This window comes from Clostridioides sp. ZZV15-6388, assembly GCF_020657755.1.
Taxonomy (GTDB): Bacteria; Bacillota; Clostridia; order Peptostreptococcales; family Peptostreptococcaceae; genus Clostridioides.
This window is the reverse complement of record NZ_JAGWCU010000014.1, coordinates 1-90,834: the sequence shown is the minus strand read 5'-3', so window position 1 is coordinate 90,834 and position 90,834 is coordinate 1. Positions and strand designations below refer to the sequence as shown.

Sequence of the window (90,834 nt, the reverse complement as noted above, 5' to 3'; positions counted from 1 at the left end):
AATTTTTTTTTATTTTCATTGAGGTTAATTAAAAAAAGATTTGTTTTCTTACTAAAAAATAAATCGTTATATTAAATATAATAGAAATGTAATAAATTTAGATGGGTAAAGAAGTCATTTTTTGTAAAATAGCGACTTTTCTAGATAGTCTATCTTTATTTTTACTTATAGTTGGTAAAATATGTTATCATTTGTATTTTCTACTGTAATAAAGTGAACTTTAGCAACAAAATGACTGCCAAAAAGGCAGTCATTTTCGACTAATTCTGCGTATACAGTATACTTAGGATTCTTTTTGGCAACTGGCTGACATAGTTCGTATATACAAACCTTAGCCCCTATAGCTTTGCGTCACTAGATTTATCTAGTTTTGCCTATTTAGTTTTAATTTAAGTATACAATAAATAACAATTTTTTTAAATATTTTTTTTATGTATACTTAAATATTTTATTTTAAAAACTTAGTTATTATTAATTATACAGATTATAAATACTATATTCTACAATTTTATAATAAATTGTCTGAAAATATTTTTATTTTAGAAAAATATAAGACAAATCTCATCTTCATTCTATATTTTTCCATATATTTCAATTTTATTTATGTAATCTATCAGTATCTAAAAATATCAATTAACGAATCTTAAATAAACTATACATAAAAAATTTATTTATGGTATTATTACAATTAATTTAATATTCATTTATAATTTTAATTACATAACTAACTTCTTCATCTTTCATGCCGACAAATAAAGGTATACTAACAACTTTATTTGAATAATTTTCAGCTATATTAAAACTACCCTTTTTATATCCCAAATAAGCATATGCTTCAGATAGATGAGGCGGTATAGGATAATGTATTATAGACTCTATACCATTTTTCTTTAAGTATTCCATAAATGTCTCTCGTTTTTCAACTTGTAAAACAAATAAATGCCATACATGTGTACAGTTCTTTTCTATTTTTGGAAGTATAACTTTTGAATTGTTAATTTCATTAAGATATCTATGTACGATTTTTGACTTTTCATTTTCAATTTCATTAATATATTTAAGTTTTACTCTTAACAAACCTGCCTGAATTTCATCCAATCTTGAATTATATCCAACAAATTTATTATGATATCTCTTTTCCGAACCATAATTTCTAAGCACTTTCACTTTATCAGCTATTTCTTTATTACTCGTTACTATAGCACCTGCATCTCCAAATGCACCTAAATTTTTACTTGGATAAAAGCTAAAACATCCTACGTCTCCAAATGTCCCTGTCATTTTTCCATCATATTTAGCTCCATGAGATTGAGCACAATCTTCAATTAAATACAAATTATATTTTTTACATAATTCTTGTATCTCTTTCATTTTACTTGCCTGACCATATAAATGTACTACTAATATAGCTTTTGTCTTACTGTTTATCTTTTTTTCTATCTTAGATGAATCTATATTATAATACTCATTTGGTTCTACAAATACTGGATTTGCTCCATTTATACTAATTCCCATAACACTAGCAATATATGTATTTGATTGCACTATTACTTCATCGCCTTTACCTATCCCTAATGCTCTAAATGCAATTATCAGTGAATCTAAACCACTAGCTAAACCTACACAATATTTGCTACCTACATATCTAGCAAATTCTTCTTCAAAGTACTTTACTTCATTTCCAAGGATATAATATCCACTTTCCATTACATCCATAACCTTTTTTTCATATTCTTCTTTATGGATTTTAAATTGTTCTAATAAATTATTAAACTTAACTAACATAAAGTTACATCCTTACCTATCTATTATCTATGCTAAATTTATTTAATTAAGAAAATATCTGTCTGCATAGTAACTAGATAATATCTATATATTTTAAAAACTCTTCATAATCTCTGATATACTCATCTTCATTATAATGTTCAGAAGCTATTGAAATTAAAACAGTTTTCTCATCAAAATCAAACATTTCACGCCATACCCCAGGTCCTATATACAGTCCCACATCATTTTTGTTTAGAACAATGGTTGTATCTCTAACACCATCATAACATTTTATCTTAACACTTCCATTTAGGCAAACTAACACTTGCTCTAAAGTTTTATGAGCATGAAAACCTCTCTTTACACCATGTGGTACCCCATATATGTAATACACTCTCTTTATATCAAAAGGTATAACCTTATTTGATTCTAATGCAATTAAACTTCCTACGTCCTCACTTCCAATAGATTCAAACTTAATTAAATTGTACTTTTCCATAAATCTCCCTACCCTGTTTATAATAACTTTTTAATAAGATATTACTTCATATTTTAATTTACAATAAATTCTTGTTAATAAAAAAATATACTACATCCAATATTTTTCCTTTGGTTCTTTTAAGTCTATATCCTCACAATTCAGAGTTTCACATAGTTCATAGATTTTACTTGCAAATAATATATCATGTATTGATAAACCTATATTGTAAGATACTATTCTTTCATCATCATTTTCTCTTCCTTGTGATTGTTTACTTAAAACATCATGAAACTCACATGAATACTTGTATTTATCTATATTTTCTAGATGTTTCAAATGATTATAATCATCTAAATATACTTTATCAAATAAATAATCTACATTTCCAAAACCCATAACATGTACAGGTAATAGTAATGCACCTTTTTTAAACCATTCAAATTCTGAAAGATATTCATCTGTATATGTAACAGTTGAAATTACCACATCTGAATCTACAATAAGTTCTTTATGTGTATCACATATATTAAAACTAAACTGGTCATTATCCTTATATTTTTGTACAAACAACTCTGCCTGGTCTTTATATCTAAGCAACTTTATATTTATATTCCTATTTTTAAGGGTATATAAAAGCATATTCATTATAGAAGAAGCAGTTACTCCTAGCCCCATAATAGCAATAGTCTTAAAGTCTTTTTTAGCAAAAGTATCAATCGCTAAAGCAGCCACAGCAGCAGTTCTAAAGGCTGTAATATAATTACCATCTAAAATGGCTTTTAGTTTAGCATTGTTCATATCATATAGAAATATATCTGAATTTAAACTTGGATTTCTTCCTGGCAATCTTGTAACCATTTTTATTCCACCAATCATATGATTATGATTTAAAGATGGCATTACATTGTAAAATACATGCCCTTGTTCTACCATACTTATTTTTGGTGGTAATTGACAATCTTTTTTTGTCAGAAATGATTCTTTTATCCACTCATATCCTTGCCTTTGAGAGATATTTAATGACATAATTTGCTCATGAGTTATTAACTTCATATATACCATGCTCCCTTATTTAAAAATTTTCTATCATATTCTCATTATTCTCATCAAGTATTTCTATCATTTCATGAATATATTTTTTCTTTATATTGGCATCAAATATATTATTTGCTATTCCATAAATCCTTCCACAATCTTGCCTCTCGTCTTCATATAACTCTATTGTATCTCCCTCTTTTACAAGCAACAAAATTTGAGTTACATAATCTAAGTTTTCTATTTTATCTATATTATTTATCTTCTTTATTGTTCCAGGTCTTATGTATATTGGTAATGCGTATACACACTTTGATAAATGCATATTATATTTTTTTATTTCATTAAAATCGATGTCATTATTCACACTAAAATTTGCAAATAGCCTTCCTATATCTAGATCTGTTATATGTGAAATTGCCAAATAATCACATCCTCCAGGTAATCTTGGCATAACTTCAGACACCTTTATTCCATCTGCACCCACTAGCATCTGAACATAAAATGGTCCATTCTTTATATTAAAAGCCTCTGTTATCTTTTGATATATCGACTTTATTTCTTCTTCATACTGAAAACAATACTTTGATGGATATAGTAATCTGTCTGGTTTTCCAGCTCTCCCTACATGTATATTTACAAGCTCTCTATCTCCGATATAAAATACATGTGACTCTCCATTGTAAACCCAAGCTAGTCCTTGTATTTCCTCACTTTCATAAAATTCCTCAATTATTACTTGTCCATTTTGTGAGATTTCCCTAGAATATTCAAATTTTTCTATTAACTCCTCCACATTTGATACAAAATATACACCTCTTGAACCATAACCATCAACAGGTTTTATTACAAGCGGAAAATTTAACCCTTGTATTTTTTCTAAATCTTTTAAACTTTCAAGAATACAATAATCAGTTGTAGGTATTCCATTGTTTTTAAAATATTTTTTCATAACAGCCTTATTAGTTACAGACTCAAGTTGATTGCAAGAAATCACACATGGTAAATTTAATTCATTTGCAATATAAACATATGGTTTCATTAAAGAATCTGTAAATCCAGTCAAAATTCCATCTATCTTTTTATCTATGGCTATATTTTTTATTTTATCAAAATCAAATACATCAACATCTATTGCTTCATCACAAACTTCTTTTGCAGGAGTATCAATTCTATTATCACAAACAATTGTGTATATTCCTTCTTTTTTAGCTGACATAACAATATTCTCAAAATACTTAATTGAGCCTAAAATCATTAATCTTTTCATATACAAACCTTCTTTATAAGTTAATTATTTTTCTGTAAAAGTTAAAATACTATAGATTTACTACAATCAAGAAATTCTATAAAGTATAAGTATTACTTATTTATATTTTTATAATATGTCCTATTGCAAACAGCACTTGAACCAAAACCTTCTTTAAATATAGCCAAACCTTCATCTAAATATTTTCCTCTATTTAGAGTACTAATTCCAAATGAAAAATATTTAAAGTTTCTATCTGAGGCATTTTTAATCAGATTATAGTTTAAAAATATCATTGGATAATATTTATTATATGCTGAATTTGATGCTAAGTATTGAGTATGGTAAACTCTTCCTTGAAAGTTAAATACCATACTACCACAAATCATAATATCACCAATATATACTGCATAAAATTCTACAATGTCTTTTAATCTATTATTTTTAAAGTCCAATAGTTCTTCTATTGAATGTATCAATTTAGCCCCTTTTCTATCTAAACAGTTAGATAATAATTCAAAAAAAGAGATTACATCTTTATCATCATACACTCTCTTAAAAATAAGATTGTTCTTTAAAGAATATTTAAAATCTCTTCTTTTACTATAACTAAAGTTACTTAATATATCTTCTTTATACTTATTTAGTTCTAAAAACATACTTAATTCATCATAAAACATATAACCATTCTTAAATAGAAAATACTCTAACAATGAAGCATCCTCTTTCCAAAATATTCTCGATGCATTTTTTAGAAATACTTTATTAAAATTTTCTTCTTGTAAATATAATTCTACTGTACTTGTAATAGCTTTTACATGCTTTATATCATTGAAATCATGACCTATTAAAATACCACCAAAGGTGCTACCTAAATGAGAAAAAAATATTTTTTCATCATTTTCATAAACTTCACATGCAGGTACAACTGCTATTATCTCTTTACCTTTATATATCATTAGTGAATGGTCAGAAAATTTGTCTTCTTTATGATAATTAATGAAATTTCGAGTTTGAAGGAATGTCCCATTTATAGATTTATTTTCTACAAAATAATCCCAATCCTCCTGAAAAAAATTTTCAAATTGTTTGATACAGATATTGTACATTTTATCACCTATAACTCTTTTTATTTTCTACTATATGACCATATAAGGCTACAAATAATTGATAGTTTTCAATTTCATCATTTTTATGTAAATTATACTTAACCTTATGATAATTAGCTTCATTATATATTTTGTCTATATAACTTTTTATTTCAACACAGTGTTTATCTATAACAAAATGTTTTATTTCTGATTGTTTTTCTTTTAGCTCATTCCTATCAAATTCATTAGTGTTATATCTTTTTATCATATCTATAACCTCTTTGATATTATTATAATCAAACTTATCTATAAAATCCCACATATTTGTAAAAATTGGTGAAACTTCGTTTTTGAATTTAACAGGAATTAAATCATATAAAATTGCATCTAATTTTGAAATATGACTTCCTACCATAAAAGATTCTAGGTATATATCTGAGATTTTATAAAAATCATCTATCTCTTCCATAATTCCAAAGCATAAAACTCTATCATTTGTAACACTATTTAATGTTTTCCAATAGATATTATTTGTATCAACTCCTACAACAATAATAATCGTGTCATCCGTATTTTCGATTATCATTTTAGCAATTTTAAAATAATTAATATCATTTACACTATTATACTTTCTTTCACTAGCAATAGTTAAAATTATTGTTACATCATCATCCAAATCATACTGCTTTCTAATTTCAGATTTTGAAAACAATTCTTTTTCTTTTAGTGGAATTGGTAATATTTCAGACTTCTCTATACCTCTTTTATTCAATGTAACTAATTGACTAACTTCACTAAAATCAATAACAACATCCGCAATACTTGCACCTAGCCAAAAAGCACTATCATAATGGTTAACATATAAAATAGGTATTTTCCCATCAATTCCAAAAGCTAGAACAGGTATTGTGTCCCACATATGAATATATAAAATAACTATATCAGCCCAATCGTAAGCTATTGTTCTTAAAGCTACAGCCCTTTCTAAATAGTCATCTGAAATTGAATCCAAAGATATAATTTCACCACCACTATCATTTACTGATTTTAATAACCAATCTGGCAATGTCTTTGATTGCCATGTAGTTACAATTGAATGAACAGAATCTTTATCACTATTGATCCAATTTTTAACTACTTTTGTATGACCACCTGTTGAGTATACTTCACTTAAAACATGTAATACTCTCTTTCTTTTGAAATCTTTTTTCTTAAATAATTTTATATTATTTACTTTTGGTAAATTATTGGCACATTCTAATAATGCCTTTTCACATTTTTCACAAGAATACAAACCAGTGTGATTAAAAACAGAAAAACGAGCAACTTTAGAAACAATGTCTAAAACAGTTCTATAATTCTTTAGTTTTAATTCTCTCTCAAGTTCATCTTTCATACAATCCACTACATACTTATTACTCTTAAGTATGGTACTTGCTTTATTCTTATCAAATTCATAAAAATTTTCTCTATGTAAATCAAGTTCTATGTACTCTTTTACAAATTTTATCCTATATTCATCATAGCCATTACTTATATTTGCTATTCCAGAATCATGCATACACCAAGGTTTATCTTGCTTTGGTATAATAACTTTATAGTTATTTTGATTGAATTCCATACTTTGTGACAAATCATAAAAATGCCATCCATCAAATTTATCTTCTCGCCATAATATATCATACTGAGTAATCATAATTAATCCATCTATAGCCATGACTGTATCAAAATCTCCTTCAAAGCTATTAAATTCATAAATATCCATTCTACCTGTATGACTATCATATACTTTTCCCACTTTATTATCAGAATCCCACCAAACTCCACTTACAGGTATGTCTTTCACTCCAGCTACACCAATCATTCCTACATCAATATTTTTATTAAATATATCTAAAGTATCATATATAAAGTTTTTATTAATTATAAATGTATCTTGATGTAAATATACCTTATATTTAGCATCTACTTCTCTCATAGCTTTATTATAAGCAGATGAAATTGAATTAGCTCCTCTCAAAGCAATTGTTTCTATACTAAAATCTTTTGGAATATCTAGACTATTTATATATACAAGACATTCCTCATAAAGTCTTTCATCATTTACACAGGTTATAAAACATATCTTTTCATTATTCATATTTCTTTCTTCCTTCAATAAAATAAAGTATATCTTGTATATCACTTTCACTCTGTACTTTCTCACTACTATTCTTAATTAAGTCATAGGCAATTTCAAATTCTTTTAAATCACACAATACAGTAGTTATATTGTATATTGTGTCAATATTATCTCTATCTATATTTAAAGCCATCATAAACATACTTATACTAAAATCACCCAGACCTCTATTAAATGCCTCAGCACCCAATCTATTTAGTATAGTTGTCTTATTTATTGAAAACATATCAACTAAATATTCAATATCATCAATAAAACATTGTTCAGTTATATTATAATTATCAAATATATAACTTAAATTATCATCCACATCTAACTCATTATCAATTCTCATTAAAGCATATTTTAAATTAACCATACTAACGCTAGAATATCTTCTAGTATCTACACAATTAGAAGCTTTTACTATATATTGATAACACTCATATTGTTCTCTCATATTTTCATGGCTTTCTTTACACATTGTATCGATGAATCTATTGTCATCCTCTGAAATCCTCATTCTAGTAGCACAAACACTATCTATTGTGTAATTACTATCATTAAACATTCTTATTATCTCATTTAATGTAAAAAATCTTAAGTGAGTCCTATCCAAAATTCCTGAATCAGTATATGTAAAATTACCTTGTACAATGTTTCTTAAAACGGATACATGCATAATATTTGGTATACTTGATATCAAATAACCATCCTTCTTTAGATATCTCTTTAGGTCATTGACTATCTTCCATGGATTAACTAAATGTTCAAGTACATCTCCCAATATTATATAATCGAAGAAATTTTTATTATAATCTAATTGTACTTTTTCTATATCTGCTATCAGTACCTCTCCAGTATTTTTTGCTAATTTACCTGCTGACTCACTTATTTCTATTCCATATATGGATGAATTTTTATATATATTTTTTATTTCTAAAAGAGTAGCTCCTACACCACAACCTATTTCTAAAACATTAATATTTTTCTCTACATTACAATCTATTTCAGAAATTAAGTCAGTTCGTATCATTCCACTGTATTCTGGATTAAAGCCCCATTTAGTCTCAAATTTTCTTCTATTAATATCCATTATATCTGTGTATTTATTACGATTTTCTTTAAAAGATACACTTCCAAAATGGTGTATAAAAGTATCCTGGCATAATAATAATTTGTATCCTTCTTCTAACATTCTAAAAGATAAATCATCATCTTCAAAATTTCCAGGTGTAAATAGCTCATCTAAAACACCTACATTATCTACTACAGATTTCTTTATTAACATACAAAAACCAACTAATTTAACTCTATATTTCCATGAATTGATGTTAGATTTATTTATTTCTTGAGCAAATATAAACATATCCTCAATTGATTTGTAATCCACATCAATTTGTTGATAATATGAGCATGCATTTGTTATTGGACCCACAGCTCCTATATTATCTTGTGACCATAAAGCTTTGTTCAAATTATAAAGCCAATTAGGAGTAACTATTACATCATTATTTAATAATAATATGTTTTCACCCTTAGCTAACTCAATACCTTGGTTGCACCCTTTTGGAAACCCTAAGTTTTTATTATTATATACAGATTTTATATCCGATTGTTCCTTTAGCCAATCCACTGTTCCATCAGAAGAGTTATTGTCAATTATTATTATTTCATATTTATTCTTTGGGGTAAATTTTCTAATACTTTCAATACATAATTTGGTATATTCTATTTGATTATATGTCAATATTATTATGCTTGTAAATTTTATATCTTCATTTGCACATGTATATTGCCAATCTTTTATTGTATTTTTAGATTTTTCATTAACTGTTATTGGTATGCTCATTCTCTAAGTCTCCTATTTTTAAATTTTTTAGGTATTCTATATTATATATGGTATCTTCATTTTCTACATCTAATGATAACGCCTTTTTTAACATAAAATCAGCTTTCTCAAGTTTATTTTCAAGCATATATAAAATCCCTTTTATATTTAAAATTTTGACATCATCTACAAATGTTTTTGAATAGTCTTCTACCAATAATTTCGCATCATTTATTTTGCCATTTTCAATCATATTTTCTATACTAATAATAAAGCTATCTTTTAATTCTTTAAATTCTTGACTTTCTTTTATATTTTCTTCTAATTCATTTATAAGTATTTTTATTATTTTGTTATAAAAAGGATATTCATTTAGTAATTTACTCATATTATTTATATATTCTAATTTTTCATTAGCATCATTTATTTTATTCTTAGTATCAAGTAGATTCTTAAATTCTATAGTAAATTTATCTAAATCATTACACACAAACTTTATTAATTCAAAATCACTTAGATTACTATATATGTATTTTATGTATTTATAAGAGTACATTATATAAAGATAAAAAATATCCTTATACTTTTCATCACTTAAACTAATATTTTCTAAAACTACTTTCGATATAACTTTATATACTCTTATCTTTTCTATTTCTGATGTGTTTGGACGACTAATTATGTACTTATATAATTCTAAATTAAAACTTCTTTCCAATGCTAAAAGATATTTTAGATATTTCTCTATCCAAACATATTCCATATCATAAAAAATATCTAGTAAATCAATTTCTTCTTCAAAAGCTATTTTTATAATACATGCATAAATTATTTCTTTCTCTTCATTTAGTATTTCTTTGCATGTATCTACAGATACATGTTTATTTGTTCTTATCTGATTTAAAAGTCCATAATTACCTTCAATATCACAAAAGCTTTTATATACAGCCTCTTTTTCATCATCTTTTATATTATTTATAAATTCTTCTATGTTTCTATAAAAACTATTTCTTTCAACTTTAGAATTTGAAATTTCCTTATAATAGTTTTTTATATCTTCAAATCTATTCAATTTATATAAGGACATAAATAAGCTAAAATACACATTCTTCTTTTTTTCTATATCTTCAATATTATTGTATTCTGAAACTAGAGACTCATATTTTTCAAGTTTATAATAGACCTTTATCAGTGTGATAACAGCTTCATCTCTAAGCCCTACAGTATCAGTATCAGAAAATAAACTATTTGCTTGTGTACTTATTTCATAATTATCTAATAAATAAAGATATCTTTTATACGAATCTATACTATTCTCATATTTACCTAAATCCACTTGTGCTTGTGCAATATAATAATATATATCAATATTATTCATGTCTTTTTTAATATACTTTAAACATAATTTTTCACACTTCTTATGTTTTCCTAAATATAAATATGTTTTTACAAGGCTTGTTATCAAGTAACCAGGTGCCGATTCTAGTTTAGAGTATAATTCATAAGACTTCTCAAGATAATCTAAAGCCTCTTGATATTTTCCTAATATAATAAAATTTTTTCCTAATTGATAATTTATATATGGAGAGCTCTCATTCTCTTTTAACTCTTCAAATAATAATTTTTCATTTCTTTTTACTTTGTTTAACCTTATTTCTTCATCTTCAAACAAATATCCATAATGTTCAAAGTCCGCAACATTATTAAATATAGGATTTTTGTACATTGGTTGTTCATGCACTTTACCATGGTATTTAAAATCAACATTTTTAAAAAGTCTCAGTACTGAACAATATCCATATGATTTTTTATCATATGAGTAAAGATTTTTTAATTGTATAGAGGCAGAGTTAAATTTTTTATCAAGTCCATCTTTAAAAAATCTTACAATAGTTGAAGAATCAATTAATATTTCATCTGCATCTAATATAAGTAACCATTCACCCTTGGCATAGGATATTGATATGTTTCTCATACTAGAAAAATCATTATTCCAATTATGAAAATATACATTCTCTGTGTATTTTCTAGATATTTTTATAGTATCATCTGTAGAACCTGTATCAATTATTATAAGTTCACTATCTATAGAATCTCTTAATTTGGTTAATGATTTTAAAGTTTTTTCAAGTATCTTTTCTTCATTTTTGACAATCATAACTATACTAAGTAACATATATATTTTCCTTTCAAAGCTATATTTTCTAAAAAAGAAAAGAGTAAAGCAAAGCCCTACTCTTCTTCTCTATCCAATATACAAAATTATTTTATCCTAATAATTGTAAAACTCCTTGTGGCTGTTGATTAGCTTGAGCAAGCATTGATTGTGATGCTTGAACTAATATATTCATTTTAGATAAGTTAACCATCTCTGAAGCAACATCTGTATCTCTTATTCTTGATTCAGCTGCTGTAACATTTTCTACAGTATTATTTAAGTTATTTTGAGTTGATTCTAGTCTGTTTTGTTGTGCCCCTAATTTTGCTCTTGATGTATTTAGATCTTTAAGAGCTACATCTAAGCTAGATACCATTTGTTTAGCTGCATCTGTTCCAGAAGTTCCATCCACATTCATACTTGCTATTGTAGAACTTGTTATTCCAGCTTTGCTCATTATACTTGCAGTATTTACTAATGCAACTTTTATTTCATTGTTGTTATTAGTTGTACCTGAAACGTTTGTTCCATAATTAGCTCCAACTTGTAATCTTATCTCTGTTGAACTTCCATCAAGTAACTTCTTACCATTAAACTCTATTGCACTTGATATTCTTTCAACTTCGTCTTTTAATTGTGATAACTCATCTGCTATCTTTTGTCTTTCTTCAACAGTATTAGTTTCATTTGAAGATTGTAATGATAAAGTTCTCATTCTTTGTAATATGTTTCCAGTTTCTTCTAATGCACCCTCTGCTGTTTGTACAACAGATATACCATCTTGAACGTTTCTTCCTGCTTGGTCTAGACCTTTTATTTGAGCTCTCATTTTCTCAGATATTGCAAGTCCTGCAGCATCATCAGCAGCTCTCTTTATTCTAACTCCAGAAGATAACTTCTCCATAGATTTACTTTGTGCACTTACGTTTCTTCCCATTTGATTGTTTGCTATTAAAGCACTTACATTTGTATTAACTCTCATTATTTTACCCTCCTTAGTATAGTTGACATCCTTGTCATTTCTACTTTTAACTTTTTATATTAATTCTTCATTTATATAATCGGACAAGTTAACCTATAACTTTATACTTTTTTATTAAAAATATTTACTTTTTCTCTATTTAAGCTATAATACATTGTGTTTACTTGCTTAGTAAGCTTGTACTCATGTAACTCTTTTTTTACTTCTGACAATTGTTCTTGTAAAGAGTTTCTTATTCTATCATCAATTGCAATTAATTCCATATCATTATAAAGTTGTATGAAATCATTTTTATCCACTTCACTTATACTGTTTATAATATTGTGTCTCTCATTTAATCTATTACTTATATTTTTATACTCCTCTTTTTCAATCAATTTTATAATCTGTAAAGATATATCTTTATATAAATTTATTTTTTCTTCTAATTTATCCATAACTAATTACCTTGTGCTTGTGAGAAATAGTTCATTTGAGAATTATATTGATTTAATAAAGACTCCAAAGCTGAATATTTAGCATAAAGTCTTTTCTCTTTATCATTCATTTTGTCAACTAGTCTATTTATATTTCTTTCCTGTTCTGCAATTTGTTTTGAATATACATTTTCACTAGCAGAAGCAGTTTTCTCTATACCTGCTTTTTTAGTCAATTTAGAAACTGAACTTCCAGTATAATCATATACAATATCTTTCAGCTTTTCAAACATTCCTTTATCATCATAATTTGAAGAATAACCCGCTAGTGTCTTGTATACTTTATCACTATCATCTATAAGAGCCTTTGAAAAAGCATCTGCATCAAATGATATTTGACCTTTTTTGTTGTAATTTTCACTTTCATTGATTCCTAGTTTTCTTAAAGTAGTAATATTTTTTCCATCTCCAAAAAATGCAGACCTAATATCTTCAACAAAAGCTCTTAACTCATCATCATTTCTAAGTATACCTTCTTTAGCTTTCTTTTCCCATTTTTCTATTTCTTCAGTTGTCATATCTTCTTTTTGGTCATCTGTAAGAGGCGGATAATCTTTTGGTTTTTTGGTAGTAACTAAACTATAGACCTTGTCCATCAATTTATTATAATCATCCACAAATGCCTTCATATTTTTAGTGGCTTCTTCAGTATCAGTAACAGAAGTCAGCTTTGCAGTTCCTTTTGAATTTACATTATAGTCAATATTATCTATATTAAATGAATTCTGTTCTTTACTTATATGTGTTACTCTTCCATGTTCATCAGTTACATCAGCTTCTAGATTTTTTCCATATACACTTGCCACTTTATTCCCACCAGCATCAGTTGCAAATGTGATACCATTATCATTAGCTATTTGCTGAGCTAAATTGTCATTTCCATTTACTTTTAAATCAATGTTTGATGACGAACCAGTCTGTTTTCTTGAAATAATCAGTTCACCTGTCATCTCACTATAAGAAGCCTTTATATCATTATCTGCACAAAGTGAGTTTATCTTACTTACAATAGTACTTGTAGTATCTTGTTCAGATATTGGTATATTTACGTCTCCTATAGTTAAAGAACTAGCTCCATTAGCATTTGGTGGAAACTGTTGAACAAGAGGAGTACTTGCGTTTAATTTAATAGTCACTTTTGCTGGTTCAGCCATTTGAGAAACTGCAAATTGGTAATTTATTTTATTTGCACCAGCTGAGCCTTTTGCTACTATAATACTTTCATCAGAACTATTTATTCTTGTAGCAGAATATGAGTTTTTATTTATTATACTGTTAGGAGAATCTATATTTAGATACTTAGCATAAAGATCTCTTGATTCTTGTATAACATTTCTATATATTTCTTGTTTCCATTTAACGATTTGTTGAGCCTGTTTTGCTTTATCAACTTTTTCCTTATCTCTAATCATACTAGCTTCTATTATACCTTCCATATCAAAATTTCCTGAAAGGCCTGTAACTCTTATAGGACTTATACTTGACATATATTTATCCCCCCATCCATAATTATACTTCTAATTTACTATAAACTTCATGCCATGTATCTCTAATCTGTTCTACTATTGGCAATATGTCATCAATTATTTTAATATCTTTATTTACATCAGCTCTTATTAATTCAGCTTTTATAAATTCATAAACCTTATACATATCCTTTGCCCATTGTCCTACATTTTGGTCTAATGTAGTCATTAATTCTGTAAATATATTTTGAACTCTCACAAGTTCACTATGTGCTTTCAAATAATCCTTATTTAAAAGTGCTACTCTTGATATATTAGTATATTCTACTGTAGCATCTACAAGCATTAATAGTAGTTCTTCTTTTGATAACTCATTTAGTTTATCTAAATTTAAATCCATTATTTATACCTACTTCTTTCTTCTTTACTTTTTTTATCAGCTTCATGCCATGTATCTTTAATTTGCTCTATTACAGGTAACACATTATCTATTATCTGAATGTCTTTTCTAATATTGGCTCTTGAAAGTTCATATCTTACAAAATCATAAACTTTGTACATATCTTTTGCCCATTGTCCTGCATTTTGGTCCAATGTAACCATTAATTCTGTAAATATATCCTGTACTCTTATAAGCTCTCTATGTGCTCTTTGTGTATTTTTATCTACAATAGCTCTTCTGGCTATTTTTGTATATTTTACTGCCCCATCAACAAGCATAAGCAACAATTGTTCTTTTGATGCCATAAAAACAGCATTTTGCTTATAAGAACTATAAGGGTTTTCTCCATACATATATTACTTCCTCCAAGAATTTTATTTTAATGATTTTAAAATTTTTATATTTTTATTTGTAGCCTTTATATTTTCACTCTTTACTTTCTCATATATTTCTTTTCTTAGTATATTTATATTGTTAGGAGCTGATATGGCTAGTTTGACATTATTTCCATCTACTCCTACAACTTTGACTTCTATGTTCTCTCCTATAAGTACTGCTTCATCTTTTTTCCTTGAAATGACTAGCATCCACCATCACCTCTCAGTAATGGATGCCTTATTGAATATTTCTCATCCTGTAAAATTATTTGCATTCCAAAATTATTTCTTACATTTATTACTATAGGAGCTTTCATGTTCACAGTTGATTCTTCAAGCGTCTGTCCAAGAGTGATTATGTTCAATAACATAATATCATTTGGAGATTTCACTTCTAGTTTTTCAATTGTATCTTGATTTAAGACTATCTCATATTCTTTAATAATTTCAAATGGTGATACAACAATAAATCCTATACAATCTTCCTCAGTAGAATTAAACTCTTTTAAAATATCATTATTTTCTATATCTAAAAGTTCATATTCTCTTAGATTTTCAAATCCTAGTATACCTTTTTTCAATGTAACTTTCATCATATATGCGTTATTTTACTATATGTAATCTAATATAGATACATTAAATAACTTTCCTCCTGTTTGTAGAGAAGCTTGATAAGTTAATTCTGCTGCCTTTAATTGAACAAGCTTTTCTCCATAATCTATCTCTTCATTTTGCGATAAAATATCCTTCAATTGTATCAAACTATCATCATTTTTTTCCTTCATAGCCTCTACTGTATTTGCTTTTGTACCATATATAGACCTAACATTTACTGTATTTTCTATTAGTTGTTCCATGTCACCTAAACAAGTTGTTGTCAGCTCTTTTATAGCATCAGCATCTGGATTTGCTAATTTTTTTGATATATTATTTAACTCTTTAAAGGGGTCAGCCTGTGTTGGGTCAAATCCAAGACTACTCAATTTAACATTATAATCTACACTTATTCCTTGAGCTATATCCATACTCAAAGAGTCATTTAATTTATTAAGATTTAGACTAGAATTAAACTTTAAACTCACTGAACCATCAGCATTATCTATACATTCAACAGGAGGTACACCTGTATTTGAACCTGAAAATATGTATTTTCCTTCATGTGTTGCATTTAAAGCATTTGCAATTTCTTTCATTTTTTCATTAGTTGAGTTGCTAAGAGTCTTTAGTTCATCCTCTGAATATGCACCATCACCACTTGCTACTAAATTTTTCTTTATATCTGACAACAACTTTCCAAGCTGATCTAATGAAGTATCAGTAGTCTCTAACCAACTTGCTGTATCTTTACAATTCTCAACATAAGTCTCCATAGTTTTTATTTCACTTTTTGAGTTCAATATTTTTATTGCTTTATATGGATTATCGGATAGTTTGTTTATTTCTTTTGTTGTATTAACTTGTCTATTAACCTTATCTAATCTTTGTAGATTATCTTGTAGCGAGTTTAGATAACTGCTAGACATCATACCTGTACTAACTCTCATTATAAATTCCCCCTTCTATTAAATTATTCCATTTATTACAACATCCAACAGTTGCACAGCTGTTGACATAACTTTTGCACTAGCTTGATAGGAACGTTGTACTTTTATAAGCTCTGTCATTTCTTCATCCAAAGATACACCAGAAACACTCATTCGTGAGCTATCAATATTATTTATAATTTTACGTTGATTCACTTCATCTTGATTCACCTTTTTAGAATCTAAACCTACTACTTCTGCAAAAGCTTTATAGTGGTCACTTATTGTACTTACTTTTCCACCAACTGCCCCAATATCTATTTTTTCATCTTTTAGCTTAGCAATCTTTGAAGCCTCATCAGCAGTAAGCTTTAATTCATTTGGGTTACTCTTTATAGCTGGATTTACCTTTATGATATCTTCACCAGCTACATTTGACGTTATAAAAAAATCTGTTACTGTTATTCCAGCAGATGTATTATAAACATCATTTATTTGTTTAGCTAATCCATCAGATACGTCTTTTAAATCGCTTTTATATGTATCAATCTTACCATGCATCTCAAACAAGCCTTGTAAGGTTCCTGATACACCTGTTTTCCAAGTTCCATCTGCATTTTTTAATTCATTAAGTTCTAATTTACCATCTGCAAGCATACTTTTAACATCACCATTTTCAAGGTCTAATTTAAAACTTAAGTCATCTAATATTCTATCTCTTTCATCAAGCAAATCATTTGGAGTAGAGCCAGAACCAGATATAACATCAATAGATTTATTCAAATCTTCAAGACTTTTTAACATGTCATTTATCTGTTTTATCTCAGAGTCTATATTATCATCTATATCTCCTTTTAACTTATCAAGTTTCTTATAACTCTCACTTATTAAAGTTGCTAGATTTGATGCATTTTCTACCACTAGACTTTTTTTACTATCACTATTGATATCTTTTGCTAATGATTCCCATCCTTTAAAAAAGTCGTCTATACCTGCAGATATACCATAATCTGATGGTTCATTTATTATAGTTTCTATAGTATTATAATAGTCATACTTTGAAACTGTATTACCATATTTATGAGCTTCTGCTCTAAATTGATAATCATAAAAACTATTTCTAGCCCTTGTTACATTTGTTACATGTACACCTGTACCTAATTGACCTCTTCCAATTGCATTGTTCAAACTAGGCATATACATCGGACTATTTGTGGCAAATTCTGTCCTTTGCCTAGAATAACCTTCTGTATCTAGATTACTTATATTATGAGAAATTGTCTGTATTGATTTTTGATGCGCATTCATTCCTGAATTAGCTGTATTTAAAATGGAAAATAATCCTGCCATATTTCTCCTCCCAATATTTATTTTCTAATATTTCCATAAGAATTATAAGTTGTAATTTGTTTATCAGCTGGTTTTATAAAATTAATCATTTTTTTCATAAAAATAAGTTCTTTCTTTATTAGAGAATCATTTGATTCTTGTTGATTTTTAGCTAAAGCAATAATGTGCTTTAAGTCTGTATATATTTCTTTTAAATATTCATCATTACTATTTTCAACAACTTCACTCATTGAAATATCATCACTAAAAAGTTGTCTTCTCTTTATCTCTATAGATGCAAGTTCTCTACTAATATCTTCTAGCTTAGGATTTAACCTATTTAAATTTTCTATATCTTTTACAACTATATAATCAAATTGTTCTTTTAATAATTCCATCATATTACTAAGTATCTTTTTTTCTTCATATATTATAACTTTTAAGTCTGCAATCATGACTTTATCCTCGCATATCCTCTATCATTTTTTTCGCAATTTCTTCTGGTTTTATTTTGTAAGTTCCATTTTCCAATGCATTTTTTATTTCATCGATTTTTTTATTTCTAATAGTCTCATCACTCATATTTGATACACTTGCCATTTCCTTTGCAAATTTAGATAGCTCTATCTTGTCTGTTTTACTAGTTTTTTGAACCTCTTCCACTTTTTTTACACCTGATGTATTCTTTAAATAATTATTCACTACAATATTTGAACTTACATTTTTAATATCCATAGTTTCACCTCCAAAATTACATACTTATAATTTAGTTATCGCTCAGAAAACAAAAACATTTATATGATTCAAGCATATTTTAAATTTTTTATAAAAATATCCCCTTAGCTAAACTCATACAGAATAGCCTAAAGGGATACTATTTAAAATGCTAATTTATATCTGAATCTTCTATTTTAGATAATCTTACAGATAATTTCTCATTTGTAATAATGCTTTCTCCATAAGCAAACAATCTATCATTTGCATATATATCTAATTTTTCATCCACATTCTTATTTAGTTTTATTATAGAGCCTTCTTTTAAATCTAATATTTTTTTTATTGTTTCTGTTGTGTTTCCTATAGAAACAGCTACGTTTACTTTTGCATTAAAAACATTTTGATTTTCTTCTATAACACCAGTCTTTTCTTCTATTAGTTGCCCAAAATTCAATTCATATATATCCTCTTTTTTGCTATTCATAAAACTTTTCTCCTTGTATAACCTTATCTATACATATCTATCAACAAGCCTTGTATCATATCAACAGTAGAAACAATATCTATGTTTTCTTTTTCTTCACTAAGTAACTTACTAGTCATATCCTCAAGTTTATTGTCAACAATCTTTACATTCTTATAATACTGATGCTCCCAAAAGCTACTATTTTTATCAAGTGAATACATGTTATCTACAACAGATTTTAGGTATTCTTTTACTGCATTTTTATATATACTAATATCGCTATAGTTTTGAGTAAGTACAAGCCTTTCCCCTGCCTTTTTTACACTTTCCAGATTTCGTTTTATATCTTCTATTGAAGAAGATTGTTTTACAGAGTTTAAATTATCAGAAAATTTATTATTTTCTTTCAGTTTCTTAACCTCTATATTTCTACTTGGACTTATGTTTAGTTTATCTATATTTATACCCATAATAAAGCCTACCCTCTATAATATTTCATAACCTTAGGAATATAATTTTGTGTTTCTTTTGGCATTTTATACAAGTCAGAAATTGATTCTACCCCTCTACTTTTCATCCTTCCAGGACCACCATTATATGCCATTAATCCCATTTCTATGCTCCCTCCAAACATATCAATGTATTCCTTAATGTGTCTAGTTCCAGCATCTATATTTTGCTCTATATTAAAAGGGTCTGTAACACCCAAATCTCTGCAATTTTCTGGCATAAGTTGCATAAGACCCTTCGCACCAGCAGAAGATACAGTATTTGGATTAAAATCCGATTCAACTTTAATTATTGCTTTTATAAGATTCGCATCCACATTATATTTATTTGATGCTTGCTCTACAGCATTTTCAATTCTTGACTTTACATTTTTATCTTTTGTATCAACATCTATAAACCTACTAGCTGTATTATTTACTACATTATCAAGCTCGTTAAATAAATTTTCAGAATTAGACAATAAATTATATCCATTAGAAGTCTGTTGATTATTTTGTGACAATCCTTTTAACAATGTCATCATAATCATATCAAATCCAGATGAATTATTATATGTACAGTTACACTGATTTGTAGTGTTGCTACCAGATAATTGAGTCAATGCCAATATATTAATTAATGAACTTATCTCATTCAATATAAAACTCCCCTTTCTAAATTTTATAAACATCCAATCTAAACTGATAGAACAGATTTCCACCAATATTCATGCTCTATATACCATTTAACTGTTTCTTTTATACCTGAATCAAAATCATATTTTGCCTTCCAACCTAACTCATTCTCTATTTTAGATGGATCAATAGCATATCTTAAATCATGACCAGGTCTATCATTTACATAGGATATTAAATCCTCAGATTTACCTAAAAGATTTAATATAGTTTTTACTACTTCTATATTACTTCTTTCATTATGACCACCTATATTATAAACCTCACCTATATTACCTTTATGTATTATTAAGTCTATAGCAGTACAATGGTCGTATACATATAACCAATCTCTTACATTTTCTCCATTACCATACACTGGCAAATCTTTATCTTCTAAGGCATTTAAAATCATAATAGGTATTAATTTTTCAGGGAAATGATATGGTCCATAATTATTTGAACATCTAGATATAGTTGTTGGCAAGCCATATGTTCTATAGTAAGAGTTCACCAATAAATCTGCTGATGCTTTAGAGGCTGAATAAGGAGAACTTGGATTGATAGTAGATTGTTCTGTAAAAAATAAATCCTTTCTATCAATTGGTAAATCACCATAGACTTCATCTGTAGAAATCTGATGATACCTTTTTACTCCATATTTCATAGATGCATCTAGAAGCACTTGAGTTCCTATAATATTTGTTTGGATAAATAATTGTGGATTTTCAACTGACCGATCCACATGAGATTCAGCAGCAAAGTTAACAACCATATCAAATTTTTCTTCTTCAAATAAATTATATACCTGTTCTCTATCTGAAATATCTCCCTTAACAAATTTATAATTGGGCTTGTCTTGTATTTCTCTTAATGTTTCCAAGTTACCAGCATAAGTCAACAAGTCTAGATTAACAATAAAATAATCTACATACTTATTAAGCATATAATGTACAAAATTACTTCCAATAAATCCTGCTCCTCCAGTTATTAGTATTTTTTTCATATTTTTCTCCTAAATGTTAATTCTAATAAATTTTATTAACGTTCTATACAAATATCTTTAAAACTTTTTTGTTTTTTGTCCTTTGCTGATAGGAATAGTTCTTCAATTCCTTGTAAAGGCCACTCAATCGATATTTGCTTATCATTCCATATAAAACCACTCTCAAATTCTGGATAATAATAATTTGTACACTTATAACTAAATACTGCTTTTTCTGATAAAACTAAAAATCCATGTGCAAATCCTTCTGGAATATAAAATTGCTTTTTATTTTTATCAGACAGTATTATTCCTTCCCACGCTCCAAATGTTTGTGAATCTTTTCTTAGGTCAACTGCAACATCGAAAACTTCTCCCTCTGTAACTCTGACTAATTTTCCTTGAGGATATTTAGTTTGAAAATGCATTCCTCTTAAAACACCTTTTCTCGAGCTAGACTCATTATCTTGAATAAAACACATATCAAGACCCTGCTCTATAAAATCCTTCTTATTGTAACTTTCCATAAAATATCCTCTTTCATCACAAAACGCATTTGGTTCGACTATATATAATCCGTCTATTTTTGTCTTTATAAAATTAAATTTTCCCATTATAACAAACTCCCTTAATAAAATTTATAATAAATTTTATTTACCATAATTACATATCTTCACTAGCCAAATTTAATAGATATTGACCATACTCAGTTTTTATCAGTGGTTTGGCTAATTTCATTAATTGTTCTCTACTTATGTATCCTTTTGTATATGCAATCTCTTCTAAACATGCTATGTACAATCCTTGTCTTGTTTGAACCACTTCGACATAGTTAGAAGCATCTAATAGACCTTTATGTGTACCAGTATCAAGCCAAGCCATACCTCTTCCTAGAAGTTCTACCTTTAATTTTCCTCTTCTTAAATATTCATTATTTATCGAAGTTATTTCTAATTCACCTCTATCTGATGGTTCAACAAGCTTTGCTATTTCTACAACATCATTGTCATAAAAGTATAACCCTGGTATAGCATAATTAGATTTAGGTATTTTAGGTTTTTCTTCTATTGATAAAACATTAAAATCTTTATCAAATTCTACAACACCAAACGCATTTGGATTACTAACATGATATCCAAATATAGTTGCTCCAGTTCTTTTAACTGCATTCTCTAATCTTTCACTAAATCCATACCCATAAAATATATTATCACCTAATACAAGAGATACACTATCATTTCCTATAAATTCTTCTCCTATTATAAATGCTTCTGCAATCCCATTTGGTTTCTCCTGAGTTGCATATGTTATTTTAAGTCCTAATGAACTTCCATCTCCAAATAATTCCTCAAATGCTGTTATATCTCTTGGTGTGGATATTATTAGTATATCTTGTATCCCTGCCAACATAAGAACTGACATAGGATAATATATCATTGGTTTATCATATATTGGAAGTGTTTGTTTTGATATACATTTTGTTATAGGATATAGTCTTGTTCCAGACCCTCCTGCTAAAATAATTCCCTTCATATTTATTCCATCCTTAAAATTGTTTTTGTCATATTATGATTATCGGATAAATAAAAGAAATATTTATATTTTATGTAATATCTTATTTTATTTTCTACAATCAGTATATTTATTTCCTATCTATGTCATATACTTTTAGATACTCTTCAATAGACTCTTCCCATACTCTAAACGAATTTAATCCTATTAATTTTAACATAAAATTATCTAGTACAGAGTATTGTGGCCTTTGAACCTTACTTTTAAAATCACTACTTTTAATTGGATTTACTTTTATATCTATATTTTTTAATTCAAATATCTTTTTAGCAAAATCATACCAACTGCATTGCCCTTCACATGTGGCATGATAAACTCCATAATTCTCTGTCTCCATGATTCTTATTATAACCTTTGCTAAGTCTACTGTACTTGTTGGACTTCCAAACTGGTCATTAACCACATTAACTTCTTTGTTTTCTAAAGAAAGTTTTATCATAGTCTTTACAAAATTATTCCCATCACCATATAGCCATGCTGTTCTCAATATAAAGTACTTATGTGAGAATTGTTCCACAAATTTTTCTCCCATAAGTTTACTTTTTCCATACACAGAATTAGGTTCAGTTTTATTATCTTCTCTATATGGATATTTAGAAAAACCATTGAATACATAGTCAGTTGATATATGAACAAGTTTAGCATTAACTCTTTCTGATGCGATTGCTAGACTTCTTGCTCCTAATGCGTTTATTTTATATGCAATTTCTATATTATCTTCACATACATCAACCTTCGTGTATGCTGCACAGTTTATAACTACATCAGGTTTGTTATATAAAATAAAATCATCTACATTAATTTGATTAGATATATCCAAATCATCTCTTGTTGTAGCTAATATAGTATATTTTGGTTGATTCATACTTTGATTGATTGATTTTAATTGGTTGACCAATTCTTTTCCTAATTGGCCATTAGACCCTGTTATTAATATTTTCATTAATTATTTTCATCCTCCAGTAAATATTCAATTCCTCTTAATAATTAATTATAACATAGCTTATATTTTGACTTGCGTAGAATATATTTTTATGTAAGTAAAAAAGAGATGTAATATCAAATGATTATCATCATATTATTACATCTCTCTAAGTCTAAATATTTAAAATATATGTTTTAATTACCAATTAATTATCAGAATCCTATCTAAAATACTTAACTCCAGATTCAAATATCTTTTGGTCTTTTTCACCTATGATATTCTTAAATACTTCCCCACCAATTCTCTCAGAATGTCCCATTTTACCAAACACTCTACCATCAGCACTAGTTATACCTTCAACAGCATAGAATGAACCATTTGGATTAAACTCAATATCATAAGTAGCTTCATTATTAAAATCAACATACTGAGTTGCTACTTGTCCATTAGCAATTAATTCTCTCATAACATCTTCACTAGCAACAAATTTACCTTCTCCATGAGAAATTGCTATATTGTGAATATCTCCAACATTAGTTTGAGCTAACCAAGGAGATTTATTAGATGAAATTCTAGTTCTAGCAATCTTAGCTTGATGACGGCCAATATTATTGTAAGTAAGTGTTGGTGCACTTTCACTTGGAACTCTTATTTCTCCATATGGAACTAAACCTAACTTAATTAACACTTGGAATCCATTACAGATACCTAACATTAGACCATCTTTTTGAGTTAAAAACTCATTTATAGCTTCTTGAACTCTAGGGTTTCTAAATACAGTAGCTATAAATTTACCAGAACCATCTGGCTCATCACCAGCACTAAATCCTCCTGGTAACATTATTATTTGAGAAGATTTTATTTCATTCACTATTGTATCTATAGAATCTTCTATGTCTTTATAAGTTAAATTCTTAAATACTCTTATATTTGCATTAGCCCCTGCTCTTTCAAATGCTCTTGCAGAATCGTATTCACAGTTTGTTCCAGGGAATGCTGGTATAAATACTCTTGGAGTAGCTATACTTAATGATGATTTTTTAGCCTCTCCTTGTGATATATAGCTTATAGTCTCTATTTTTGATTTTACTTCTTCTGTTTTAGTTGGGAATATAGGCTCTAAAGTACTACAATGCGCTTTATATAATTCATCTAATAAAAGTTCTTCGCCTTTAATGAATATACTAGCATCTTTAACTGTACTTCCAAGCACTATGTAATTATATTCATCTAACATGCTCAAATCATCATTTGCTAATTCAAGTACTATATTTCCATAACTAGCTTCAAATAATTTATCATCTGTACATACTTTTTCAGCTTCTTCACTAAACTTAAATCCTATTTTGTTACCAAAAGCCATTTTACTTATTGCTTCTCCCACACCTGCAAATCCTAATGCATATGTTGATAAAACTTTATTTCCATGTATAAGTTCTCTTACTTTATCTAAGTTTTTCTTTAATTCTTCAAAGTCTATAACATCATTTTCTGATTTATTTACACATAACATTACTACTTTTGAATCTGCTTTTTTAAATTCTGGAGATACTACTTTCTTAGCGTCTACTGTATCAACAGCAAATGAAACTAATGTTGGTGGAACTTCAATGTCCTTAAATGTACCAGACATACTGTCTTTCCCACCTATAGCAGGTATCTCAAACTTACTTTGTGCATAAAATGCTCCTAAAAGTGCTGAGAATGGTTTCCCCCATTTTTCTGGATTGTTACCAAGTTTTTCAAAGTATTCTTGGAATGTAAGTCTTGTTGTGCTGTAATTTCCTCCAATAGCAACTAATTTACATACAGATTCTACTACTGCATATAAAGCTCCATGGAATGGACTCCATTTTCCTACTTTTGGATTATATCCATAAGTCATTATTGTAGAAGTATTAGTCTCTCCACCAAGAACTGGTATCTTAGCAACCATACCTTGAGTTGGAGTAGCTTGGTACTTTCCACCAAATGGCATAAGTACTGTATTACCACCAATTGTATTATCAAACATCTCTACTAATCCTTTTTGAGAACAAACGTTAAGGTCTGATAATACTTTTGTAAATTTATCTTTCATACTTGCAGATTTAACATCTTTTACTATTTCATTAGAAGCAAAGAATGTATTTTCTTCATCTACTTTAGCAACATGAACATCAGTAGTTTGTTTTACTCCATTTGTATCCAAAAACTCTCTATTTATATCAACAATTGCCTTTCCATTCCAGAACATTCTTAAATATCCTGTGTCAGTTACTGTAGCTACATGTGTAGCTTCTAAGTTTTCTTCTACAGCTAATTGTATAAATTTATCTTTATTTTCTTTTTTTATAGCTACTGCCATACGCTCTTGTGATTCTGATATTGAAAGTTCTGTTCCATCAAGTCCATCGTATTTTTTAGGAACTAAGTCTAAATTTATATCTAAACTATCAGCAATCTCACCTATAGCAACACAAACTCCTCCTGCTCCAAAGTCATTACATCTTTTTATCATTTGAGCAACTTCTTTATTTCTAAAGAATCTTTGTATTTTTCTTTCGTTAGGAGCATCACCTTTTTGAACTTCCGCACTACAAGTTAATATTGACTCTTCACTATGTTCTTTAGATGAACCAGTTGCACCTCCACAGCCATCTCTTCCTGTTTTTCCTCCAAGAAGAACTATTACATCTCCTGCTTCAGGTCTTTCTCTTACTACATTTTCTTTTGGTGCTGCTGCTATAACCGCACCTATTTCCATTCTCTTTGCAACAAAGTTTTCGTCATATACTTCTGCAACTTGTCCAGTTGTAAGACCTATTTGGTTACCATATGAGCTATATCCATGAGCTGCTTCTGTAGTTATTTTTCTTTGCATAAGCTTTCCAGGTAAAGTGTCCTCTAAAGTTGTTCTTGGGTCAGCACTTCCTGTAACACGCATTGCTTGATAAACATAGCTTCTTCCTGATAATGGGTCTCTTATAGCTCCACCTAAACAAGTAGCTGCTCCACCAAATGGCTCTATTTCAGTTGGATGGTTATGAGTTTCATTTTTAAACATTACTAAATATTTTTCCATCTTTCCATCAACTTCAACATCTACATTTATACTACATGCATTTATTTCTTCACTTTCGTCTAAATCATTTAACTTACCATTTTTCTTTAATTCTTTTACTGCAACTGTAGCTATATCCATTAAGCATATATCTTTGTGTCTGTTTACATATACATTGTCTCTTGAGTTAAGATACATTTGATACGCTTCTTTTACTATATCATTAAACTTACCATCTTCTATTTTTACATTTTCTATTTCAGTCATAAAAGTAGTATGTCTACAATGATCAGACCAATAAGTATCTAAAACTTTTATTTCTGTTATAGTTGGGTTTCTCTTTTCTGCATCTTTAAAGTATTTTTGAACATGTTGTAAGTCTCCTAAAGTCATTGCTAACCCTTTGTCACTTACAAATGATTTTAATCCATCTTCATTTAAATCTATAAATCCATCTAATATTTCAACTGATGTTGGTATCTCAGTTTCCATTTTTAATGTTTCTGGTTTTTCTAAAGATGCTTCTCTACTATCCACTGGATTTATGCAGTAATCTTTTATTTTGCTAAATTCTTCATCAGTTATTTTACCTGATAATATATAAACCTTTGCTGTATTGATAGCAGGTCTTATACCTTGATTTACTATTTGGACACATTGAGCTGCCCAGTCACCCCTTTGGTCATATTGACCAGGTAGGAATTCTATTGCAAATACTCTTTCTCCATTTAATTCTGGTATTTCCTCATAGTATACTACATCTAGATTTGGCTCAGAAAAGATTGTCTTTGCTGCATTTTCGTAAACATCTTCTGATATTCCTTCTACATCATATCTATTTAATATTCTTAAATCTTCTATACTACTTATGTGTAAACTTTCCACTAAATCCTTTTTTAAAGCTTTAGCCTCAAGGTCAAAACCTTCTCTTTTTTCAACTAGTACTCTTCTAACCATTGAGTCTTTATTTTCAGTATTCAACATACCTTATCCTCCATTTTAGAAAAATTATCTTCCTATGTCTGTTCTATAGTGCATCCCTTCAAAGTTTACTTTCTTTATATTTTCATAAACTTTTTCTGCTGCATCCTTAACTGTAGTTGATTTTGCAGTTATACCAATTACTCTTCCTCCATTAGTAACTAAATTACCATCAAGCATCTTAGTACCACTGTGGAATACTACTATATCATCATCCAAATTTTCAAGACCAGTTATAACTTTTCCTTTTTCATAACTGTCTGGATACCCTCCTGATGTAAGCATAACACATACAGCTTCATCATCACTATAATTTATTTCTATGTCTTTTAACTTGTTGTCAAGTATAGCTTCCATTATTTCATGTAAATCTGTTTCTAATCTAAATAAAACAGATTGTGTTTCAGGGTCTCCAAATCTTACATTATATTCAAGTACTTTCTCTCCATCATCAGTTATCATAAGACCAACAAATAAAATACCTTTAAAGTTAAGTCCATCTTTTTTGAATCCTTCTAATGTTTTTTCTAGTACTGTTTCTTTTACTTTATTTGCTAATTCTTCTGTATAGATTTCACTAGGTGAAAAAGTTCCCATTCCACCTGTGTTCGGTCCTTGTTCATAATTGTTTACCTTTTTATGGTCTTTTGCACTTGCCATAGGAACTATTGTATCATTGTCTACAAATGCCAAGATGGAAGTTTCTATACCTTTTAAAAATTCTTCAATTACTATTTTATCTCCAGCAGTTCCAAATTTCTTATCTGACATCATTTCTTTTAAAGTTGCTATAGCATCTTCTCTATTTTCAGGTATTACAACACCTTTTCCAGCAGCTAATCCGTCCGCTTTTATTACTACTGGATACCCAAAGCTATCTATTTCTGATATAGCTTCTTCTAAGTTTGTATATTCTTTATATTTTGCAGTAGGTATGTTATGCTTTATCATAAAATCTTTTGAAAAAGCTTTACTTCCTTCAAGTTGAGCACATTTTTTATTAGGTCCAAATACTCTTAAACCTTCTTTTTCAAATTCATCTACTATTCCCATAACTAGTGGTACTTCTGGACCTACTATTGTTAGACCTATGTTGTTATCCTTGGCAAACTTTAAAAGTCCTTCTACATCAGTATCACCTATATTTACACATTCTGCTACATTTGCGATTCCTGCATTACCTGGCGCACAATAAACTTTTTCTACATTTTTTTCATTGCTTAATTTCCAGCATATAGCATGTTCTCTTCCGCCACCGCCTACAACCAATATCTTCATAATATCCTCCTTAGTGTTTGAAGTGTCTTATTCCTGTAAATACCATAACCATATCATACTTATCACAAGCTTCTATTGAATCTTTATCTTTTATAGAGCCACCTGGCTGAACTACTGCTGATATTCCATATTCATGAGCTAATGTTACACAATCATCAAATGGGAAAAATGCATCTGATGCTAAAACAGCTCCTGTAAAATCTTTATCTTTATTGTTTTCAAGAGCATTTTTTAATGCCCAAATTCTTGATGTTTGTCCACAACCTAAAGCTAGAGTTTGACCATTTTTTACTATTGCAATTGCATTTGATTTCATGTTTTTTACTACTCTCATACCAAATTCCATATCTTTAAGTTGTTCATCTGTTGGTTTTGCTTTTGTTACATTTTCGCTTTTTTCTGCTAATATATTATTTCTATCTTGTATCAATAATTTTCCATCTAAGTATTTCATTTCATATGGTTGTAAACTATTTTCTATCTTAGCTAATTTTAAGATTCTTAGATTTTTCTTTTGTTTAAGTATCTCTAATGCTTCTGGTTCAAAATCGTATGCTACTACTATTTCTAAGAATATTTCATTTAATTTCTCTGCTGTAGCTTTGTCTATAGTAGAAGTTATTCCTACTATTCCACCAAAGATTGATACTTTATCTGCTTCATAACATTTTGTATATGCTTCAAAAGCATCTTTTCCTAATCCTACACCACATGAATTAGCATGTTTTATAGCTACTGAAACTACGTCTTCACTATCTTTAAATTCTCTCATAACTTCTAAGCAACCATGTAAATCATTTAAGTTGTTGAAAGAAAGTTCTTTACCACCTAGTTGTTCATAATTTAAGATTGGATTTTTTGCATTTGATTGTGAATATAAGAAACCATTTTGATGTGGATTTTCTCCATATCTTAAAGTTTGTTCTTTTTGGAAAGTTAAATTTAATATGTCAGGATATGTATCTCCTACTTCTCCAGCAAAATAGCTAGATATTAAAGCATCATATCTTCCTGTAGTTGAGAAAGCTTTATATGATAATTTTTTTCTATCTTCTAATGTCATTGTGTCTGTTTTTAATTTTTCTATTATAGAATCATAATCTTTTATATCTACTACTACTATTACATCTTTATAGTTTTTAGCAGCAGAACGTATCATAGATGGTCCACCGATATCTATATTTTCTATCATTTCATCGTGGCTTTTTCCAGCTTTTAAAGTTCCTTCAAAATCGTATAGATTTACAGCTACTAAATCTATTGAATGTATTTTATGTTCATTTACAGTTTCTACATGAGATTCTTTGTCTCTTTTGTAAAGTATTCCACCATGTATATATGGATTTAATGTTTTTACTCTTCCATCCAATATTTCTGGGAAGTTTGTAACATCTTCAACTTGCATTACATTAACTCCATTTTCTTTTAATGTCTTAAAAGTATTTCCTGTAGATATAATTTCATAGTCTAGCTTATTTAATTCTTTAGCAAATTCAACTACACCTGTTTTGTCAGTTACACTTATTAAAGCTCTCTTACTCATTTATAAACACTCTCCTACCTTGAAGTTTTAATTTATTTTCACAAAAAAGACTTAAACTCTCTTCCAAAATCCTATGTTCAACTTCTAACACTCTTTTTGCAAGTGTTTTTGCATCATCATCTTGATTTACCTTAACTACATCTTGCATTATTATTGGTCCAGTGTCAGCACCTTCATCCACAAAATGAACTGTAGCACCAGTTACTTTAGCCCCATAATCTATTACTCCCTGATGGACTCTTTCTCCATAGAATCCAGCTCCGCAAAATGAAGGAATTAATGATGGATGTATGTTTATCATTTTGTTTCTAAACTCATTAACCAGCTTTGGGCTGATTATTTTTAAATAACCAGCCAAAACTACTAAATCTATTTTATTTTCTTTAAGAATTTCTATTATCTTGTCTTCATTAGTTTCACAAATTGCCTTTATGTTATGATTTTTAGCTCTCTCTAAACCATAAGCATCTTGCTTACTTGAGATAACTACTTTAACCTGACCTTTTATCTTTCCAGACTCAGTACCATCTATAACTGCTTGTAAATTTGTTCCTCCACCAGATATTAAAACTCCTATATTTAGCATAATTCTACACCTTCATGACTATCTACTACTTCACCAATTATATATGCTTTATCTTCTAATAATTCACTATACTTTTTATCTACATAAGAAGCATTGTCATTTTCTCTATTATTTATAAAGTTTACAACATCGTTGGCATTTTCTTTATCTACTATTAAAACTAGTCCAATACCCATGTTAAAACTCTTATGAAGTTCTCTCTCATCTACAGCATTAAAACCTTCTATCATTTTGAATATAGGAGGTTTCTCCCAAGATTTTTTATTTATATCTAATCCTAATCCTTTAGGTATAACTCTTGTTATATTTTCTATAAGCCCTCCACCAGTTATGTGAGCTATAGCTTTTATATCATGTTTAGCTAATACATCTAAAGCTAACTTAACATATATTTTAGTTGGTGTTAAAAGTGCTTCCCCAACGGTCATTCCTAGTTCTTCTACATATTGTTCCATCTTATAATCATAAGTTTCTAAGAATATCTTTCTTATGAAAGAAAATCCATTACTGTGTACTCCACTTGAAGATATACCAACTAATACATCTCCTGATTTAACATCATTTCCAGAAACAATCTTTTCTTTGTCTGCTATACCTACAGAGAATCCTGCTAAATCATAATCATCATCTCCATACATTCCAGGCATTTCAGCAGTTTCTCCACCAATTAGTGCACAACCAGACATCTTACAACCATCTGCTATTCCGCCAACTACTTTTTCTATATGCTCAGGAACTAATTTTCCAAGAGCTATATAATCAAGGAAAAATAATGGCTTAGCACCTTGACATATTAAATCATTTACACACATTGCAACTAAATCTATTCCAACAGTATCATGCTTGTCCATCATTTGAGCTATTTTTAACTTAGTCCCAACACCATCTGTAGATGCAAGCAAAACTGGTTCTTTCATTCCTACAAAATCTTTTAAACTGTATAATCCACTAAAGTTTCCTAAATCTCCAACTACATTTCCATCATAAGTTCCTTTAATTTTCCCTTTTATAAGGTCTACTGCTCTATTTCCTTCATCTATATCTACACCTGATTCTTTATATGTTAACATGAAAGTAGTTCCTCCTTATCAATTTTTTTAACTGGGTATTCTCCATCAAAACAAGCTTTACAGAAAGTAGACTTATGTTCTGCTGCATCTAACATTCCTTCTATATCTAGGAATTTTAAACTATCACATCCAATATATTCTCTCATTTCTTCTACGTTGTTACTTGATGCAATTAACTTAGAGCGATTTGGAGTATCTATTCCATAATAACAAGAGTAAGCGACTGGAGGAGATGTTATTCTAAGATGAATTTCTTTTGCTCCTGCTTCTCTTAAAGATTTTACTAACTGTTTAGATGTAGTTCCTCTTACTATTGAATCATCTACTAAAATTATAGATTTTCCTTTTATTACTGTTGAAAGAGGATTTAGTTTTATTTTTACAGCTATTTCTCTTTCCTCTTGTGTAGGTTTTATAAATGTTCTTCCTACATATCTATTTTTAACTAGACCTTCACTTATTTTTAATCCACTAGCATTTGCATAACCAATAGCCCCTGGCCAACCTGAATCAGGAACTGGAACTACTACATCTGCTTTTACATTTTCATCTTGAGCTAATCTTTCCCCACATTTAATTCTGAATTCATATGCATTTACATTATCTATAGTTGCATCATTTCTTGCAAAGTATATGTGTTCAAATATACAACTTTTCTTAACTGGTTTATAATTTTCTGAGTAAAAATATGATTTTAATTCGCCATCTTTAACTACTATTATTTCTCCTGGCTCTACATCTCTTACAACTTCTCCGCCAAGTATGTCTATTGCACAATTTTCTGATGCAAATATATATTCATCACCCTTTTTACCAAGTACAAGAGGTCTAAATCCATGTGGGTCTCTAACTGCAACCAATTCATCTTGACTCATTATTACAAGAGCATATGCACCTTTGATATAGTCCATTGTTACTTTTAAACTTTCTACTATATCACCTTTGTAATATCTTGCAAGTATATATAAAATTACTTCTGTATCTGAATTAGTTTGGAACATATATCCATCTTCTTCTAGCATATCTTTTAAATAATTTGCATTTACTAGATTTCCATTATGAGCTATAGCTAATTGTCTTTTTCTGCAACTTCCAACTAAAGGCTGACAGTTAGAAACATGACTTCCTCCAGCTGTTGAATATCTAACATGTCCAATACCTATATTTCCTTTTAACTTAGATAATTCACTTTCCTTAAAAACATCTCCAACTAATCCCATATCTTTTTTGTACTTAATTTCTCCATCATCTAAAAGAGCTAAACCACAGCTTTCCTGCCCTCTGTGTTGCATAGAATATAAAGAATAATATAGTTCTTTAGTTACATCTTTATTAGAGTAAATCCCTAAAACTCCACACATACATTTGCCTCCTATTTATTATTCATTCTCGAAAGTACTTCCGTATAACCTTCTACAAGGTCTCCAAGGTCTCTTCTAAATCTGTCTTTGTCTAATTTTTCATTTGTGTTTACATCCCAAAGTCTACAAGTGTCTGGTGATACTTCATCTGCCAATATTATGTTTCCTTCTGAATCTTTACCAAATTCTATTTTAAAGTCAACTAACTTTAGGTTTAATTTTAAGAAGAATGCTTTTAGCAATTCATTTATTTTTAGAGTTTCTTCTCTTAAGAATTTTAATTCTTCTCTAGTTGCTAATTTCATTGCCACTGCATAATCGTCATTTAGCATTGGGTCACCATAATCATCATTTTTATAGCTTATTTCAAAGATTGGCTCATCGAAAACTACACCTTCTTCAAGACCAACTCTTTTGCAAATAGAACCAGCAGCAATATTTCTTACTATCACTTCTAATGGTAAAATTTCTACTTTCTTAACTAACATTTCTCTATCTGATAAACTTTTTATAAAGTGTGTATTTATATTATTTTCTTTTAACATTTCAAAGATTATTGTTGATATCTTATTATTTAGTATACCTTTTGAAGATATTTCTGCTTTTTTTTCTCCATTAAATGCTGTTGCATCATCTTTATAATAAACAACATATTCATTTTCATTATCTGTAGAATATACTTGTTTTGCTTTTCCTTCATATAATAACATTTCTGTTACCCCCTTAAATTCTTGTCGTCTTCTAGCACCTTTTGTGCCATTTCTTCTCTATATGATTTCAAATCTTCTTTTAATTTTGGGTATTTTAGAGTCATTATTTGTAATGCCAATAAAGCTGCATTTAAACCTAAATCTATTGTAACTGTTGCAACTGGTATTCCTTTTGGCATTTGAACTATTGATAAAAGTGAGTCTAATCCATCCATAGTTGATGATTTAATAGGCAATCCTATTACTGGAATTAGAGTTTGTGAAGCTATTACACCTGGTAGATGTGCTGCTTTTCCTGCTGCTGCTATTATTACATCTGTATCATCTTCTATTTCTTTTAGGAATATTGAAAGTTGTTCTGGTGTTCTATGAGCAGATAATGCTCTTGCTACAACTTCTATTCCATATTTTTCAAGCAGTTTTATCCCTTCTTCTAATTTTGGATAATCTGATTTTGAACCCATAACTACTGCTACTTTCATTAGACTTCCCCTCTCCGTTTATAAGTTATTTTAAATTTTAAATCATTCGCATTATTATACGAATTATACACCTTAAATTTTATATTAATATACATATATTATCAACTCTTTTTTGAAATTTTTTAAAAAAAATATTCCTTGTATTTTTTTCATTCGCCCCCTTGCGAACTTTATTTACTTTTTTTGATACCTAACAAAATTACTTTTCATTTATTTATTATTTTTTGATAAATAAATATATTTTATATAATTTAGAGTAAACTTACATAATATTTTTTAAATTATAATATTCATAATTCAGTAAGATACTCACTTCTATAAGATATTTACATCAAAATCTATACTAAAAAAGGAAGTTGATTATCATAAATCATCCTCCTTATTCATAGATATACAATTTTATAGTTGTTGACTTACAAAATATCTAGTTTTTAATTTTATTTTACCAATCAATTTATATCTTATTAATAGTTAAATGTCTTTAAATAATTTTTTGTACAATAATGGTATTTCTTGATAATCCAAAATTATAAAGTCAGGTTTATAAACCAACTCCTCTACCCTATGTTCCCTATGATTCATCCAGATACTCTTCCATCCAGCTTTTTTAGAACCTACTACATCATTTTTATAAGAGTCACCTACATAATATGTATTTGCCTTATCTAAATTCATAAATTTCTCAGCCAATCTAAAAATATTAATATCTGGCTTAGAAAAACCAACTTCACTAGAAATAAAAATATTCTCTTCATCAACCCATTTTTCAATATTTAATTGCTTTAATTTCATTCTTTGATGAGAAGATGGTCCATTAGTTATAATTCCAATATTAATATTTTTTTCTTTAGCAAAATTTAAAACTTGCTCCATTTCTGGGATTAGAGTTATTTGTGATTGTTGATATATATACTCATCTTGAAAATTTTGAGCATCTTTTTCTGTAATGGCATTTCCTAATTCTTTAAAAGCTTTCATTATTCTATACACATGCATTTTTTCAATTGGCATCTCTCCACTCTCAGTCAAATGAAATACCTCATCACTATACTTTCTGCTACTTATATATAAATCCTTAACAGAAACATTCTTTATTGAAGAAAACACTTTATCATATGCAATATAAAAAGGTGTTAACTGATTGTATAAAGTATCATCTACATCAAAAATTAAATTAATCAAAATATTAGTCCTCCAAAATTTAATAGTGGTAAATATAATTATAACTATAAATACCTAGTATAACAATACTTACCACTATAAGTCCTATTATTTATTTAAAATTCTAGTAGTTACACCCTTTAGATTATAACATTCTGCATAATCACGTAAAGGACGCTTAATATGGTCTACAACAAATCTTTGACCATCAATGTTATTTTTGCTTAAATTACTATAAAGCACTTCTATCTCTCTTTTAACATCATCATTATTGAATGTATAGTGACCTGCAATATCTAATATCTCATTAGATATTACTTCATCCTTAAATATTTCTTCAGTAGTTAAACTTTTTTGTTCTCCCATTACCCATTTTCTCCAACGTCCACATTCAATAGCATCTACAAGAAGAACATGTCTAATATTTGAAGTTTTTTCAATTAATCCTTCTTCCTTTAGTTTTCTTTCAACTTCTGCTAGCTTTAAGTATGCTCTAGTCTCTTCAGTACCATATTGAGGAGCAACATTTGTCGCAATAATTTGAGATGGTATATGCTCTAATAAAGTCACATCATCCAAATAATCTCCATTATGTTCTTTTAAACCAACTCCATACTTTTTAGCCATTTGAGCTAAATCATAAGCATTCTTAAAATTAAAAGTTCCTACTTGCTCTGTTTTTCTAGTTAGAGTCCCTGTCTGACCAACTATAAATGTTGGCATTGGTAAATCTCTCTTTTCAAGTTCAACTTTTAATCTAGTTATAAATGTTTCATATGTCTCAGTTGAAGTTAATCCTCCATTTGTTTCCTCTGTCCCAACTTCATATCCTATCTCTGGAAAATTAAGTCTTTTTCTTTCTTTTTCGCAATATTCAATTAATTCTACAGTTCGTTCTAAGACTATATCCAATGGAATCACTTTCCCCATTTCAAATGGATCTTTTGTAGGGTCAATCATTAGTAAATCAAAACCTGCCTCAATATCAGCTAAATAAGATTTTTTTCCTAATTCCATAGCTTTGTCAACAGGTAAATGGTCATTTCTTTCTTTATCTCTTTGCCATGGCCCTCCATGGTCTCTGCATAAGTAATATAAACCATCAAATCCAACTTTATCAGCTATTCTCTTAATATCTCTTGTGAAAGTTTCTTGATTCCAACCATTTACATAGCCTCCACCTAGCTCATCTGCATCTACTTGATTTCTACTGGCAATAAACATTAAAGGAAAATCATCATCTTTCGCTAATTCAAAACTCGCTTGTAACAAATTAGGTGACATAGGACCAATCCCTAAAAGTGTTGCACTTTTCCCCTCTTCTTGTAAGTCTAGTAATCGTTGTACGACAGTTTTTATTGGTAATTTTTTCATTACTATATCTCCTTTTATTCTATTTTTTAAGATGTTTTTAAAGATATTTTTAATAAAATCTTCAATAAAAACATCTTTATGTTATATGTAAAATAAATCAAACTTTATTGAAAAGTATCTTTTATTTTCTTAATTAATGCATCAGATTTTTTAATAATGTCAGACACACTCATTCTTACTACTTTCTTTCCTTTAAAACGCTCCATATTTCTAATCTCAACATCATTAGTTAATATCACACAGGCTGCTTCTTCAATTTCCTTAGGTGACAACTCATTATCTATTCCAGAACTTCCTTGAGTTTCAACCTTTATTTCTATTCCAAATTTTTTTGCTGATAATTCAAGTGATTCAGCTGACATGTAAGTATGTGCTACTCCACTAGGGCAAGATGTTACTGCTACAATTTTCATATCTTCATCTCCTTTAAGTTTATAGTTATACTAAGTTTATAGTTATACATGTTTTTTTTAAAATTTTATATAAACTAATTTATTATTTCATATATCTATAATTCTTCGAATATCAATTCAATAGAATCATCTATATCTTCTTCAATTTCTTCATCTTCTTTTACATCTTTCTTTACTAATTTCATCAATATTGCGACAACAACTGCTCCAGTTAGTACAGATGCTATATACCCCAACCTGTTATCAACAACTGGAAGTACTATCAAGCCTCCCCAAGGAGCATGATTTAAACATCCTAATAAAAAAGCCATAATATTTCCAATAATTGAACCAGCCATAATACAAGGAATTACTCTAACAGGGTCCGCTGTTGCAAATGGAATAGCTCCTTCCGTGATTCCAACACATCCCATTAGAAGTGATGCTTTTCCTGAATCTCTTTCTTCTTTACTAAATTTTTTTGGGAATAATAATGTTGCTAACCCTAATCCAATTGGAGGTATACAAATCGCAACGCCAACCCCTCCCATTAAGTATGGAAGTGTATCAACTTGTGTTTGAGCAAAAGTCGCAGCAACTTTATTTATAGGGCCACCCATATCAGAAGCTATCATTCCTCCCAAAATACCCCCTAAAGGAATCTTTGAAACACCAGACATTCCATTTAACCAGTTCGTCATCCATGCCATAAAAGAAGCTATAGGTTCTCCAATTAAAAATACAATTATGCCACCTGTAATCAATGTACCAAGCAAAGGATAAATAAATATGGAACCTAGAGTTCTCACTGTAGGAGCTAATTTTATTTTCTTTAGTTGTAAGACAACAAATCCTGCTATAAATCCTGCTATAATACCACCTATAAAACCAGCATTTACTTCTTTTGCTAAATATGCACCTATCATACCTGGTGCTAGCCCTGGTTTATCTGCCATACTAAATGCTATATATCCACCTAATATTGGGATAAACAAAGCTAGACCTGCAGCACCAATTTGATTTAGTTTAGCTAACCATCCAGTTTCAGGAACAGCAGCTTGTCCACTTAATGTTACTGACAAAGCAAATAATATTCCCCCAGCAACTACAAATGGAATCATATATGATGTTGCTGTCATAAGATGTTTTTGTAAAAACTTTAAAATCCTCATTTTAATCTTCCTCCCCTATCTTTTCTTTTATAAGATTATAAACTGTTTGTTCATCTGACTCTCTAATTTGATTTCTAAAACTCTCATGCATCAATAAACGTGCCAGTTTTGATAAAATCTTTAAATGAAGATTATTTTCATTATCTTTTGTTACTGATATTAAAAATATCAAATCTACTTTTTCACCTTCTTCTGTCCATTCAATAGGAGCATCAAGCTTTCCAATTGTAATACAAGAATCTTTGACCCCTATACTTTGACTATGAGGTAGACCTATACCATGCCCAATATATGTTGATAAAGTTTCCTCTCTTTTTAAAACATCTTCTAAAAATTGATTTTTATCTCTTAAATACCCCTCTTTTGATACTACATCCACTAATGATGTAATAGCTTCTTCTTTTGAATCTGCTTTCATTTTGAATGAGCATTTTACATTGACTAATTTACTCATACAGTGACCTCCTCCTCATATTTATGAATTAAACCTTCTGCTTCTTCTTTTGTCCTTGTACTTTCTAACATACTAATAAAATTAGTCTTATAAACCATTTTAGTTAAATTAATTATTGCTGGAATTTGCTCTTTTTTATCTCTACTTGCTAGACAAAATATAACTTTAACCTTTTTATCACCAAAACTAATTGGCTCTTTACATATTAGTAAACTTATTGAACTCACTTTAACTAATGAACTATCATTCCCATGTAATAAAGCAAACTCTTCATCTTTTACAGCATAAAAACCTACATTTTTCAAAATATCTATAATATTATCAGCATATTGTGTTGATACAAAATCACAATATGCAAGTATATTTGAACTAATTTTAACAGCATCTTCCCACTTCACTTCTTTATCAATTATGCTGATAGTATCAGCCCCTATTAAATCACTTAATTTAAGTTGTCTAGATAATATCCTTTCATCACTATATCCGAGTTCTTGCCATATGATACTCAACACTCTTTTTTGAGCATCTTCTTCTAAGAAATCTAGCCTTTTTTTAATTGATATATAATTAGTCAGGACATTCTTTCTTTTTATTCCTTTTTCTTCAAGTTTTAGATAATCGTTTTCTTGTAAAAATGGATTAATCTCAATAACTACTTTAGGTAAAGTTGCAGCTATCTTTGATGTTGTTATAATGAAATCGATATTTTCCCAGTCCTTATAATCTTGCAATTTATATGCTGGAATACTGTCCAATATATTTATTTGATAATCATTTATTAGAGTATCTTTTAACATAGCAATTACTCCATATCCAAATCCACAAACTAATAATATATTTTTATAATTATTTCTCTCATTTCTTTGTACGCTTCCTAAAAAGTGTATTGCTAAAAGTATTATTTCATTTTCATTTCTTATTTGATTTAACATCCTATTCTTTTGTATAGAAACCTTAGTAGCTTCAAGTACATATTGATATTTATCTGGTATAACATGGAATAGTTCTTCATAGATTTGTATGTTTTGTTTGATTCTTTCTATTAATGGAGCAATATGATTAAGTAAACCTTTATAAAGAATCATATCTTCTTTGAAATCAACACTTAGTATTTCTGACATATTGTAAATTAAATCTTGAACTATTATTTCTGTACTAATCAAATCCATATCTTCATTTAAACTTGCATATTTATTTGTAAAAAACACAAAACTTTTTAACAATAAAATTTGTTCTTTGGTCAATTTCTTTTGAATGATTTGTTCAAATTCTTGGTCAAACTTATTTTCAAAATACGGCTCACTTAATGAAGAAGATTCTAAAGGATGTTTTTCATCTGAATGTATGTACCATGTAAAAAGAAAAATATTTGAAACATACCACGTAAAAGATTCATCGTTTAAAGTCCAATCCATTTGGGAAAGTAAATCTGTTGACCAGTTATATATATCATTCAAAGAAATTCCTTTGAATATTTGTTCAATAATCTTCACTAAATACTGCTCAAACACACTTAAATCAGACTTTTCTTTACCAAATAGGTAAGAATATGATTTTAATATACTTAGTCTTTGTTTATATATAGTGTTTTCATCTCCACTTATTTTGAAAGTCTTATCATATGTGATAGTTATTTTGTTTCTTTCTAATTCATTTGATAAAACATTAAGGTCGTTTTTAATTGAACTTCTAGAAACCTGGAATTCTTTGCTCAACTTTTCTAAATTTAGCTTATCTATTTTAAACATTGATATAATTTTCATAATAGATACTCTCTCAGTTAAAGAAAACACATAGTCATTATTATCTATATATACTACTTGGAAATCTTTAGGAATAATTAATATACCTTTATTTATCTTTTGTATTAATGGTTTCTTTAGTGACTGTAAAACAATATTTAAATTATTTATGTCATATCTAACTTTTCTTTCTTCTATACTTAGTTGTTGGCTAATCTCCCTATAACTTGTCTTCTCTTTTTCCTTTAGAAAATTCATAATGAGTAACATTCTTCCACTTATCATATTTTCCCTCCTTTCAAAATAATTAGAGTTATCAATACTGCAAATTTTATGTTATTCTGTATATTTTAGTTTTTTTATGTCTAAAAATAGTAACTATCTTTCTATATTCAGAATAATACAATAAAGCTTTAACTACAACTTACAATATTTGAAAATTGTTTTTACAAAATCTGTAGACATATTTTTATCAAAAAATATAATATTTATATTTAAAACTTTATACCATCTACTGATTACAATACATTTTAATATTACATAGTATTTTCAACGCTTTATTCATAACTACTATATATCTATAACTATATGGGCAATAGTTAAATAGTTAAAGATTTTACTTAAAAGTAAAACTATATCTGAATATTTAATCATACAAGTAAAAAAGGCAAGCTATATATTTAAATTATATAACTTGCCTAAATATTTTATTTTAGAACTCTAATCATTAGATATTTTCAAATTTTTTATTTTATTATCATTATATGTGAATTCTTCAAACTCAGATATTGATAATGGCTTTGAGAAAACATAACCCTGAACATAATCACATCCAATACTTCTTAAGAAATGTACTTGTTCAACTTCTTCAATACCTTCAGCAATTACTTTCATGCCAAGCCTTCTACTAAGTTCAATAACAGATTCTACAACAATTTTACCACGTTCTATATCATTTTTATTCACAAAAAATGAACGATCTAATTTAATTATCTCAACTTTAAAATCCTTTAATATTCCTAATGATGAATATCCAAATCCAAAATCATCTATAGAACATTTAAAACCTTTACTATGAATATCATCTATTACATCAATAGCTTCTGGGCTTTCTAAAAAAATAGATTCAGTAAGTTCTAAGTCTATTAACCATGTAGGCACATTATATTTATTACATATCATCTCATATTTTTCTAAGAATAATTTATCCTTTAAATGTTGCCTTGATACATTAACAGAAATTCTTAATAACTCTTTACATTCTTTTATCCATTTAGAAATCAATTTACATGTTTCTTCAAGCACATACAAGTCTAATTCACATATAAATCCGTTTTTTTCAAAAAGAGGAACAAAATCACTTGGATAAATCATTCCTTTTTCTACACTATTCCAACGAACAAGAGACTCCGCGCCTCTAATTTTTCCAGTTTTTATATCAACCTTTGGTTGTAAGCATATAAAAAATTCTTTATCTGCAAGAGCCTTTTCCATTAAATTTGATAATTCCTTTTCAAATATCAATCTATTTTTTTCTATATCGCTATAAAAATTAAAATCACTTTTATGAGTTTTATTAAAACTTTTTCTTGCTGTATTTACATGGTCTTGTATTGTTATTAAATCTTCATTATGATTTTCAATAGTGTAAATACCTACTGATATTCTTAAAAAGTATGGGTTTTCTTTGTCTTTATTAAAATAATTAATCTCATTTTCTATTTTATACAATAATTCTAAAACTTCTAATACTGGTCGATTCTTTATAAATAGATAGAATAAGTCTGCATCATGACGACATACAAACTCTTCATCATTAACAATATTCTTTTCCAATACATTATAAATATATTTAAGTGCATTATTTCCTTTTTCACTACCAAAGCAGTCATTTATTAGCTTAAAATCTTTTATGTTTATTGCTATCATCATATAAGTACTATCAGGTGACTTAGAAATTAAAGGTTTTATTAACATACTAAATTTTGTTGAATTAATACCATTTGTTATATTATCTAAATAAGCAATATCTTCAATTTGTTTTATATATTTTCTTCTAATAGTATATAAAAGCCATGTTATAATTCCAATAATAAAAATAATCATAAAGGTCATTATTATTGTAAAAATGTTTAATTTATTCAATTCACCTAAGACAGCTTCCTCAGGCACTATAAGAACAAAATACCAATCATTTAAATCTTTTGTTACTGGATGATAAGTTAGCAAACACTTTACATTTTTTGATGAAGTTATTGTAATTTCTCCTGATTCTTCACTCTTAAAGTCATCCATCATTTTGGGAACCCAATGCTCATTTATAGCACCTCTATATTTATGACTAATATCCTTTATCAACTCACTATTTTTACCTATAAAGAGAGGTTTCCCCTTAGTATTAACAATTTCAATAGTTCCTTCTCCATTAAAACTGTCAATACTAAGAATATTATTCACACTTTCTTTTTGAGAAACACCTACTAAAATACTAGATACCTCATGTTTATCATCAAATATAGGTACACTGTAGAGTACAACATCTAGTGACTCTATAAGTTCTGTATATTCTTTACCTTCTATTCCCTTTTTATATGAAACAGTATTCTCTAAGTCCAATTTTTTTCCACTTAAAAACTCTGCTTCACCTTTTAAATCAATTATCCCAATATCAGAATATTCATAACTAGTTTTTCTTTTTGCTAAGTAATCATATCGACTATCGCCTTCATATTGTTTAATAAAATCTGCCATTAGTCTTAAATCAGACAAAATAAACTCAATTTGATTGTCAACATTTGCTACAATTTGTGTAGATACATCGTTTAAATAGTTTTTAGTTTGCTTATTAGATATGTTGTACAGTTTTACAGTAGTAAAAACAGTAATTACAAGAATTGAAATAATAAGTGCACATAAAATTATAGACAAAACCATATTGTTTTTTTCGTACCTTGATAATTTCATTTTTTGTCCTCCAAATTATAAGTCCATTTTTAGTATAAATACTAACTCTACAAATTTTATTACTAAAAATCTATCCACACTATATTATAATATTCTATTTACCAATATTCAACAAAACTCCTTTATATTCCAATAATAATTCACGGATAATCTCTTTATTCATTTTATTTATGTAATATTTTCTATTATATTATTGTAGAATATTGTTTAAAAATAAAATTCATAATATAAATTTATATTTCTATTTATTCAATACTAACAAATTCTATATCCTTAATATCAACGATAGTAAAACAATAGCTTATCATAATGTACAGAGACTATTCTTTACTCTACTACCTTTGTAAAAATATCAAGATTTTAATCTAAAATTAAAAGGTAGTTTTTAATTATCCTGAAAATAAATTTTATTATATGAATTTCACTATATAAATTTCATTCTAATATACTGCTTTATTATTAATATTATAATACAACTAAAAAATAAATGACTTTAATATGTAACTGTGATAAAATATGACCAATAAATAATTTATAATTTGATTATTCTAATATTTTACATATGAAAGAGAGGAAAAGTAAGTGAGTTGGCAACATATAAAAATACCAAACGGAAATACAGTGATTTTTTGTAATTCATTCATTAGTGGAAAATCATCTATGAATATTATTGTTACACATACTCCTATTGTGACTACGCTTGATTTACAGTTAGCATACGAACCTCTTTCCCAATATGATGTAAATGTCTTTGCCTTTGATTTTTCAGGAACAGGTAAAAGCGGTGGTAATGAGAAAGATTTTTCACGTAATTCAATTGTAAAAGACTTAGACTCTGTCATTGCGTATATAGAAAAGAATTATTCTTCCAACATACATCTATACGGAAATGCAGGTATTGGTGGCATGTTTGCACAGTATTATGCATGTACAAGCAATAAGTTAAAAAGTTTTGCCCAGTTTGCCTGTGTTGATTATAAAAATACGTCAGGAGTAGGTTATCCTTATCCCACTGTTAAATTATTAAACTTTTTCCTCAAACTCCTTCCTAATTTTCATATAACAGTAAAACCACCTAAATATGAAGGTTATAATGAAGCCCATGATAATGCGTTTTACAAAATGATTGAGCAAGACAATCCTAATATTTGGAAAAATAGCACAAAGGTAATGAATACAATGTTAGAATGTTTTGTCGCACAAGATAGTGTAATAAAAAATGGAGTTAATATTCCAACACTTGTTTTTAAAACGCTTCATGATAGATATTTCAAACCTAAGTATTTTGATAGCTATTATAATTCGTTGAGCTGTAAAAAAAAGCTTGTTGAAATTGATGATGTTCATAATAGCTACTATTTAAATAGTGAAAAGTTTTGTCAGACAGTATATGAGTGGTTTATAGAAAATCAATAGAATACAACAAAAATACTAAACATAAAATTCAAGTTTAATGATTAATATATAATAAAATAAACTGAGTAAGGGGTATATGTCATTACGACATATACCTTTTAAAATGCATATGATAAAAACAATTTACCATGATATATTCTACTTGTTTTGAGCTTGCATCCTGTGAAACTAAAAATTATTATTTGACAGAATCACTGTAATTCTTTTTTTATTTAACTTATCAAAATAGATAGAGATTATCGCAAGTGTCACAAAAATAGCAACTTTCGTAACCAATTCAGGAATTGGAATATAAATGCCTGCTCGTAGCTGTACAAGAGTTTGTATTGGAAGCATTACCCCAATAACTTTTAATGTTACTAATATCATTCTATATAAAACTAATGAAATATAGCTTTTCTTTTTTATTAATAGATAAATAATAATAAAAACCAAAGGGCTAATAATTCCCATATCAAGCACATAAGTAATTTCTGTAGTATACATTTCTATTCTCTCAAGTGTACTACTTGTAAATAATGAATGTAATACATCTGGTAACCATGCAATAATATTTGAAGTACCTGCTAATATCAAAAACATGTATTCTACCTTTCTTAAATGGAAAGAACAGTTATAGCAAAGTGATATTCCATAAATATCCATCAGTAAAGTAAATAGAGTGAAAAATGAAATTGAAGTTAACAAAATATATACTAGTTGTAACTGATTATGTGCAACACCAAACGAAATACTAAAAGCATAATACAAAACGATACCTAGAATTGTGAGAAAATTTGTTTTTTGTTCTACTGTATCTATATCACGAAATATGTATGAACCAATAACTGGAACAACAATTAAAAACATTACTAAGTCTGAACCTATCAATATAGGCGCCTTGAAATATGAGTCATATTGATAGATACCTGTACCATACATCTCAATAACTTGCCCATATAGGTTTATTGCCTCATATTTATTATCTATAGAAAATGAAAATATTCCACAAACTGTAATGATTAGCAATAGTATGAATATAATGGTTGCTGAAATATTTAGCCAGGTCATTTGTTTTTTCCTTATCATTTGATTTCCTCCCTAAGGTAAAGTATTTAAAGATTCTGAGTGTTGTTAGTTAAGGCAACTGAAAAATACCTTGTGTAAATTATAGTAATAAGTTACTATTTACACTATAGCAACTTATTACTATAATGTAAATAGTAGATTTCACATGAAAGGAGTATCTTATGCAAATTAAAAATATGATTAAAAATTTTAGTGGTGAAAGAAATAATGAAGTTCGAGGTATTTTTGCAAGCATATTTATTTTACAAAACCGATTACAAACTATTTTTGATAAAGCAGATGAACATCTTACTTTAAAACAATTTATGCTTCTTACAATGGTAAAGCATGCTGATGAAAAAACTACTTTTACTTATCTTGGAAAACTCTTAGGGTCTTCACGTCAAAATATAAAAAAACTAGCTGTTTCTCTTGAAAACAAAGGGTTTATAGCTATTGAGCATGAACCCAATAATAAAAGAAATACTTCTATTGTATTAACAAAAAAAGCAGATGAATATTCACAAAAAGTACAGGAACTTCATACTGAGAAATTAAACAATATATTTCAGGATTATTCAAATGAAGAAATCAGTCTGTTTTATCAAATGATTACAAAACTATATACAGGAGTTGAAAGAGAAGAAAAACATTATGAGTAAAATAATTATTTATAGCACAAAGTCTAGCTCAATTAAGATATATTATGACTTTGAATTTTACACATTCCATTGAAAACATAAATATAACCCAAAAGAATATTTACACAGCACGATATGTATAAAAACACATAAAAAATGGACAGAAAAAGAGCTAGAAATGCCCTATTTAAAGGTCTTCTAGCTCAATATTAATTATTCCCACTCGATAGTTCCAGGTGGTTTAGAAGTAATATCATAAACTACTCTATTTACTCCATCAACTTCATTGATTATTCTATTAGAAATTTTCTCTAAAACATCATAAGGCATCTTATACCAGTCAGAAGTCATTCCATCAGAAGAAGTAACTGCTCTTAAGCCAACTAAATAAGCATATGTTCTTTCATCTCCCATAACTCCAACAGTCTTAACATCTGGTAATGTTGCAAAAGCTTGCCATATTTCTCTATATAAACCAGCTTTTCTAAGCTCGTCCATATAGACAGCATCTGCTTCTCTTAATATATCACATTTTTCTTTAGTTACATCACCTATAACTCTTATTCCAAGACCTGGCCCTGGGAAAGGATGTCTAAATATTAATCCTTCTTCTATACCAAGCTCTAATCCTATTTTTCTAACTTCATCCTTAAATAGTTCTCTTAATGGCTCAACTATTTCTTGGAAATCTACATCTTCAGGAATTCCACCAACATTATGGTGAGATTTTATAGTAGCAGCACCATTTCCATGTCCACTTTCTATAACATCTGGATAAATTGTTCCTTGAACTAAGAAATCCATTTTTCCTAATTTATTTGATTCTTCTTCAAATACTCTTATAAATTCTTCACCAATTATCTTTCTCTTAGCTTCTGGCTCAGAAATTCCTTTTAATTTAGATAAGAATCTATCTTCTGCATTAACTCTTATTAAATTTATATCGAATTTCTCTCTGAATATTCTTTCTACATCGTCTCCTTCATTTTTTCTAAGCAAACCATGGTCAACAAATATACAAGTCAAGTTATCCCCAATTGCTCTATGAATAAGAACTGCGGCAACAGAAGAGTCAACGCCTCCACTTAAAGCACATAAAGCTTTTTTGTCGCCTATTTTTTCTTTTAATTCTTTTATTTTATCTTCTATAAATGAATCTGTAGTCCAGTCACCTTTTACTTCACATACATTGTATAAGAAATTTTTAAGTATCTTATCCCCTTCTAAACAATGTTCTACTTCTGGATGGAATTGAACTCCATATAGTTTTTGTTCTACATTTTCCATAGCCGCTACTGGACAATCTTTAGTGTTTGCAACTATAGTAAATCCTTCTGGAGCCTTTTCTATTAAATCAGTATGACTCATCCAAACACTATTTGTAGTAATCCCTTCAAATAATGATGATTTTCCATAAGTTATAGATGTTTTTCCATATTCTTTTTCTTGTTTGTTGCCTTTTCTTACAACTCCACCTAATACATGAGACATTATTTGAACTCCATAACATATACCAAGTATTGGTACTCCTAGTTCAAATATTTCTTTTGATATTGTTGGAGAATCTTCTAAGTATGCACTATTTGGCCCACCTGTAAATATTATCCCTTTAGGATTTTTTGCTTTTATTCTTTCTATGCTTGCAGTACATGGAAGTATTTCACAATATACGTTGTTTTCTCTAACTCTTCTAGCTATTAACTGATTATATTGACCTCCAAAATCTATTACAAGTACTAATTCATGTTTCATAAATTTACATCTCTCCTTGTATAATATAGTTTTTATATATATTTATTTTAACACAATACAGTCTAAATTATATTAAATCTTTTTACACAAAAAACCTGTATAGTAACTTCCATAATTTCTAACAAAAGTGAAATTACTATACAGGCTTCCAAAATGGCCCTTATCTTATAGCCAACATATAGGGAGTATAACTCAGCCTACACATTTACTTAACTAGGTCTTTTGGTATAATAATTTCACTCATAGTCAAGATATTTACGGTATCTTGGTAGAGACTCTCAGACCATATCTCTGAGCATATACGAGTGAGTTTATATTTTATATATTTTTTTCTGTTTACTTTTATTTATTAAGGCTGAGTATTAATTTATCAAAATTTATTACTTATGTCAATAAGTTTTCACTAAATTCTTCTTTTATTCTAAAATTTATATCAGCAAACACTTTTTTTATAGGAATATCTTCATTTTTTGCTATAGTTTTACATTCATTATATTCTGGAGTAGCTTTAACTAGTTTATCTTTGTAATACCCTAGTTTTACTGTAACTAATCCATATTCTGTATCTAATTTTACAAACTTTCTATCTAAAATTTCTCTGTTGTACGCATTATATCGTACTCCAAAAGTGCTAGTTTCTAAAAGCAATATTTCAATAAATTTTTCTAAATCTACTTTATTACATAAAATCGATATTTTCGTTGCAGGTCTATTCTTTTTCATATAAATGCTTTCTGTATAAATATCTAACGCTTTCTCGTCTAATATTTTTTCATACAAATAAGAATATACTTCCGAAGACATATCATCGATATTTGCACTAATTTCATAAATTAATTCTTCTTTTTTTTTTCGCCTAATACTGTTCTTAGCATATTAGGTACTTCAAATTTCTTATGACCTATTCCATATCCAATTTGTATTGGAGAAAACTCAAAATCCTCTGTAAACTCATCACACAGAACTTTTATTATTGCAGCTCCTGTTGGAGTTGTACATTCTCCTCTTACATTATTTAATTTAATTGGTACACCTCTTAATATTTCCATAGTTGCAGGTGCAGGTACAGGCATGACTCCATGGTCACATTTTACAAATCCCGAGCCAACAGACACTGTACTAGAATAAATCTTATCTATACAAAGTAAATCAACTAATATAGATGCTCCTACGATATCTACAATTGAATCTATAGCCCCTACCTCATGGAAGTGTATCTTATCTATCGTAGTTCCATGAACCTTTGCTTCTGCTTCTCCAATTACCATAAATATTTTTTTAGCATTAGATTTTACATTTTCATTTAAATCACTTTCATCTATAATTTCAAATATATCCACTAAATTCCTGTGAATATGTGTTTCTTTCGTAATTACTTTTACTGTTGTACCTGATATTCCACTTTCATTTTTTGAGCTTATATTTATATTAAATTCATCGCTCATTTTTAGTTTATGAATTTCATCCAAAAAAATTTCCTTAGGTACACCTAAATTTAATAAGCTTGCAAGGGTCATATCCCCTGATATACCACTTACTATATCAAAATAAAGTATTTTTTCACTCATATATTTCTCCTCAGTTTTAATAATGAAAAATCTAATAAACATTAGATTAATATCGTATAATTTATGTCTAATTTATATCAATATATTTATTATAATTTGTTTATCATAGCTGCCAAATATCCTGCTCCAAAACCATTATCAATATTTACAACAGATATTCCAGACGCACAACTATTTAACATAGCCAATAATGCTGCTAATCCTCCAAAATTGGCTCCATATCCGACAGATGTTGGGACAGCTATTACTGGAACATCAACTAGACCTCCAATTACACTTGCAAGTGCACCTTCCATTCCTGCAACAGCTACTACTACCCTGGCACTATCTATTTTATGTCTCTTATTTAAAAGTCTATGTATACCAGCCACTCCAACATCATATATTCTATCAACATCATTACCTAAAAATTTAGCTGTATAATATGCTTCATCTGCTACTGGTATATCAGAAGTTCCTCCTGTTGCAATTACAATTTTGCCTTTTCCAATATTCTCTATAACATGATTTTGAATTTTAAGAATTTTAGATAATTCCTCATATTCAGCATGACTATAAATTTCTTTAACTTTTAAAAATGTTTCTTTTCTACATCTTGTCCCCAATATATTAGAACCTTTTTGATTCATTTTATCAATAATTCCTAAAATATGTTCATCACTTTTACCTTCACAATAAATTACTTCTGGATATCCATTTCTTAATTCTCTATGATGGTCTATATTTGCATATCCAAGGTCTTCATAGGGTAAATCTTTTAATTGTTCTAATGCAACATCTATATCAATGTTTTCATTTTTAACCTGTTCAAGCAATTTTCTTAAATCCATATTATCGCATCCTTTTAAACTTTGATTTATTCTCTACCAACAATTATACCTTAATTAATATATATCTAACATCATAACCTAAAAAATAACAATACCACTTCAAAGATATTATTATAGTCTAGATACTAATTATCCAAATATATATATTAAAGTTGTAAATACATAAAAAATTAGATACATACAAAAGAACTATTTCAACTTAGATATTAAAATCTAAGTCAAAATAGTTCTCTATCTTAAAATTTATATTTTTAAATATTTTAAGATTACATCATTCCTGGCATACCGCCACCCATTCCTGGCATTCCTACATCTTCTTTTTCAGGAAGATCAGCAACAGCAGCTTCAGTAGTTAAGAAAGTACTTGCTATTGATGCAGCATTTTGTAAAGCACTTCTACTAACTTTAGTTGGGTCAACTATACCAGCTTCTATCATATTTACATATGTTTCATTTAAAGCATCAAATCCAGTTTCTGCTTCAGCATTAACAACATTTTGTACAATTACAGCACCTTCAAGACCAGCATTTATAGCTATTTGTCTTAATGGTTCTTCTAATGCTTTTTTAACTATTTGAGCTCCTAGTTTAACTTCTCCAGTTAAACTATCAACTAGTGTTCCTATTGCTGGTATAACACTAACAAAAGCAGTTCCTCCACCAGCTACTATTCCTTCTTCTACAGCAGCTCTAGTTGCATTAAGAGCATCTTCTATTCTTAATTTTCGTTCTTTTAACTCAACCTCTGTAGCAGCTCCAACTTTTACAACAGCTACCCCACCAGCAAGCTTAGCTAATCTTTCCATTAATTTTTCTCTATCAAAATCTGAAGTAGTTTGCTCTACTTGATGTTTGATTTGATTTACTCTATCTTCTATAGCTTTTTTATCTCCAGAACCATCTACTATTGTAGTGTTTTCTTTAGTTACTTTAACAGATGAAGCTCTACCTAACATAGATAAATCAGCTTCTTTTAAATCATATCCTAATTCTTCTGATATTACTTGACCACCTGTAAGTATAGCTATATCTTGAAGCATTTCTTTTCTTCTATCTCCAAATCCTGGAGCTTTAACTGCTACTACATCAAATGTTCCTCTTAATTTATTAACAACTAATGTAGATAATGCTTCACCTTCTACATCTTCAGCGATTATTAGTAGCTTTTTACCTTGTTGAACTATTTGTTCAAGAATTGGTAATAGTTCTTGTATGTTAGATATTTTTTTATCAGTAATTAATATATATGGGTCGTTTAAAACTGCTTCCATCTTGTCTACATCTGTAACCATGTATGCAGAAACGAATCCTCTGTCAAATTGCATACCTTCAACAGCATCCAATTCAGTATTCATAGTTTGAGATTCTTCAACAGTTATAACTCCATCTTTACCTACTATTTCCATAGCTTCTGCTATTAATTTTCCAACTTCTTCATCACCAGCAGATATAGAAGCAACTTGAGATATAGCTTCTTGTGTTTCTACTATTCTTGATTGATTTTTTAATTCTTCTACTGCTACTGTTACTGCTTTTTGTATTCCTTTTCTTAAAAGTATTGGGTTAGCACCTGCTGTTACATTTTTTAAACCTTCTCTGATTATAGCTTGTGCTAAAACTGTAGCAGTTGTAGTACCATCTCCAGCTACATCGTTAGTTTTAGTTGCTACTTCTTTAACTAACTGAGCTCCCATATTTTCAAATCTATCTTCTAATTCTATTTCTTTTGCTATAGTTACACCATCATTAGTTATAAGTGGAGAACCAAATTTTTTATCTAATATAACATTTCTTCCTTTAGGTCCTAATGTTACTTTTACTGTATCTGCTAATTTATTTACACCAGCTTCTAAAGCTCTTCTTGCTTCCTCTGAAAATTTAATTTCTTTAGCCATTTTAAACCCCTCCTAATAAATTTATTCTATATTTATTCAATAACAGCCAATACATCACTTTGTCTTAGTATTGTATATTCTTGCCCTTCTATTTTAACTTCTGTTCCAGAATATTTTTGGAATATAACTTTGTCTCCAACTGTCAATTCCATCTTTATTTCTTTTCCTTCAACTATTCCACCTGGTCCAACTTCTACAACTTCAGCTATTTGAGGTTGCTCTTTAGCTGCTCCTGGTAAAACTATTCCACTTGCAGTCTTTTCTTCTGCTTCTACTTTTTTAATTACTACTCTGTCAGCTAATGGTCTTATTTTCATTATTCACGCCTCCTAAAATATTAAGTATAGACTAGTTTGCCTATGTTTTTAGTTATTTTTAAATTAATACTACTTTTGTATGTAGATTTATATATATACTTTTTATTTATTATCACTCTATCTACTAGAGTGCTAACAATTATTATAATATACCAATCACACATAATTTTCAATACCTTTTTTAATAATTTTTTATAATATTGGTGAAAATAATCTGGCTACAGATTCTTTAATTTTTTGTACAATATTTCTGTTCATGAATACCTCTAAATTAAGCTCTTCACAATAACTTAAATCTTCAAAGAAATCATCTGTCATTACCTTGATAACATCTTCATCATAAATAAAAGCATTCACTTCAAAGTTGAGCATAAAACTTCTTAAGTCCATGTTTGCTGTACCCGCAGAAGCAATTTTATCATCTATTATTACTACTTTGGAATGTATAAATCCTTTTTTATACAAATAGACTTTACCACCTGCTCTTAATATTTCTTCAAAATATGAATAAGATGCTATATTAACTATTTTGTGGTCTGCAATTTTAGGAAATATTATTCTTACATCTACACCACTAAGTGCAGCACTTTTTATAGCTTTCAGCAGACTCTCATCCGGAATAAAGTATGGAGTTTCTATATAAACATTTTGTTTAGCTTGACATATAGCAGAAAAATAAGCATAATGAATGTCTTCCCAATCACTATCTGGTCCGCTAGCTACCACTTGTATCATACTTTCACCTACATTTCCGACACTTGGAAAGTAATTTTTAGTGACTAAAACCTCTTTTGTTGTATAATACCAATCAATCAAAAATGTCATTTGAAGCATATATACAGAAATTCCTTTAATTCTAATATGAGTATCTCTCCAATACCCAAACTTCTCATTTTTTCCTAAATATTCATCTCCTATATTTATTCCACCTGTATATCCAATTATTCCATCAATAACAACAATTTTTCTATGATTCCTATAGTTTAACTTTCCTCCTATTATAGGGAATTTTGTAGGTAAAAAAGCTGCTATTTCTATACCTACTTCTCTCATTTCTCGGAAAAATTTTCTATTAAACCAAAATCTCCAACACCCTACATCATCATATAAAATTCTTATTTTAATACCTTCCTTAGCTTTTTTTATAAGTTCTTCTTTTAACACCCTACCTATTTCACTGTCTTTGATTATAAAGTACTCTAAATGAATATGGTCTTTAGCTTCTCTTATATCTTCTATAAGTCTCTTAAATTTTTCATTTCCATCTACAAAAACATCTACTTTATTGTTTTTAGTAAATGGAAACATCCCAGTCTTTAGTAGCATGCTTATGACTCTTTTTCTATAGCTACCATCTTCTTCATCTCTTAAAAGCTTATTTTGCCTTATAGATTCTTTTTCTAGTTCAACAATTTCTGTTATCTTTTCTAATGTATCAAAAAGTTTCTTTTCTTTTATATTATTAGCTAGTTTTTGAGTTTTAAATAATTTTCGTTTTCTAATATTTCTACCCGAAATAGCATATATAATTAACCCTATCCCAGGAAATATGATAAACATCAATAACCAAGACATGGTTTTTGCAGGATCTCTATTTTCAAGTAATATAATTACAGAAATTATGGCTCCAGCTAGATATGATATAATTAAATAGAACAGAAATATTGTGCCTATCACTCCCATAATTCCTTCCCCCTTAAGTCTATTTTCCTATACCAAGCTCTCTTGCATAGTAAAATAGATATTGTTGTGCAAATCCAGACATTTCTCCAAATTTATCAATCCCATAAGTTCTCATTTTAGGTAAACTCATATCTTCATTTATGTAGAACTCTTGCATAACTCTCTTAACCCATACATCAACTGGAAAAGAGTCATATTTTTGCATGCCAAATAACGCAATACAATCACATACCTTTGGACCTACTCCATTAAATTTTAAAAGCTCTTTTCTACAATCATCTGTACTTAGATTTACATATTCAGATACCTTATCATTATTTTCTATAACAGCTTGTGTAGTACTCTTTATGTACTTGTCTCTAAAACCTGTTTGACATGCTCTTATTTGCTCTTGTGAGGCTTTATTTAACTCTTCTGGTGTTGGAAATGCATAGTATTCTTTACCTTCATACTCACCTATGTATTTACCAAAACTTTTTGATAAGTTTTCTATAGCTCTTTGTATCATAGGAATTCTATTATTAGAAGAAATTATGAATGATATAAGCATTTCCCATCCATCTTGTCTCAATATTCTTATTCCCCATCCAAATTCAGTAGCTTTATTTAAATATTCATCCATACTTTTTAGATTGTTTTTTATTTCTGTATAATCAGTCCCTAAATCAAAGTAATTATACCAAATACTATTAAACTCCTCTAAATTTGTATTATTTAAATATACTTTATCATCTTCTTTTTTTACATTTAATATTCTACCTTTCGCAACTCCTGTGTATGAGCCATCTTCTTGCTTTTGCCATCTAAAACATTGACCACACTCAAATATATGTTTTGGATCAAAATCTGTTACTCCTTCTAGTATAACTACATTATTCTTTTCATAAACATTCATATAAAAAATCTCCTTAATATTTATATTTTTATTTTATTTATCTGCTTAAATACTTAACTGTGATATGTGCATTTTTCTTATTTTAACACAAAGATAACTAATTTCAAAATTTATAATGTTATTATTATGTAAAATAATATTTTACTTTAAATTTTCACTATAAATAAAAAATGAACTCCAATAAGCTTATACCCATCTACGCTTATTAGAATTCATTTTTTATTTATATTATCGATTATTAATAACATATTATTTTGATTAAGTAGATTGATATTATAATCAATACTTTTATTCTATATAAATATCTTTATCAAAACTATCGCTGATATAACTTGTACTGTTCCTACAAATAAACCATATAAAGAAACTGCTTTACCTTGTCTTACTAAGTCTTTTACATTAACTTTTAATCCAATTGCTGCTAGTGCTATTATTTCAAATTTATTACTTATTTCTTTGCACAATACAGATACTTCTTTTGGTATGATATTAATTGAAAAAAGTGCACAAGTTATGAAAAACCCAAGTACATACCATGGTATATTTATTTTTTTCTTTTTTATTTCATCTTTTTCTTCTTCAATAATTTCACTGTTAGACTTATTTTTCAAATGTCCAAATACTAAAACAACTACAACTAAGAATATTACTCTCATTATTTTGAAAATAGTTGCTAAATCCTTTACATTTTCCCCAACTATAGCTCCACTTGCCACAACTTGACCAATTGATTGTAATGTACCACCTATCATTGCTGATGTTTTTACAAGTTCATGACTATATAAGAATTGAGATATTATTGGAAGTAAAAACATAAGAAATATACCAGTAACATTTACAATAGTTATTGCTATTCCTTTTTCTTTGTCTGTAGCATTAACTACTGGAACTGTTGCTGCTATAGCAGAAGAACCACATACTGCATTTCCACTTGCCATAAGAAATCTAAAGTTTTCACCAAAACCTAGCTTTTTACCTATATAAAGTGCTGATACTATTGTTATTGTCATTTGTAATATTATAAACAATATACCTGAAATCTTTAAATCTATTAGAGTAGATATACTAAGTGTTGCTCCTAATAATACTATTGAATATGATAGCAAATCTGTTTCTGAAAATTTATAACCCTTTTGAAATACTTTCTGGTTTAAAAATAAATTTCCTACAAACATACCCAAAAATATAGAGATTGATGCTGCTCCTACCTTAGGTATTAATATCGAAATAAATATACTAATATAACCTACTAATACTGATACAAACAACCCAGGTAATATTTCTTTTATATTCTTTAATGTAAAACTACTTTTATTTTTTAACATAATATACCTACCTTCCAATTAATATAGTTTTCTTTACAATAATAGTATATAATTGTAATAACCATAAGTAAAATAAATATATAATATCGTAATGATTAATATTTTTAATGATTAATGTATATATTACAATTATCTGTAAGTAACTTATAAAAAATACAAAATTTTTGTTATGCAAAGGAGATATAAAAAATTGTTTGAAGAATTAAAAACGTTTGTGGCTGTTGTTGAATATAAAAATTTCACTAAGGCTGGTGAATATCTAAATTTATCACAACCAAGTGTAAGTAAACATATTAAAAACTTAGAAAACTACTTTAAAGTTGTACTTATAAATAGGTCTATTAAACAAAAAACTATTTTTATCACAGAAAGTGGACAAATATTATATAAAAGAGCCAAAGAAATACTAAATCTTTTAAGTGTTACATATCATGATGTAAGTCAGGTTTCAGATGCTATAACTGGACGTTTAAAGATTGGCGCAAGTTTAACTATTGGAGAATATATTCTTCCTAATTTTCTTGCACTATTTTCTCAAAAGTATCCTGACATAGATATAGAAATTTTCATAGAAAATACATCTATTGTATCTTCTCATGTTAAGGATTATATTTTAGATATTGGACTTATCGAAGGGACTTGTTCTTCACCCACATTTATGCAAGAATATTTTTTTGAAGATAAGATGGTTTTAGCACTTCCATATAATAGTCCTTTATTAAAAGATTTTAGTTTTGATAAGCTTCAAAATCAGAAATGGATAGTCAGAGAAGATGGTTCTGGAACTAGAGACTATTTGGATATGTTTTTAAGTGTTAAGGAAATTATTCCAAAAAGTATGATGGTCTTTGGAAGTAACTATGCTGTCAAAGAATCAGTTAGAAATAATTTAGGGATTACAATAGTATCTAATCTAGTAACAAGCTTACCTGTTTTAAATAACGAACTATCTGTTATAGAACTTGGAAGCAACTATAACAGACATTTTTCATATATCTTTCCAAAAGATATAACTTTATCAAAAGCAGCAAGTATTTTCATTGAAGAGTTAAAAATATTTAGTAATTTAAATAGCATTGAAGATTAATATAATTTAAAACTAACAATAATTATAAGTTTTTTGAGAATGTTTATAGATTTGTGTAAATATATTTTTTCCTACTCAATATTACTGGAAATTTCTGATTCCAGTAATATTTTTATTCTCAAAATATCAAGTAAATAATTATTTATACATTTTTTGTTTCTTTCCTTCTCATATTTAATTATTTATATAGATAAATTTTTCATAAAGAGCTGGAGAGTATTTTCAATCATGTAACATTATTCAATAACTATATTTTTTAATGTTTCAATTATATTTTTTTTATATAATCCACCATGACTAAAAACTATTTCCTCTATATCATAGTTACTTAATTTCTTAATAGCTTTTATCAATTCTTGCTTGTCACTATGCATTACATCAACTGGTCTAAGTTTACCATCTTTTATCTCTAATAAATCTCCAGCAATAAGTACTTTAGATTTCTTTAAATAAAGACATATATGACCCCTAGTATGACCACCTGTGTGTATAACCTCTACTTCTTCACTTAAATGTAAAACCTCATGGTTATTTAAAGATACATCTACTGTCGTATATGATGACTTAAATCCAAGTTTCATAGCATTTAACATATCAAGCATTTTGTCATTAAAATTATCTATTTCTTGCTCTAATATGCAAAGTTTAAATGGTGTTTCCTCTCCTGTTATATAGTTAACTTCACTTTTGTATGCATATACCTTTATATCATTTTTAGATTTTTCTCTTAAATATTTTATATTTCCTATATGGTCTATATCATGGTGAGTTATTATGATATTTTTTAATTTATTAAAACTTGTATTACTCTTATTAAGAGCATCAATTATTAACTCTCCTTGACCTGGAAGTCCAGTATCAACAATGGTTGCCTCATCTTCTGTATAGATTACTGGAATATATATAACTTTACCCTTACCTAATATACTTGATGGAATTTCTAAAATATCTAATCCTTTTTTCAAATTCATAATATTTCTCCTTATAATTATTGAGCTAGAGATAACTTTAATCAAAAAAATTAAAAAACATAGATTATCCTCTAGTTACATTATGTTTATTAAAAACTATTAAAACCTAGTATATCACTGAAACAGAGAGATTACTCGACTTGATTTTTTTGTTATTTTATGATATAGTAGTTAATATAAAAATAAGTAATATCAATAGTTATAGCTATTAAAAATATTTTTCAATTCATCTTTTATATATTATAAGATGGATAATTCTAAAATTAAATTAACATTGAATTTCAAACCGCTCTTAGTCATATTTGAGTGTTTTTTATTTTAGATAAAACGTGAAAGAGTTATTAAAAATCAAACATGACATAACAGAAGAAATTTTAAATACTGCATATGTATTAGAATTTTTAATTTTATTTATCATTCTCATGTTATAGCTATGAGTATTTCCCTTAAACTTATGCGTTCATTATTTAAGTTAACATAAAAAAAGATTCTACAAGCTTTTTATGACTTTTAGAATCCTTTTTATATTATAACCTATCCCAATAAATAATTATCCCTTTTCCTATTTACTATTTAATTACAAAATTTATTTATAGCATTGGTACAATAATACCAGCTACCACTATAGAAATCATACAAGCCATACCACCAACTACTAGCTTAGGCATTATTTTAGACATCAAATATGCTCTTTCTTCTTCTGTTTCTCCAATGGCATTACATACTTCATTTGAAATCAAATATGTTGTTGGGAATCCCAGCATCTGGCAAAATCCTACACCAAAGGCAAGAGGTTTAGAACCAATAATTTTCCATCCAGGTAATACCTTCATTGTAATAAATATACCAATAATAGAAACTGCAAACATACCTACAATTGGTACAAAAAGACTAACTAAATCTGTCAAAGAAACCTTCGCTAAAGAAGGAATAACAGCCGCAAACACAACCATGTTAATAAACCCCTTTATTTTTCCTTTTTCTAAAATGTCTTTTGGTACAATACCAATACGAGTTACAAGAACACCAACAACAAGACATACAATCGAATAATTCACATGAATAATCTCTGAAAACTCATATCCTAAATAAGAGAATATAGCTATAAAAAATATACAAACATTTGTAGAATAATATTTATCATATTTTTCACAGAAAACTTGTTTTGCTTTTTTTGCTGTACCTTCTGTTTCTTTATTGTCACCACTCACATTTGCTAAATCAATTCCTTTTCCTTTTGCTTCATGATATTCTATTAAAAGACGGTTGGCTTCCTGTAGTGCAGCTCTAGAGGCAATTGGTGTACCAACAAATTTCTGAATTGCAAATACAACTGTTGCTGTAGCTGCTGCAAGTGTCAATCCTTTTTCTAACGCTGCCTGTGTCATAATAGTGGTAGCAGGTAAAGCCCCATTTATAACTGGTATACTTGTCAATACTGTTGCTTTTCCAAACAGAGGAATACACAATGAAACACAAATGATAACTGCCAAAATTCCAAGCCATGCTGTCAACACAGTTCTCCATTCGTCTATAAACTGTTTGACATTCAACATTGTTCCCATACTGAACATAATCATTGGAACACTCCAACTTGCCGCTGCAGTCATACCTGCTTTTTCAATAATATCTGCTGGTATCACTTTTGTAACAAAGAGAATCAAAAATAAAAGTAATGTGACAAATACAGCAGAAACTTTTGCTTTTGTTTTACTTGCAATTAAATCTCCAATAGCAAACAAAACTAATACAACACTAAACCATAATAACATTTCACTCATAAAATAACCCCCTTATTATAAATATCTTTCAAACCAATCTACAATGGCATCAGCACGTACAATTCTATTAGATGGTCTGCCATTTCTAGACAATCCGTGTGTATCTCCATGGAATAAATACATTTCTGTATCTACACCAAGCTGTTTTAATGCTGTGAACATTTGGAAAGTATCTCCCATAAAACATCTATAATCTCTATCGCTATGTAAGAACAAAGTTGGTGTTTTAACATTTTTTACATATTTAATAGGCGAATGATTCCAAAGAACTTCCTCATGATTCCAAGGTGTCTTATCACCACAAGTTTGCTTCATAATTCTATCACCAAAGTCAATAATCAAAGACGCTGTAACTAAGTTACTAATACCTCTTTGAGAAGCAACTGCTTTGAAACGGTCTGTATGGCCAATTATCCAGTTTGCCATATAACCACCATAACTTCCTCCTGTCACACCTAGGCGGTCTGCATCAATACCAGGATATTTTTCAATACAGGTATCTACAAATTCCATGAGATGTTCATAATCAACATAACCCCATCTTTCTACCATCTCCAAGAATTTTTCACCATATCCATCGCCTCCATGAGGATTACAGTAAATAACATACATTCCTTTTGATGCTACACACTGTTTCAAATGTGTAAACATATAACCATATGCCCATTTAGGTCCACCATGGATAAATAATACAGCTGGATATTTTTCACCTTCTTTAACATCTACAGGTGGTATTACAAAACCATCTACTTCCTCTCCATTTTTTGCCACAAATGTTAATTTTTCAGGTAAAGATACTTTATGACTATCTAAGTATGGTTTAGAAAAAGTAGTCATTTTTATCATTTCTCCTGTCATCATATCAATGCTGTATATTTCTGCTAATTCATAGTCTTTCAGCATAACTACATACATTGTGTTGTCATAAACATCAAAAGAGGTAAAAGCATCTACTTTTGTAATAATGCGTATATTACCTGTTTTTGTGTCAAATTCATTAAACTCTGTCATAGTTCTGCAAATTCTTGCACCAATAAACTTATCTCCTATGACTTTATTACTACGCCCACCACCATATACAGCATCTACATCCAATAATGTAGCATACATACCATCTGGGCTTGCAATCATATTCATTGCACCATTATCCAAGTTAAGCATAAAAATATCATGGTTCTGTGTAATAGAACGGTCTAATGTAGAAGCCTGCAACATTACTTTATTTTCACCAACATATTTAGCCAAGCTAATTTGATACTTTCCCTGTGGAACAAGTTCTTTTGTTTCTCCAGTTTCTAAATGATACTCCCAAAGACCAGAAAAAGGTGTCGCACAATCTTCATAAATCTGACCAATATATAAAATTCTTTTTTTGTCAGAAGAAACATCTAAACTTGCTACCTCACAATATTTTGGTGTAATAGCTTTTGTTTCATTTTTTCCTTCTTGATACAACTCTAAAGTAACACGTCTTCTTTGAGAAAAACTTTCTCCATCTCTTATAAAAGGTTTATCTGTAAATGTCCAATAGTCCACACCTTCTACCGCTCTATCTGGTTCTGATTTTTTAGCATCTGTTGGATTTTTTGTCATCAATAACCACAATTTATTTCCCAATGATACAGGTAGACCACAGGCTTTGGGGATAGAAAATGCTCTTTTTGCTTCTCCTCCTTGTATAGAAATAGTGTAAAAATCTGTTGTACCTGCTTTTGGTTTATCTCTTTTTGAAGTAAAAAATAATTCTGTATTAGAAATCCAGCTAAATGCTGTTACATCTCTTGTTTGAGTTAAATGTATTTGTTTTTTTGTTTTTATTTCCATAACATATAAGTCATGTTCATAACAATCTTTTTCCTCATTGATATTTGATATAATATAAGCAATATACTTTCCATCAGGGGAACAAGAAATATCATGAGGAAATAAATATTCGTAAATATCTGAACTTTCAATTTTTAGTTTTTCCATTTTTATATTCTCCTCTCTTTACTGCTCTTTTTTAACATATATTGAAAACCAATTTAACATTTCTACTAATCTTTGTAGTTTTTGTTTTGGTCTGCCAGAACGTGATAACTCATGATTTTCTCCTGCAAAAAGACAAAGTTTTGTAGGGCATTCATGAATTTTCAATGCAGAAAACATCTGGAATGCTTCTTGCATATAGCAACGATAATCTTTTTCCCCATGTAAGAATAAAGTTGGAGTAACACATTTATCAGCGTAAGCAAGAGGAGATTGTTTCCATTGAAGCTCATGATTTTCCATGTGAGAAGCTCCTGTTTGCCCTTTGCAGAAATAATAACCAATGTCTGTTGTACCCTCCATACCACTCCAGTTTGCAATAGAACGCTGAGCACAAGCAGCAGCAAAACGATTTGTATGACCAATTATCCAGTTTGTCATAAATCCGCCATAGCTTCCACCTTCTACAGCCAACTTCGTTTCATCAATATCAGGATATTTTTCAAGTACAGCATCTGTAAACTCCATAAAATCTATGTAATCAATATCTCCAAATTGTTTTCTAATATCAGCAAAATCATTCCCTCGACCTTCGGAACCTCTTGGATTACAGAAGAATACAAAATATCCTGAACTTGCAAATACCTGTATTTCATGCATAAAATATGGTCCATATGTCAATCTTGGCCCACCATGAATTGCCAATATAGCTGGATATTTTTTTCCTACTTCATAATCTACTGGTTTAAATACATATCCTTGTATTTCCCAGTTAGAACTTCCTTTTGATTCCATATATTCTGGTTCAGAAATTTTATATTCCTGTAGAATATGTTCATTCAAATATGTTTTCTTGCATAAAGTTTCATTTTCTACTGTATAAACTTCAGGTAATTGATTTCCTGTACAAGCTACACATACAATATTGCCATCTTTCACATCGATAAAATCAACAGAACCTGTTTTTGTAACTTTTTCCTGTTTTCCTGTTGGAATATGTATTCTCTCAATAATGCAGTCCATATTTACTGTAGAGGTATAATAAATATATTCACCATCTACTTTTGTTGTCTGCCCTGTACCTATTTTAATATCAGATGTTATTGTATTTCCTATACAATGATGTTGATGTTCTGAAAGAAGTTTCATTTCTTTTGTATCAATATCAATGGTATAAAAATCTCCATTTTCGCCATTACCATAAGACAAAGCATCTGTTAAATTTAACACTGCTTTATTTTTATATAATTCAAAACCTTTTATAATATAATTATCTTTTTCTAATATACAAACATTTGTATTATTCTTAGTATCAAACACATAAACTCCATTTTTTAAACCTTTTACATTTTCAAACTCCTGTCCTACATATAATATTTTGCCATCATTTATTTTCATATCTACCACATTAAACATTGGGGCTGTAATTGGCTTTAATTCCTTTGTATTATTGTTATATAAGTACAGGCGCTTTCTTTTCCTACTAATATATCCTTCACCATTGATAGCATAAGGAATTTCTTTAAAGTGTTCATATTGTCTTTTATTATAAGCATTTATTTTTTTCTGCTGTTCTTCTTCTGACAATCCTTCCATAGCAGGTTGGTCATTATCATAAGAATCAATTACTGCATACAAACCTTTTCCTATAGGATTCAATTTACCACCTTTGATGGGTAATCTAAAAAGTTCTTCTGCTTCTCCACCATGTAAAGATAAAGCATAGTAACTCATACATTGCTTGCCATTTTTAATACCTTCTTTTACTTTTTCATTTCTCAAAGCAGGGAACAAAATCGTATTTTCATTTTCCCAAGCATATGCTCCTACAGAATCTATAGAAGTTATTTGTTTTAATTCTCCACTTTTATTGTCTAATACATAAAGTTGGCTTGTGTAACCATTCTCTTTGATATCAGCTTTCTTTATAACAAAGGCTGTATATCCTCCATCTGGAGACAGTTGGCAGTCACTGATAAACTGAAATTCCAAAAATGTTTCACTTGTAAATAGCTTTTTCATAGTATTTTCTATCCCTTCTGTAATAATTTTATTCAAAGTTCCTATCACCTCTTTCAAATTTTTTATTTTAAATTTAAAATTTTAAATTTAAAATAAAAAATTTTTTATAAAAGGTTAATTTTTTAGGAAGCCATATGGCTTCCTGTACTATATAGGAATCTTGAAGTCTCTTATTCATCTTCACAAAATCGTTTAATAGTTCCTTGTATATGATTTCTTAATTTCTCAACTGCTTTTTTTGTATCTCTCTTTTCAATGTATTCCAATATTTCAAAATGGTCTTGCACTGTTCCCTCATAATTACGATTTTTTAATGGTCGTATCAAATAATTTACTACTATAAATCTTCCTTGTATACCAACATAGATATCTTTTAAAATTTTATTATTTGCACCTTCAACAATAGCTTTATGTAATTTTAAATCTGTAAGAGCAAGTTCTACCGATTTTCCTTGTTGATAAAATATTTCGCATTTATCAGAATATTTTTTTATCGTATCTAGCTTTTGTTGGAAAACCTCATCATCTTCTTCCTTCATCATTTTTTCTAAAGCATATGTTTCAATCAATGTCCTTGTTTCACAAACTTGTTTTACCATATCATATTCATACTCTGGTACATACACTTTACCATTTGTCATAATAGTAAGCACACCGTCTTTATTTAACATTTTTACTGCCTGTACGACTGGTGTTCGGCTAACTTCAAACTTTTCGCAAAGGTCATTAAGTAAAATTTTCTGACCTACAGAGTATTCACCACGTATAAGACTTTCAATAATCTTATGATATAAAATTTCATCTAAATTTGACTTTACTTTCAATACTATCACCTTATTTCTATACTATCACTTTATTTATATTATTTTGTTATAATATAATAAAAACATAAACTATAAGACATTATTAGACAGATTAAATTATAAAAATTTACTGTATCATAACAACTGAAATAATATATTACAAAAAGTATAGCATTTCTTCCTTTTTTTTGCAATAAATAAAAAATTTAAAATTTTTTATTTTTTTAGTATTCATAATTTGACGTATAACCATTTTTACCAATTGTGTCTACTAAAAAAGCTGTAGATAAATTTGTTTTACACAGATTTACTCACAGCCTCAATTTTTTTCTAAAAATTTTCTAAAATCTACTTTCAATTACTTTTATCATATAAAAAAGAGTCTGATTTATAGGAGTTGGTATGTTATACTTTCTTCCAAGTTCACAAATATTCTTAGAAAACATATCTACTTCTGTAAGTCTATGAGCCTCTACATCCTGAAGCATTGATGTTCTACCTTCTCTTGAATGTTCTAGTATTCTATGTAATGAATTTTCTACATCATCTTCTGTAAGACATATACCTTTTACTTCAGCTATATCAACAACTTCTCTCATTGCAGATTTTGCTAACTCTCTTAGATATTCAGAATCTTGAAACACTCCATAAGAAGCTCCAAGTATAGCTGAAGTTTGATTTACCCCAATATTAACCATGTATTTCCACCACATATCTTTTTGAATATTTTTTGATAATACATATTCTATATTTACACTATCAAAAACTTTAGTTATTATATCTGTTTTTCTATCTTCACTATTATCTTTATTTCCAAATACAATTATTCCATCTGTAGTATGTATAATATTATTTTCTATTTTTTTTGCATCTATATTTGTTACATATGAATATACCATTTTTTCAATTCCAAATCTTTCTCCTATTATCTCTTCACTATTAACTCCATTTAATAAAGACATTATTACTGTATCTTTTCCAACCAATCCATCTAACTCTTCTATATTTTCTTTTAGGTTATTGTATTTTAAACCTATAATTATAAAATCAGCTTCTTTTTTATATTCATCTTTAGTTATATAATCGAAGTCATATCTTTTTCCATTTATTATAAAACCATCTTCTAAATATCTTTTTTTTCTTTTTTGGTCACAAAGAATTTTAAAATCATATTTAGAATTTAAAAATTGTTCTGCAAAGGTAGCCCCAACAGCACCAACACCAAAAAATACAACCTTTTTTTGATTTTTCTTTAATTGATTACTCATACCGAAACCCTCCCCAATATATATAATAATTTTTTATTTTATAATTATATTGTACTGCTACTAGCTACTGTTTTGTAAATATATTTTCAACAAAAAACAGCTAGCCTTTTAAATGAAAGCTAGCTGTTTATTATCTCTTATTTATATATTTAAATTGATATTTTTTTAGTCAAAAAAATTTGTATTTCCTCAAATAATGTTAAATTTAATTAATTAGTTATTACATTCCTAATTCTTTAAACTCTCTACTTCCAGGTTTAACAACTGGTAATTTTCCCTCTTTACATAAAGGACATTCACCAGCTTCATAAACTTGAATATCAAGTTTTACTGCACTATATATAGGCATACCTATATCATGATTAGTTCTATCAGCTATACAAGCAACACCTATAACTTCTCCACCTAATGCTTCTAATACTCTTTTTGTTTCCATAGTTGACTTACCAGTAGTAACAACATCTTCAGCAATTATTATTTTTGCACCTTTTTTAACTTCAAATCCTCTTCTTAACTCCATTGTATTATCTTTTCTCTCAGTGAATATAGCTTCTTTTCCTAACTGTCTTCCTAACTCATAAGAAACTACTACTCCACCCATAGCTGGCCCAACTACTAAGTCTATACCTAAATCTTTAATTTGTTCAACAACTGTATTTAATACCTCAGCTGCATACTCTGGGAATCTTAATAACTTTGCACATTGCACATATCTGTTACTGTGTTTTCCTGAAGATAATAAAAAATGTCCCTCTAATAATGCATCACTTTTCTTTAATATATCTACTACATCTACTTTACTCATATTATTTTTTCCTCCATGTTAATATTATATTTATTTTAATTTATATTATTTGCTTTAGTTATACTTATTTATCATACCTGCACTGACTTATATAATTCCTCTTATTTCTTCTAAAGTCTTTATTCCTTCTCTATCCATAAATTCATTGATTCCATCTATTATCTCAAGACCAATTTTAGGATTCATGAAATTTGCAGTTCCAACTTGAATACAAGTAGCTCCTGCCATTATAAATTCTATGGCATCTGTAGCTTTAGTTATTCCACCCATTCCCATTACTGGTATATTTACATTTTTACAAACTTCATGTACCATTCTAAGAGCTATAGGCTTTATAGCTGGGCCAGATAATCCAGCATATACATTTTCAAATACTGGCTTTCTATTTTTTATATCAATTGCCATTGCTTTAAAAGTATTAACTAAAGATACTCCATCAGCACCTTCTTCTTCACAAACTTTTGCCATACCCACAATATCTTCAGCATTAGGCGATAATTTTATTACTAGAGGTAGTTTAGTTACGTTTCTTACCTCACGAACAACTTCTCTTGCCACTTCATTTTTTATACCAAAAGCCATTCCTCCTGCTTTGACATTTGGACAAGATATGTTTAATTCAATAATATCTACAGGCTTGTCATTTAACAGCTTAACCCCAAGTAGATAATCTTCTAATGTTCCACCTCCAACATTAGCAATTCTAACTAAATCTAACTCACTGAAGAAAGGAAGTTCACTGTCTATAAATCCTTGAACTCCAGGATTTTCAAGTCCAACACTATTCATCATACCTGATGGTGTCTCATGAACTCTCATACCATTGTTACCAGGTTTTTTATTTAAAGTAAGACCTTTACTACTTATACCACCAAGCTTTTGTATATCATAAATTTCATTATATTCTCTTCCAAATCCAAAAGTCCCAGACGCCATTATTACTGGATTTTTAAAATTAATATTTCCAAATTTTATGTTCAAATTAGCCATTAAAAATCACGTCCTCTCCCCAAAATACTGGACCATCTTTGCAAGTTTTTTTGTTTCCTTTAGTAGTCTTACATGTACATACTAAACATGCTCCTACTCCACATGCCATATGATTTTCAAGTGACACCATAATCCTTGTTTTAGTACCTTCTACCATTTTAACCAATTTTTCCATCATTGGAGTTGGCCCACATGTTAATATATAGTCATATTTTTCTACATCAATTATGTCTGTTACAAACGTATTTCCTACTGTTGTATATACCTCATTACAAACTTCTTTATATTCATTTTCTAATATAACATCTTCTCTAAATCCAAGATAAGCATCGCAGTCTTTTATATTTTTAGCAACTAAATACAATGGTGCTACACCGATTCCACCACCTACTAGAGCTACTTTTCCATCAACTTTACTATATCCATTTCCATAAGGACCTTCTAGCTTTATAGTATCATTCACTTTTAGATTACTAATAATTTGAGTTCCTTCTCCTACTACTTTATAAAGAAAAGTTATACCTTCTTCATCTATATCATGTATACTTATAGGTCTTGAAAGTACTGGATAAGTATCCCATGCTCTTAGCATATAAAATTGTCCCATCTTACCTTCAAAAGTACCTTTTACTTTCATTCTATACATATCTTCACCTATGTATATATTTTCTAGAATTTTATACATCCCAAAATCTCCTTTACTATTATATAATGTAACTACTAGCCTTCATTTATACCTAGAAGCTTTATTATTAATGCCATTCTAACGAACATTCCATATTTAGCTTGCTTAAAATAAACAGCTCTATCATCTGTATCTACATCAACATCTATTTCATTTACTCTTGGTAATGGATGCATTACTAACATACTTTCAGATGCTTTTTCTAATTTAGCTTTATTTAAAATATAATAGTTTTTCAATCTTTCGTATTCTGATTTATCTTCAAATCTTTCTTGTTGAATTCTAGTCATATATAAAACATCCAAACTTCCTATAACATCATCTAAATTATTAGTTTCATAGTAAGCATGTCCCTTTATAGCTTCTTTTATATAGTCTGGCATTTTTAGTTCTTCAGGTGCTATAAATACAAACTTAGTATTTTTGTATCTCGCCATAGCCTTAACTAAAGAATGTACAGTTCTTCCATATTTTAAATCACCACATAATCCTATTGTGTGATTTTCTAAAGTTCCTTTTAATGATTTTATAGTAAGTAAATCTGTAAGTGTTTGGGTTGGATGCTGATTTCCGCCATCTCCTGCATTTATAAATGGTACTTCTGTGAATTTTGATGCTTCTGTAGCTGCACCTGATTGAGGGTGTCTCATAGCTATTATATCAACATAACCAGATACTATTCTCATCGTATCACCTAAAGTTTCACCCTTTGATGCAGATGATGAGTTTGGCTCTGAAAAACCTACGACACGACCTCCTAGTCTGTTCATAGCAGATTCAAAACTTAATCTTGTTCTTGTTGATGGTTCATAAAATAATGTAGCTAATAGTTTACCTTCACATATATGAGAATATTTTGACGGATTGTCAATTATTTTTTGAGCTAATTCTAATATTTCATCTATTTCTTCTATTGAAAAGTCTTCTGGTTGGATTAAATTTCTTGATTTTAACATCTTTCGTCCTCCTTTTTTAGCCTCTCTGAACTAAAATTAAAAGTATTTTTGTACTGTTAGTAGCTTATCACCTTTACCTTATCCTGTCAAGGTATTGCGCAAATAATCATTATCTGGAAAGAATACTATTTAATAGTAATATTAATATAAATCCACATCAAAATTTAAGATAATGCAAAAAAACTCTATATTGCATTTAACATATAATCATTTTAGATTTCCTGATTAAATTAAATATAATATAGAGCATTTGTATTTATGTATTTATCAATTTATTATAGTACAAATCGATTATAAGATTCTTTTTGCTGTAACAAATCTTGCTGTATAGTATGCTGAATTTATACTAGTTACACGAACTGTTTTTCCTGTTGATGGTGAATGTATCATATTACCTCCACCTACATATATACCAACATGACTAACAGAACCAGAACCATTAGTTGTAAAGAATACTAAGTCTCCTGGCTGTAAATTTGCCTTACTTACAGTTTGTCCATAATTAGATTGTGCCTTAGATGTTCTTGGTATCTTCTTTCCTACTGCATTTCTGTATACATATTGTGTAAATCCTGAACAGTCAAAAGTATTTGGCCCTTCTGCTCCCCAAACATATGGGCAACCTTGCTTAGAATAAGCCAAATTAAGCACAGCTTGAACTGCATTAGAGTTAGCTGTTGGCACATTTGAATTATTATTTTGTTGATTATTATTTGTATTGTTTTGTTGATTGTTATTTGTGTTTGTAGAATCTCCATTTTGAGTAACATTTTGGTCTACTTGTGGCTCTTCTATTACTGGAGCTTTATCAGTTACATAAGAAGATTTTACATATCCTTCTGTTTCTCCATCTTTAACTTTTAACCAATCTCCATTTTCCTCTAAAACCAATAAAGAGCTTCCTTTTTCTAGCTCTCCAATTACTTCTGAATTTTCACTTTTATCTTTTCTTAAGTTTACTTTATCAGCGTTAGTATATCCTACCCCTTCAGATATATCTACATATCTAGTAGCCAACCAACCTTCGCCATCTTCAACTTTAACTTTAACCCATTCTCCTTGGATTCCTAGGACTGTAAATTCGTCTCCAGAATAAGCTATGTTTTGAACTTGACCTTCTTCTCTTATCTTTATAGCTACTCCATCTTTTATTCTTGCAACTTTATATTTTACTTCTTTATATTCGCCTAAATTTAATTCAGTATTTGTTTTATCATCTTTATTTTGAGATGAATCATTTATTTCATCTGCATTTACAATTGAACTTACTGATAATGCCATAACTGATGCAAATACTGGTATTAATATCTTTTTCTTCACGATAAACCTCCTAAAATTTTCCCATAATTATCTTATGATTCTATTTTGTAGGTGAAGTGTACCTAAGGATAAAATACTAATACACAATACATTAATAAAAGCTCTATCTGTAACTTTTTTGTAAACCTCTTTATATAACTTTTATAGTATCATTATATTAATAAATAATAATTAATTAGCTTATCCAATATGTCACCTAAATATACATTATTTACTTAATTATATAATATGAGTTTGTAAAAGTAAAGAATTTTGTACCTTTTGAAGCTAAAGTACGCATAAATATTGTTTTATGTGTTTTTTTGTGCGTTTTTATGTATCGTATATTTTTTAATAAAACTTCTATAAAGTTAGAAATATAGTGAATTTTTTAACTTATTATAGAAAGCCACTTTTAGAAAAGTGACTTTTAGATTATAGTTTTTTCTAAGTTTACTTATGGTTCTAATTTGTTATAGAATTTTATATAAACTTCTATTTCATCAGAATCTTTTGGAATCTTCCCCAAATACTCACAGTTTTCTTTATGCTCTTTTCTAACCTTTTCAGGAGCATCTGCATATGTAAATGATATAAAGCCTATTATTGCTCTATTAGTAGTTTCTGAGTAATCCAAATCTTTAGGTAATACATTTAAATTAGCAATACTAGTTGAATTTACTTTTAAAAAAGTAATAGAAGATAATAAACATAAAGTTAATGCCATTAAAATACCATTTTTATATTTTTCATTAAACATATTCATTACTCTTTTTTTAATATCAGATTGTTTATGTAATCCAGCCACAAATTTATTTGAAATATTTGAACCTCTTCTCATTGCATTTATAATTGTTAGAGCATAATCTTGTTTTTCTTCTTCACTACGGTTTTTTAAAACCCTCTCATCACAATAAAGTTCACAATCTAAATCTATATGTTTGTCCATTATATATACAAATGGATTAAACCAATATACTATTTTTAAAAATATCATTACATACTTTAAACAAAGGTCTTTACTCCTAAAATGCATAAGTTCATGCCTAAAAATCCAATTGAGCTCTTTTAAATTATAGTCATGTGGTGGCAAAAGTACACATGAATTAAAAAATGCTGGTGTTTCAACTTCATAAGAATACTTTAGTTTTACATCTTTTGTTATATTAAGTTCTTTTAATATATCTTTATAAAGATTTATTATTTCTTCATCCTCAACATCATAGGATAAATCATTTATTAAGTTTTTAAGTTTTATGTATTTAAATATAGTATAAATTAAATATATTACTACACTTATAAGCCAAGCATATAATAAGATGTTATTCTTTAAATTTGAAATATTATTGAATCCCTCTAAATTAATATTATTAATATTGATATTTTCTTTGCTTCTCAAGATATTTATTGTAAAGGTATAGTATGTAAAAGGTAGCAACAGCTTAATAACAACTATCATCCATATGTAATAGTTAAATTTTTTACTAAATCTTTTGAATACATTTTTCTTAAAAATCAATATCAGAAAAATACTTAAGCTACTTACTATAACAGTTCTAAAAATCCCATTTAGAATTGAATTAACCATATATTTTCACCTAACTTATTTATTAGTATTTTGTATTTCAATTTACTTATTTTTTAAGTTTTATATCCTTAATATAAATGTCTCCTTTTAAACTAAATCTAAACTACTTCTTTTCTTATTTAAATCATATTCTAGTAATTAATCTTAAATTTTTTAACTGTTTAATTTAAATATAAAGCTTCTATGATGTTAATTTTATTTTTTTAAATCCAAACAATATCTAAAATCTCTGGGAAAAACTTCTATTGAATCTGAATCTTTAGGTATAATTCCAACTGCTCTACAGTTTTCTTCATGCTCTCTTCTTAATTTTTCAGGTGCATTTGCATATGTAAAATCTATAGTTATAAACATTCCTTCCTCTCTTCCTTCAAATACACACTCAGATTTATTTAAAGGAGCAGTATCTTCAATAAGACTAGTTGAATCAAATTTAAAGAACGTAACAGAAAACAATAAACATATAATTAAAGCTATTAATATACCATTCTTATATTTTTCATTAAACATATTCGTTACTCTCTTTTTAATATCAGATTTCTTATGTAATCCAGCTACAAATTTGTTTGAAGAATTTGAGCTTCTTCTCATTGCATTTATAATTGTTAAAGCATAGTCTTTTTTATCTTCTGTACTAAACTTTTTTAAAACCCTCTCATCACAATAAAGTTCACAATCTAAATCCATATGTTTATCCATTATATATATAACTGGATTAAACCAATAAACTATTTTTAAAAACAACACTACATATTTCAAACAAAGGTCTTTACTCTTAAAATGCATAAGCTCATGTCTAAAAATCCATTCAAGTTCTTTTAGTTTATAATCATGTGGTGGTAAAAGCACACATGAATCAAAAAATGCTGGTGTTTCAACTTCATAAGAATATTTTAACTTTATATCTTTTGTGATATTAAATTCTTTTAATATACTTACATAAAGATTTATTATTTCTTCATCCTCAACATCATAAGATAAGTCATTTATTAAGTTTTTTAGTTTTATGTATTTAAAGATAGTATAAGTTAAATATATTATTACAGTAGAAATCCAAACATATATCAAAATACTATTACTTAAAGTTGAAACACTATTAAAATGTTCTAAGTTAATATTATCAATACTGGCTTTCGTTTTATTTCTTAAAATATTAACTGTAAAGGTATAATAGGTAAATGGAAGTAACAACTTAAGAACTACTATTAACCATATATAATAATTGAACTTCTTACTAAATCTTTTAAATATCTTTTTCTTAAAAATTAATATTAAAAATATACATAAACTACTCACTATAACTGTTCTAGAAATCCCATTTAGAATTAAGTTAGCCATCAACTCTCTCCTATCTTACTTGAAACATATTTAATTTAGAAATATATTTATTTTTATTTAATATTTTTTCAATTAAGTTTATAAAACTATTTTTATTTAATTATATCTTATTCATAATTAGTGCGTCAATTGACAAGAATTAGTTTAAGTTATAATAATATATAGACTCTATCTAAAACCTACTAATATTACATTATAAGTGTTTTGAAAGTAAATAATTTTAATTACATCAACTTTAGTTTTATTGCTTATAGTTGTATTTAATTTTTTTACATAGATTACATTAATATATCTTACAAAATAAAAAATGACCCAAATTATTTTGAGTCATACAACTTTTAAGGGCTGTACATAGTACAGCCCTTTTATATATTAAATAATTATATCCTATTATTTATTAAGAGTAAATTCTAGTACCATCCTCTTAATTTCATAGCTTCAGCAACTCTCTTAATTGAATGCATATAAGCAGCTTCTCTCATTGTAACATTGTATTCTTCTTTGATTTTCCAAATAGATTCAAATGCTTTAACCATAGCTACTTCTTCTTTTTGCTCTACTTCTTCTTCTGACCAGTAGTATCCATATAAGTTTTGTACCCACTCGAAGTAAGAAACTGTAACTCCACCAGCATTAGTTAATATGTCTGGAGTAAGAACTATTCCTCTTTCAGCAAATACTTCGTCAGCTTCTGGAGTAGTTGGTCCATTAGCAGCTTCACAAACTAATTTAGCTTTTATAGATTCAGCAACTTCTTTAGTTATAGAGTTTTCTAATGCAGCTGGTATTACTATATCAACATCTGAAGCCCAGAACTCTTCTAAAGATATTCTCTTAGCTCCTGGGAAGTTTAATAAGTTACCATGTTCTTTCATATGGTCTAACATAGCTTGACCATCTAAACCATTTTCATTGTATATAGCATAAGAACCTTCTGATTTGCACCATTCAGCCATAGCTACAACAGTACCACCAAGTTTTTCACAGTTAAGAACTGTGTAAGAACCAACGTTTCCTATACCTTGAACAGCTAATTTAGCTTTTTTCATATCTATTCCTAATTTAGCAGCAGCTTCTCTTGCAGTTACAGCAACACCAAATCCAGTAGCAGCTGTTCTTCCTAAAGAACCACCAAATTCAACTGGTTTACCAGTTAAAACACCTATAGCACTTTGTCCAGTTAATTTATTATATTCATCAACCATCCAAGACATTATTTGTCCATTAGTGTTTACGTCTGGTGCAGGAACGTCAACTTTTTCACCTATTAATTTATATATTCCATCTATGTATCCTCTACTTAATCTTTCTAATTCACCTTGAGATAAAGTTGATGGATCTACTATTATTCCACCTTTACCTCCACCATATGGTATACCTGTTACAGAACATTTGAAAGTCATCCATATAGATAAAGCTTTTACTTCGTCTCTTGAAACATTTGGATGGAATCTTATTCCACCTTTTGTTGGCCCTACTGCATCATTATGTTGTGATCTAAATCCTTTAAAAGTTTTTATAGAACCGTCATCCATTTTTACTGGAATTGAAACCTCAATAACCCTCATAGGTTCTTTTAGTAATTCATAAACTGCTGGTTCCATACCTAATTTATCACATGCATTTTTTACTTGAGATTGCGCCATCTCGAAGACATTTACATCTTTTCCTGACATTTGAAAGCCCCCTTATAAATACGTTATAATTATGTATACTCCATTTAGAAAAACCATTTCCTAAATTTACAGTTTAATTATAGCACACTTTATTGCAAATTAGTATATCATTTTCTCAGTTTATTTTTTAACATGGGAGGAAGTTTATTTTTTTAATTTTATGAATGTTAATATCTATTTTTTGTACATTAACTAAAGTCATTCTCTCAATAGACTTTTTTATTATATGTTGCATACTTTCAATTTTTTTTATAACTTCTAAATCATTGATATTTATACTTACAAAAATATTCATAAAATTGTTGCAATTCTCTATATTGGTTTTATTTATTCTATCAATGCTTCCAAAGTTGTACACTTCATATTCAATTATTTGTTTAATTACATCTGCATCAATATAAACTTTGCCAATGTAACTAAAAGTAGGTCTTATAATTGTCTTTTCTAAAACCACCATATTTATATTATTTCCTTTTCTAAAAAGTCTTTTTAATGGATTTATACTAAGACCACTTGTCATATTTTTTATTTCAACTGCTGGAACAGGAATTACATGATTTCCTTCTTTTCTAGATTGTTTTGCTATTTCTATTTCATATTTAGTACTTATATCTTGAATATTTATAAATTTATAAACTTTTCCGATTGATAATCTCTCTACAATCTGATTAATCATTTTTTTTGAAGTTCCTATAACAAGAATCCTATTTATATTTTCTTTCTCTATTACCTCTCTAACCTTTTGTCGATGTTCTAAATTATAAAAAATAGCTCTTTTAACTGCCTCAATAGTAGTCTTTGCTTGTTTTGCTGATATACCTGCTAAAACTTTATTTCTATATATTAAAATCCCATCATCAATTATATAATCTATGTCATTTTCATATGCAAACTCTAGTGCCTTATAACTTTTTCCTGTACCACTTGACCCAACTAAAGCATATACTTCCATTTGATATCTCCTTCATTAAATAGTTTCAAACTAATTGCTTCAAAACTTTATTATTAATTAAAATTATTATATCATTACTAATTGAATATTATATCCAATACTAAAATTTATAAAATAAAATACCACAAGATAAAATTCCTTTATAAAATAAAAAGTTCATTCAAGTAAAAATTAACCAAAAAAAATTTTACTTTTTTAAAAAAAGGAATATAATATACTTTAAGCAAGTAAAACTTACTGGATTTACATTAAAAGGAGCTGGTAATATGAACATTACAAAAAATTTTTTAAAAGACTATTTAGAAAGATTTAATGAAACACCATTTCTAGTTAGGCTTAAAGACGGGGAAGAATTTCTAGTTGGAGATAGCTCTCCTCAATTTAAAGTTATTGTAAATAATGATATTAGCAAATCTGAATTATTAAAAAGTACATCTTTAGCACTTGGAGAAGCCTACATAAATAGAGACATTGAGGTTGAAGGAGATTTATTTTTAACCTTAAATCTACTCCTAAAACAGATAGACAAATTTAATATTGATAACTCAGCTGTAAAACATTTGTTACATTCATCTAATTCGATGAGACATCAAAAGAAAGAAATACACGCTCATTATGACATTGGAAATGATTTTTATAGTTTATGGCTAGACAAAACACTTAGTTATTCTTGTGCATATTTTAAAGATGATAATGATAATCTTTATGATGCTCAGGTTAATAAAGTTCATCACATATTAACTAAACTAAATTTAGAAGAAGGTATGAGTCTTCTTGATATTGGTTGTGGATGGGGATTTCTATTAATAGAAGCAGCAAAAAAATATAAAATTCATGGTGTGGGAATTACACTTAGCGAAGAACAATTTAAAGAGTTTAATATTAGAATTAAAGAAGAGAATCTTCAAGATTACCTTGAAGTAAAACTTATGGACTATAGAGAACTTAAAGAATCAAATCTTACATTTGATAGAGTTGTTAGCGTTGGTATGCTTGAACATGTTGGCAGAGAAAATTATGAGCTTTTTATTAAAAATGTAAATGCTGTCTTAAAAGATAGTGGATTATTTTTGCTTCACTATATAAGTGGCTTAAAAGAATCTTATGGAGACCCTTGGATAAAAAAATATATTTTCCCTGGTGGAGTTATTCCTAGTTTAAGAGAAATGATACATATCTGTAGCGATTATAACTATCATACTATAGATGTTGAAAGTTTAAGATTACATTATGTAAAAACTTTATTATCTTGGCATAAAAACTTCTATGATAGTCTTCCTAAGATTAAAGAAATGTTTGATAATAAATTTATAAGAATGTGGGATTTATATCTTTGTTCTTGTGCTGCTGCTTTCAATACTGGTATTATAGATATACATCAGATACTTTTCACTAAAGGTATCAAAAATGATTTACCTCTAACTAGAGATTATATGTACTCTTGTTCAAAATAGGTACTTTTATAAATTAATCAAAATTTAAACTTAATTATAAAAATAGAGCTATATTTAAGTAAAGCTTTTTATAAACTAAAATCTTTTATCTTAAAATAGCTCTATTTATAAGTTTTAATTCAGCTATTATACACTGTAACAAAACTCTCCATTTTCTTTTATGTTAAAGAAGTCTGCATAACATACATCAAATATCCTATTTTCTAAATCAGATATTTCAACCTTATTTTTTATCAAATGAGTTAATACACCTACATATGAAATATCTCCTTGTATAACTGCTCCATAGATTATATTATCTTTAAAAATAAACTTTTTATAACAATCATTTCCATGTCTAGTTAATACTTTATAACTATCATCTACAGGTGTATTCATGCCTATAGAAATGGTTGGTATATCCATAAAATTCATACTATTTTTAAAAGCAAATTCATCTTCTATCTTTTTATCTTTTCCAACCATATTGTGTGCAGCTATAATTCCTTGTTTTACAGCTATAGGCCAGATGGCATTTTTACCTACAACATCCCCTGCTGCATAGATATCTTCTTGTGTTGTTTGGCATCTATCATCTATTATTATGCCTCTGTCATATTCTATTCCTGTTTCATCCAAAAAGTCAGCATTAGGTTTCACTCCTGTAGCTACGATTACCATGTCTGCATCAAGAACTTCTCCGTTTGAAAATGCAACACCTTTAACATCTTTGCTATCATCTAAAACAATTTCTTGTATTGATGCACTTGGATAAAATTTTACGCCTTTTTCTTTAAATTTATTTTCATATACTGATGCTGTATATTCATCTAATTGTCTATCTAAAATATATTTTTCCATAAAAGCCACTGAAATATCTAGCTGTTCATATTTAAATAAACCAATTAAAGCATCTATCCCAACTAGTCCTGCACCTATTATAACAACTTTCTTCGATTTTTCTGCCTTCTCTTTTATTTTATAAATATCATCTATGTTTCTTACAGAGTATACAAAATTTCCTTCTCTTAAATTCTTTATAGGAGGAATAGCAGAAGATGCACCTGTAGCTATTAAAAGCTTATCATAATTTACAGTGACATCTTCCATTTGAACTAGTTTTTTATCTGTGTCTATTCCTTTAACAGTTTTACCTGAAATCCAATTTATATTGTTTTTCTCCATAAAGTCTTCATCAACAAAGTTTATTTGTTTTAAAGTTCTGTGTTCAGATATAACATGATGTAGCATACATCTTGAGTATATATTTTCATCTTTAGAAATTATCACTATACTAGAATCTTTATCTAATTCTCTCAATGTTTTTGCTGCATTTATACCAGCAGCACTAGCCCCTAACACTACATAATTCATCATTTTCCTCCTTCTGTAATTCAATTGCCCCACTTGGACAATTAGCTACACATCTAGGATATTCCTCATCTTTACATAAATCACATTTAAGTATATTTTGCTTGCTTTTATCATCTGGTTTTAATAATCCATATGGACAAGACATCACACACATATAACATGAACCACATTTTTCTTCATTATATGAAACAATTCCACTTTGACTATCTTTATGCATTGCACCACTCATACATGCTAAGGCACATTCCGGTTCATCACAGTGTCTACAAAGAATTGGAACTGGATTATTATGTTTGCTATCTAGTTCTATATGCCCTCTACTATCATTATCTATATTTTCTAAATCAAGAGTATACATGTCATAATCTTTATTATGCTTTAACATACAAGCTAATACACAACTTTTACAGCCTGTACATAAATCTTTATTTATAAAAATTCTATGCATTACATTCCACATCCTTTAACCCTAAATTTTTTCTTCTGTCTATTATTATTTGTTCTAATTGATCAGCTGAAGATTTAGGATCTGGATTCACTATAACATGTCCTCCTGTTAAGTCTTTTAATTTTTCTGTTAATACCTCTGTTACTAATTTTCCTCCTGTTATAAATGGAGGTAATGCTAAATGAAGAGGTAAACCAAGAGCAAGTCCAAAAGCTCCATCAGCTAATGCTTGTTCTTCTAACCATTGTGGAGCTGAAAGCACTAATGGTAATTGTGGTAAATCTATTCCAAGCTCAGCTGCTAACTCTGTTGCTACTATTTCAAGTCTTCCTATAGCTAAACATGGCCCAAAGTTTAATACTGGTGGTATTCCTAAAGTCTTACATACTTCTTTTAAGTTTTCTCCTGCTAATTCTTCTGCTCCAGGTGACATAAGACCAACATTTTCTAATCCTCCAGTAGAACATCCTGCTGAAAGTACTATAATATCTTTTTTAATTAACTCCTTAGTCAATTCAACAGTATTTACATCATGACCTCCTGCTGTCATATTTGAACATCCTACAACAGCTGCAACCCCTTTAATTTTTCCTTCTGCAATTAAATTAATAAGAGGTTTCCATGAATCTCCTAAAAATGCTTTTAGATTCTTTTCACTTACACCAGTTAAAGACTGCTCAAATCCATGGTCTTTTGGTATATCTATTTCAACACTTCCTCTTCTATCTTTATAAGATTCTAGTGCTTTTTGTATTAATGAATTACTAAGTTCATCTAAATTACTTCTATCTAATTCTATATATTCTGCATTTGCTTTTTTAGCAACATCATCTAAGCAAACCATTTTTACTTTATATTTATCTGCTATTGGCTCAAGTCCAGGTATAGTACAGTTAAATTCAGAAAGAACTATATCTATTGCTCCAGTTGATAAAACAGCTTCACTTGTAAAGTTGTTACCAGCATGACCAGCAAATACTTCTTGGTAATGTTCTCCTCTTAATTGTAAATCTTGACCAACACATGTACATCCTACTAATTTAAATCCTTTTGCCCCAACAGATTGAGCTAATTTTATAACATCTTCATCTTTTAATCTGTCTTGGAAATTTGCAAATGTTGAATGTTGATGACCTGTTATCATTATATTTATGTAGTCTGGGTCTATTACATTAAATCCTACAGGAGCCATTCTTATAACTGGTTCTCCTAACATAACATCATTTAAAAGATTAGTTAGAGTAAGACCATATAACCCTGTTGATATTCCTAAATTTAAACAGTTGACTAACATGTCTACTGGGTCACTGTTTAAATTTGTTGATGATTTTACTATTGCATCAAACACTTCTGATTTTGCACCACCAGGCATTATACCTAACTCTTTCCATTTTTTTACTCTAGGTGCATAAGCTATTTTTTCTACTAATTCCATCTTGTCATCTCTTGATTTATATAAATCATTTATAACTTTATCAGCTACTTTTATACATTTATCGTATTTTTCATCACTTTCTATTCCAAACATCTCTGCTAATTGATTTAATGTTTTTTCTCCCTTAATAACACCTTTAGTTATTCCAACATTTTTTAAATTCTTAGCTGTATTTTCTACCACATGTAAATAACAAGCTGCCCCTGATGCTACTGCTCTTAAAAAGTTTCTTGCTACTATAGTATCTGCATCTGCTCCACATATACCTCTTGGTGACTTTGGAGTTACTCTACATGGTCCATTTGAACAGAGTCTACAACAGACTCCTTGAAGTCCAAAACCACATTTAACCTTTTGATCTTCAGTTCTATGAAATGCTGTTTCAACATCCTTTGAAGCTACAAAACTTTCTAATTTCTTGTCTGCGCTTTCGCACATTTTACAAGTGTTACAAGCCATTACAAATTCCCCCTTATATTTTTATATTAAAAAAGTAGATTTAATAGCATTATAGTGATTGACTACAATTTAACTATTAAAATCTACTTATTTGATACCACGTTTTCCCAAGCTTCAAACAAAATATAAATTATTAAAATAAATATATATATTTATTTTTTTTTACACTTTTAACTGTTCAAATCTTTACTTATTTTTTCTAGCTTATTTAAAACCCTATCCTTCTCACTTCCATCTAATACTTTTGGTTGATAATTATTTCTAGAGCTACTAGATGTTATTGCTGTTGGTATTATATTTGGCTCTTTAATTGAAGATAGTTTATTATCTGAGAAGGTAAAAGTTTGTTGATATATATAACTGTCTGTATCAGAAGGATTCTTGTTTCCTCCAAAACAAAAATTTCCTAAACTATAGGCTATATACTTATCTTTATACTTTTCTATACCTTGAACTACATGAGGATGAGAACCTATAACTAAGTCTGCACCCTTATCTATCACATAATGAGCGAAATCTTTTTGTTTTTTATCTGGAGAATATTCCAGCTCTATTCCCCAGTGAAAATAAACCATAACAACATCTGACTTCTCTTTTAGGGCTTTAATCTCATCTTCCATTTGTTTTAAGTTTTTTTCATTGTATTCAGTTGACAATCCATTATATCCCAATAAACCTACTTTAATTCCATTAACATCTATTACTGCATCTTTACCTAAACCAAAGTAATTTATCTTATTTTCATCCAATATAAACTTAGTGTTCTTCATACCTTCCTCAAAATAATCCTCTGAATGGTTATTTGCAACACTTACTGCCTCTACACTTCCAGACTTCAAAATGTTTATATATTCTGGTTTGCCTTTAAATGCAAACTTCTTCTCCTTCGCCTTTGATGCATTGGTAAGAGGACCTTCTAAGTTAACTACTGTCAAATCATCTTTTTCAAATATAGGTTTTACATTTTTAAGAAAATAATCATAGTCCTTTCCTTGTCTTTCAAATTCATGGTCGAAACTACCATAGTATGATGAACCTTTATAGTTTCCCATAGTTACATCACCAGCAAAACTTATAGTTATATCTTTTATTACAGGCTCTTTTTTTTGCTCTTCAACCTGACTTTGATTATTATTAGAATCTTTTTTAATATTATTTTCTTTATTCGAATTATTAGAACACCCCACTACAAGCAACAATAAACTCATAATACATATGTAAACTAACTTATTTTTCATATTAAATCTCCTTTAAATCAACAAATTCTTAATAAAATGTACTCTTTAAGAGTATAACATTTTTAAATGTACTCCATACACAACTTTTAAACTTTAATTTTATTTTTAAGGTAAACTTCTCTAAGATAAATAAAAATATAAGCAGATTAAAATTTATTGTAAAACTTTAAAATAAGAATATCACAATAAAGTTTTTATTGTAGAATTAATTTAATTGTTATATTCAATAATATTTGTTATAATGTTATTGAATTACAATACATATAAAAGGGAGGATTTCAAAATGGCATATAAAATTACTGACGCTTGTATAAGCTGTGGTGCTTGTGAGGCTGAATGCCCTGTTAGCTGTATATCAGCTGGAGACGACGCATATGTTATAGATGCTGGTTCTTGTATAGACTGTGGTTCTTGTGCAGGAGCTTGTCCTGTAGATGCACCTCAACCAGAATAATAATTGGTTATTCATAAAGAGACTGGCTTAATTTGATTTTATCAATATTAATCAGTCTCTTTTTATTATGCATAAATTAAATAACATTTATTTTTAAATATCATCACTTTACTCAATTAAAATAAAGCATTTATTTCTATTATATAAATTTAATAGTATTGTATATAATCCTTTGCTGTGACTCTTTCATTGCTATGTATAAACTTAATATTTTTAATTTGATGTTTCTTTTCCTTCTTCATAAAATCTTTCGTATTTGCTAAAACAATCAAGGCATACCTTCTTACTATCTTGAATTCTTATATATTGCTCAGGTGCAAACTCTCCACACACTTCACATTTAAGAGACTTAAATATTCTTGCCTTTTCTGGAAGTCTTAATTTTGTGTCTGTAATTTCAAATATATCTTCAAATTCACTTTCTAATAAGTATTTTTTATACCCTTCTCTATCCATATCAAATGGTTTTGATTTCACATATATTCTTATAGACTTTCCATTTTCCCTATTAAAAAAATGGTATACTGATTTACCTGTCATTCTAAGTAGCAAATTCCCTTTACCCATCGTACAACTTAATACCACTTGTATACCATCTATTCCACATGCATCATTTTCAGAAATACATACAATCTCTTCATCCCCTGACTGATTACATTCCAAATATTTTCTCGCTGCAAGTGCCGCTTTAAATCCTATAGCTAGACCTGGACATTCATGACCATGAAATTCAATAGCTTTTTGCCATAACTCTTCCACTAACATCACTCCCTTTATATTAAGTTTACTTCTATATTATATTAATTTTAGCTTTTATATTTTAAAAAGCCAGATGATTTAATATTAAATCTTCTGACTTTCTCAATACTCTTCATAGTTACTTATTATTAATATGTTTAAGTTGTCTACTTTCCTTCTTTCATCAAATATGATAAAGTAAATAAGCTTTCTGTTAGGTTTACATTTTCAACTATAACACCTTTCGGAACTTCTAAATCTAATGGTGCAAAATTCCATACACCTTTTATTCCAGCTTTTACAACTCTATTAATAACTTCTTGTGCTCCATTTTTAGGTATACATAATACAGCAATATCTATATCATTGTTTTTTATAAACTCTTCTAAAGTGTCTGAATCTAACACTTCAAATTCTCTTATCTTTAAACCTATCATTCTAGGATTTGCATCAAACAAAGCTTTTATCTCGAATCCAGCTTTTCTAAATCCTGCATAATTGGCTATAGCTTGTCCCAAGTTACCCGCTCCTACAAGAACTGCATTATATGGTCGGTCTAATCCAAGTATTTTACCTATCTCAGTATGAAGAGCCTCTACATTATAACCATACCCTTGTTGTCCAAATCCACCAAAGTTATTTAAATCTTGTCTTATTTGAGAAGCAGTAAAACCTATTATATCACTCAATTCTTTAGAAGATATTCTTTGTATATCCCTATCTAATAAGTCTCCAAGATATCTATGATATTTTGGGAGCCTTCTTATAACTGCCATTGATATATTTTTATTTCCCAACATTTTCACCTCCTAAAAGTGTCCTCTTTTTTGTTTGATTCACAATAAAATATTTCTTTTTCAAAACTAATACATATAACCTTGATTATATTATATCAAAACATTATAATTTTAGATAGTTCAAGGAGGTAGAAATTTATGATTGTTTTGTCATGCAACAACTTAAATAAAAGTTTTGGTATAGATTCTATATTGGAAAATATTAGTTTTACAGTAAATGAAGGGGATAAAATTGGTATAATTGGCATTAATGGTACTGGAAAAACTACTTTATTTAAAATAATATCGGGAATTTATGGCTATGATAGTGGAGATATTTACACTTCTAAAGATTGTGAAATCGGATATTTAGAACAAAATACCAATTTTTATTCGGATAATACCATTTTAGAAGAAGTGTTGGAAGTTTTTAAAGATTTGATAGATATGGAATCCTATTTAAGAGAATTGGAAGTTAAAATATCTGAGGAAAGCACAAAAACAAACTCTCCAATTTTAGAAAAAATCATGGATGAATATTCACATAAGTTAGAATTATTTTCAGATTTAAATGGATATGGATATAAGTCTGAAGCTAAAGGAGTTTTAAAAGGATTAGGATTTAGTGACAATGATATGGATAAACCAATAAGTATACTTTCTGGTGGTGAAAAAACTAGGGTTCTTTTAGGAAAATTACTTCTTAAAAAACCAACTTTATTATTACTTGACGAGCCTACTAACCACTTAGATTCTGAAGCAATAGAATGGCTAGAAGTATTTTTAAAACAATACAAAGGTACTGTTATGCTAATATCTCATGATAGATATTTCTTAGACCAAGCTGTAAATAGAATTTTTGAAATTCACAATAAAAGACTTAAAGTATATAATGGTAACTATTCTAAATTTGTTGAGCTGTCTAAAATAGAAAAAGAACTAGAACTAAAAAAATTCGAAGACCAGCAAAAAGAAATAAAAAAACAAGAAGAATCTATTGAAAGACTAAAAGCGTATGGTCGGGAAAAGCACCTAAAACGTGCGAGAAGCAAAGAAAAAGCATTGGACAAAGTAGATGTTTTAGATAAGCCAGAAGCTTATAGAAAAAAAGCTCGTATACAGTTTACTCCCTCTGTTCAAAGTGGGAATGATGTCCTTCAAATTAGAGATGTATCTATGGGATATGGAAAAAGAATACTTTTTAAAGATTTAAACTTAGACATATATAGAGGAGAAAAAGTTGCTCTTATAGGTGCAAATGGTATTGGTAAGTCTACATTATTTAAAATAATAACTAACGAACTACAACCTCTTAATGGTAATATTAAGTTTGGAACTAATGTCCATGTTTCTTACTTCCATCAGGAACAAAAAACTCTTAATTTGGATAACGCCATAATTGATGAAATTTGGGAAAATAATCATCATCTTACTCAAACCACTTTAAGAAATATGTTAGGAGCATTTTTATTTGTTGATGAAGAAGTTTTCAAGAAAATTTCTACATTAAGTGGTGGAGAAAGAGCCAGAGTGGCTATACTTAAACTTATACTATCCAATGCAAATTTCTTATTGTTAGATGAGCCTACTAACCACCTAGATATTGATTCTAAAGAGGTCCTTGAGGAAGCATTAACTAATTATGATGGTACTATATTTACAATATCACACGATAGATATTTTCTAAATACTGTTGTAGATAAGATTCTTGTTTTAGATGAAGACGGAGTTACTGAATATTTAGGTAACTATGATTATTATATTGATAAGAAAAGACAAGTTCAGGAAATGAGTATTGTTGAAGAGAAAGAAGAAAAAACAAGGACTCAAATAAAGGATGAAAAAAGAAAAGAAAGAGAACAAAGAGAATTAGAAAAGAAAAATAGAATAAAAAGGCAAAGTATAGAAAAAGAAATTGAAAAGCTAGAACTTAAAATTGAAGAATTAGATGTGCTATTGTGTCAAGAAGAAGTATACTCTAATCCTGAGAAAGCTAAAGAAGTCAGTCAAGAAAAAATCAGTTTAGAAAATGACCTTTCCTCTCTATATGATGAGTGGGAAGAGTTTATGTAAAAAGGAGAGGATTATTTGCAAGCATTGTTTTCTTTAAAGGATGAAAATAAAAGGTTTTACAAGATACTTCTATCTTTATGTATACCTATTATCATACAAAACTTAATTTCTACATCTGTAAATGTAATAGATACAGTTATGATAAGTAGTTTAGGTGAAGTATCTGTAGCTTCAGTTGGAGTTGCAAACCAATTTTTCTTCCTTTTTAATATGTCTCTATCTGGTATTACAGGTGGAGCTGGAGTTTTTATTTCACAGTTTTATGGAAAGAAAGATATTAGTAATATAAGAAAGGTTACAGGTCTTACCTGTATATTAGCACTAGCTTTAAGTTTTGTATTTGTTATCCCTGCTCTACTAACGCCAAAACCAATAATACACATATTTTCTTATGATTCAGAGGTTGTAAGACTTTGTATAGAGTATTTTAGCATTGCAGTATTTAGTTATCCATTGATAGCTATAAGTACAGTGTTTAGTACTGGTTCTAGAGGTGTTAGGAATCCTAAGTTAGGTATGATTTGCAGTGCATTTGCTCTTGTAACAAATGTTATTTTAAATTATGGATTTATATTTGGTAATTTAGGGCTTCCTGCATTAGGCGTAAAAGGAGCTGCTTTAGCAACTGTAATTGCAAGAATATGCGAATTAATTTTAATGCTTACTTATGTCTATTTTTATAAAAAAGACTATATATTAAAATTTAGTTTGAAAAATCTAAAGGCTATTGATAAGATTTTTATCAAATCTTTTTCATCAAAGAGTTTCCCTATATTTGTAAATGACTCTGCATGGGCAGTTGGAACTGTTCTGTATTCTGTTGCCTATTCAAGGGCAGGTACATCTGCTATAGCGGCAAGTCAAATAGCAACTAGTACAGGTAACTTCTTTATAATGACTGCTGTATGTATTGCATCTGGTGCATCTATTATGCTTGGTAATGAACTTGGTGCTGACCATATCAAAAGAGCCATTGAATATGCTAAGAAATTTTCTATACTAGTGTTTTTAGCTGGTTTAATACTTGGAATTATTTTAATTTTAAATATCCCATTATTATTAAAGATGTTCAGTGTTTCTGATAGCTTGTCTTCTGATATAACTAAAATATTTTTTATAATGGGTATACTAATGGCTCTAAAATCATTTAATACATTAATTATAATTGGTATTTTGAGAAGTGGTGGAGATACTAAATATGCTCTATTTTTAGAATTAGGATGTATGTGGTTAGCTTCACTTCCTTTAACTTTTATAGCAGCATTTAAAGGGGCACCTATATTTATCCTTGTTCTACTCACTTACAGTGAAGAAGTTGTAAAATTTATATTTGGTGTACCTAGAGCATTATCTAAAAAATGGGCTATTAACATAGTTAAAGAAATTGATTAATAACAATAGTATATTTTAGTAGTATATAATACTTTAAAATAGTCTCACTGAAAACAGCTAAATTATTTCTAGTTTTCAGTGAAGCTATTTTTTATTTTTTATAGAAATTATTATATTATATTTAAGTGAAATAACAATAATATTTATAACTATTTATCTTCTAAAAATTCCTTTACTTCAAAGGCTAATCTATATAATTTATCATAATTCAAAACTTCATATGTACTATCTATTTTTTTAATTATACCCTTTTCAATTAAATTCAATAGGGAGTGGTATCTACTCTTTCTACTGATTGAATAAATTTCACTAAAATTACGAATATACTTTGCTTTACATGTACTATTCTCTTGTTTTTTTAATATACAATATGCAATGACTTCTGTACAAGAAAATAATTCTCTTACCATTCTAGTCTTGTACAACTCATATATTCTTCTTGTACATTTACTGTGAAATAATTCAATAAAATCTCTTTTAAGGTATAGGTCATCAAAGACATCTTTTTTAAATCGGAATAATTTTATATTAGTTTTCGCAAAGATATCACATTTCAAATTATGTTCATATATATAACTAATTTTACCTATAAATTCATTTTCTGGTACAATATCAACAAGAAATTTGTTTCCTCCTCTAGTAGAGCATTCTACTAATGCAACTCCCTCTATTATAAAAAAGACTTCTTGTAAATCTTCATCTGACGCTACAAATCTTTGCCCTTTTTTATATTCGACAATGGATACTTGATTTAAGTTATTTTTAATAATTGGGTATATGCTCGTTTCTTCTGCTTTCATTAAATTCTCCTTTTATGATATATTGTATAAAATATTCTATTTATATATTTTAATTTAGATTAATTTTTAACAAAAGATAATATAACAATTAAATTAATCTTGACAAATCTATTCTACTCAAGCAGAATAAACTTATACATATATATT

78 protein-coding genes, 1 pseudogene and 2 riboswitches are annotated in these 90,834 nt (G+C 28.3%); of the genes and pseudogenes, 7 read left to right on the top strand and 72 right to left on the bottom strand.

Annotation, left to right across the window (positions count from 1 at the left end; translation table 11 throughout):
- Positions 1 to 294: 294 nt before the first annotated feature.
- A riboswitch (cyclic di-GMP riboswitch) is annotated at positions 295 to 385 on the bottom strand.
- Positions 386 to 693: 308 nt separating this feature from the next.
- From KGF48_RS10700 to KGF48_RS10500, 41 genes are all read right to left on the bottom strand, one after another.
- Entirely contained in the window at positions 694 to 1,785 is a 1,092-nt protein-coding gene (locus KGF48_RS10700) for a DegT/DnrJ/EryC1/StrS family aminotransferase (protein WP_227839299.1), read from the bottom strand.
- Positions 1,786 to 1,858: 73 nt separating this feature from the next.
- Positions 1,859 to 2,266 carry a sugar 3,4-ketoisomerase gene (locus KGF48_RS10695; protein ID WP_227839300.1) on the bottom strand — a complete coding sequence of 136 codons (408 nt, stop codon included), beginning with the start codon at positions 2,264 to 2,266 and terminating at the stop codon, positions 1,859 to 1,861.
- A 90-nt stretch (positions 2,267 to 2,356) separates the two neighbouring features.
- Positions 2,357 to 3,301, bottom strand: a complete 945-nt coding sequence (locus tag KGF48_RS10690; RefSeq protein WP_227868032.1) for an ornithine cyclodeaminase — start codon at positions 3,299 to 3,301, stop codon at positions 2,357 to 2,359.
- A 19-nt stretch (positions 3,302 to 3,320) separates the two neighbouring features.
- Positions 3,321 to 4,553: an ATP-grasp domain-containing protein gene (locus tag KGF48_RS10685; RefSeq protein WP_227842636.1), complete on the bottom strand. Its 1,233-nt coding sequence runs from the start codon at positions 4,551 to 4,553 to the stop codon at positions 3,321 to 3,323.
- Between the two features lie 92 nt (positions 4,554 to 4,645).
- Entirely contained in the window at positions 4,646 to 5,641 is a 996-nt protein-coding gene (locus KGF48_RS10680) for a peptidoglycan bridge formation glycyltransferase FemA/FemB family protein (RefSeq protein WP_227839303.1), read from the bottom strand.
- 4 nt (positions 5,642 to 5,645) lie between these two features.
- Positions 5,646 to 7,763: a glycosyltransferase family protein gene (locus KGF48_RS10675; protein WP_227868031.1), complete on the bottom strand. Its 2,118-nt coding sequence runs from the start codon at positions 7,761 to 7,763 to the stop codon at positions 5,646 to 5,648.
- Complete coding sequence (locus KGF48_RS10670; protein WP_227839305.1) at positions 7,756 to 9,636, bottom strand: bifunctional glycosyltransferase family 2 protein/class I SAM-dependent methyltransferase; 1,881 nt, start codon at positions 9,634 to 9,636, stop codon at positions 7,756 to 7,758. Before KGF48_RS10670 ends, KGF48_RS10675 begins: the two co-directional genes overlap by 8 nt.
- Positions 9,614 to 11,791: a glycosyltransferase gene (locus KGF48_RS10665; protein WP_227839306.1), complete on the bottom strand. Its 2,178-nt coding sequence runs from the start codon at positions 11,789 to 11,791 to the stop codon at positions 9,614 to 9,616. Before KGF48_RS10665 ends, KGF48_RS10670 begins: the two co-directional genes overlap by 23 nt.
- A gap of 91 nt (positions 11,792 to 11,882) precedes the next feature.
- Positions 11,883 to 12,755 (bottom strand): flagellin, encoded by an 873-nt coding sequence (locus KGF48_RS10660; RefSeq protein WP_227839307.1) that lies wholly within the window; start codon positions 12,753 to 12,755, stop codon positions 11,883 to 11,885.
- Positions 12,756 to 12,856: 101 nt separating this feature from the next.
- The gene (locus KGF48_RS10655; RefSeq protein ID WP_227839308.1) at positions 12,857 to 13,192 is read right to left on the bottom strand and encodes a flagellar protein FliT; all 336 of its coding nucleotides are present in this window, start codon (positions 13,190 to 13,192) and stop codon (positions 12,857 to 12,859) included.
- Positions 13,193 to 13,194: 2 nt separating this feature from the next.
- Positions 13,195 to 14,718 (bottom strand): flagellar filament capping protein FliD, encoded by a 1,524-nt coding sequence (fliD, locus tag KGF48_RS10650; protein WP_227839309.1) that lies wholly within the window; start codon positions 14,716 to 14,718, stop codon positions 13,195 to 13,197.
- 22 nt (positions 14,719 to 14,740) lie between these two features.
- On the bottom strand, positions 14,741 to 15,097 hold the full coding sequence (gene fliS, locus KGF48_RS10645; protein ID WP_227839310.1) for a flagellar export chaperone FliS: 357 nt from the start codon (positions 15,095 to 15,097) through the stop codon (positions 14,741 to 14,743).
- Positions 15,097 to 15,492 (bottom strand): flagellar export chaperone FliS, encoded by a 396-nt coding sequence (gene fliS / locus KGF48_RS10640; RefSeq protein WP_227839311.1) that lies wholly within the window; start codon positions 15,490 to 15,492, stop codon positions 15,097 to 15,099. Before fliS (KGF48_RS10640) ends, fliS (KGF48_RS10645) begins: the two co-directional genes overlap by 1 nt.
- Positions 15,493 to 15,513: 21 nt before the next feature.
- Positions 15,514 to 15,726, bottom strand: a complete 213-nt coding sequence (gene csrA, locus KGF48_RS10635) for a carbon storage regulator CsrA (RefSeq protein WP_095892764.1) — start codon at positions 15,724 to 15,726, stop codon at positions 15,514 to 15,516.
- A complete protein-coding gene (gene fliW, locus KGF48_RS10630; protein WP_227839312.1) occupies positions 15,720 to 16,112 on the bottom strand; it encodes a flagellar assembly protein FliW in 393 nt (130 codons plus the stop codon). The genes csrA and fliW overlap by 7 nt, the downstream gene beginning before the upstream one ends.
- A gap of 15 nt (positions 16,113 to 16,127) precedes the next feature.
- Positions 16,128 to 17,060 carry a flagellar hook-associated protein 3 gene (locus tag KGF48_RS10625; RefSeq protein ID WP_227839313.1) on the bottom strand — a complete coding sequence of 311 codons (933 nt, stop codon included), beginning with the start codon at positions 17,058 to 17,060 and terminating at the stop codon, positions 16,128 to 16,130.
- 18 nt (positions 17,061 to 17,078) lie between these two features.
- Positions 17,079 to 18,389: a flagellar hook-associated protein FlgK gene (gene flgK, locus KGF48_RS10620; protein WP_227839314.1), complete on the bottom strand. Its 1,311-nt coding sequence runs from the start codon at positions 18,387 to 18,389 to the stop codon at positions 17,079 to 17,081.
- 17 nt (positions 18,390 to 18,406) lie between these two features.
- A complete protein-coding gene (locus tag KGF48_RS10615; RefSeq protein WP_227868030.1) occupies positions 18,407 to 18,823 on the bottom strand; it encodes a flagellar protein FlgN in 417 nt (138 codons plus the stop codon).
- Positions 18,824 to 18,827: 4 nt separating this feature from the next.
- The gene (gene flgM, locus KGF48_RS10610) at positions 18,828 to 19,103 is read right to left on the bottom strand and encodes a flagellar biosynthesis anti-sigma factor FlgM (RefSeq protein WP_227839316.1); all 276 of its coding nucleotides are present in this window, start codon (positions 19,101 to 19,103) and stop codon (positions 18,828 to 18,830) included.
- Between the two features lie 151 nt (positions 19,104 to 19,254).
- The gene (locus KGF48_RS10605; protein WP_227452094.1) at positions 19,255 to 19,569 is read right to left on the bottom strand and encodes a FliM/FliN family flagellar motor switch protein; all 315 of its coding nucleotides are present in this window, start codon (positions 19,567 to 19,569) and stop codon (positions 19,255 to 19,257) included.
- 23 nt (positions 19,570 to 19,592) lie between these two features.
- Entirely contained in the window at positions 19,593 to 20,021 is a 429-nt protein-coding gene (locus KGF48_RS10600; protein ID WP_227839317.1) for a YaaR family protein, read from the bottom strand.
- 8 nt (positions 20,022 to 20,029) lie between these two features.
- Positions 20,030 to 20,698, bottom strand: a complete 669-nt coding sequence (locus tag KGF48_RS10595; RefSeq protein ID WP_227839318.1) for a lytic transglycosylase domain-containing protein — start codon at positions 20,696 to 20,698, stop codon at positions 20,030 to 20,032.
- Between the two features lie 38 nt (positions 20,699 to 20,736).
- Complete coding sequence (gene rfbB, locus KGF48_RS10590; RefSeq protein ID WP_227839319.1) at positions 20,737 to 21,720, bottom strand: dTDP-glucose 4,6-dehydratase; 984 nt, start codon at positions 21,718 to 21,720, stop codon at positions 20,737 to 20,739.
- A gap of 35 nt (positions 21,721 to 21,755) precedes the next feature.
- Entirely contained in the window at positions 21,756 to 22,313 is a 558-nt protein-coding gene (gene rfbC / locus KGF48_RS10585) for a dTDP-4-dehydrorhamnose 3,5-epimerase (RefSeq protein ID WP_227856545.1), read from the bottom strand.
- 49 nt (positions 22,314 to 22,362) lie between these two features.
- Positions 22,363 to 23,232 carry a glucose-1-phosphate thymidylyltransferase RfbA gene (gene rfbA / locus KGF48_RS10580; protein ID WP_227839321.1) on the bottom strand — a complete coding sequence of 290 codons (870 nt, stop codon included), beginning with the start codon at positions 23,230 to 23,232 and terminating at the stop codon, positions 22,363 to 22,365.
- Positions 23,233 to 23,341: 109 nt separating this feature from the next.
- Positions 23,342 to 24,214, bottom strand: a complete 873-nt coding sequence (rfbD, locus tag KGF48_RS10575; protein ID WP_227827798.1) for a dTDP-4-dehydrorhamnose reductase — start codon at positions 24,212 to 24,214, stop codon at positions 23,342 to 23,344.
- Between the two features lie 202 nt (positions 24,215 to 24,416).
- Complete coding sequence (locus KGF48_RS10570; RefSeq protein WP_227839323.1) at positions 24,417 to 28,223, bottom strand: phosphoribosylformylglycinamidine synthase; 3,807 nt, start codon at positions 28,221 to 28,223, stop codon at positions 24,417 to 24,419.
- Between the two features lie 24 nt (positions 28,224 to 28,247).
- Positions 28,248 to 29,498 (bottom strand): phosphoribosylamine--glycine ligase, encoded by a 1,251-nt coding sequence (gene purD / locus KGF48_RS10565; protein ID WP_227827800.1) that lies wholly within the window; start codon positions 29,496 to 29,498, stop codon positions 28,248 to 28,250.
- A 10-nt stretch (positions 29,499 to 29,508) separates the two neighbouring features.
- Positions 29,509 to 31,041 carry a bifunctional phosphoribosylaminoimidazolecarboxamide formyltransferase/IMP cyclohydrolase gene (gene purH / locus KGF48_RS10560; RefSeq protein ID WP_227839324.1) on the bottom strand — a complete coding sequence of 511 codons (1,533 nt, stop codon included), beginning with the start codon at positions 31,039 to 31,041 and terminating at the stop codon, positions 29,509 to 29,511.
- Positions 31,034 to 31,627 (bottom strand): phosphoribosylglycinamide formyltransferase, encoded by a 594-nt coding sequence (gene purN / locus KGF48_RS10555; RefSeq protein ID WP_227434636.1) that lies wholly within the window; start codon positions 31,625 to 31,627, stop codon positions 31,034 to 31,036. Before purN ends, purH begins: the two co-directional genes overlap by 8 nt.
- Positions 31,621 to 32,697 carry a phosphoribosylformylglycinamidine cyclo-ligase gene (purM, locus tag KGF48_RS10550; protein ID WP_227839325.1) on the bottom strand — a complete coding sequence of 359 codons (1,077 nt, stop codon included), beginning with the start codon at positions 32,695 to 32,697 and terminating at the stop codon, positions 31,621 to 31,623. Before purM ends, purN begins: the two co-directional genes overlap by 7 nt.
- Positions 32,691 to 34,058, bottom strand: a complete 1,368-nt coding sequence (purF, locus tag KGF48_RS10545; protein WP_227827803.1) for an amidophosphoribosyltransferase — start codon at positions 34,056 to 34,058, stop codon at positions 32,691 to 32,693. The genes purM and purF overlap by 7 nt, the downstream gene beginning before the upstream one ends.
- Positions 34,059 to 34,069: 11 nt before the next feature.
- A complete protein-coding gene (gene purC / locus KGF48_RS10540; RefSeq protein WP_227452069.1) occupies positions 34,070 to 34,768 on the bottom strand; it encodes a phosphoribosylaminoimidazolesuccinocarboxamide synthase in 699 nt (232 codons plus the stop codon).
- A gap of 5 nt (positions 34,769 to 34,773) precedes the next feature.
- Complete coding sequence (gene purE / locus KGF48_RS10535) at positions 34,774 to 35,250, bottom strand: 5-(carboxyamino)imidazole ribonucleotide mutase (protein WP_003425290.1); 477 nt, start codon at positions 35,248 to 35,250, stop codon at positions 34,774 to 34,776.
- A gap of 471 nt (positions 35,251 to 35,721) precedes the next feature.
- A complete protein-coding gene (locus tag KGF48_RS10530; protein ID WP_227839326.1) occupies positions 35,722 to 36,432 on the bottom strand; it encodes an HAD family hydrolase in 711 nt (236 codons plus the stop codon).
- An 87-nt stretch (positions 36,433 to 36,519) separates the two neighbouring features.
- Positions 36,520 to 37,785, bottom strand: a complete 1,266-nt coding sequence (locus tag KGF48_RS10525) for a class II D-tagatose-bisphosphate aldolase non-catalytic subunit (RefSeq protein WP_227839327.1) — start codon at positions 37,783 to 37,785, stop codon at positions 36,520 to 36,522.
- 104 nt (positions 37,786 to 37,889) lie between these two features.
- On the bottom strand, positions 37,890 to 38,198 hold the full coding sequence (locus tag KGF48_RS10520) for a PTS fructose-like transporter subunit IIB (protein ID WP_227827807.1): 309 nt from the start codon (positions 38,196 to 38,198) through the stop codon (positions 37,890 to 37,892).
- 95 nt (positions 38,199 to 38,293) lie between these two features.
- Positions 38,294 to 39,349: a PTS fructose transporter subunit EIIC gene (locus KGF48_RS10515; RefSeq protein ID WP_227868029.1), complete on the bottom strand. Its 1,056-nt coding sequence runs from the start codon at positions 39,347 to 39,349 to the stop codon at positions 38,294 to 38,296.
- Position 39,350: 1 nt separating this feature from the next.
- A complete protein-coding gene (locus KGF48_RS10510) occupies positions 39,351 to 39,803 on the bottom strand; it encodes a PTS sugar transporter subunit IIA (RefSeq protein WP_227839328.1) in 453 nt (150 codons plus the stop codon).
- Entirely contained in the window at positions 39,800 to 41,830 is a 2,031-nt protein-coding gene (locus tag KGF48_RS10505) for a PTS sugar transporter subunit IIA (protein ID WP_227839329.1), read from the bottom strand. Before KGF48_RS10505 ends, KGF48_RS10510 begins: the two co-directional genes overlap by 4 nt.
- Positions 41,831 to 42,265: 435 nt before the next feature.
- Positions 42,266 to 44,509 carry a GGDEF domain-containing protein gene (locus KGF48_RS10500; RefSeq protein WP_227839330.1) on the bottom strand — a complete coding sequence of 748 codons (2,244 nt, stop codon included), beginning with the start codon at positions 44,507 to 44,509 and terminating at the stop codon, positions 42,266 to 42,268.
- A gap of 582 nt (positions 44,510 to 45,091) precedes the next feature.
- Here KGF48_RS10500 and KGF48_RS10495 point away from each other — a divergent pair.
- On the top strand, positions 45,092 to 45,925 hold the full coding sequence (locus KGF48_RS10495; protein ID WP_227839800.1) for a serine aminopeptidase domain-containing protein: 834 nt from the start codon (positions 45,092 to 45,094) through the stop codon (positions 45,923 to 45,925).
- Positions 45,926 to 46,093: 168 nt separating this feature from the next.
- On the opposite strand, the gene KGF48_RS10490 is transcribed toward KGF48_RS10495, so the two are convergent.
- Entirely contained in the window at positions 46,094 to 46,993 is a 900-nt protein-coding gene (locus KGF48_RS10490; protein ID WP_227868028.1) for a hypothetical protein, read from the bottom strand.
- Positions 46,994 to 47,154: 161 nt separating this feature from the next.
- On the opposite strand from KGF48_RS10490, the gene KGF48_RS10485 reads away from it, so the two are divergent.
- Entirely contained in the window at positions 47,155 to 47,634 is a 480-nt protein-coding gene (locus KGF48_RS10485; protein WP_227839798.1) for a MarR family transcriptional regulator, read from the top strand.
- A gap of 192 nt (positions 47,635 to 47,826) precedes the next feature.
- Here the strand turns inward: KGF48_RS10485 and guaA are convergent, their stop codons facing one another.
- From guaA to KGF48_RS10445, 8 genes and pseudogenes are all read right to left on the bottom strand, one after another.
- Complete coding sequence (gene guaA / locus KGF48_RS10480; RefSeq protein ID WP_227434621.1) at positions 47,827 to 49,365, bottom strand: glutamine-hydrolyzing GMP synthase; 1,539 nt, start codon at positions 49,363 to 49,365, stop codon at positions 47,827 to 47,829.
- Between the two features lie 223 nt (positions 49,366 to 49,588).
- Positions 49,589 to 49,690: riboswitch (purine riboswitch) on the bottom strand.
- 59 nt (positions 49,691 to 49,749) lie between these two features.
- A pseudogene (gene larC, locus KGF48_RS10475) lies at positions 49,750 to 50,882 on the bottom strand (nickel pincer cofactor biosynthesis protein LarC).
- 140 nt (positions 50,883 to 51,022) lie between these two features.
- The gene (gene larB / locus KGF48_RS10470) at positions 51,023 to 51,763 is read right to left on the bottom strand and encodes a nickel pincer cofactor biosynthesis protein LarB (RefSeq protein WP_227839797.1); all 741 of its coding nucleotides are present in this window, start codon (positions 51,761 to 51,763) and stop codon (positions 51,023 to 51,025) included.
- A gap of 266 nt (positions 51,764 to 52,029) precedes the next feature.
- Entirely contained in the window at positions 52,030 to 53,658 is a 1,629-nt protein-coding gene (gene groL / locus KGF48_RS10465) for a chaperonin GroEL (RefSeq protein ID WP_227827816.1), read from the bottom strand.
- Positions 53,659 to 53,690: 32 nt separating this feature from the next.
- Complete coding sequence (groES, locus tag KGF48_RS10460) at positions 53,691 to 53,975, bottom strand: co-chaperone GroES (protein WP_003420907.1); 285 nt, start codon at positions 53,973 to 53,975, stop codon at positions 53,691 to 53,693.
- Positions 53,976 to 54,167: 192 nt separating this feature from the next.
- Positions 54,168 to 55,658, bottom strand: coding sequence for a cardiolipin synthase (gene cls / locus KGF48_RS10455; protein WP_227839796.1), 1,491 nt, complete (start codon positions 55,656 to 55,658; stop codon positions 54,168 to 54,170).
- A gap of 19 nt (positions 55,659 to 55,677) precedes the next feature.
- Positions 55,678 to 56,553: a DNA-3-methyladenine glycosylase family protein gene (locus KGF48_RS10450; RefSeq protein ID WP_227827818.1), complete on the bottom strand. Its 876-nt coding sequence runs from the start codon at positions 56,551 to 56,553 to the stop codon at positions 55,678 to 55,680.
- Between the two features lie 293 nt (positions 56,554 to 56,846).
- The gene (locus KGF48_RS10445) at positions 56,847 to 57,878 is read right to left on the bottom strand and encodes a putative sulfate exporter family transporter (protein WP_227839795.1); all 1,032 of its coding nucleotides are present in this window, start codon (positions 57,876 to 57,878) and stop codon (positions 56,847 to 56,849) included.
- Positions 57,879 to 58,068: 190 nt separating this feature from the next.
- On the opposite strand from KGF48_RS10445, the gene KGF48_RS10440 reads away from it, so the two are divergent.
- Positions 58,069 to 58,965: a LysR family transcriptional regulator gene (locus KGF48_RS10440; RefSeq protein ID WP_227839794.1), complete on the top strand. Its 897-nt coding sequence runs from the start codon at positions 58,069 to 58,071 to the stop codon at positions 58,963 to 58,965.
- Between the two features lie 236 nt (positions 58,966 to 59,201).
- Here the strand turns inward: KGF48_RS10440 and KGF48_RS10435 are convergent, their stop codons facing one another.
- The 15 genes from KGF48_RS10435 to KGF48_RS10365 form a co-directional block, all read right to left on the bottom strand.
- The gene (locus tag KGF48_RS10435; RefSeq protein WP_227839793.1) at positions 59,202 to 59,936 is read right to left on the bottom strand and encodes an MBL fold metallo-hydrolase; all 735 of its coding nucleotides are present in this window, start codon (positions 59,934 to 59,936) and stop codon (positions 59,202 to 59,204) included.
- A gap of 590 nt (positions 59,937 to 60,526) precedes the next feature.
- Positions 60,527 to 61,717: a permease gene (locus KGF48_RS10430; protein ID WP_227839792.1), complete on the bottom strand. Its 1,191-nt coding sequence runs from the start codon at positions 61,715 to 61,717 to the stop codon at positions 60,527 to 60,529.
- Positions 61,718 to 61,732: 15 nt separating this feature from the next.
- Positions 61,733 to 63,688: an alpha/beta hydrolase family protein gene (locus KGF48_RS10425; RefSeq protein ID WP_227839791.1), complete on the bottom strand. Its 1,956-nt coding sequence runs from the start codon at positions 63,686 to 63,688 to the stop codon at positions 61,733 to 61,735.
- A gap of 18 nt (positions 63,689 to 63,706) precedes the next feature.
- On the bottom strand, positions 63,707 to 65,743 hold the full coding sequence (locus KGF48_RS10420) for an alpha/beta hydrolase family protein (protein ID WP_227839790.1): 2,037 nt from the start codon (positions 65,741 to 65,743) through the stop codon (positions 63,707 to 63,709).
- Positions 65,744 to 65,877: 134 nt separating this feature from the next.
- On the bottom strand, positions 65,878 to 66,540 hold the full coding sequence (locus tag KGF48_RS10415) for a GntR family transcriptional regulator (RefSeq protein ID WP_227868027.1): 663 nt from the start codon (positions 66,538 to 66,540) through the stop codon (positions 65,878 to 65,880).
- Positions 66,541 to 66,851: 311 nt separating this feature from the next.
- A complete protein-coding gene (locus KGF48_RS10410; RefSeq protein ID WP_227868026.1) occupies positions 66,852 to 67,778 on the bottom strand; it encodes a ketopantoate reductase family protein in 927 nt (308 codons plus the stop codon).
- Between the two features lie 220 nt (positions 67,779 to 67,998).
- Positions 67,999 to 68,583, bottom strand: a complete 585-nt coding sequence (gene pyrE / locus KGF48_RS10405; protein WP_227827827.1) for an orotate phosphoribosyltransferase — start codon at positions 68,581 to 68,583, stop codon at positions 67,999 to 68,001.
- Between the two features lie 87 nt (positions 68,584 to 68,670).
- Positions 68,671 to 69,573: a dihydroorotate dehydrogenase gene (locus tag KGF48_RS10400; RefSeq protein ID WP_227839787.1), complete on the bottom strand. Its 903-nt coding sequence runs from the start codon at positions 69,571 to 69,573 to the stop codon at positions 68,671 to 68,673.
- Entirely contained in the window at positions 69,566 to 70,258 is a 693-nt protein-coding gene (locus tag KGF48_RS10395) for a dihydroorotate dehydrogenase electron transfer subunit (protein WP_227839786.1), read from the bottom strand. Before KGF48_RS10395 ends, KGF48_RS10400 begins: the two co-directional genes overlap by 8 nt.
- A 35-nt stretch (positions 70,259 to 70,293) precedes the next feature.
- Positions 70,294 to 71,214, bottom strand: a complete 921-nt coding sequence (pyrB, locus tag KGF48_RS10390; RefSeq protein ID WP_227839785.1) for an aspartate carbamoyltransferase — start codon at positions 71,212 to 71,214, stop codon at positions 70,294 to 70,296.
- Positions 71,215 to 71,505: 291 nt separating this feature from the next.
- On the bottom strand, positions 71,506 to 72,534 hold the full coding sequence (locus KGF48_RS10385) for an NlpC/P60 family protein (RefSeq protein WP_227827831.1): 1,029 nt from the start codon (positions 72,532 to 72,534) through the stop codon (positions 71,506 to 71,508).
- 436 nt (positions 72,535 to 72,970) lie between these two features.
- The gene (locus KGF48_RS10380; RefSeq protein ID WP_227839784.1) at positions 72,971 to 74,101 is read right to left on the bottom strand and encodes a M56 family metallopeptidase; all 1,131 of its coding nucleotides are present in this window, start codon (positions 74,099 to 74,101) and stop codon (positions 72,971 to 72,973) included.
- A gap of 195 nt (positions 74,102 to 74,296) precedes the next feature.
- On the bottom strand, positions 74,297 to 75,439 hold the full coding sequence (locus KGF48_RS10375; RefSeq protein WP_227868025.1) for a M56 family metallopeptidase: 1,143 nt from the start codon (positions 75,437 to 75,439) through the stop codon (positions 74,297 to 74,299).
- A gap of 410 nt (positions 75,440 to 75,849) precedes the next feature.
- Positions 75,850 to 77,115, bottom strand: coding sequence for a Glu/Leu/Phe/Val family dehydrogenase (gene gluD / locus KGF48_RS10370; protein WP_227434603.1), 1,266 nt, complete (start codon positions 77,113 to 77,115; stop codon positions 75,850 to 75,852).
- 127 nt (positions 77,116 to 77,242) lie between these two features.
- A complete protein-coding gene (locus tag KGF48_RS10365; RefSeq protein WP_227839783.1) occupies positions 77,243 to 78,067 on the bottom strand; it encodes an ATP-binding protein in 825 nt (274 codons plus the stop codon).
- 266 nt (positions 78,068 to 78,333) lie between these two features.
- Here KGF48_RS10365 and KGF48_RS10360 point away from each other — a divergent pair, with 266 nt between their 5' ends.
- Positions 78,334 to 79,521: an SAM-dependent methyltransferase gene (locus KGF48_RS10360; RefSeq protein WP_227868024.1), complete on the top strand. Its 1,188-nt coding sequence runs from the start codon at positions 78,334 to 78,336 to the stop codon at positions 79,519 to 79,521.
- Positions 79,522 to 79,647: 126 nt separating this feature from the next.
- On the opposite strand, the gene KGF48_RS10355 is transcribed toward KGF48_RS10360, so the two are convergent.
- The 4 genes from KGF48_RS10355 to KGF48_RS10340 all read right to left on the bottom strand — a co-directional run bounded on the left by KGF48_RS10355 (position 79,648) and on the right by KGF48_RS10340 (position 84,454).
- Positions 79,648 to 80,874: an FAD-dependent oxidoreductase gene (locus KGF48_RS10355; protein WP_227839782.1), complete on the bottom strand. Its 1,227-nt coding sequence runs from the start codon at positions 80,872 to 80,874 to the stop codon at positions 79,648 to 79,650.
- The gene (locus KGF48_RS10350; RefSeq protein WP_227839781.1) at positions 80,849 to 81,322 is read right to left on the bottom strand and encodes a 4Fe-4S dicluster domain-containing protein; all 474 of its coding nucleotides are present in this window, start codon (positions 81,320 to 81,322) and stop codon (positions 80,849 to 80,851) included. Before KGF48_RS10350 ends, KGF48_RS10355 begins: the two co-directional genes overlap by 26 nt.
- Entirely contained in the window at positions 81,315 to 83,216 is a 1,902-nt protein-coding gene (gene cooS, locus KGF48_RS10345; RefSeq protein ID WP_227839780.1) for an anaerobic carbon-monoxide dehydrogenase catalytic subunit, read from the bottom strand. Before cooS ends, KGF48_RS10350 begins: the two co-directional genes overlap by 8 nt.
- A 170-nt stretch (positions 83,217 to 83,386) precedes the next feature.
- Positions 83,387 to 84,454, bottom strand: a complete 1,068-nt coding sequence (locus KGF48_RS10340; RefSeq protein WP_227839779.1) for a CapA family protein — start codon at positions 84,452 to 84,454, stop codon at positions 83,387 to 83,389.
- 283 nt (positions 84,455 to 84,737) lie between these two features.
- On the opposite strand from KGF48_RS10340, the gene KGF48_RS10335 reads away from it, so the two are divergent.
- Positions 84,738 to 84,908: a DUF362 domain-containing protein gene (locus KGF48_RS10335; RefSeq protein WP_009888017.1), complete on the top strand. Its 171-nt coding sequence runs from the start codon at positions 84,738 to 84,740 to the stop codon at positions 84,906 to 84,908.
- A 213-nt stretch (positions 84,909 to 85,121) separates the two neighbouring features.
- Here the strand turns inward: KGF48_RS10335 and KGF48_RS10330 are convergent, their stop codons facing one another.
- A complete protein-coding gene (locus KGF48_RS10330; protein ID WP_413894801.1) occupies positions 85,122 to 85,667 on the bottom strand; it encodes an FmdE family protein in 546 nt (181 codons plus the stop codon).
- 146 nt (positions 85,668 to 85,813) lie between these two features.
- Positions 85,814 to 86,446 carry a redox-sensing transcriptional repressor Rex gene (locus KGF48_RS10325; protein ID WP_227434586.1) on the bottom strand — a complete coding sequence of 211 codons (633 nt, stop codon included), beginning with the start codon at positions 86,444 to 86,446 and terminating at the stop codon, positions 85,814 to 85,816.
- A gap of 135 nt (positions 86,447 to 86,581) precedes the next feature.
- On the opposite strand from KGF48_RS10325, the gene KGF48_RS10320 reads away from it, so the two are divergent.
- Both KGF48_RS10320 and KGF48_RS10315 read left to right on the top strand, forming a co-directional pair.
- Complete coding sequence (locus tag KGF48_RS10320; RefSeq protein WP_227839777.1) at positions 86,582 to 88,495, top strand: ABC-F family ATP-binding cassette domain-containing protein; 1,914 nt, start codon at positions 86,582 to 86,584, stop codon at positions 88,493 to 88,495.
- Positions 88,496 to 88,510: 15 nt separating this feature from the next.
- On the top strand, positions 88,511 to 89,887 hold the full coding sequence (locus tag KGF48_RS10315) for an MATE family efflux transporter (protein ID WP_227861925.1): 1,377 nt from the start codon (positions 88,511 to 88,513) through the stop codon (positions 89,885 to 89,887).
- Between the two features lie 149 nt (positions 89,888 to 90,036).
- On the opposite strand, the gene KGF48_RS10310 is transcribed toward KGF48_RS10315, so the two are convergent.
- Positions 90,037 to 90,687 carry a cyclic nucleotide-binding domain-containing protein gene (locus KGF48_RS10310; RefSeq protein WP_227827844.1) on the bottom strand — a complete coding sequence of 217 codons (651 nt, stop codon included), beginning with the start codon at positions 90,685 to 90,687 and terminating at the stop codon, positions 90,037 to 90,039.
- Positions 90,688 to 90,834 lie beyond the last annotated feature (147 nt).

Bases quoted from the DNA above. Each gene is read 5' to 3' on its own strand.
- KGF48_RS10700 (WP_227839299.1), bottom strand. From the start codon at position 1,785: ATGTTAGTTAAGTTTAATAATTTATTAGAACAATTTAAAATCCATAAA.
- KGF48_RS10695 (WP_227839300.1), bottom strand. From the start codon at position 2,266: ATGGAAAAGTACAATTTAATTAAGTTTGAATCTATTGGAAGTGAGGAC.
- KGF48_RS10690 (WP_227868032.1), bottom strand. From the start codon at position 3,301: ATGAAGTTAATAACTCATGAGCAAATTATGTCATTAAATATCTCTCAA.
- KGF48_RS10685 (WP_227842636.1), bottom strand. From the start codon at position 4,553: ATGAAAAGATTAATGATTTTAGGCTCAATTAAGTATTTTGAGAATATT.
- KGF48_RS10680 (WP_227839303.1), bottom strand. From the start codon at position 5,641: ATGTACAATATCTGTATCAAACAATTTGAAAATTTTTTTCAGGAGGAT.
- KGF48_RS10675 (WP_227868031.1), bottom strand. From the start codon at position 7,763: ATGAATAATGAAAAGATATGTTTTATAACCTGTGTAAATGATGAAAGA.
- KGF48_RS10670 (WP_227839305.1), bottom strand. From the start codon at position 9,636: ATGAGCATACCAATAACAGTTAATGAAAAATCTAAAAATACAATAAAA.
- KGF48_RS10665 (WP_227839306.1), bottom strand. From the start codon at position 11,791: ATGTTACTTAGTATAGTTATGATTGTCAAAAATGAAGAAAAGATACTT.
- KGF48_RS10660 (WP_227839307.1), bottom strand. From the start codon at position 12,755: ATGAGAGTTAATACAAATGTAAGTGCTTTAATAGCAAACAATCAAATG.
- KGF48_RS10655 (WP_227839308.1), bottom strand. From the start codon at position 13,192: ATGGATAAATTAGAAGAAAAAATAAATTTATATAAAGATATATCTTTA.
- fliD (WP_227839309.1), bottom strand. From the start codon at position 14,718: ATGTCAAGTATAAGTCCTATAAGAGTTACAGGCCTTTCAGGAAATTTT.
- fliS (WP_227839310.1), bottom strand. From the start codon at position 15,097: ATGGATTTAAATTTAGATAAACTAAATGAGTTATCAAAAGAAGAACTA.
- fliS (WP_227839311.1), bottom strand. From the start codon at position 15,492: ATGTATGGAGAAAACCCTTATAGTTCTTATAAGCAAAATGCTGTTTTT.
- csrA (WP_095892764.1), bottom strand. From the start codon at position 15,726: ATGCTAGTCATTTCAAGGAAAAAAGATGAAGCAGTACTTATAGGAGAG.
- fliW (WP_227839312.1), bottom strand. From the start codon at position 16,112: ATGATGAAAGTTACATTGAAAAAAGGTATACTAGGATTTGAAAATCTA.
- KGF48_RS10625 (WP_227839313.1), bottom strand. From the start codon at position 17,060: ATGAGAGTTAGTACAGGTATGATGTCTAGCAGTTATCTAAACTCGCTA.
- flgK (WP_227839314.1), bottom strand. From the start codon at position 18,389: ATGGCAGGATTATTTTCCATTTTAAATACAGCTAATTCAGGAATGAAT.
- KGF48_RS10615 (WP_227868030.1), bottom strand. From the start codon at position 18,823: ATGATTGCAGACTTAAAAGTTATAATATATGAAGAAAAAAAGATACTT.
- flgM (WP_227839316.1), bottom strand. From the start codon at position 19,103: ATGGATATTAAAAATGTAAGTTCAAATATTGTAGTGAATAATTATTTA.
- KGF48_RS10605 (WP_227452094.1), bottom strand. From the start codon at position 19,569: ATGAATAGCAAAAAAGAGGATATATATGAATTGAATTTTGGGCAACTA.
- KGF48_RS10600 (WP_227839317.1), bottom strand. From the start codon at position 20,021: ATGGGTATAAATATAGATAAACTAAACATAAGTCCAAGTAGAAATATA.
- rfbB (WP_227839319.1), bottom strand. From the start codon at position 21,720: ATGAAAAAAATACTAATAACTGGAGGAGCAGGATTTATTGGAAGTAAT.
- rfbC (WP_227856545.1), bottom strand. From the start codon at position 22,313: ATGGGAAAATTTAATTTTATAAAGACAAAAATAGACGGATTATATATA.
- rfbA (WP_227839321.1), bottom strand. From the start codon at position 23,232: ATGAAGGGAATTATTTTAGCAGGAGGGTCTGGAACAAGACTATATCCT.
- rfbD (WP_227827798.1), bottom strand. From the start codon at position 24,214: ATGAAAATATTAATAACAGGGTCTAATGGCCAATTAGGAAAAGAATTG.
- KGF48_RS10570 (WP_227839323.1), bottom strand. From the start codon at position 28,223: ATGTTGAATACTGAAAATAAAGACTCAATGGTTAGAAGAGTACTAGTT.
- purD (WP_227827800.1), bottom strand. From the start codon at position 29,498: ATGAAGATATTGGTTGTAGGCGGTGGCGGAAGAGAACATGCTATATGC.
- purH (WP_227839324.1), bottom strand. From the start codon at position 31,041: ATGAGTAAGAGAGCTTTAATAAGTGTAACTGACAAAACAGGTGTAGTT.
- purN (WP_227434636.1), bottom strand. From the start codon at position 31,627: ATGCTAAATATAGGAGTTTTAATATCTGGTGGAGGAACAAATTTACAA.
- purM (WP_227839325.1), bottom strand. From the start codon at position 32,697: ATGTTAACATATAAAGAATCAGGTGTAGATATAGATGAAGGAAATAGA.
- purF (WP_227827803.1), bottom strand. From the start codon at position 34,058: ATGTGTGGAGTTTTAGGGATTTACTCTAATAAAGATGTAACTAAAGAA.
- purC (WP_227452069.1), bottom strand. From the start codon at position 34,768: ATGTTATTATATGAAGGAAAAGCAAAACAAGTATATTCTACAGATAAT.
- purE (WP_003425290.1), bottom strand. From the start codon at position 35,250: ATGAAAGTAGCAGTAGTTATGGGTTCAAAATCAGATTATCCAAAATTA.
- KGF48_RS10525 (WP_227839327.1), bottom strand. From the start codon at position 37,785: ATGAAAAAATTACCAATAAAAACTGTCGTACAACGATTACTAGACTTA.
- KGF48_RS10520 (WP_227827807.1), bottom strand. From the start codon at position 38,198: ATGAAAATTGTAGCAGTAACATCTTGCCCTAGTGGAGTAGCACATACT.
- KGF48_RS10515 (WP_227868029.1), bottom strand. From the start codon at position 39,349: ATGAGGATTTTAAAGTTTTTACAAAAACATCTTATGACAGCAACATCA.
- KGF48_RS10510 (WP_227839328.1), bottom strand. From the start codon at position 39,803: ATGAGTAAATTAGTCAATGTAAAATGCTCATTCAAAATGAAAGCAGAT.
- KGF48_RS10505 (WP_227839329.1), bottom strand. From the start codon at position 41,830: ATGATAAGTGGAAGAATGTTACTCATTATGAATTTTCTAAAGGAAAAA.
- KGF48_RS10500 (WP_227839330.1), bottom strand. From the start codon at position 44,509: ATGAAATTATCAAGGTACGAAAAAAACAATATGGTTTTGTCTATAATT.
- KGF48_RS10490 (WP_227868028.1), bottom strand. From the start codon at position 46,993: ATGATAAGGAAAAAACAAATGACCTGGCTAAATATTTCAGCAACCATT.
- KGF48_RS10485 (WP_227839798.1), top strand. From the start codon at position 47,155: ATGCAAATTAAAAATATGATTAAAAATTTTAGTGGTGAAAGAAATAAT.
- guaA (WP_227434621.1), bottom strand. From the start codon at position 49,365: ATGAAACATGAATTAGTACTTGTAATAGATTTTGGAGGTCAATATAAT.
- larB (WP_227839797.1), bottom strand. From the start codon at position 51,763: ATGGATTTAAGAAAATTGCTTGAACAGGTTAAAAATGAAAACATTGAT.
- groL (WP_227827816.1), bottom strand. From the start codon at position 53,658: ATGGCTAAAGAAATTAAATTTTCAGAGGAAGCAAGAAGAGCTTTAGAA.
- groES (WP_003420907.1), bottom strand. From the start codon at position 53,975: ATGAAAATAAGACCATTAGCTGACAGAGTAGTAATTAAAAAAGTAGAA.
- cls (WP_227839796.1), bottom strand. From the start codon at position 55,658: ATGGGAGTGATAGGCACAATATTTCTGTTCTATTTAATTATATCATAT.
- KGF48_RS10450 (WP_227827818.1), bottom strand. From the start codon at position 56,553: ATGAATGTTTATGAAAAGAATAATGTAGTTATACTAGAAGGAGTAACA.
- KGF48_RS10445 (WP_227839795.1), bottom strand. From the start codon at position 57,878: ATGTTAAAAAATAAAAGTAGTTTTACATTAAAGAATATAAAAGAAATA.
- KGF48_RS10435 (WP_227839793.1), bottom strand. From the start codon at position 59,936: ATGAATTTGAAAAAAGGATTAGATATTTTAGAAATTCCATCAAGTATA.
- KGF48_RS10430 (WP_227839792.1), bottom strand. From the start codon at position 61,717: ATGAGTGAAATGTTATTATGGTTTAGTGTTGTATTAGTTTTGTTTGCT.
- KGF48_RS10425 (WP_227839791.1), bottom strand. From the start codon at position 63,688: ATGGAAAAACTAAAAATTGAAAGTTCAGATATTTACGAATATTTATTT.
- KGF48_RS10410 (WP_227868026.1), bottom strand. From the start codon at position 67,778: ATGAGTAATCAATTAAAGAAAAATCAAAAAAAGGTTGTATTTTTTGGT.
- pyrE (WP_227827827.1), bottom strand. From the start codon at position 68,583: ATGAGTAAAGTAGATGTAGTAGATATATTAAAGAAAAGTGATGCATTA.
- KGF48_RS10400 (WP_227839787.1), bottom strand. From the start codon at position 69,573: ATGGCTAATTTGAACATAAAATTTGGAAATATTAATTTTAAAAATCCA.
- KGF48_RS10395 (WP_227839786.1), bottom strand. From the start codon at position 70,258: ATGTATAAAATTCTAGAAAATATATACATAGGTGAAGATATGTATAGA.
- pyrB (WP_227839785.1), bottom strand. From the start codon at position 71,214: ATGTTAAAATCAAGAAATTTAATCCAACCAGAAGACTTTTCAATAGAA.
- KGF48_RS10380 (WP_227839784.1), bottom strand. From the start codon at position 74,101: ATGGTTAATTCAATTCTAAATGGGATTTTTAGAACTGTTATAGTAAGT.
- KGF48_RS10375 (WP_227868025.1), bottom strand. From the start codon at position 75,439: ATGGCTAACTTAATTCTAAATGGGATTTCTAGAACAGTTATAGTGAGT.
- gluD (WP_227434603.1), bottom strand. From the start codon at position 77,115: ATGTCAGGAAAAGATGTAAATGTCTTCGAGATGGCGCAATCTCAAGTA.
- KGF48_RS10365 (WP_227839783.1), bottom strand. From the start codon at position 78,067: ATGGAAGTATATGCTTTAGTTGGGTCAAGTGGTACAGGAAAAAGTTAT.
- KGF48_RS10360 (WP_227868024.1), top strand. From the start codon at position 78,334: ATGAACATTACAAAAAATTTTTTAAAAGACTATTTAGAAAGATTTAAT.
- KGF48_RS10355 (WP_227839782.1), bottom strand. From the start codon at position 80,874: ATGAATTATGTAGTGTTAGGGGCTAGTGCTGCTGGTATAAATGCAGCA.
- KGF48_RS10350 (WP_227839781.1), bottom strand. From the start codon at position 81,322: ATGCATAGAATTTTTATAAATAAAGATTTATGTACAGGCTGTAAAAGT.
- cooS (WP_227839780.1), bottom strand. From the start codon at position 83,216: ATGGCTTGTAACACTTGTAAAATGTGCGAAAGCGCAGACAAGAAATTA.
- KGF48_RS10340 (WP_227839779.1), bottom strand. From the start codon at position 84,454: ATGAAAAATAAGTTAGTTTACATATGTATTATGAGTTTATTGTTGCTT.
- KGF48_RS10335 (WP_009888017.1), top strand. From the start codon at position 84,738: ATGGCATATAAAATTACTGACGCTTGTATAAGCTGTGGTGCTTGTGAG.
- KGF48_RS10325 (WP_227434586.1), bottom strand. From the start codon at position 86,446: ATGTTGGGAAATAAAAATATATCAATGGCAGTTATAAGAAGGCTCCCA.
- KGF48_RS10320 (WP_227839777.1), top strand. From the start codon at position 86,582: ATGATTGTTTTGTCATGCAACAACTTAAATAAAAGTTTTGGTATAGAT.
- KGF48_RS10310 (WP_227827844.1), bottom strand. From the start codon at position 90,687: ATGAAAGCAGAAGAAACGAGCATATACCCAATTATTAAAAATAACTTA.